Genomic DNA, 112824 nt, shown 5'->3' with positions numbered 1-112824 from the left:
CGCGGGAAATGACGGGCCTGCGGCTGGGTGCCGACAGCGCATTCCGCCACCGCCACCCCCTGCGCCAAGATGTCGCGGTATAGCGGCTCGTTCTCCGGCGGATAGACGATGTCGATGCCGCCGGCCAGCACGGCGGCGGTTCCACTGGCCAGCGAGCCGGCGTGGGCCGCCGTGTCGATGCCTCGGGCCAGCCCGGACACCACGAGCAGCCCGGCCGCCCCCAGGTCGCGCGCCAGCGATTCGGCGAACTTCTTGGCGTTCAGCGAGGCGTTGCGGGCGCCGACGATGGCGATCGCGCGCCGCTTCAGCAGATGGGCATGGCCGGCGACCGAGATCACCGGGGGTGCATCGTCCACCGCGGCCAGCGGTTCCGGGTAGTCCGGCTCGCAGGCGCACAGCAGCCGCGTGCCGAGGCGCCGGTTCGCCTCCATCTCGCGGTCCGCTTCCGCCTTGGACGCGACGCGCAACGGCTTGGCCCGCCCGCCGCGCCGAGCGAGATCCGGCAGGGCGTCCAGCGCCTTGCCGGCGCTGCCATACTGCTCCAGCAGGCGATGAAAGGTGATCGGCCCGACATTCTCCGTCCGGATCAGGCGGAGCCAGTCGAGCCTTTCGGCTTCGGTCAATGGGCGGCGCGGTTGTGTCATGCGCCATGGTTCTACAACCGATTCGGCGTAGCTTTCAACACTCAATCGTATGCCGGCGGGAAGCTTCGCGCACCTGTGGAATACGGTGCGTCCGATGCAATCCATGCTCGGGTGCCGGGCTTCAAGGGAAGCGGGGAGGGGCCTGTGCCTACCACCTTCGCATGTCTGGTCGCAAAGCGCGCGAGCCTCCATGCTCAGGCGGGGGGCCGGTTCCGGAGTCGCGGCCGACGCCAACATGATATTGCGCCATTTCCTCCATTGGCGGCGCTTTGTTTCCTTCCACCATTCGAAGAAACATCCGCTGTTCCAACGGACTGCGGCGGAATGCCGCATGGTTTAACCCCGATCCGGGCTCAACCTCTATTGCCGTGATCCGTGCCAAGCCTGAGGAAAAGTCTATGCGGAGAGTGGGAGAGAGGAAAGGCTTGTAACCCAGCGTGACGGGGGGATAAGCTCCGGCTGCGGGTATATGTCGCGCTAAAATGGCGTGATCCCTGCATAAACCGGCGTTCGCTGACAAACCCAACCATGGACCGCGCAAACAGATCGCGGTACGAATGAACAGGGTGGATGGAGCGCCGGCGGGAAGAGACGACCGCGGGCCATGACGAGCGTCGCGGCTAAGAAGGGGTTGGGGATGAAAAGGCAAAGCCTGTGCGCCGCCGGCCTGGCGGCGGTCCTGTCGATGGTTGGCGCCTGGAACGGCGCGCTGGCGAACGAGCCGCGGCCGTGGGAGATGGGCATGCAGCCCTCCGCCTCGCCGGTGAAGCACCTGATGGGGTCTTTCAACGACCTGCTGACCGTCGTCATCACGCTGATAGTCATCTTCGTCGCCGGGCTGATCGCCTATTGCGCCGTCCGATTCAACGCGAAGGCGAACCCGGTCCCGTCCAGAACCTCGCACCACACGGTGCTCGAGGTCGCCTGGACCGTGGTGCCGGTGATCATCCTGATCGTGATCGCCGTACCGTCCTTCAAGCTGCTCTACGCCGCGGAGCGCATTCCGCAGGCCGACATGACCGTCAAGGTGACGGGGCATCAATGGTACTGGGATTATGAGTATCCCGACCATGGCGGCTTCACCTTCTCCAGCTACATGATTCCGGAAGCCGACCTGAAGCCGGGCCAGCGCCGCCTGCTCGAGGTCGACAACCGCGTCGTCGTTCCGGTCAACGCCACCGTCCGGGTGCTGGTCACCGCCGGCGACGTCATCCATTCCTGGGCGATCCCGTCCTTTGGCGTGAAGAAGGACGGCGTGCCCGGCCGCATCAACGAGACCTGGTTCAAGGCCGAACGTGAAGGCGTCTATTACGGCCAGTGCTCGGAAATCTGCGGCACCAACCACGGCTACATGCCGATCGTGGTGGAGGCGGTGTCGAAAGAGGCGTTCGACGCCTGGGTCGCCAAGGCCAAGACCGCCTACGCGCCCGATGTCGCGCCCGCAAGCCGCGACGTGGCGCAGCGTCCGACGGAAACGCTGGTCGAGTGACGGCAAATCGCCCCCCGGTAGCGGGCCGGGCGGGGGCACGACGCGACAAGAAGAACCTACCCAGCCGCCGCCCATCCCAGGGACCGGCGCAGGCGGCCAGGGACAGCGACAAAGGGTTGAGACATGGCAAACGCCACACCGGAACATGGGCTTGGTGAGCATGGGCATGAGCACGGGCATGACGACCACCACGTCCCCGGCTTCGTGCAGCGCTGGTTCTATTCGACCAACCACAAGGACATCGGCACGCTCTACCTGATCTTCTCGGTCATCGCCGGGCTGATCGGCGGGCTGTTCTCGGTGATCATGCGGGCGGAGCTGCAGTCGCCGGGCCTGCAGTTCGTCGCCGACGGGCAGGTCTGGAACATGCTGATCACCGCCCACGGCCTGATCATGGTGTTCTTCGTGGTCATGCCGGCGCTGATCGGCGGTTTCGGCAACTGGTTCGTCCCGCTCATGATCGGCGCGCCCGACATGGCGTTCCCGCGCATGAACAACATCAGCTTCTGGCTGATCGTGCCGGCCTTCCTTCTGCTGCTGGGTTCGGCCTTCGTCGGCAACGGCGCGGGCACCGGCTGGACGATCTATCCGCCGCTGTCCTCGACGCTGGGGCACAGCGGGCCGTCGGTGGACATGGCGATCTTCGCGCTGCATCTGGCCGGCGCCAGCTCGATCCTGGGCGCGGTGAACTTCATCACCACCATCTTCAACATGCGCGCCCCCGGCATGACGCTGCACAAGATGCCGCTGTTCGTCTGGGCGATGCTGGTGACGGCCTTCCTGCTGCTGCTGGCGGTGCCGGTGCTGGGCGGCGCCATCACCATGCTGCTGACCGACCGCAATTTCGGCACCACCTTCTTCAACCCCGAAGGCGGCGGCGACCCGATCCTGTTCCAGCACCTGTTCTGGTTCTTCGGCCACCCCGAAGTCTACATCATGATCCTGCCGGCCTTCGGGATCATCAGCCACATCGTGTCGACCTTCTCCAAGAAGCCGGTGTTCGGCTATCTCGGCATGGCCTATGCCATGGTCGCCATCGGCGTGGTCGGCTTCGTCGTGTGGGCGCACCACATGTACACGGTCGGGCTGGACGTGAACACCAAGGCCTATTTCACCGCGGCCACCATGATCATCGCGGTGCCGACCGGCGTGAAGATCTTCTCCTGGATCGCCACCATGTGGGGCGGGTCGATCGAATTCCGGGTGCCGATGCTGTGGGCGTTGGGCTTCATCTTCCTGTTCACGGTCGGCGGCGTCACCGGCGTGGTGCTGGCGAACGGTGGTCTCGACAACTACATGCACGACACCTACTACGTGGTCGCGCACTTCCACTATGTGCTGTCGCTGGGTGCGGTGTTCTCGATCTTCGCCGGCTGGTACTACTGGATCGGCAAGATGTCGGGGCGCCAGTATCCGGAGTTCTGGGGCAAGGTCCATTTCTACACCACCTTCATCGGCGTCAACCTGGTGTTCTTCCCGCAGCATTTCCTCGGCCTGTCGGGCATGCCGCGCCGCATCCCGGACTATCCGGACGCCTTCTGGGGCTGGAACATGGTCTCGTCGCTGGGCGCCTATCTCTCCTTCGCCTCGACGCTGCTGTTCGTCTGGATCGCCTGGAAGACCCTGCGCAGCGGCGAGCGGGTGCCGGGCGCCTATTGGGGGCCGGAGGCCGGCACGCTGGAATGGACGGTCAGCTCGCCGCCGCCCTTCCACGCTTTCGAGACGTTGCCCCAGGTGAAGTAGGCATGCTAACGGGCGGGCATCGCACGGAGACAATGCCCGCCACAAGGGACGCCGCTACAGGGCGGTCCGGGCGACGGAACCCGGGTTAGACGACAAGGACCAAGCCATGACCGATATGACCAGTGACCTGACGCTCGACCACAGGGGAGGCGCGTCGGCCGGCGACTTCATCGAATTGCTGAAACCGCGGGTCATGTCGCTGGTGGTCTTCACCGGTCTGGCCGGCATCGTGCTGGCGCCGGGCCACATCCATCCGTTCCTGGCCGCGGTCGCGGTGCTGTGCATCGCCGTCGGCGCCGGGGCGTCGGGCGCCATCAACATGTGGTACGACCGCGACATCGATGCGGTGATGACCCGCACGGCGAAGCGGCCGATCCCGTCCGGCCGGGTCGAGCCGGCCGAGGCGCTCGGCTTCGGCATCACCCTGTCGGTCCTGTCGGTCGTGGTGATGGGGCTGGCGGTGAACTGGACGGCGGCGGCGCTGCTGGCGCTGACCATCGGCTTCTACGTCCTGGTCTACACCATGTGGCTGAAGCGCCGGACCCCGCAGAACATCGTCATCGGCGGCGCCGCCGGCGCCTTCCCGCCGATGATCGGCTGGGCCGCGGTGACCGGCGGCGTCGATCTGCCCTCGATCCTGTTGTTCCTGCTGATCTTCCTGTGGACGCCGCCGCATTTCTGGGCGCTGGCGCTGTTCCGCAACGGCGACTACACCCGCGCCGGCGTGCCGATGATGCCGGTGGTGGCGGGGGCGGCGGCGACCAAGCGCCAGATGCTGGCCTACACGCTGGTCCTGCTGCCGGTGGCCGCGGCGCCGTCCTTCGTCGGCATCGCCGGGCCGGTCTATCTGGCGGTGTCTCTGGTGCTGGGCCTGATGTTCGTCGCCTGCGCGGTGCGCGTGCTGCGCGCGGCCGACGACGGGCCGGCCAAGAAGATGTTCGGTTTCTCGATCCTGTATCTGTTCCTGCTGTTCGCCGTGATGATGGCCGAGCGGCTGATCCTCGGAGGATGGGCATGACCGTGATGGAACGCGACGACCTCACCGGCGTCCGGCCGGATTCGGCGAAACGGGATCCGGCGAAGCGGCAGGAGGCGGCGTTGCGGGCGAAGAAGCTGCGCAACCGCAACCTTGCCGTCCTGGCCGCCCTGCTGGCGCTGGTCGTGCTGTTCTACGCCATCACCCTGGTCCGGATGGGCGGGGGGCACTGATGGCGGGGGGCGACGACAGGCTGCGCCGCCGCAACCGCCGGGTTCTCGGCTCCCTGTTCGGGCTGGTGCTGGGCATGATCGGGCTGACCTATGCGTCGGTCCCGCTCTACAGCCTGTTCTGCGCCGTCACCGGATTCGGCGGCACCACCCAGCGTGCCGAGGCGGCGGCGGCGCGGGTCGTCGACCGCAAGATCGCCGTCCGCTTCAATGCCGACACCAATTCGGCGCTGCCCTGGTCGTTCAAGCCTGAGCAGAGGGAACTGGTGCTGAAGCTGGGGGAGACCGGATTCGCCGCTTACCGGGCGGAGAACCGCGGCGCCAAGCCCTCCGTCGGCACCGCCGTCTACAACGTCACGCCTGACAAGGCCGGTGCCTATTTCAACAAGATGCAGTGTTTCTGCTTCACCGAGCAGATCCTGGAGCCCGGCCAGGTCGCGGACATGCCTGTGGTCTTCTTCGTCGACCCGTCGATGGCCGACGATCCCAACATGGACGACGTGACCACCATCACGCTGTCCTACACCTTCTTCCGCGCCAAGGACGGCGAGGCCCGGCTTGCCCAGCAGGCCGCCGTCCCGTCCGTGGCGCCGGGGGCCAACAAACAAAAGGCGGAGCCGGGGGCGACCGCCACAAACTAACCATATGGGGTAGTGAGACGATGGCCGACATCACCCACGGGCAAATGCCGCACGCCGAACCGTCAGCCCACGGACCGGGCGCCGGCATCCCGCATCCCTACCATCTGCTGAAGCCCAGCCCGTGGCCGCTGATCGGTGCCTTTTCCGGCGGGCTCCTGGCGACCGGCCTGGTCGTCTTCATGCATGGCGGCGGCAAGCTGCTGCTGATCCTGGGCGTGCTGGCCATCCTGGTCACGATGTTCGGCTGGTGGCGGTCGGTGATCCGGGAATCGGTGGTGGAGCATGCCCACACGCCGGTGGTGAAGATCGGCCTGCGCTATGGCATGGCGCTGTTCATCGCCTCGGAGGTGATGTTCTTCGCCGCCTTCTTCTGGGCCTTCTTCCATGCGGCGCTGGAGCCCAAGGTTTCGCCGATCAACCCGGATGCCATCTGGCCGCCGCCGAACGTCCATGTCATCGACCCGTTCGACATGCCGCTGATGATGACGCTGACCCTGCTGCTGTCCGGCGTCACCGTCACCTGGGCGCATCATGCGATCATCGAGGGGCGCAACCGCGAGGCCGCCAAGGCGCTGGGGCTGACCGTCCTGCTGGGTGTGCTGTTCTCCTTCTTCCAGGTCTACGAGTATGTCCACGCCGCCTTCAAGTTCACCGACGGCATCTTCCCGTCGACCTTCTACATGGCGACCGGCTTCCACGGCTTCCATGTGCTGGTCGGCACCATCTTCCTGGCGGTCTGTTGGGTCCGCACGGTTAAGGGGCACTTCACCCCCGGCAGCCATTTCGGCTTCGAGGCGGCGGCGTGGTACTGGCACTTCGTCGACGTGGTGTGGCTGTTCCTGTTCGTGTCGGTCTACTGGTGGGGCGGCCATGGCGGCGTGATCGCCGCCCATTGACGCCACCGGTGGTCGAGCCGTTCCGGCGGCCCATATTGATCCCGGAACGGCCCGAACCGAAGGTGCAGAGCGCGTGACCGAGTATCATCCCACTGTTTCGCCGTTGTCCGCGGGACTGCGCTGCCTTTGCCCGCGCTGCGGCCGGGGGAAGCTGTATACCGGCTATCTGACGGTGGCGGAGCGTTGCGAGTCCTGCGGCCTGGACTTCTCCCAGGTCGACAGCGGCGACGGGCCGGCGGTGTTCCTGATCTTCATCCTGGGGTTCCTGGTGGTGCCGGTCGCGCTGTGGGTGTCGATGAACGTCGACTGGCCGCTGTGGCTGCATGCCATCGTCTGGAGCATCGTCGTGCTCGGCCTGACGCTGGGCATGTTGCGGCCGGCCAAGGCCTATGTCGTCGCCTTGCAGTATCGTTACCGCCGCAGCGAGGTCGAAAAGGGATGAGTGCCGCGCCGGTGGCCGCGGGGGAGCGCCGCCGCTTCCGCCCGTCGCTGGGGGCGACGCTGGTGACGCTGCTGGGGCTGGCGCTGACCATCGGACTGGGGACTTGGCAGCTCGAGCGGCTGCGCTGGAAGACCGACCTGATCGCGCGGATCGACCGGCAGATGGCCGAGCCGCCGCAGCCGTTGCCGGCGCGCATCGACGACCCCGATGCGTGGGAATTCCGGCCGGTGACCCTGTCCGGCCGATTCCTGAACGACAAGGAAATGCTGCTGATCGCGCGGCCGCAGCAGGGGCAGGTCGGCTATGAGGTCCTGACCCCCTTCCAGCGGGCCGACGGCGGCGGGGTTGTTCTGGTCAACCGCGGCTTCGTGCCGATGGACCGCCGCGATCCGGCGACCCGCACCTCCGGCCGGGTGGAGGGGGAAACCAGCCTGCGCGGAGTCGTCCGGCTGCCGCAGCCGGCCGGCCTGTTCCAGCCCGGCAATGGCACCCCTGCGCCGGGAGCGGCTGCCGGATCGGCCGGCGGATCCGTCTGGATGCGGCCCGATCCGCCGGCGATGGCGACGGCCTTGTCGCTGGCGGACGTGGCGCCGGTGGTGGTGGAGATTTTGCCGGGCCAGACTGCCGGCCGCCCGGATGCTCCGGCCGGCATCCGGCCGCGCGTGGAGCTGCCGAACAACCATTTCCAGTATGCCTTGACCTGGTACGGGCTTGCGGCGACGCTCGCCGGGATCTACGTGCTGTCCCAGCGCAAACGCGCCGACACCGGAACCGACGGACACCCCGATGACCGCATATCAGGATCTTGAGCGCCGCCATGCCCGCATCGCCGCCATCGGCGATGCGCTGGGCATTCTCGGCTGGGACACCCAGACGATCATGCCGGAGGGCGCAAACGACGGCCGGGCCGAGCAGACCGCGACCCTGTCGGTGATCGCGCATGAACTGGCGACCGACCCGCGCATGGCCGACCTGTTGGCCGAGGCGGAAAGCGATGACGGTCTCGACTCCTGGCAGCGCGCCAACCTGCGCGAGATGCGCCGCCACCATGTCCATGCCACCGCCATCCCCGGCGAACTGGTGGAGGCGACCAGCAAGGCGGTGTCCGTCTGCGAGATGACCTGGCGCGCCGCGCGTGCCGAGGGCGACTTCGCCATGCTGCTGCCCTCGCTGAGCGAGGTGTTGGCCCGCGTCCGCGAGGGGGCGGAGGCGATGGGCGCGGTGATGGGGATCAGCCCCTACGACGCGCTGCTCGACAGCCATGATCCCGGTGCGCGGGCCGAGCGGATCGACGTGCTGTTCGCCGATCTGTCGGATTTCCTGCCCGACCTGATTGGCCGGGTGCTCGACAGGCAGGCGGCGTCACCGGTCCCGCTGCTGCCGGAGGGACCGTTTTCCGTCGAGAAGCAGCGCGAGTTGGGCGTGCGGATGATGGAGCGGCTCGGCTTCGATTTCCGCCGCGGACGGCTGGACGTGTCGCTGCATCCCTTCTGCGGCGGGGCGACCGGCGACGTCCGCATCACCACCCGCTATGACGAGGCCAACTTCACCGACGCGCTGATGGGTGTGCTGCACGAAACCGGTCATGCGCTGTACGAGCAGAACCGTCCGCGCGCGTGGCTGAGCCAGCCGGTCGGGCAGTCGCGCGGCATGGCGGTGCATGAGAGCCAGTCGCTGCTGATGGAAATGCAGGCCTGCCGCTCGCCCGAGTTCATCACCTGGCTCGCGCCGGTGGCGCGTGAGGCTTTCGGCGGCGAGGGGCCGGCCTGGGAGGCCGGCAACCTGCGCCGGCTCTACAGCCGGGTGGAGCGTGGCTTCATCCGCGTCAACGCCGACGAAGTGACCTATCCGGCCCATATCATCCTGCGCTACCGGCTGGAAAAGGCGCTGATCGCCGGTGATCTGGCGCTGGCCGACCTGCCGGGGGCCTGGAACGACGGCATGGCCGAACTGGTGGGGGTGGTCCCGCCCGACGACCGGTTGGGCTGCCTGCAGGACATCCACTGGCCCGGCGGCGGCTGGGGCTATTTCCCCAGCTATACCCTGGGCGCGATGACCGCTGCGCAGCTGTTCGAGGCGGCGCGCACCGCCGATCCGGAGATCGTTCCCGCCCTGTCGCGCGGCGAGTTCGCGCCGCTGGTGGCATGGCTGCGGGTGAATGTGCATGAGACCGGCTGTTTCCATGCGTCGGGCGACGATCTGCTGACCGCGGCGACCGGCCGGCCGCTCGACGCAACCGTATTCAGGCGCCATCTGGAGCAGCGGTATCTCTGAACCACCGCTCGCGAGGGGCGTGCGGAAGCCTCTTGCGGGATGCCGGTGTGTGGTTTCCTGTGGGGAAACCGCGAAGCAAGTGGAGCCGTGGACAAGAAAAAAGGCCGCCCCATGGGGCGGCCTTTTTTATAAGGGAAGCTGAGGGCAGCTTACCCCCTTGCGGTGGTCCGCAGCGTCTCTTCCGCGGCGCGGATCAAGGCCATCGACTTGTTGACGGTCTCCTGATACTCGGCCTCCGGGTCGCTGTCGGCGACGACGCCGCCGCCGGCCTGGACATACATCATGCCGTCCTTCAGCACCGCGGTGCGCAGCGCGATGCAGGTGTCCATGGCGCCCGACGCGCCGAAATAGCCGATGCAGCCGGCATAGACGCCGCGGCGGGCCTTTTCCAGTTCGTCGATGATCTCCATGGCCCGCACCTTCGGCGCGCCGGACACCGTGCCGGCCGGGAAGCCGGCGACCAGGGCGTCGAGCGCATCGAACTTCGGATCCAACTCGCCCTCGACGTTGGAGACGATGTGCATGACGTGGCTGTAGAGCTCGACGATCATCTTGGCCGTCACCTTGACGGTGCCGATCTTAGCCACCCGGCCGACGTCATTGCGGCCGAGGTCGAGCAGCATCAGGTGCTCGGCCAGTTCCTTCGGATCGCTCAGCAGGTCGGCGGCCAACGCCTCGTCCTCCGCGGTGGTGGCGCCGCGCTTGCGGGTGCCGGCGATCGGACGGACGGTGACCTTGCCGTCGCGCACCCGCACCAGGATCTCCGGGCTGGAGCCGACGACGGTCAGCTCGCCGAAGTCGCAGTGGAACAGGAAGGGCGACGGGTTCAGGCGGCGCAGCGTGCGGTACAGCGCCAGCGGCGACGGCTTGAAGGGGAAGCGGATGCGCTGGGACGGCACGACCTGGAAGATGTCGCCGGCGCGGATGTACTCCTTCGCCTTCTCCACGATCGCGTGATACTCCTCGCGCGTCGTGTTGGAGGTCCAGGCCAGCGGCAGACCGTCCTCGGTGCGCGGCTCGCGCCGGTAGGGCAGGGGGCGTTCCAGGTCGGCCAGCGCATCGGTCAGCCGTTCGCGGGCATCGGCGTAGGCGGTGGCGGCATCCTTGCCGGCCTTCGGCCAGACCGGCGTCACCAGCGTGATCGAATCGGTGTGGCTGTCGAAGATGGCGACGATGCTGGGCCGGGTCAGGATGGCGTCCGGGATGTTCAGCTCGTCCGGATTGTCGTCCGGCAGCCGCTCCATCAGCCGCACCATGTCGTAGGTCATGTAGCCGAACAGGCCGGCGGCCATCGGCGGCAGTTCCGCCGGCAACTCGATGCGGCTCTCGTTGATCAAGGTGCGCAGGGCGTCGAGCGGCGCCGCGTCGAGCGGACGGTAGGCGTCGCGGTCGTGCAGGGCGTCGCGGTTGATCTCGGCCTCGTTGCCGCTGGAACGCCAGACCACGTCCGGCTTGAAGCCGATCACCGAATAGCGGTCGCGCCGCGACCCCGCCCCGCGCTCCGCCGATTCGAGCAGGAAGCCGAAGGGGCGGCCGTCGGCCAGCTTCATGTAGGCGGAGACCGGGGTCTCCAGGTCGCTGACCAGCGTGGTCCATACCACCTGCGGCCGACCGGCGGCGTAAGCGGCATCGAAGGCGGTGGTATCGGGCTGGACCTTCACGGCACGGGACCTCTTGTTTCCCCTGGCCTCGGCGTCGATGCGCCGGAGCCTCAGTTGCTGGCGAAGAACTGGTCGATGCGCTGGCGGTGGATCTGCACCGGGTACTTGTCGCGCAGCGCATTGGTGAACTCGGCCACCAGATCGTTCTCCATGCCCTGTTCGACCGAGGCACGGACCGGCGCCAGATCGGCGTCGGCGGCCTTGGGATCGGCCGGGACGATCTCCTTCAGGCGGGCGACGACCTGGGCGTCGGCGGTGGAGCCGTCGACCACCTCGTTCGGCTTGGCGGCGAACAGCTTGACGACCATCTCGGCCGGCAGCCCTTCGACCGACTGGGCGTCGCGGGTGAAAGGGGTGGTCATGGCGAAGCTGGCGCCGGCTGCGGTGGCGACGTCCTGTGCCGCAGCCTCCGCCCCCTGCTTCAGGCGGTCGGCGATCTCCTGCGCCTTCTTGGCGGCGCGGTCGGCGCGCTGTTCCTGCTGCCAGTCGGCGATGACCTGATCGCGCACGTCGGCCAGCGGACGGACGGCGGCGGGGATCACGCTGTCGACGCGGACGGCGAGGAAGTTGCTGCCCTCGCCTTCGGTCAGGTTGGAGGTCGCGCCCGTCCGCAACTGGAACGCGTTGGCGAGCTGCGCCTTCAGGCCCGGCAGGTCGGGGGCGGCATCCTTGCCGTCCGGCGCCTTGCCGGTGCTGTCGATGGCGGCGACCTTGGTCAGGGCCAGGCCCTGCGCCTGCGCCACCTCGTCCAGAGACGCGCCGCTGGCGAGCTGGTCCTCGACCCGGTTGGCGATGGAGAAGACGGAATCGAGCGCCTGCTCCTTCTTCAGCTCTTCGGCCAGCTGGACGCGCACATCCTCGAAGCTCCTGGTCGTAGCCGGGGTCATGCCGGTGACGGCCATGACATGCCAGCCGAGCGCGCTCTTCACTGCGTCGGAGGTCTTGCCGGCGTCCAGCGCAAAGGCGGCGTCGCCGATCTCCGGCAGGTCGGTGCGGGCGATGTTGTCGAGTGTCACCGGCTCGACGCCCGCCTCCTTGGCGGCCTCGCCCAGCCCCTTGACCTTGGCGGCCTCGGCGATCTGCTTCGCCTTCGCCTCGTCGTCGACCACCACCATCTGCACGGTGCGCTTCTCGGGCGCGCCGAATTCGCTGGCGCGCTCTTCGTAGGCCTTGCGCAGTTGGGCGTAGTCGATCTGGATATCCTTGGCCAGCGCGTCAGGCGACAGCCGGGCCACCGTCAGGGCGCGGTATTCCGGTGCGGTGAAGCGGACCTGATGGTCGTCGTAGGCCTGCTTGATCGCCGCGTCGTCGGGCACGCCGACATCGCCGATCGAGGCGTTGGGCAGGGTCACCACCTCCGCCACGCGCTTCTCGCCGCGGTAGCGGTAGAGATCCTGCACCAGCGGCGCCGGCGGGGTAACGGCGGCGGCGACAGCGCCGGCCACCAGCTGGCGCGCCGTCTCGCGCTGGATCATCGCGACATAGCCGTCTTCGGTCAGCTGGTTGTTGCGCAGCACCGAGCGGAAGATGTTCGGATCGAACTGGCCCTGCTGGTTGCGGAAGGACGGTTCGTCGGCGATGCGCAGCTTGATCACCTCCTGCCCGACGGAGATGCCCATGTCGGAGGCCGCGAGGTCGAACAGGGTGCGCTGGATCAGCGATTGCAGCGACTGTTCCAGCAGGCCGAAGCGCTTGGCCTGTTCGGTGGTCAGGGTGCCGCCCAGCATCGGGCGCAGCCGTTCCATCTGGCGGCGGAATTCCTGGTCCAGCGCCTGCTGCCCGATCTCCACCTTGCCGACTTCGGCGACGGTGGTGGGGGTGGAGGAGCGGAACACGTCGCCGATGCCCCATACGCCGAAGCTGAGGATCAACAGCACGAACAGGATCTTGACGACCCAGGAGCCGGCGAAATTGCGGATGAACTGGAGCATGGGACCCTAAACTGAGCGCGTCGTTCGGCCATCCGGCCAGGGCGGCGCATCATAGATAGGGGATGGTGGGGCGGCAACAGCCCTTTTCCACGCGACGCTTGCAAGTGGCGGATACAAATGGTGCGCCTGCCTTGCGGCCGGGCACGAAAACGCGAACGCCCCGGGGAGTCCCCGGGGCGTTCGCTTGTATCCGTGCCGTTACTTCAGCGCGTCGCGCGCGGCATCCTTGGCGCCGCCGACGGTGTTCTGGACCTTGCCGGCGGCCTTCTCGGTGCTGCCCTCGGCTTCGGTCTTGGTATCGCCGGTCATCTTGCCGACGGTTTCCTTGACGGAACCCTTGATGGAGCGGGCAGCACCTTCGATCCGATCCTTGTCCATGATGGCAACCTCCGTGACGTTGATCATGCTCTGACAACGCTGCGGGCGGCCGAAGGTTTCATTAAAGATCGTCCATGAAGAGCGTCGGCGGTCGGCAGGCGTCATGCCCGTCGCGGCCCGTCGATGCCACGTTCCACCCGGCGCGGGGCGATCGGCATGGCATCGGAGCGCATCGGTCCGGCGCTGAGTCGGCGCTGAGTGGCGAGTGTCAAGGCGTGGTGGCTGATCCGGTCGCGGAACTCGCGGTCGATCCGGCTATAGGCGCTGTAGGCCAGCCGCACCGCCGCCGGGGACCGGCTCCTCAGGGCTTCCTGCAAGGCGTCGCGCAGCGTCCGCAGTTCGAGGATGCCGGGGACGAAGGCCATCTCGACCGCTTCCGCCAGGATTTCGATGGAACACAATGTCGCCTCGTCGTCCAGGAGGATGCTCATGTGGATGCTCCGGCAGAGGGACCGGCAGAGGGACCGGCAGAGGGGCCGGCGGCGGTCAGGAGCCGAGCAGGTCGAAAACCGCCGTCAGGCAGCGGCGGCGGGTCCGGCAATCCTCGCACTGGCTGTCGGCTTGGCAATGCTGCCGCCGCCACGCCTCCAATTCCCGGTAGAGGACACGCTTCTTGTCGTCCGAGATCACGTCAGTGGCCCGGATCGTCTCAAAGGCGTCCTGCATTGGGTTGGCCGCGTCCAACAACATCGCCATGAACCTCCCGTTGACGCGAAATCTATGCCGCGCCACAGGCCAAGTCCATGAACGGACTGTAATAGCACGGCGGCAAATTGAAACGAGCTGTGGCGGCTTTCGGCGGGCGATCCATTGACGGTCGGCCGTTGACTGCAGGCGGCCCGGGCCGCAGCATCCCTCCAAACCGGGTCGAGGGATGGCGAAGGGGACGGCATGGAGCGGACGGTGTGGCCGACGCTGGTCTTGTACGGTGCTGCGGCGCTGGCGGAAATCACCGGCTGTTTCGCCTTCTGGGCGTGGGCGCGGTTGGGACGGAGCCTATGGTGGACGATGCCGGGCGTTGCCAGCCTCTGCCTGTTCGCGTGGCTGCTGACCCGCGCCGACGCCGATTTCGCCGGGCGGGCCTATGCGGCCTATGGCGGGGTCTACATCGCCGCGTCGCTGCTGTGGCTGTGGCTGGTCGAAGGCGCGCGGCCGGACCGCTGGGATACGGCCGGTGCGCTTGTCTGTCTCGCCGGGGCGGCGCTTATCCTGGCTGGGCCCCGGGGCAGTTGAAGGGCGGCGGCACCGGCCGGCCGACCCACTGCCGGAGTGCCGGGCCGTTCACCAGCACCAGCCGTCCGCCGTCGAGCCGCAGGTAGGCACCGACGCGCACCCGTCGCCGCAGGATGTCGTCGTTGAGCATGATCTGGGCATCGGCCAGGGACAGCGGATCCCCCTGGTAGTACGCACCGCCGTCGGCATGGCGGATCTGGCTGAATGCGGTGGTCATGTCACGATGCTCCCTCTTCTTCTTCAACCGCGGACTGCAGGCGGACCCGGATGCACGGCGTCGATGCCCGCCGGCCGCGGTTGTTGCTGCGGCCGTTAACGGATGAACGTCGGAGGCGTCCGGTTTATTCCTCCATCGAATGCGGCAGAGTTCGTTTTCGTTGGGTCTGACGAGTGCGGGGCGTCGGAATCCCGGAGGACGATGTTTTCACGAACATCCTGCGGGGGACACCGCCTCCGGTCCAGTTCAGATGCGTGCATGCCACCGAATTGCCACCGAATTGCCACGGCGGACACACGCATAAGATGTGTTGATGCCGGCGGCGGCGGCTGATTTTTCCCAGGTCCGGGGCGGCTCATTGAACCATGTCAATCGCACATCCGGCATGAACCGTTAGAGTGCCCAACACATCATGGTTCCGTCAGGAAAAACCAGCCGGGGTCGCAGCACCGCCGGACATTGGAAAAGATGTGGAAGGAAGTCATAATGCTTCCGACTGGAATGAAATAGTTGCTGCCGGGCAACCGGCAGTGGCTGCCAAGAGTCGGCCCGTCGGGCCGGACAGAGAAAACGGATTGTCTCGTGAACTTACAACCGGCGGATCAGATGAACGGTTCCGACAGCAGCGGTTCCGGCGGAAAGGGATCCGGCGGAAAAGAACCGGATGGAGCGGAAGCCGGCGGGGCAAGGGGGGCCGGTAGCGGCGGCCTGCCACGGGATCCGGCGTTCCTGGCGTCGCTCGCTTCCAGCCTTCTCGACCATGGCGACATGGCGCTGGTGTATGTCGACCGCGCCGGGATATGCCGCCACGCCGACCGGCGTTTCGCTGCCGCCCTCGACCGCAACCCGGCGGATCTGGTCGGCCATGCGCTGGGGGCTCTGGACCATCCGGTGGCGGCAGCCATCGCGACGGCCATCGCGGGGGTGGGCGATGCGTCCGCACCGTCGACCGCTCCGGTCGATTGCCGGACGCTCGGCTGCGACGGCCGGCTTTCCTTCCTGAGCGGCAGCGTGCTGGTCCACCGCGACGGGGCGGGGGTGGCGCTCGGCTATCTCGGAGCCTTCCACGAGACGGGCGATCCCGACCGCATCGCCGAGTTCGTGACCTGCCGCGACAGCTTCGTGGCGACGCTGCTGGATGCGGCGGTGGACGGGATCATCATCTCCGGCCGCGACGGCGTCATCCGTTCCGTCAATCGTGCCTGTTCCCGCCTGTTCGGCTATGAGGAGGGCGAATTGCTGGGGCGGAACATGGCCATGCTGATGCCGCCGCCCTTCTCGCGCGACCACGGGCGCTACATCGACAGCTATCTGAAGACCAACCGGGCCAAGATCATCGGCATCGGCCGCGACACGCTGGGCCAGCGCAAGGACGGCACCGTCTTCCCCATGCATCTCAGCGTCGGCGAGGCGCGGTTGGGCGCGGAGGTGACCTTCGTCGGCATCATCCGCGACATCTCCGAACGCCTGGCGGCGGAACAGCGCGCCTCATACCTGGCGCGTCACGACCCGCTGACCGGAGTGCTCACCCGCACCGCCTTCCTGGAGGAATGCGAGGCGCTGTTCGCCGGCCAGCGCGCCGGACAGCAGGCCGGCCAGGATGCCGTCCAGGATGCCGGGGAAACGGTGCCGGAGACCCGGTTCGCGCTCTTCACGCTCGACGTCGACCAGTTCAGCGACATCAACGAGGTGTTCGGCTTCCATGTCGGCGACGCGGCGTTGAAGGCCATGGTCAGCCGGGTGACGGAGGTGCTGCCGCCCGACACCATCGTCTGCCGCATCGCGGCGGACGAATTCGCTGCGCTCTCGCGGGTCGCCGATGGCGAGCATGCGCACCGGCTGGCCGACGTCCTGCACGACCGGCTGACCGCATCGATCTACGCCGACCGGCATTGGGTGCGGCTGCGGCTGTCGATCGGGGCGGCGGTGGAGGACGAGACCGTCCATACGCTCGAGGATCTGAACGCCAAGGCGAAGCTGGCCCTGCAGGCGGTGCAGCACAATGGCGGCAATGCCGTCTGCTTCTACACGCCGGAGATGGCCGCGGCGGCGACGCGGCGGATGATGCTGACCATGCATCTGGCCCACGCCATCGAGCGGAACGAGCTGCATCTGGTCTACCAGCCGATCGTCGACCAGCACGGCCGCCTGCAGTCGGCCGAGGCGCTGCTGCGCTGGAACCATCATGTGCTGGGCGCCGTCTCGCCCGGCGAGTTCATCCCGGTCGCGGAGGAAAGCGGCCTGATCGTGCCGATCACCGACTGGGTCCTGACGACCGCCGTCGCCCAGATGGCACGCTGGGAAGCCGAGGGCGTGCTGCCGGACCGGGTGTTCCTCAACATCTCCGGCCAGCAGTTCCTGCGCGGCAACCTGACCCTGCGGCTGGAGGAACTGCTGGCCGGGCACCCCTCCCTGCGCAGCCATCTCGGGCTGGAGATCACCGAGCAGGCGGCGGTGCGCGACCTGAAGGTGGCGGTGCGCACGCTGGGCGAGTTGGCCGATCTCGGCATCCAGGCGGCTATCGACGATTTCGGTTCCGGCTATTCGTCGCTCAGCTACGTGCAGCAGTTGCCGGTGGCGAAGCTGAAGATCGACCGAGCCTTCGTCATCGACGTGCCGGAGAACCCCAAGAGCAATGCGCTGGTCCGTGCCGCCGTCGGCATGGCGCACGGGCTGGGGCTGGTCACCGTCGCGGAAGGGGTGGAGACGGTCGAGCAGCGCGACTTCCTGGTGTCGGTCGGTTGCGACATGATGCAGGGCTATCTGTTCGGCCGCCCGATGATGCCGGAGGCGCTGGCCGACATGGTGCGGCGGCAGGCGGTGGCGGCCTTGGAATGATGTGTCGCCGCTGTGGGCATTTCCGTCGTTCCGGTCCTTGGGGAGAATCCCATCTCGACAGGTTCTCCTGCAACTGATATCCATTCTCATGGATTTGAGAGTCATTCGCAGTCTGGGAGTAATGGATGTTCATCGACAAGTTCGCGGGGCTCGCCTTCGCCGTTGGTGCCTTGACCGCTTTTTCCGTTCAGGCTCAGGAAGTCAACGTTTACAACTCGCGCCATTACAACACCGATCGCGCGATCTATGAGACTTTCACCAAGGCGACCGGGATCAAGGTCAACATCATCGAGGGCAACCACGATGAGCTGATCCAGCGCATGAAGTCGGAGGGCGCCAGCAGCCCGGCCGATCTGCTGATCACCGTCGATGCCAGCCGTCTGGCCGCCGCGGCCAAGGAAGGGCTGCTGGCGCCGGTCAGCTCGCCGGCGCTGGAAGCGATCAAGGTTCCCGCCAACCTGCGCGATCCGAACGGTGCCTGGTGGGGTCTGTCCACCCGCGCCCGCATCATCGTCTATGCCCGCGACCGGGTGAAGCCGGAGCAGATCCGGAATTACGAGGACCTGGCCAAGCCGGAATGGAAGCAGCGCGTGCTGACCCGCAGCGGCACCCATCCCTACAGCCTGGCGCTGACCGCCTCGATGATCGACGCCCTCGGCGAAGAGAAGACCGAGGCGTGGGTGAAGGGCCTGGTAGCGAACCTCGCCCGTCCGCCGCAGGGCGGCGATACCGACCAGATCAGGGCGGTCGCGGTGGGCGAGGGCGACGTCGCCATCGCCAACACCTATTATGTCGGCAAGCTGATCACCTCGGCCAAGCAGGAGGACCGTGAGGTCGCGGCCAAGGTCGGCGTGATCTTCCCCAACCAGGACAACCGCGGCACCCACGTCAATCTCAGCGGCGCCGGCGTGGTGAAGACCTCCAAGAACCAGGAGAACGCCCGCAAGCTGCTGGAATATCTGCTGAGCCCGGAGGCACAGCGCCAGTTCGCCGACGGCAACATGGAATATCCGGTGAACCCGGCGATCCAGCCGCATCCGGAGCTGGTGAAGCTCGGCGACTTCAAGCATGCCGACGTCAACGCCGCCGCCTTCGCCGCCTACACCCCGCAGGCGCTGCGCATCATGGACCGTGCCGGCTGGAAGTAAGATGACCGACGCCCCGTTCTCCTCTCCGGCCCCCTCCGTCATCCTGTCGGGCATCACCCATCGCTACGGGCGGCTGACCGCGGTCGACGACGTGTCGCTGTCGGTCGCCCCTCGCGAGGTGGTGTGCATCGTCGGCCCGTCCGGCTGCGGCAAGTCGACCCTGCTGCGTCTGATCAGCGGGCTGGAGACGGTGCAGGCCGGCACGATCACGGTGGACGGGGCGCCGCTCGCCACCGCCGACCGCTCGCTGCCGCCGGAAAAGCGGCCGGTCGGCATGATGTTCCAGGACTTCGCGCTGTTCCCGCACCTGACGGTTGCCGGCAACATTGCCTTCGGCCAGACCGACCGGCCGCGTGCCGAGCGCAAGCGCCGGGTGGCCGAGCTGCTGGAGACCATGGCGCTGACCCGCTATGCCGACGTCTACCCGCACACCCTGTCGGGCGGCCAGCAGCAGCGGGTGGCGCTGGCCCGCGCCATGGCGCGCGACCCCAAGGTGCTGCTGCTGGACGAGCCCTTCTCGGCGCTCGACGAGCAGCTTCGCCGGTCGGTGCGGGAGGAGGTGGTGCGGATCATCCGCGCCACCGGGGTCGCCACCATCGTCGTCACCCACGATCCGGAGGAGGCGATGGAGATGGGCAATCGCGTGGTGGTGATGGAGGCCGGCCGCGTGATCCAGGCCGACTCGCCGGTCAATCTCTACAAGCGCCCCGCCAACAGCTTCGTCGCCCGCCTGTTCGGCGAGGTCAACCGCTTCCAATCGACGGTGAGCGACGGCCGGATCGTCACTCCGCTCGGGTTGATCCAGGCGCCGCACCTGCCCGGCGGCACCCGGGTCGAGGTCGCCTGCCGGGTCGAGGATCTGGAGCTGGTGCCGCTCGGCGCCCGTCCGGACGCGGTGCCCGTCCGCGTGCGCCATTCCAGCTTCCTCGGCTCCGCAACGCGTGTCTGCCTGGATTTGCCGGGCGGTGCGCCGGAGATCCACGCCCGCCTGCCGGGACATGTCGACGTCCATGCCGGGCAGGAGCTGTCCGCGGCTATGGCGGCGGAACGGGTGATGGTGTTCCCGGCGGAGTGAGGGCGGAGTTGTCGGGTCGAATGCCCCCTCCCTAACCCTCCCCCACCTCCGGTGGGAGAGGGGACTGCCGCTCCCCTGACGCTTACTCCCTCTCCCGCAAAGCGGGGGAGGGTCGGGGAGGGGGCACGATCGGCCGGGCCTCACACCCCCGCCTGCACCTCGTCCTCGCCGAACTGGAGCCGGCACAGCCGGGCATAGGCGCCGTTGGCGGCCAGCAGCGCCTCGTGCGTGCCCTGCTCGATGATCCTTCCGCCTTCCATCACGACGATGCGGTCGGCATTGCGCACGGTTGCCAGCCGGTGGGCGATCACCAGGGTCGTCCGCCCCGCGGTCAGCCGCTCCAGCGCCGCCTGCACCAGCCGCTCCGATTCACTGTCCAGCGCGCTGGTCGCCTCGTCCAGCAGCAGGATCGGCGCATCCTTCAGGAAGGCGCGGGCCAGCGCCAGACGCTGGCGTTCTCCGCCCGACAGCTTGACGCCGCGGTCGCCGATCACCGTGTCGTAACCCTCTGGCAGCTTCGATACGAACTCGTGGGCGGCGGCGGCCCTGGCGGCGGCGATCACATCCTCCATTCCGGCGTCGAGCCGGCCGAAGCAGATGTTCGCCCGCACCGTGTCGTTGAACAGGACGGTGTCCTGGCTGACGATCGACACGGCGCCGCGCAGGCTGCGCAGGGTGGCGCCGCGCACGTCCTGGCCGTCGATCAGCACCTCACCCCCGGTCACGTCGTAAAGCCGCGGGATCAGGTTGAAGACGGTCGATTTGCCGGCGCCGCTGCGCCCGACCAGTGCCACCGTGCTGCCGGCCGGAACGTCGAGGTCGATGCTCTTCAGCGTCTCCGCCCCGGTCTCGTAGGCGAAGCGGACCCCGCGCAGTGCGACCGCGCCCGTGCTGACGGCCAGCGGCCTGGCGTCCGGGCGTTCGAGGATGGTCGGCTGCTGGTCGAGCAGTTCGAAGATGCGCTGGGCGGCGGCCAGACCCTCCTGCAATGCCGCGTTCAGCGTGCCGATGGCGCGCACCGGCTGGGCCGCCATCAGCAGGGCGCCGACGAAGCCGGAGAAGGCGCCGACCGATCCCTCGCCCATCGTCATCCGGTAGCCGGCGAAGGCGATCACCCCCGCCACCGCGACGCCGCCCAGCACCTCCATCATCGGATCGATGCGCGATCGGGCGCGCACCGCCTTCATGGTCAGCAGGTAATTGTCGTGGAAGGCGCGGCCGGCGCGGGCGCGCTCATAGTCCTCAAGGCTGTAGGTCTTGACCATGCGCGCGCCCGACAGGCTCTCGGTCAGCAGCGAGGTCATGTCGCCCATCTGCGCCTGGGTGTCGCGCGACACGCGGCGCAGCCGCTTGCCGATGCGGACGATCGGCACCGCGGCGATCGGGTAGATGATGAAGACGATCAGCGACAGCAGCCAGTCGAGATAGAACATCGACCCGACCAGCGCGATCACCGTCAGGATGTCGCGCACCAGCCCGGTCAGCGTGCGGGACAGCGCGTTGCGGATCAGGTCGACGTCGTTGATGAAGCGCGAGGTCAGCGACCCGGTCGGGGTGGCGTGGAGCTGCGCCATGTCGGCATTCTGCAGATGCGCGAACATCGACAAGCGGATGTCGGCGATGATGCGCTGGACGATGTCGCTGGTCACCACAGTCTGCGAATAGAGCGACGCCCCCTTGATCACCGTCACCGCGACGATGGCCAGCGGAATCGCCAGCAGCATGCCGCGGTCCTGGGCGGAGAACATGGCATAGGACTGGTCGATCAGCAGCGGATAGGCGCCGGTCGTCGCCGCCACCACCGCCATCAGCAGGAAGGACAGCATCAGCTTGCCGCGATAGGGCAGCACCCACTCGCGCCACATCCTGCCCGCCAGCCGCTCGGTCGCCGCATCGAGGCGCAGGGGCTTGCCGCTCTTGTTCGTCACGGTCGCATCCGATCTCTTGTCCGTTGCCGATGGCTTAGCCCATGGGCTTCGGTCTTGTCCACCGGTCGGAGCCGCCGCAGCCCGGCGGGTCAAGGGGCGGCAGAGCCTGTACGGCAGGCTACAGGCTTCCTTTACCCGTTCGTGGAATGCTGCGGGCCAAGGGGACGGCGAACGTTCCGGCAGCGGGAAGGAGAATGCTCATGGCGATTGCAAACGGCGCGACTGGAAACGGCCACACCAACGGCGCATCGCGGCGGCCGCGCATCGGCATCGCGCTGGGCGGCGGGGTGGCGCGCGGCTGGGCCCATATCGGGGTGCTGCGGGCGCTGAAGCGCTATGGCATCGAAGCGGACATCGTCTGCGGCGCATCGGTCGGCGCGCTGGTCGGTGGCCTGCATCTGGCTGGCAAGCTCGACGCGCTGGAGGAATGGGTACGGGCACTGACCCGGCTGAAGATCGTCGGCTACCTGGATTTGCGGCTGCGCCAGGGCGGCGGCCTGATCGGAGGCGACCGGCTGATGGCGGAGCTGCGCCTGCATTTGGGCGACCTGCGGATCGAGGAGTTGCCCTGTCCCTATGTCGCCATCACCACCGATCTGGTGACCGGTCACGAGGTCTGGCTGCAACGGGGCGAACTGGTCGACGCCATGCGGGCGTCCTTCTCGCTGCCCGGCGTGTTCCCGCCGATGTCGATCGACGGGCGCTGGATGATCGATGGCGCGCTGGTCAACCCGGTGCCGGTCTCGGCCTGCCGGGCGCTGGGCGCGCAGATGGTGATCGCCGTCAACCTGTCCGGCGACATCCTGGGCAAGGCACGCAAGCCGGGGGCCAGCGTGCCGACCGCCGCCGGCTTCGACCTGCTGCGGATGGTCGAGGACGAGGTGCCGGGCAACCGTGGCCCGATCGGTGGCGGGATCGGGGCGCTGACCCGCCGCATCTTCCGCCGCGACTACGAAGGGCCGAGCCTGTTCGGCGTGATGGTGTCGTCGCTGGGCATCGTCACCGACCGCATCACCCGCTCGCGGCTGGCCGGCGAACCGCCGGATGTCCAGATCGCGCCGCGGCTCGGTCATATCGGCCTGACCGAGTTCGACCGGGCGGACGACTGCATCCGCGAGGGCGAGGCGGCGGTGGAGCGCGTCCTGCCCGACCTGCACGACGCGCTCGCCGTGTTCGCCACCGGCCCGCGCGAATCGACACGCGAGCCGGTGCGCGACTGACGGCTGCCGCCCGGTCGCCAATAGGGTGGCTGATTGCGGCCAGTGGATGCGGTCAGTGGTCGATCGCGGTGCCGAGCGCCGCGCCGCCCAGGCCGCCGATCACCGCACCGCGGGTGCCGTCCACCGCATAGCCGCCGGCCGCGCCGGCCGCACCGCCGACCACGCCGCCAGTCGAGCAGGCGCTGATGGAAAGAAGCGCGATCACCGCACCGATCAGACGCAAACGGGACATTGTGCAACCCTCCTCGTGTTGACTGTTCGATGTCTAAACACGCGGAAACGCGTTTTGCTTCCATGCCCCCCTGATCTTTTGGGTGGGAACCTCCTCATCCTTCAAGCGTTGACCTGACTTTGACCGTGCAACGTTGAAACGGGAGAACCACCATGCGGCGCATCACCATCCGCCTGCGCGCAACCGCCATCGCCGCGACGGCGGCACTGTCCCTGGCTGCCTGCCAGACCGGCAACAGTGGCGGCATCGGCGGCATGAACACCAGCGAGACCGTCGGGACGCTGGGCGGCGCCGTGGCCGGCGGCCTGCTCGGTTCACGCTTCGGCGGCGGGGCCGGCAAGCTGGCGACCACCGCCATCGGCACGCTGCTCGGCGCCTATGCCGGCCAGCAACTGGCCCGCCAATTCAGCCCCGCCGACCAGAGCCGCGCGTCGGATGCCGAGGAGCGGGCGGTCGCCAACAACCAGACCATCACCTGGAACAACCCGCAGTCGGGCAACAGCGGCACGATCCAGCCGGTCCGCACCTACCAGGGAGATGCCGGGCAGACCTGCCGCGACTACAACCATACCGTGGTGATCGACGGCAAGACCGAGGTCGCGCGCGGCACCGCCTGCCGCCAGGGCGACGGAAGCTGGAAGCTGATATCGTAAGCCTACAGCCTATCCGAATGACCGCCTTCTGGTCCTACGCCTTGCGGATGTGCCGGTTTGCCGTCAAAATCAAGGAGTTCCGCCGGTCGGCGGCTTGATGGACACGGCGTGCGGGGCTTATGGAGGCGGTCAGCTACATCATTCTCATCGGGTCGAGCCTGCTGATCGTCAGCGTGCTGACCAGCTATCTGGCCTTGCGGATCGGCGCGCCGCTGCTGCTGATCTTCCTCGGCATCGGGTTGCTGGCGGGCGAGGACGGCATCGGCCACATCGCCTTCAACGATGCCGGATCGGCCTTCCTGATCGGGTCGATGGCGCTGGCCGTCATCCTGTTCGAAAGCGGGTTCGATACCAAGCTGGCCAGCTACAAGGCCGCCGCCTGGCCGGCGATGACGCTGGCGACGCTGGGGGTCGGCATCACCACCGGCACGGTCGGCGTCGCCGCCCATTATCTGATGGATCTGGGCTGGGGGGAGGCGCTGCTGGTCGGCGCCGCCTGCAGCTCCACCGACGCGGCGGCGGTCTTCTTCCTGCTGCGGGTCGGCGGCATCACGCTGCGCGACCGCGTCCGCTCCACCCTGGAGATCGAGTCGGGCAGCAACGACCCGGTCGCCATCATGGTGACCATCCTGCTGGTGGAGGCGGCGACCCATGGGCTGGCATCCCCCGCCGCCATCGTCGGCGAGCTGGCGCTGGCCTTCTCGCTGGGCGGGGTGATGGGGCTGGCCGGCGGCTGGCTGCTGGTCGCCTTCATCAACAAGGCCAATTTCGAAGCCGGACTGAACCCGGTGGTCACGCTGACCTTCGCCCTGTTCATCTTCGCCGCCACCAACGTGCTGGGCGGCAGCGGTTATCTCGCGGTCTATGCAGCCGGTCTCTATGCCGGCAACGTCAAGCTGCGCGGCGCGCTGGAACTACGGCGTTTCCATGCCGGCCTGACCTGGCTCAGCCAGATCGTCATGTTCGTCATGCTCGGGCTGCTCGCCACGCCGAGGGAATTCATGCCCATGCTGCTGCCGGCGCTGGGAGTGGCATTCCTGCTGATCGCCGTCGCCCGGCCGCTGGCGGTGTGGATCTGCCTGCTGCCCTTCCGCTTCTCGGTGCGCGAGACCAGCTTCATCGCCTGGGTCGGGCTGCGCGGGGCGGTTTCGCTTCTGCTGGCGCTGGTCCCGGTGCTGGGCGGGCTGGAGAACGGCCAGCTGATCTTCAACACCGCCTTCATCGTCGTGGTCGTCTCGCTGCTGGTGCAGGGCTGGACCATCGGCGCGATGGCGCGGGCGCTGGACCTGATCGTGCCGCCGCGCCGCGGCCCGGTGGAGCGCGTGGAGCTTGAGCTTCCCGGCAACGCCGACCAGGAACTCGTCGCCTATACCGTCCATGCCAAGAGCCCGGCGGCGCGCGGCCAGCGCATGCCGCGCTGGGCCCGGCCATCGTTGGTGATCCGTTCCGGCGCGGTGGTGCCGCTGCACCGGGCAAAGCCCTTGCAGCCCGGCGACCATGTCTATCTGTTCACGCCGCAGCACCGGCTGCCGCTGATCGACAGGCTTTATGGCGGCAGCCGCGCGCTCGACCAGAACGACCGCGAGTTCTACGGCGACCTCGTGCTCAGCCCGGATGCGACTGTGGAGCAGATCGCCGAGATGTACGGCCTGCCGCTGTCACTGCCCAACGCCCGGCTGACGCTCAGCGACCTGTTGCGCAACGAGTTCGGCGGCTCCTGCGAGCTGGGCGACCGGGTGCGGATGGGCGGGGTCGAGTTGATCGTCCGCGACATGGACGACCACGGCATCACCTCGGTCGGGCTGGCGCTGGAGCCGGTGCGGGTGACAAGCCGGCGGCGGCCGCTCTACCAGCGGCTCGCCGTTATCGGCGGCCGGTTGCGTGGCTGGTGGAACCGGCGCTCCTTCCGGCGCTGGAAACGCCGGGAACAGCAGCGCGAGCGGCGGGGGGAGATGACGCTGGCCGAGGCCACGGCTCCGCCGGGCGAGGGGGAGGGACAGCCGCTGGAGAGCCGGAACGGGATATAGGAACCTGGGAAGCTAGGAACTGCGGGTCCGGTCCCGCTGCTGTCAGCCGCGATGTCCGGGCCGCGAGGAGGCGATGGTGCGGCTGAGATAGATGACCGGGGCCAGCCCGACCAGCACGATGACCAGGGCGGGCAGGGCGGCGTCGTCCAGCCGCTCGGTGGAGGCCATCCGGAATGCCTCGATCGCCAGGGTGTCGAAGTTGAATGGCCGGAGGATCATCGTCGCCGGAAGCTCCTTGGTGATGTCGACGAACACCAGCATGGCGGCGCTGAGCAGGCTGGGGCGCAGGAGCGGCAGATGGACCCGGCGCAGCACCTGCAGCGGCGTATGGCCGAGCGAGCGGGCCGCCCCCTCCAGGTTGGGGCCGATCTTGGCGAAGCCGGATTCGAGCGGCCCGTAGGCGACGACGAAGAAGCGGATCAGGTAGCCGTAGAGGATGCCGACGATGGTGGTGCCGAGCAGGGCGCCGACCGGCCAGCCGCCCCAGTCGCGCATCAGCCCGACCGTGATGAGGATGCCGACGGCGATCACCGTTCCCGGGGTGGCGTAGCCGAGCGAGGCCAGCCGTGCCGCGCCGGTGGCAAAGCCGCTGCGGTCATGGCGCACGCCATGGATCACCAGCAGCGCCACCGCGACCACCAGCAGCGCGCCGCTCGCCCCGAGGATGAAGGTGTTGACCGTCAGGTCGGTGAAGCGGGCGAGCGTCAGCTCGGTGCCGCCGCGCAGGATCATGTGGATCAGCACGCCGCCCGGCAGCAGGAAGCCGAACAGGATCGGCGTCAGGCAGACGATCCAGGCCAGCACGGTGCCGCGCGCCGACAGGCGAGGGGCGGGCAGGGCGCGGTAGCGGCCGGTGGTCTGGTGAAAGCGCATCCGGCCGCGCGACAGCCGCTCCAGCCCGACGAGCGCCAGCACCACCAGCAGCAGCACCGCGGCCAGCTGGGCCGCCATCGCCGCATCGCCCAGCGCGAACCAGGTGCGGTAGATGCCGACGGTGAAGGTGTCGATGCCGAAATAGCGCACGGCGCCGAAATCGGCCAGCGTCTCCATCAGGGCATAGCCGACGCCGGTGACCAGCGCCGGGCGGGCAAGCGGCAGGGCCACGCGGCGGAAGGCGCCGAAGGCGGAGCAGCCGAGCATGCGGCTGGCCTCCAGCACGCAGACCGACTGTTCGAGGAAGGCGGCGCGGGTCAGTACATAGACGTAGGGGTAGAGCACCGACGACAGCACCAGACCGGCGCCCCACGCGGTGTGGATCTCCGGAAACCAATAGTCGCCGCGCCGCCAGCCGAAGCTGGCGCGCAGGAAGGATTGCAGCGGACCGGCGAATTGCAGGAAGTCGGTGTAGGTGTAGGCCAGCACATAGGCCGGCATGGCCAGCGGCAGCAGCAGCAGCCATTGCAGCACCCCGCGGCCGCGGAACTCGTGCATTGTCACGGTCCATGCGCAGGCGACGCCGGTCACCAGCGTGACGACGCCGACGATGCCCAGCAGGATCAGGGTATTGGCGATGTAGCCGGGAAGCACCGTCCGCGCCATGTGCCCCCACAAATCGGTGGAGACGCCGGCCGCCTGGACGAAGACGGCGAGGATCGGCAGGGCGATCAGTATCGCGAGGATCAGGGCGGACAGGCCGGTCGGGCCGATCCGCGACCACAGGCGGCGGGGGGAGAAGGACGGGGAGCCGGGGGACTTCGCGTCGGTCGCCGTCGCCATGCGGGGGGTGTCCTCGCTGTCGTGTGTGGAGGTGGTGGGAGTGTCGTGGTTTTGCCCCCACCCTAACCCTCCCCCGCTTCGCAGGGGAGGGAACTCTGCCGCCATGCGACAGACTCCCTCCCCCGCCCAGCGGGGGAGGGCCGGGGTGGGGGCAAGACCAGACTGGTACTCTACTCTAAAAAGCCGCGAACCGATCAGCTCGCTTCGGCGGCGCGCGAGTGGCGCTTGCGCTCGTTCGGGTCGAGGTAGCGCTTGCGCAGGCGGATGGACTTCGGCGTCACCTCCACCAGCTCGTCGTCGGAGATGTAGGACAGCGCCTTTTCCAGCGTCATCTGGATCGGCGGGGTCAGGCGAACCGCCTCGTCCTTGCTGGTGGTGCGGATGTTCGTCAGCTGCTTGCCCTTGATGACATTGACCTCGAGGTCGTTGCCGCGGGTGTGCTCGCCGATGATCATGCCCTGATAGACCGGCACGCCCGGATCGATCAGCATCGGGCCGCGGTCTTCCAGATTCCAAAGCGCATAGGCGACCGCGGTGCCGTCGGCGTTGGAGATCAGCACGCCGGTGCGCCGGGCCGCGATGGCGCCCTTGAACGGGGCGTAGCCGTGGAACAGGCGGTTCATGATCCCGGTGCCGCGGGTGTCGGTCAGGAACTCGCCCTGGTAGCCGATCAGGCCGCGCGACGGCGCGTGGAAGACGATGCGGGTCTTGTTGCCGCCCGACGGGCGCATCTCGATCAGGTCGGCCTTGCGCTCCGACATCTTCTGGACGACGGTGCCCGAGAACTCCTCGTCGACGTCGACGACGACCTCCTCGATCGGCTCCAGGCGCTGGCCGTTCAGCGGGTCGGTCTTGAACAGCACGCGCGGACGGCTGATCGCCAGCTCGTAGCCCTCGCGGCGCATGGTCTCGATCAGGATGCCGAGCTGCAGTTCGCCGCGGCCGGCCACCTCGAAGGCGTCGCCGCCCTCGGTGTCGGAGATGCGCAGCGCCACGTTGCCTTCCGCTTCACGGAACAGGCGGTCGCGGATCATGCGGCTGGTGACCTTGTCGCCCTCGCGGCCGGCCAGCGGGCTGTCGTTGACCGAGAAGGTCATCGCCAGTGTCGGCGGGTCGATCGGCTGGGCGTGGATCGCCTCGGCGACTTCCGGCGCGCAGATGGTGTCGGCGACGGTGGTGTTGGTCAGGCCGGCCAGCGCGACGATGTCGCCGGCATGCGCCTCGTCCACCGGAACGCGCTCCAGGCCGCGGAAGGCCAGCACCTTGCTGATGCGGGCGTTCTCGACCAGCTTGCCGTCGCGGCTCAGCGACTTGACGGCCATGTTGACCTTGACCGAACCCGTCTGGATGCGGCCGGTCAGGATGCGGCCCAGATAGGGGTTCGCTTCCAGCGTGGTCGCCAGCATGGTGAAGGGCAGGTCTTCCACGACCTTCGGGGCCGGGACATGGTCGCGGATCAGCTCGAACAGCGGGGTCAGCGTCTCGCGGGCGCCGTTCTCCAGGTCCGTGGTCGCCCAGCCGTTGCGGCCCGAGGCGAACAGGGTCGGGAAGTCCAGCTGCTCGTTCGAGGCGTCGAGCGAGGCGAACAGGTCGAACACCTCGTCATGCACCTCGTGCGGACGGCCGTCGGGACGGTCCACCTTGTTGATGACGACGATCGGGCGCAGGCCGAGCTTCAGCGCCTTGCCGAGCACGAACTTGGTCTGCGGCAGCGGGCCTTCGGCCGCGTCGCAGAGCAGGACGACGCCGTCGACCATGGAGAGGATGCGCTCGACCTCGCCGCCGAAATCGGCGTGGCCCGGGGTGTCGACGATGTTGATGCGCAGGTCGTTCCACAGGACCGACGTGCACTTGGCCAGGATGGTGATGCCGCGCTCGCGCTCCAGGTCGTTGGAGTCCATGGCGCGTTCGGCCACCTGCTGGTTCTCGCGGAACGAGCCGGCCTGCTTGAGGAGTTGATCGACCAGCGTGGTCTTGCCGTGGTCGACGTGGGCGATGATGGCGACGTTACGGAGATTCATGGAGCCTTGGTCTCGCAATGGCACCCCCGACACGCAGCACCTCGCCGCAAGCAACAAAAAATGCCCGCCGAAGGATTCGGTGGGCGCTGTCGGGGAAACTGTTGCGGCGCAATATATGGATCCCCGCCGAAAACGCAAGCGCCGTGCCCTTTGGCCTAGCGCGAATTTCCGGGATGGAGCCATGCGTCATTGGATCTTACATTGGGGGCGATGATCCGCTTCGCCTCCGCTTCCCGCCGCAAGGTGGCCGCTGCTGCCGGTTCCGCAACCGGTTTTGCCACGGCGCCGCTCAAGGCTCCCATCGCCGTCCCGCTGGTCGCCGCCCTGCTGTTGCTGGGGCCGGCCGCTGCCGGGCGCGCACAGGAGTCACCCGCCGACGCGCCCCCGGCCGCCCCCCCAGCCGCGGCCCCCGAGGTGCCGCAGGACGAGGAGGCGCGGCCCGCCGGCCTCCGCTACGCGGTGGAGTTCACCGGCATCGAGGACGACGGCCTGCGCAGCACGCTGAACGACGCGTCCACGCTGGTCGAGTTGAAGGACGACGCGCCGCCCTCGCTGATCGGGTTGGAGCGGCGGGCCGACAGCGACCGCGACCGGTTGCAGACCGCGCTGCGCTCCGCCGGTTACTATGATGCCCGGCTCGACATCCGGATCGACGACCAGTCGGCGACCGGCGGTCAGCCCGCAGGGAGCGATGCGCCGCCGGTCAAGGTGACGGTCGCGGTGACGCCGGGGCCGCTCTACCACATCAAGACGGTGAATGTCCGGGGGGCCGGCGGCTCCGGCCTGCCGGCCGAGGTGGCGACCGACGATCTCGGTCTCGCCGCCGGGGCGCCGGCCGTGGCGCAGAAGGTGCTGGACGCCGAATCCGAACTGGTCGGGCGCCTCGCCAGGCGCGGCTATGCCTTCGCCAAGGCGGCGGACCGGGAGGTGGTGGTCGACCATTCCGACCGGACGATGGATGTGGCCTACACGGTCGACCCCGGCCCGCTGACCCGCTATGGCGCCACCCGCATCGAGGGGCTGGAGAAGGTCGACGAGGATCTGGTGCGCGGCCGGCTGGCCTGGAAGGAGGGGCAGGTCTACGACCCGGGCGCCACCGACAGGGCGCGACAGGACATCGCGGCCCTCCAGGTGTTCGACACCGTCCGCGTGCGGATGGCGGACGAGCCGGGGCCGGACGGCGTGACCCCGGTCGTCGTCACCGTGGGCGAACGCAAGCGCCGCTTCATCGGCGGCGGCGTCACCTTCTCGACCGAGGACGGGCTCGGCACCAACGCCTATTGGGGCCACCGCAACCTGTTCGGCGGGGCGGAACAGTTGCGCGTCGGCGTGGATGTCGGGCGCGTCGCGGGATCGTCCGGCGGCAGCTCCAGCACCGGCAACGACCTGCCGGACCTGCGCTTCAGCGTGAATTTCCGCAAGCCCGACTTCCTGGCGGTCAAGCAGTCACTGCTGGTCAATTTCGCCGTGGTGAACGACCAGCCGCCCGCTTACAGTCGCGTCGCGTCGGAACTGACGGTCAAGCTGGAACGGCCGCTGACCGACCAGCTCACCGTCAGCTACGGCGTCAGCGGCGAGCGCGGCCGGGTGGAGACGGAGGACACCACCTATCAGACCGCCTTCATCGGCGTCCCGCTGGGGGCGGCGTGGAACGGCACCGACAATCTGCTGAACCCGACCTCCGGACAGCGGGCGTCGCTGCAGGTCACGCCTTGGTTCCCGATGGGCGGCGATACCAAATCGCCCTTCACCTCTGTGCTGCTCAACGGCTCCACCTATCACGACCTGGGCAACGAGGGGCGCTATGTCGCCGCGGCGCGCATCGGGCTGGGCAGCATCCTCGGCACTTCGCTGTCGGACATCCCGCCCGACCACCGCTTCTATGCCGGCGGCGGCGGGTCGGTGCGTGGCTACGGCTTCCAGAAGGCGGGTCCGCGCGACCGCTACGACGATCCGGTCGGCGGCCGGTCGCTGCTGGAGATCGGGGCCGAACTGCGCATCAAGGTCACCGAGAGCATCGGCGTCGTCCCCTTCGTCGATGCCGGCACGGTGTATGACAAGGCATATCCGGATTTCAGCGAGCCGCTGCGCGTCGGTGCCGGCGTCGGCCTGCGTTACTACACCGACTTCGGCCCGCTGCGGGTCGATGTCGGCATCCCGCTCAACCCTGCCGGCGACGACGCGCGCTGGCAGCTCTATCTCAGCCTGGGGCAGGCCTTCTGAGGTTTGCGGCCCCGCCCCGGTTGGAAGGGGGGCGGAAGGCTCATTTTCGTCCCAATCCTTCGGGACGATGGCGGTCTATTGCGGTTGAACGATTGGCGCTCCGGTGAAAGGGGCCGGTGAAAGGGGATGGTGTGACGGCGTTTCGCTTCCTGATGGTCGGCCTGATGGTCCTGGCCGGCCTGCTTTCGGGTTCCCAGCCTGCGCGGGCCTTTTCGCTGTTCGGCGATTCCACCCGCGAATGGCTGAGTGAGAAGATCGAGGGCGCCGTCGAATCGCCTGACATGCATCTGAAGCTCGGCGCCATCGAGGGCAGCATCCCGACCGACTTCACCATCGCCACCATCACGCTGGCCGACAGCCAGGGCGTCTGGCTGACCATCGACCGGCTCCATGTCGTGATGTCGCCGTCGGCCCTGTTCCTGCGCAGCGCCAGGATCGATTCGTTGGAGGCCGCCTCCATCACCGTCACCCGCGCCCCGGTCAGCACCCAGCCGGCAACGCCGTCGGACCCCGACGCACCGCTGCTGCCGAGCCTGCCGGTCGACATCGATCTGGGCCGGCTGGTGGTGGAGCGGCTGGAACTGGCGCCGGCCCTGCTCGGCGAACCGGCGGTGCTGCGCATCGCCGGCGCCGCCAAGCTGTCGCACGGCGGCGGGGCGCTGGACGCCAACCTATCGGTGGCGCGGATCGACGACAAGCCGGGCAAGGCCGACCTCGTCGCCGCCTTCGATCCCGACAAGAACGCCTTGACCCTGTCGGTCGATGCCTCCGAGCCGGCCGGCGGCGTCATGGCCCGTGCGCTGTCGATCCCCGGCCTGCCGCCGGTGGCGGTGACGCTGAAGGGGAATGGGACGCTCGACGACTGGACCGGCAAGCTTACCGCCCTGGCCGGCGACGCCGTGGCCCCAACCGGCACCCTGGACGCCGATGCGACCATCAGGAAGCTGCCGGAAGGCCATGCCCTGACCCTGGCGGCCGGCGGCAATTTCGCTCCGCTGATCGCCGGGCTGGCGGGGGACACGATCGTCCCACTGATCGGTCCCGGGCCGACGCTGAACGCCAGCCTGCTGCGGGCGCCGAATGGCGCCATCACCCTGCGCCCGCTGGCCCTGAGCGTCGCCGCGGCGACCGCCACCCTGAACGGCGACGTCGCCGCCGACTACACCAGCCTGAACCTGCGCTGGACGGTGCAGGCTGGGCCGGACTCGGCGCTGCATCCGCTGGTGCCGCTGTCCTGGCGGGAAGGGGTGGTGGAAGGCTCGGCCGAGGGAGCGTTGAACGCGCTGAACGTCGCTATGACCGCGACGCTACGCGACTTGGCCGCCGACGATCCGGCGCTGTCGCGCCTGACCGGCCCCGAGACCACGCTGACCGCCCGTGCCCGGATCGACACCGGCAGCGGGCAGATCGGCTTGGACTCGCTGGCGCTGACCGCCGCCGCCGCCCGTGCCGAGGCGAAGGGCAGCATCGGCGGCTGGGGGCAGACCGCCGACCTGACGCTGACGGTGGGCGCCGACGACCTCGCGCCGCTGTCGGATCTGGCCGGCCGACCGCTTGCCGGGGCCGTGGCGCTGTCGGGACCGGTGCGGCGCGGTGCCGACGGCACGCTGGTTGCCGAGCTGAGCGGATCGCTCGACCGCCTCGCCACCGGCACACCGGCCGACGCGGTGCTGGGTGACAAGGCGGCGCTGGCGCTGGCCGCGCGGATGGATCCCGACGGTGCCATGCGCCTGACCGACCTGACGGTGGACGGCCGCAACGGCAAGCTGACCGGCAATGCCGCCTTGGCGAACAACCAGGTGGACGCCCGCACCACCCTGACACTGCCGACGCTGGAGCCGCTGGGCGGCGCGCTCGGCACGCCGATGGAAGGGGCGGCGACGCTGGAGGCGACCGCCCGCGGCCCGCTCGACGCCATCGAGGCGCAGGCGACGCTGAGCGCCCGCAATCTCGTGCTGCAGGGCCGCCGGCTGGGCGCGACGGAATTGCAGGCGACCGCCGCCGGGCTGCCGGCCGCGCCGAACGGTACGCTGTCGATGCGCACCAACCTGGACAAGACGCCGCTGTCGCTCGACGGGCGCTATGCGCTGCGCGATCAACTGCTGCGGCTGGATGGGCTGACGGTCGCCAACGGCAGCAACCGCATCACCGGTCAGGTGCAGGTGGCGCTCGATACGCTGCTGGCCACCGGGCGGCTGGAGGGCGCGCTGCCAAACCTGAACGGCCTGTCGGAATTGGCGGGCATGCCGCTCGGCGGCGGGGCTACCTTCGCCCTGGTGCTCGACGGCAAGGGCGGCAAGCAGGCGGCGACGCTCACCGCCGATGCCAACAATTTGCGGGTGGGGGGGCAGGGGGCGGAGGCCGGCGGACCGCTGCTGACCGCCCGCCGCCTGACCGCGCGGGCCGAGGTCGCCGACGCGCTCGGCACCCCCAGCGGCAAGGCAAGGGTCGAGATGACCGGCGGCAGCGCCTCCGGGACCGAGTTGCGGACGGTCACCGCATCGGTCGACGGTTCGCTGGCGAAGGCGACCTTCCAGGCCAACGCCGCCGGGATGGGGCCAAGTGCAGCGGGAGGGGCCGCACAGCCGGTTTCCCTCGACCTCGCAGGGGCGCTGGCGCGGGAGGGCGACACCACACGCATCCGCCTTGAGCGGTTGCAGGCGCGCTATGCCGGCGAGGAGCTGCGGACGACCGCCCCGGCCACCATCCTGCTGGCCGACCGCCGCTATGAGGTGAAGGACCTGCGGCTGTCGTCGGGCAATGCCCGGCTCGCCGCCGATCTCGGCCTGACCGGCGACCGGCTGAGCGGGGAACTGACCGTCGACCGGCTGCCGCTGGCACTGGCGAAGCTCGCCAGCTCGGGGCTGCGGCTGGACGGCGTCGCCAACGCCCGGGCCTCGCTCGGCGGTACGCTGCGCAGCCCGCGCGCCGACGCCACGCTGCGCGTCACCGGGCTGAAGGCGCAGCAGACGACCCAGGCCGGTCTGCCGGGCATCGACGCCGCGCTGGACGCCCAATGGCGCGACCGCCGGCTGTCACTGTCCGGCCGCGTCGCCATGCCGAAGAATGCCGGCACCCTGACCGCCAATGCGGCGTTGCCGCTGGTGATGGATCCCGACAGCTACGCCGTCGCCATGCCGGCGAAAGGGGCGATCGAGGCGGCGGTGAACGGCGATCTCGATCTGTCGCTGGCGAACGACCTGCTCGCCGCGTCGGGCGATCGGGCGCGAGGAACCCTGCGCCTCGACGTGCGGGCCGGCGGCACGGTGGAAAAGCCGTCGCTCGGCGGCTCGATCCAGCTCGCCAACGGGCGCTACGAGAACCGGGCATCGGGCGCCGTCATCAGCAACATCGAGGCGCGGCTGGTCGGCGACGGCGACGTCTTCACCATCCAGAGCTTCCGCGGCCGCACCCGCAACGGCGGCGCGATCAGCGCCAGCGGCGTCATCCGCCCGGCCGCCCCGGCCGACCGGCAATTGGACATCGAGCTGAAGGCCGACAATGCCCGGCTGGTGGAAATCGATCTGGCGACGGCGGAGATCGGCGCCGACCTGACGCTGACCGGCGGCTTCGCCAATGCCCGGCTGGCCGGCCCGGTCGACATCCGCCGTGCCGAAATCCAGATCCCCGACCGTATGCCGGCCAGCGTCGTCGACCTGAAGGTGACGGAGGTCGGCAAGGGCCGCCGGCCCCGCGGCACCACCCAGGTCTCGACCGCCGGCGGCACCCGCCGCGTGCCGCAGCCCGAAGCGGCAGCGCCGGCGGCCACCCCCTTCGTGCTGGCGCTGGACATGACGGTGAATGCACCGAACCAGATCTTCGTGCGCGGCCGCGGGCTGGAAGCCGAGTTGGGCGGCAATCTGCGCGTCGCCGGCACCGCCGCGGCGCCGGAGGTGACCGGCCGCTTCACCGTCCTGAAGGGCAACCTGAACCTGCTGGCCAAGAATTTCGAGTTCAAGCGCGGCATCTTCGATTTCGACGGCACCCAGCCGATCGATCCGCGGCTCGACCTGCTGGCGGAGGCGACGGCGAACAGCATCACCGCGCAGGTGGTGGTCAGCGGCACCGCCCGCCAGCCGAAGATCCAGCTGACCTCGCCCCAGGGCCTGCCGCAGGACGAGGTGCTGGCCGGCGTGCTGTTCGGCAAGTCGGTGGGCGACCTGACCGCGACGGAGGCGGTGCAGCTCGCCCAGTCGGCGGCAGCGCTGGCGGGGGTCGGCGGCGGGGGCGGCATCCTGGATCAGGTGCGCCGCGGCCTGGGCGTCGACCGTCTGGACTTCACCCAGGGCGAGAACGGCAAGGGCGGCGCGGTGCAGGCCGGACGCTATGTCAGCGACCGCGTCTATGTCGGCGTCGAGCAGGGCATCGGCGCCAACCAGAGCCGGGCCAAGGTCGAGATCGACATCACCAAGAACCTGAAGGGCAGCGCTGCGGTCGGTGCCAATTCCGACACCCAGTTCGGGCTGATCTACGAGAAGGACTATTGAGGCGAGTAAGGATTGTTGCGCTGGTATCGGGGACCGGCTGGGCGCCGCCGCCGTTACCAGCCCACCACGATCCTGGCATGGGACGGCACCGGCACCACCCCATTCACCGCCTGTGCCTCGAAGTGGCGGGCGATGTCGGCCTCCAGCGCGGTGCGCCGGTCGACGCCCAGCCCGCCCAGCCGGTGGCCGAAGCTCATGTCCAGGGCGGCCCGCCAGAAAGGCTGACCGGCCGGGGCCTTGCGGACCGGGGTGAGATCGGTCTCTTCCGTCTCCGTAAAACCGGCGGCGCGCATCGCCGCGGAAAGCCGGCCGGGTTCGGCGAAGCGGAACAGCGGGGCGAGGCTGCCGTCCTCGCCCAGATGATCGGCCACGACGTCGCCGATCCCGGCGAACAGACCGTTGCCGGCACACGGCCCCCACACCATGAAGGCGGCCTTGCCGCCGGGGCGCAGGACGCGCCGCACCTCGCGCAGCGCGCTCGCCACCGCCGGCACGAACATGATGCCGAACCGGCAGGTCACGCGGTCGAAGGCGGCATCGGCGAAGGGCAGGGCGGTCATGTCGGCGGCGATGAAGGCGGGCGCCGGCCCTCCCTCCCTTTCGCCAATGTCACGGGCGCGGCGGACGGCACCGGCCATCATGCCGGGAACGAGGTCGCTGCCCACCACCAGCCCGCCGGCACCGGCACGCCGCGCGGCGCCCAGGGCCGGCTCGCCGGCACCCGATGCGAGGTCGAGCAGCCGGTCCCCCGCCGTCAGGCCGGCGGCATCCAGCAGCGGGCGGTTCAGCTTGTCGGCCAGATCGGCCATCGGGTCGGCCCAGCGGTCCCAGGCATCGGCGCTGGCGGCCCAGCGGTCGCGCTCGCGTGATGCGTCCGGATGGGCGTCCAGGTGGGCGAGGTCGATATTCGGGGGGTGGTCAATGGAGAAGCCTTGCCGTGCCGGCCGCACGCCGGACCGCGTCGGCATCGCTCAGCCGCTCGCCGATGGCGGTCAGCTCGTCGGACAGCCTGCGGTTGGCGTCGGTCAGTTGCTGGATGCGGGTCTGTGCCGCCTGATGCTGCGCGGACAGCGTGACCACCGTCTCCGTCAGCTTGCGGATTTGCTGGGACTGGCGCGCCGAGGCTTCGTTCAGGCTGCGCCTGATCGATCCGACGGCCACCAGCACCACCAGACTGATGGTGACGCCGGCCAGAATGCCGAAGATGCCGATTCCGGTGAACCAGTCCATGGGCGGAAAGTCTCCGCCCATTTCACTTATTGGTCAAGCCGACAAACAGTCCCGCAATCGGGGCAATGCTCCGATCGGGCCGATGCTCCAATCGGATAATGTCACGGATGGAGCGGCAGGCGCAGGGGGCCCGGCCCCCTGGCCGGGCAGGGCGGACGTTCAGCCGACGGCGCCGTTCACCGGACGCTCGGCCTTCATGCGCAATTCCTTCAGATGGTCGCCGAAGGCGCGCAGCACCGGCATGATGCGCTGGGTCTGGTCGGCGGTGACGTGGGCGTCGGTCTTCAACACGATGGTCGGCGCCTCGCCCATCAGGCGCTTGGCCCGCATCGGGCCGACCTTGTCGTCGAGGAACATGGCCATGCCCATCAGGATGCCCAGCGTCACATCGTCCGGGGCCTTGGGCAGGGCCAGGATGTCATGCAGTTCGTTCATCAGCGTGTAGGCGACGATTGAGGTGCGTTCGATGGTGTCGACGTCGGCAGCCATGGGCATCGGGCGGGTCCTCGGGAAACGTTCGGGGAAACGTTGCGGGTGAGACGCTGGCGGGTGACGCGGCCGGGCGTCCCTGAGGGAACCGGCACTTGCGAAATCCGTCGAGTCCCGAGGGTAATCGTCATTTTATAACCAAAGTGTTAACCATGCGACACTCCGAGTCGCCCGAGTCGCTTTTTTCGAGTCGCAATCCTGCGTTCCTACCGTTTCCCGCCGCTGCGCGTCCTGGTCGAAAGCGACAGCTCAGCAACCTCCTCTCGCGCGGTGCTGACCAGGCCGGCAGACTGAACGATGTCGCGGTTGAAGGGATGATGGGTGCGCGCGTAGACGCTGTGGATCTTCACCACGTAATCCTTGGTCTCGCGGTAGGGTGGGACGCCCTTGTACTGCAGCACCGCCCCTTCCCCGGCGTTGTAGCCGGCCAGCGCATGGGTGACGTTGCCGTCGAAATAGGCCAGCAGCCAGCGCAGGTACTTCATGCCGCCGCGCAGGTTCTGTTCGGCGTCGAAGGCGTTGGTGACGCCGAAGCGCTCCGCCGTCTCGGGGATCAGCTGCATCAGCCCCATGGCGTTCTTGTTCGACACCACGTCGACGCGGTATCCGGATTCCACCGCGATCACCGCCAGCACCAGCTCGGGGTCGAGCCCGTAGGTCGGCGCCATCTTCTGCACCATGGCGCGGATCTCCGCCGGGGGCTTGCGGATCACGCCCCAGCGGGCATCGGGCGGCTCGCAGCGGTCGGGCGTCTTCACGCTGCCGGTCACGCTGCCGACCAGCCGCTCCGCCGGTTCGCTGCCCAGCGACGCCGCCTTGCGCAGCCATGCCCGGCCGAGATCGGCATCCTTGGCGACACCGCCTTGCCCGGCCATGTGCATGCGTCCGGCCATCAGCGCGGCGTCGGCATAGTCCTGGCGGGCGGCCCGGCAGTAGAGCGACAGCGCCATCCGCGGATCGGCCTTCACGCCGTCCGCGCGTTCGTAATGTTGCGCCAATTCATACTGGGCGCGGGAACTGCCCTTGCCGGCCAGCGCCTCCAGCGCGGCGACGGTCTGCTCGGCGATGCCGGCCCGGGCGGGAGCGGTCGCCAGCAGGCCTGGCAGCAGAACCGCGGCGGCCAGCGCAAGCATGCGCGCAGGGTGGGGCCCGATCCGGTGGCTGGGTCCTATGATTGTCGGAATAACCAGCCCGGATGCTGTACCGCAAAGGGTCGTATGGCCTTCCACGTGCCCCCCCTGTATGATTTTCTTGAATCGATCGGGGACCTTCAAAAGGTCATGCCTAGGAAAAAGGTCAGTGGCCAAGTGCTGATCGGAGTTCGCCGGGGGGATGCCGTTGTGTGTCCGGTATTGCCTGCGAGGGGTGTCGGCATACACCGAAACGGAAATTCGAACGCCCCGTAATGCGTTGCCGTAACTGTTTGATCCGGCGCCACCAATAAGAAATCCATAGACCGATCGACGGATGTCGCTCGGTCTTTTTGTTTTCATTCTGGTCATGCGTCCTCCAATCGTGTTGGAGAGATAACGAAAGACCGTATTTTTATCCAACACCCGAACGGCGACGGCGGCGGGATACACGGGGTACTCTGGGGGTGCTCTGTCGCCGTTGTATGACCTACTAGCCTTTTTCCCAACTGGTAGCCGGTTTGCCCGCTCATTACGTAGGGATCGGGCCAGACAATCGGCTGCAAATTCGACGACCCCGGGTATTGGAAGAAATTCCTTGTTCTGGGCCGTTGCGCCGGAGGCCCCGGCAACGCCCGGGGGACCATGAGGTCGCCTGCGTTTCCGCGGCGAACGGCATTGAAGGAGGCATCGTTTCACCGATGGCGAACCACGTCGCGACCACCTTGAGCCACCGAATGGGCGGCCCGGCACGGATCGAGCCGGCAGCCTTCGGCGCCGGGGCCGTCGGCCGGACCCGTTCGGACCGCGCGCCGGCGTTCATCTCTGACCACAACACCACCGATGCCGGCAGCGGCCACGCCGTTCTCGATGGCGGGCACGATGCCAAGGCCCAGACGGAGACCCATTTGACCGCTCATGCGGAGGCCATTCCGGTCGATGCCGACACCGATGCAGACGGTTGCGCCGCCCCTGTGGAGGGAGCCGCCCCTGCGGAGGAGGAGTTCCGTCCCGATCCCAACGCACCGCCCGACCCGGCGGTGATCCGTCAGATCGAGGAGGAAATCCCGCGTCTTCGCCGTTTTGCCCGCGCCATGGTGCGCGACGCGACGCTGGCGGACGATCTGGTGCAGGAATGCCTGGAGCGTGCGCTGTCGCGCCTGCATCTCTGGCGTCCAGGCACCAATCTGCGGGCCTGGCTGTTCACCATCCTGCGCAACCTGCACATCAACGGCGTCCGCCGCCGCCAGCCGGTGGTCGACATCGATGCCGAGGCGCAGGCCGCCATCGGGGCCGCTCCGGGATCGCAGTTCGTGCGGATGGAGTTGCGCGACCTGCGCCGCGCGCTTGCCTTGCTGCCCAACGAGCAGCGCGAGGTGGTGCTGTTGATCGGGCTGGAAGGGATTTCATACAACGAGGCGGCCGACATCCTCGGCATCTCGATCGGCACCGTGAAGTCGCGCCTGTCGCGCGGACGCCGCGCGCTGCGCCTGCTGATGGAGGGCAGGAATCCCGCCGACGACGCCGATTCCTGATCGCGGGCGGACCTTCGCCTGACCATGAATTACGGGGTGTCCGGTTGCCGGACGCCCCGTTTTCCTGTGCGCGCAGAGAGCGCAATCCCCGGACGGAACGCCGGCAAAAAGAATGGCGGCGCCCGTCTGGACGCCGCCGGAGGCGGGGACAATCCAGGCAGGATCCGGACCGGTCGGGCCGGATCCATCGCCTGGGGAGGAGAGACGCAACGTAAGGAGATACTGCAATCAACCGGGCGGTCCGCCGATGGTTCCCGCCCGGTCGTGCCGCGGCCTCGCGGCCCCGGGCTACCGTCGTCGGACCAGACCCATGATCAGGCTGATGGCGAACAGCACCAGGAACAGGAAGAACAGGATCTGCGCGATGCCGGAACTGGCCGACGCGATCCCGCCGAACCCGAGCGCGCCGGCAATCAGCGCAACGACGAAGAAAACCAGAGCCCAATAGAGCATCGTACCCTCCCTCGCTCGGCCCCTCGCTCGGCCGAAGATCCGAACAGGATTCCGGGCGTCGCGCATGAGACCAGTTGTGGCAGTGCCCGCCGTTCCGTCGTCTCCGTCCTCCTGCCCCGGCAAGTCGGGCCAAGGTGACGGCAAGCACAGCCGGTGCGGCGGCATTCGAAGATCAGAACAACGATGTGGGCGCGATGTTCCCGAATTCGGGTTCGACGATGTCCATTCGGTGGTCATTCGGCATGTCTGCAACAACCGGCCGGCTGGCGCGTTGTCCTTCTCTCGAGGGGCCGATGACATCGCGATGTCACTGCGCCAGTGATGGCCCCCGGCGGCGGACTCGCGGCTGCAAGGAGGATGAGGACATGAAGAGCATGCTTTGCCTGACGGTGCTCGCCGCATCGCTGGCCGGTCTGGCCGCGCCAGCAGCGATGGCCGAGGGCAGCCGGACCTATAGCGGCGGCCACTCCGGCAGCACCGGCGGTGCACCGATGGCAGCGACGGGTTCGTCGGAGACGCGGCACCGGCAGGATGCCGGCATCGCCGCGCGCCGCGGTCCGGGGCAGAAGCCGGTGGAACTGCAGCAGACCACGCTGCTGAACCAGCTCAGCGCCGCGGGCTATGTGACGGTCCGTGACTTCCGCAAGGATGGCGACCGCTATGTCGCCAGCGCGATGGATGGTCAGGGCCGGTGGACGACCGTGGTCCTCGATCCGCGGGACTCCACCACTTCACCCGGCATGGCGTCCGGCCCGATCTCCGGCCGTTGACCGTCACTCCCTCAGTCGCTGCCCCACAGACGCGACCATGTGCCGGCGAGGCGGCCGACGCCTCCCGGCACCCGCAGGTCGTAGAGGGGCAGGGGCTGCACCAGGCGCTGCCCGGCGTCGCGTCCCAGGGTGCGGACCGCGGTCTCCACCGTGCCGCCGGCCGGCAGCCAGCCCGACGCGGCGATCGGGACCACCAGCGACAGGCCCCAGTCCATGCGCCCGCCGAACCGGCTCTGGCCGCCGTCCGGTCCTTCGGTCCAGGTGGCGTGGGCGGTCAGGCCGATCCCGCCGTCGAAGCGCCGCATCACCTCGACCGTCCCGCCCCAGTCGCCGCCGAGATAGCGCCCCAGCCGCAGGGCCGTCGTGGTGCCGGCCCCCGGCGCCTCCCAATAGAGGCTGGCATGGCCGGTGCTGAGGCCGTCGCCGCGCCCATCACCGCGGCCGATGCCGAACACGTCCTCCGGCCGCCGCTTCCACACCCGGTTGAGGTCGAGGCCCAGTGCCCAGCGTGCGGCCAGCGGCTGATACAGCGCCTCTGCCCCGACGCCGCCATACATCTCCTCCGGAAGGCCGGCGGACAGCCGGGTGGTCAACCCGTCGGCCGGCGCGGCGAGCCAGGCGGCATAGGCATGGTCGAGCGACAGTGGACGCCCGGCATAGCGCGGCAGGTCGCTGCGCACCGGCTGCGCCGCCGGCAGGGCGTTGGTGTCGAGGAAACCCGTATCGTCGGCGGTGCCGGCGCGCAGCCCGGCGCCCAGCACCAGCCCGCGCAGCGGCTCGGCCCGCAGCATCACGTCGGCATAGCTGCGCTGGGCCAGCGCCGTTCCCAGTTCCGCCAGATCGACGGCGGCGACCAGACGGGTCGAGACGTCGAGCCGCGGGCGCCAGTCCGGCGGCAGGCCGGCTGACGGCTCCAGCGTCGCGGTCCGCCAAATCTCCTCCGCGCTGCCGCGGTGGCCGGCGGCGCGCTCCAGGTCGCGGCGCTGCAGGGTGACGGCGGCGGCGTCCAGCCCGGCGGCGCCGGTGACGATGCGCAGCCGCTCCACCTGCGGCGGAGCGAGGTCGGCCAGCAACCGGGCCGCATCGCCCACCTCGCGCGCCAGCGGCAGCGGGCCGGCGCCGGCCGGGTCGAGCCACAGCGTCGCCATGTCGCCCTCGACGCGGATGGTGCGGGCGGGCAGGCCGCGGGTGCGTGCCACCAGCGCGATGGCGTCGGCCGGCAATGCCGTTCCGTCCGACGGTCGCGGCCCGATCGCCGGCGATGGGCGTTGCGGTCGGCCGGCATCCGCTGCCGGGCCGGAGGCTGACCCGTTGGAGGCCGGGTCGAAGCGCACCGACAGCCGCAGCATGACGCGCCGCCCCTGTTCAAAGGCGACCCCGGCATCCGCCCAGGACACCGGCCGCCAGGACAGGCCGAGGCTGTAGCGGCTGCCGGGATCGAACCCTGGCTCGTCCTGCCGCTGGGCGCGGAAGCGGTCGCCGGAGGATTCCAGCTTGAGGCTCAGACCCTCCAGCGGTCCCAAGGCCGGCATGTGCCATTCCGCCCCGCCGAACAGCGCCACCCGCTCGCCGCCGAACCAGGCCCCCGGCCCGCGCCGGGTCGGCCAAGCCGACGGGTCGCGGTCGCGGTGGAACCGGCCGCCCAGGAAGCGCAGCGGGTTGCGCAGGTGCCCAGCCTCCCCCAGCGTTCCCCATCCCATGCCGATGGTCAGGTCCACATCCCACCAGCGCCGCGACAGGGCGATATATTCCCCGGCGAAGCGGCCCTTGCCCGGCAGATCCAGCCCCGACCCGGTGACGTCGCGTCCGCCGACCACCAGCGCCGGGCCATCCTCGCCCTCCCGGCGCAGGCGGACCTTCAGGTCGAGCCCCGGCTCGGTCAGGCCGTAATAACCGGGATAGGCGCTGTTGCGCGCGGTGACCTCCAGCCAGGGCAGCGCCTGGGCCGAGACCGTGAGGTGGCGGTGCAGGTCACCGAGCGCGGTCAGCCCGCCGCTCATCGATCCGTCGGGCGCCATCCGCGCCGTCGGCATCTGCAACAGCCCGACGCCGCCCCAGTCGGAAAGGCTGAAGCGCGTGTCATCGGCGAGGGCCGGAGCGGCGGCAAGAAGGACGAGGGCTGCGATCTTATACACGCGGCAATCGCGAAGAATCGGAAGTTTCGACCGATCCTTCGCGATCATTGCACGCAAATGCAACCAAAAAAAGAATCCGTTGCGGAAGCCCGCGCCGGCCCGGTCCTCAGGAAGCGCCGGTCACGGCGCCTCGACGACCTCGAAATCATGGGTGATGGCCGCGCTCTGGCCGAGCATGATCGAGGCGGAGCAGTATTTCTCGGCCGACAGGGCGATGGCGCGCTCCACCTTGGCCGGGTCGAGCTTGCGGCCGGTGACGGTGAAATGGACGTGGATCTTGGTGAAGACCTTCGGGTCGGTCTCCGCCCGTTCGGCCTCGATGGCGGCGACGCAGTCGGTGATCTGCTGGCGGCCCTTTTCCAGGATCATGACCACGTCGAAGCAGGTGCAGCCGCCCATGCCGATCAGCAGCATCTCCATCGGGCGGACGCCCGCGTTGCGGCCTCCGGCCTCCGGCGCACCGTCCATCACCACGGCGTGGCCGCTGCCGGATTCGCCGACGAACATCTTGCCGTCCACCCAGGTGACGCGCGCCTTCATGACCATTTCCTTCGTTCACGGTTGATGCGAGTGACCGCGCGAAGCTAGGCGCCGCGGCGGATCGGCGCAAGAGGGGCGCAAGAGGGGCGCAAGGGCGGCGGCGGCGCGGCGAACCATAGGACGGGGCTTGCCCGGCGGCGGCGGCGCTTCCAGACTTGGGGCGTTGCACTGCGAGATCTCGGAAGACGAGGCTGCCCACCATGCCGCATGGCGATCATCATCATGGCCATCATCACGGCCCGCATCAGGGGCATCATCACGGGCCGGCCAACCCGTCCGGCACCTACGACCGTTCCTTCGCGCTGGGGGCGCTGCTGAACATCGGGTTCGTGGTGGTGGAGGCGGTCTATGGGGTGCTCGCCAATTCCACCGCGCTGCTGGCCGACGCGGGGCACAATCTCAGCGACGTGATGGGGCTGCTGCTGGCCTGGGGAGCGGTGTGGCTGGGGCGCCGGCTGCCGAAGGGGCGCTACACCTACGGCTTCGGCTATGCCTCGATCCTGGCGTCTCTTCTGAACGCGACGATCCTGCTGATCGCGGTCGGCGCCATCCTGATGGAGGCGGCGAACCGGCTGGCCGCGCCGGAACCGGTGGCGGAATCGACGGTGATGGCGGTCGCGGTCGTCGGCATCGTCATCAACACATGGACCGCCTGGCTGTTCATGGGCGGGCAGAAGCACGACATCAACCTGCGCGGCGCCTATCTGCACATGGCGGCCGACGCCGCGGTGTCGCTGGGCGTGGTTGTGGCGGCGCTGGCGATCGGCGTCACCGGCTGGCTGTGGCTGGATCCGGCGACCAGCATCGCCATCGCGCTGGTGATCGTCGCCGGCACCTGGGGCCTGCTGCGCGATTCGGTGCGTCTGGCGATGCACGCGGTGCCGGAGGGCATCGACCCGGCGGGGGTGGAGCGCTATCTGGCCGGGCTGCCCGGCGTCGCCGCGGTGCATGACCTGCACATCTGGCCGATCAGCACGACCGAAACCGCGCTGACCGCCCATCTCGTCCGCCCGGGCATGAACCAGGACGACGCGCTGCTGCTGGAGATAGCGTCGGCGCTGAAGGACCGCTTCGGCATCGGCCACGCCACCATCCAGGTGGAACATGACGGCAGTTGCTGCCGCCTTGCCCCGGCGGACGTGGTCTGACCGGCCGAAGCTGACAGAAGGCGTCAGGCCTGTTCGCGGGCGAGGCGGCGGGCGTTGGCGCGGACCTTGCGGTAGGCGGGGTTCAGGCCCGCGGCGGTCAGGGCGGCCGTCGCCTCGATCAGGCGCAGGTTGGCATGGATGCCGGCGTCCATCGCATCGGCCAGCAGCCGCTGCTGCACGTCGACGATCTCCACCGGGTTCTTGCAGGCGGCGAGGCCGCCGATGGTGACGGCCGCCGCCTGGGCCTGCTTGGTCACCATGGTGAACCAGGCCTGCCCGAACTCGCCGATCCCGGTGGCGACCGCGTGAAAGGCCTCCACCGCCGCCTCGACCTTCTCGGAGCCCATGCGGATGAATTCCGGATTGGCGAAGTCGATCGGGTTGGACATGGCGGCCGCCATCATCGCGGTGCGATAACCGATGGTCTGTGCGGCCGCGACGCCCATCTCGTTGCTGCGCATGCCGGTCTTGGTGAACTGGCCCGCCACCGCAAGAAGCCGGTCGGTGGGGTGGCCGTTGCCGGCGTTGGAAGATGCCATGGGCGTAGCCTCGCTCTCGTCTTGTTGCCGGAACCTGGAAGACGACGCCGGTGCCGTGGGTGACGGCGCCGGCGCGGTGGTGTCAGCCTCAACGCTGCACTGCAGCATAAGGTTCCGGTACGATCTTTACGCCTCGGCAAGCGCGCGGTCGAGATCTTCGATGATGTCCTGGGGATCCTCGAGACCAACGGACAGGCGGAGCAGGCCGGGCTCGATCCGGGCGGCGGCCTTTTCCTCGTCCGTCAGCTTGGAATGGGTGGTGGTGGCGGGGTGGGTGATCAGGCTCTTCGAATCGCCCAGATTGTTGGAGATCATCACCATCCGCAGGCCGTTCAGCGCGTTGAACGCCTCGGTCTTGCCGCCCTTCAGGAAGACCGACAGCATGTTGCCGCCGCCGGTCATCTGCTTGCGCACCAGATCGTACTGCGGATGGCTGGGCAGCAGCGGGTAGAGCACCTCGGCCACCTTGGGGTGGCCTTCCAGGAACTCGGCGACCTGCAGTGCGGCGGCCGACTGGGCGTGGACACGCAGTTCCAGCGTCTCCATGCCCTTCAGCAGCAGCCAGGCATTGAAGGGGGAGATGGTCGGGCCGGTGTGGCGCAGGAAGGGATGGATGACGTCCGCGCCGTATTTCCTGTCCTTGGCGAGGATGACGCCGCCCAGACAGCGGCCCTGCCCGTCGATGTGCTTGGTCGCCGAATAGATGACGACGTCGGCGCCGAACTCGAACGGGCGCTGGAGGACCGGGGTGGCGAAGGCGTTGTCGGCAATGACCACGGCGCCCGCCTTGTGGGCGAGCGCGCAGACCGCCTCCAGATCGACCACCTCCAGGCCGGGGTTCGACGGGGTTTCCAGGAACACCGCCTTGGTCGGCTTGGACAGCGCCTCTTCCCACTCCGCAAGGTTGGTGCCGTCGACGAACACCGACTCGATGCCGAAGCGGCTGCACAGCTCCTTGACGATCCAGTAGCAGGAGATGAAGAGGGAGCGCGGCGCCACCACCCGGTCACCGGTGCGCAGGCCGCTCATCAGCGCGCCATGCACCGCGGCCATGCCGCTGGAGGTGGCGTAGGCCCATTCGGCGCCCTCATACTCGGCCAGCCGGTCCTCGAACATCGCCGAGGTCGGGTTGCGGAAGCGCGAATAGACATGGCGCGAGCCGTCGTTGGCGAAGGCGTTCTCCGCCTCTTCCGCCGAGCCGTAGACGAAGCCGGAGGTCTGGTACAGCGCCTCGCAGGTCTCGTCGAACTGCGAGCGGCGGATGCCGCCATGGACCAGCTTGGACCGCGGGCGCAGCCCCGCGACGTTCGGATTGCGATGATCGGTGCGCGACATTCCGCAACTCTCCCCTGATGAACGCCGGTGGGGCGAGGCCGGCCGCAAACAAAAAACGCCCCGACCGTTCGGGTCGAGGCGCGGACGCGGCTCGGACCTTTTTAGCGGGTTGTTTTACGTGGCCCGCAAGCCGGTCGACCAAATCACCACGTGGAACCGCTTGTACGACCGGCTATGACCGTCGTCAAGAGGGGGAAACCATGCATCACGGGACGCTCTCTCCCCCGGCGGGAGAGGGGGGGCGGGTCAGCATCGCCTTCAAATCGTCCGGGCTGGCTCCGCCCAGCGTCACCGCCAGCGCGCCGAAGGCCGCGGCGCCGCTGGCAACCAGCAGAGCCAGCGCGGCGAAGCGCACCGCGGTCGTGGGCGCGGCCAGCCAGGGGGCCAGCAGCGCGTCGCCCAGCAGCAGCGCCGCCCCCATGCCCACCGCGGCGGCGGCGATGCGCGGGGCGCGGCGCGTCAGCCGCTCGTCCAGGTCGAACATCCCGCGCCGGCGCATCGCCGCCACCAGCAGCGCCACGTCCAGCCAGGCGGTCAGCCCGGTGGACAGCGCGATGCCGACATGGCCCAGCCACGGCATCAGCGCCAGCGCCAGCGCCGCGGTCGCCGCCGTGACGATGATGGCGACGCGCACCGGCGTCACCGTGTCGTGACGGGCGAAGAAGGCGGCGTTCAGCGACTTCACGATCACATAGGCGGGAATGCCGACCGCATAGGCGGCCAGCGCCATCGCCGTGGCGTGCGCCTCCTGCGGTCCGAAGGCGCCGCGTTCGAACAGCACGGCGACGATGGGCCGCCCGGCAAGCCCCAGCGCGACGGCGGCGGGCAGGCCGAGCAGCAGGCTGAACTCCAGGGCGCGGCTCAGATAGTGGCGGACCATCCGCTCGTCGCCGGCCGCGGCATGGCGGGCCAGCACCGGCAGCAGCGCCGTTCCGATGGCGATGCCGATGACGCCGAGCGGCATTTGGTTCAGCCGGTCGGCGTAATAGAGGAAGGACACCGCCCCCGACGGCAGCAGCGACGCCAGCACGATGTTCAGGAACAGGTTGACCTGCATGACGCCGGCCCCCAGCGCGCCCGGCCCGACCAGCCGGAACAGCCGCCGCACGCCGCCGGTCATCCGCGGCGCACGCAGGCGCAGGGCCACGCCTGCACCACGGCAGGCCCAGGCCATCCATCCGACCTGCACCGCACCCGACAGCGTGACCGCGGCGGCCATGGCGATGCCGGGCTCGAACCCCAGCCGCGGGGCGGTCAGCAATGCCGCGACCAGCGTCAGGTTGAAGGCGATGGGGGCGGCGGCGAAGGGGCCGAAGCGGTCCAGCGCGTTCAGCACGCCGCCCAGCAGAGCCACCAGCGAGATCAGCGCCAGATAGGGAAAGGTCAGCCGGGCCATGTCCACCGCCAGGGCGAACTTCGCCGGCTCGTCGGCGAAGCCGGGGGCGAGGCCGTGCATCAGCCAGGGCATGACGGTGACCGCGGCCAGGGTAAAGGGCAGCAGCACGGCCATCAGCATGGCCAGCGCCTCTTCCGCGAAGCGGATGGCGGCGGTCCGGCCGCGGGTTTGGAGTTCGGCGGCGAAGAGCGGGACGAAGGCGACGCCGAACGCACCCTCCGCGAACAGGCGGCGGAACAGGTTCGGCAGCTTCAGCGCGACGAAGAAGGCATCGGCGACCGGGCCGGCGCCCAGCACCGACGCGGTCAGGATGTCGCGGGCGAAACCGGCCAGCCGGCTAAGCAGGGTCAGGCCGCCGACGGTGGCGATGGCGCGGGCAAAGCTCATCGGCGCGGTATAGCCGGTGCCGGGGCATGCGGAAAGGCGGCTTTTGGACCTGCCCGCGAAAGGCGATGCCGCCGGCGTGATTCATTTGCGCAGGTTGTGCGCGGGGGTGGAGCGACATTGTTGCGCTGCCACTTTTCCGGTAACGTTCTTGCGCCGTCACCGCCGTTGCGGCATTCTTGCGTCGCCTGCCGCCCCCTGTCCGGCTTTCTCCGGCGGATGCGGCAGGCGGACGATCCACAGCGTTCGGGGAACACGTGAAGCGGGCGCTTTGGCTTTTTTCCGGGTTCGGCGGCCGCCTCGTCCTGCCGGCATTGGCGGTGGCGCTCGCCATCGCCGCGCTCTGGTGGATTCTGCTCGATCGCCTGGACCGGGAAGAGCGGCTGCTCGACCTGACCGCCCATGAGAAGACCGCCGTGCTAGCCCGTCTGGTGGAGGAGCATGCGATCTCGACCTTCCGCAGGGTCGACGACCTGCTGCTCGACCTGATCGCCAACACCGAACGCAACCGAGCGATGCGCCTGGATTCCCGCCGTGCCTTCGAAGAGGGGCTGGTGGTCGGCGTGCGCGTCTATGATTCCGGCGGGCTGCTGACCATGGGGGCGGGGCGCGCCACCTTCCAGGGCACCGTCACCGACCGGGACGAGTTCCGCATCGCCCGCGACGCTGCTCCGCGCGGGCTGGTGATCGGCGTCCCTTATGTCTCGTCGGAGACCCAGGATCTGCTGATCCCGGTGTCGCGGCGGCTGGAGGGCGAGGGCGGCTCCTTCACCGGCATCGCCGTCGCCGATATCCCGGCCGAAGCCTTCCAGCGCTATTACCGGGTGCTGGGGATGCCGCCCGACGGCTCCGCGACCTTGCTGCGGCCGGACGGAACGGTCATCGCCCGCAATGTCGGAGCGCTCGCGACCTCCGGGCGCGGCTTTGCCAATGCCGAGGTGTGGCAGGCGCTGAAACAGAGCCCGATCGGCCACATGCGCATGCGCAGCCCGGTGGACGGGGTGGAGCGCATCCTGGCCTACCGCTCGGCCCCGGACTATCCTGTGGTCGCCATCGTCGGCCTGTCGGTCGAGACGGTGTTCGGCCCCTGGCGCGACAATGCGCGCCTCTACATCGGCTGGGCGGTCGCCACCACGGTGGTGATCCTGCTGTTCGTCATCGCCTTCATCGTCGAGCTGCAATGGCGCCGGCATGCCGATCGCGCCTTGCGCGTCCGCAACCGGGCGCTGGGCTGGAGCAACGACGGCATCATGGTCGCCGACGCCACGCAGGCGGGCATGCCGATCGTTTATGTGAACCCGGCCCTGGAGCGGCTGCTCGGCACGCCATCCTCCGCCCTGATGGGCAGCGGCGCCCTGACCGCGCTGGAACGGGCGACCAGGGACCGGGCGGCCTTGCAGCCGTTGCGCGACGCCATCGTCGTCGGCCGCGACGCGCGGGTCGAGCTGTCCCGGGCCGGCGAGGGACCGGAGGGGGGGCGCTGCCTGGAATTGAGCGCCTCGCCGGTGCGCGACCACGACAACCGGCTGGTCAGCCTGATCGCCACCGTCCGCGACATCTCCGAGCACAAGCGCGCCCAGTCCGCCCTGACCGAGGCCCGGCGGGAGGCCGACCGCGCCAATATCGCCAAGTCGAAGTTCCTGGCGGCCGCCAGCCACGACCTGCGCCAGCCGGTGCAGTCGCTGATGCTGCTGATGGAGGTGCTGTCCAGCCGGGTCAGCGACGGGATGACGCGCAACGTGCTGGGCACCATGGACCGGGCGCTGGGTGCCTTGAAGATGCTCCTCGACGGGCTGCTCGACGTGTCCCGGCTGGAGGCCGGCGCCGTCGTGCCGGAGATGGAGGTCTTCGCCCTGACCGAGGTGATGGAGCGCGTCGCCGCCAACAGCCGGCCGGTCGCCATCCAGAAGGGGCTGCTGCTGCACATCGTGCCCTGCCGCGCCCATGTGCGCAGCGACCCGATGCTGCTTGGCCGCATCCTGCAGAATCTGGTGGAGAACGCGCTGCGCTACACCGACAGGGGGCGCATCCTGATCGGTTGCCGCCGCCGCGGCGGAACCCTGCGGATCGAGGTGTGGGACACCGGCATCGGCATCCCAGCCGACCAGCAGGAGGACATCTTCCAGGAGTTCGTCCAGGTCGGCAACGCCAGCCGCAACCGCGACCAGGGGCTTGGGCTCGGGCTGGCGGTGGTGCGACGGCTGTCGGTGATGCTCGGCCATCCGGTGACGGTGCGCTCCATCCCTGGTCATGGCTCGGTCTTTTCGGTGGAGGTGCCGCTGGCCCCGCCGCCGGCGGTGAAGGCCGTGGTGCAGGCCGCGGCCCCGCGTCCGGCCTTCGCCACCACGGTTCTGGTGATCGAGGATGACGGGATCGTCCGCGAGGGGCTGCGGGCCATGCTGGTCGAATGGGGCTACACGGTGCTGGCCGCGGAATCCTGCGCCGAGGCGCTCGACCTCGCCCACCGCGGGCCCGCGCCGGACCTGATCGTCGCCGACTACCGCCTGCGCGAGAGCCGGACCGGGACGGAGGCGATCCGGGAGGTCCGGCTGGCGCTGGGCCGCATCCTGCCGGGCATCCTTGTGACCGGCGACACCGCCCCCGCCCGCGCGCTGGAGGCCGAAGCCGGCAACTTCCGGGTCATGCACAAGCCGGTCATCGCCGCCGACCTGCGCCGTGCCGTGGCCGAGGCGCTGGAGCCGGCGGCGCGTGACCGCCAGACGGTTGCATGACAGCCGCCGGTGGCATGGCGGTCAGGGGATCAGCGCATCGAGGTCGAAATCCTGGGCGAAGGCGATCATCGCGCCGCAGGCGCTGGGCGAATTCACCCGCAGCACGCCGTTGCCGACCACGGTCGGGAACTTGCTCTTCTGCAGGGCCTGCTGCGTGCGGACCGGGTCGGCGACGCGCACCACGAAGCCGGCGACGAAGGGCGGCGGGGTGGCGAAGGCCGGATCGGCGGTCCAGGCCCAATGCAGCCGGTCGGGGGTGGCGACCAGCACGGGAACCTGACCATTGCCCGGCTGTGCCGGCTCCACCACACGGGCGGCGCCGCGGTCGCTCACCGTGCCGCCCAGCAGGCGGGCGAAGGCCGCGGCAACCGCGTCCGGGTCGGCGGCGGCGACCACCAGCGCTTCCAGCCCGGTCGCGCCGTTGGCGTGCTCCATCGCATCCGACCGCCAGACCAGTTCCGGCGTGTGGTGCTGGCACAGGAAGACACGGCCGGCCGGGGTGGCGGCAGGGTCGATCTGGGCGATGGTGAAGCTGGCGTCGCGCGTGCCCTCGGGAAGCGCGACCGGGCGGCCGAAATCGACCGGTTCGGCGCTCGGGAAACCCGCGGCGGCAAGCGGACCGGCGGCGGCGCGCGCATCGGGCGTCTTCAGGGCTATGGCGGCGATGCCCTCGCGCTGGCGCAGGAAAGCGCTGTAATGGGCGTTGACCGGCCGCTGCTCCTCGATGCCCAGCAGTTCCAGATAGGTGCCGGTCGGGAAGAGGACGGTGTGGTTGGCCGATTTCAGCTGGGTGTGATGGCCGCGTGGCGTCACCGTGAAGCCGAGCCGGCCGTAGGCGTCGCGCGCGGCGTCCAGGTCGCGGGTCGCGATGACCAGATGGTCCAATCCGGTGATGCCGTCGATGCTCATGGCGTCCTGCCGCTGTCGGGTTGTCGTGCCGTCAGCGATAGAGGAGCCGGCCGGCCGCGGCAAGGCCGAACCGGCCGGACCCGTTGGGCCCCAATCGTATGGGGGATCGTCGGGTCCGGCCCGCCCGGATCATAGCGCCTGCTGCAACTCCGGCACGGCCTTGAACAGGTCGGCGACGAGGCCGTAATCGGCGACCTGGAAGATCGGCGCCTCCTCGTCCTTGTTGATGGCGACGATCACCTTGCTGTCCTTCATGCCGGCCAGATGCTGGATCGCGCCCGAGATGCCGACGGCGATGTAGAGGTCCGGCGCCACGATCTTGCCGGTCTGGCCGACCTGATAGTCGTTCGGCACGAAGCCGGCATCGACGGCGGCACGGCTTGCACCCACCGCGGCGCCCAGCCTGTCGGCCAGCGCCTCCAGCAGCGGGAAATTATCGCCCGACTGCATGCCGCGCCCGCCCGACACGATGATGCGCGCGCTGGTCAGCTCCGGCCGCTCCGACTTCGACAGCTCGGCCGAGACGAAGCCCGACAGGCCGGGGTCGGCCACGGCGGCGACGGGCTCGATCGGGGCGCTTCCGCCGGAGCCTGCCGCCTCGAAGGCGGTGGTGCGGACGGTGAGGATCTTCACCGGGTCGGCGGACTGCACGGTGGCGATGGCGTTGCCGGCATAGATCGGCCGCTCGAAGCTGTCGGCCGAGACCACCGCGGTGATGTCGGAGATCATCGCCACGTCGAGCAGCGCCGCGACCCGCGGCAGCACGTTCTTGCCCGTCGAAGTGGCGGCGGCGAGGATATGGCCGTAGCCGGGGGCGAGCGACACCAGCAGCGCCGCCAGCGGTTCGGCAAGGGCGTGCTCATAGGCGGCATCGTCGGCGACCAGCACCTTGGCGACACCGTCCAGCCTGGAGGCTGCGTCGGCGGCGGACGCGGCGTTGCGACCGGCGACCAGGACATGGATGCCGGTGCCGAGCTTGGCGGCGGCGGTCACCGCATGGGCGGTGGCGGGCTTGAGGGTCGCGTTGTCGTGGTCGGCGAGGATCAGGATGGGCATGGGGGTAGGTCCTTTGGTAACGGAGCTTAGCGGGTGGTGGAGTGTCGGTTGCGGATGCCCCCTCCCTAACCCTCCCCCGTTTCACGGGAGAGGGGACTGCCGCCGCTTCGCGAACAATTCACGCCGGCAAGCGTCCTACCCCCTCTCCCGCGGGAGCGGGGGAGGGATGGGGAGGGGGCAAACGGGACGACCACTCCCCTCAGATCACGCGCGCTTCGGTCTTCAGCTTGTCGACCAAGGCGGCGACGTCGGCCACCTTGACGCCGGCCTTGCGCTTGGGCGGCTCGACCACCTTCAAGGTCGTCAGCCGCGGCGTCACGTCGACGCCGAGCGCGTCGGGCGTGACCGTCTCCAGCGGCTTCTTCTTCGCCTTCATGATGTTGGGCAGCGAGGCGTAGCGCGGCTCGTTGAGGCGCAGATCGGCGGTGACCACCGCCGGCAGCGTGAGCGACACGACCTCCAGCCCGCCGTCGATCTCGCGCGTCACCGCGACCGTGCCCTCACCAGCGACGATCTTCGAGGCGAAGGTGCCCTGGCCCCAGCCGAGCAGCGCCGCCAGCATCTGGCCGGTCTGGTTGCAGTCGTCGTCGATCGCCTGCTTGCCGAGGATCACCAACCCCGGCGCTTCCTTCTCCACCAGCGCCTTCAGCAGCTTGGCGACCGCCAGCGGTTCGGTCGCCATGTCGGTCTGCACCAGGATGGCGCGGTCTGCACCCATGGCCAGCGCGGTGCGCAGGGTCTCCTGGGCCTGGGCCGTGCCGACCGACACCACGACGATCTCGGTCGCCGTGCCGGCCTCTTTCAGCCGCACCGCCTCTTCGACGGCGATCTCGTCGAAGGGGTTCATGCTCATCTTCACGTTGGCGGTCTCGACGCCGCTGCCATCCGCCTTCACGCGGATCTTCACGTTGTAGTCGACGACCCGCTTGACGGGCACCAGCAGCTTCATGACGGCGTTTCTCCTCTGGAATGGTGTTTTATTCCCGCCCCTTCAGGCGGCGGCCGGGCTTTGCCCGCGCAGGGCCGCGACCGCATCGGGAATGGGCGGGGAGGCGGTGGCGGTGCCCAGCGCGGCCAGCACCTCGGCCGGAGCGACGACCCCCGTGCTGCCGACGAAGGCGCCCTGGACGACCGCCAGCGCCGCCAGCCCACTCCGTGTTTCCATGCGGTGTTCGATGAAGATGTATTTCTCGTCCCAGCACAGCACCCGGCTGACCAGGGTGAAGCGCCGGAACGGCGGCAGCGGGCGGCGGTAGCGGATGGTGGCGCCGCCGAGCACCGGCTGCCAGCGGTTGTGCAGGATCGCCGGCCCCAGTCCGACGCGGATCATCAGGTCGGTCCGGCCCAGATCCATCACGCTGAAATAGCGCGCGTTGGTCATGTGCAGATTGATGTCGAGATCGGTCGGCCAGACCCGGAAGCGCAGGGTCGAGGGCGCGAGAAGCCCGGTGCGGCGGCCGCGCAGCGCGGCGAAGATGGCGGCGGTCATCACCGCCAGCAGGCGGAAGATCAGGGTCATGCCCGTACCCCCGCTCCACCGGTCGCTCCACCGGCCGCCCGGATGGCACCGGATGCCGCGTGCGGCGGCTGATGTCCTGGTCCCCTCATGCTCCGATCCTCGATTGCGGCCGGCCGGAGCGCGAAGGGGCGGGCCGGTCAGCTGTCCTTGTTGGTGTCGGCGGCGGCCGTCTTCAGCCCGGCCAGGGTGTTGGTGACCTGGTCCTCTATCTCGCGCAGTTCATGCACGGTGGCCTCCAGGTCTTCGCGCTGCTGGGCGAGGTCCTTCAGCCGCTTCTGCACCCGCTTCAACAGGTTCCGCTGCTGCTCGACCCCGCCATTCACGGTGTAGAGGTCGAGATATTCGCGGATTTCCGCCAGCGAGAATCCCAGCCGCTTGCCGCGCAGGATCAGCTTCAGCCGCGCACGGTCGCGCTTGGTGTAGACCCGGTTGTTGCCGACGCGGTTGGGCGCCAGGAGCCCCTTGACCTCGTAGAAGCGCAGGGCCCGCGGGGTGATGCCCAGCTCTTCCGCAAGCTGGTTGACCGTGTAGAGCTGTTCCATCCCTGGGAGAACCTTTTGTTCGCGTCCGGCACAATGCGCCTGCCGTTTGGTAGCACAGCTGCCGTGGCGTGATAAGGCTTCCCCTTAGGTCCGGCGGGATGGCGTGACACCGGGTCACCCTCCCTTCGAGGCGCCATCCTGCGCCAGCGCCCGCTGTGCCTCGGCCACCAGTTCCTTCTTCGACAGCTTGCCGACGGCCGTCTTGGGAAGCTCCTCGCGGAACTCGATGGCCGTCGGCATCTCGATGCGGGAAATCTTGTCGCGCAGGAAATCGCGCAACGCCTCCACCGACAGGGAGGAGCCCGGCTTCGCCTGCACGAAGGCCTTCGGCGTCTGGCCGCGGTAATCGTCGGGCAGGCCGATGACGCAGACCGCGACCACGTCCGGATGCTGGTAGATCGCCTCCTCGATCACGCGGGGATAGACGTTGTAGCCGCTGCAGATGATCAGATCCTTCAGCCGGTCGAGCAGGAAGACGTAGCCGTCCCCGTCCATCGTGCCGACGTCGCCGGTCAGCAGGAAGCCGTCGACCACCGTGCGGTCGCTTTCCTCCGCCCGGCCCCAATAGCCGGCCATGACGTTGGGGCCGGAGACCGCGACCTGTCCCTTGGCGCCGATGCCGAGCTTGCGCGACGGAACCTCCAGGTCGCGGATCTCGATGGCGATGCCGGGCAGCGGCAGGCCGATGGAGCCTTCCTTGTTGACCCCGTTCAGCGGGTTGGCGGCGCAGACCGGCGAGGCTTCCGACAGGCCGTACCCCTCGATCAGCACGCAGCCGGTCGCCGTCTCGAACTGGCGTTTCAGCTCGGTCGGCAGCGGCGCACCGCCGCTGATGCAATAGCGGATCGAGGTCATCGGATAGCGCGCGGCCCGCGGATGGCCCAGCAGCGCCTTGTACATGGTCGGCACGCCGGGGACGAGCGTCGGCTTGCGCCTGGCGATGGTCTTCAGCACCTGTTCGGTGTCGAAGCGCGGCAGCATGACCAGTTCGGCGCCGCAGGCCAGCCCCATGTTCAGCACCACCGTCATGGCGAAGACATGGAAGAAGGGCAGCACCGCCAGTACCCGTTCCTGTCCCAGCGCCACGTCGGGGAACCAGGCCAGCACCTGCCGGGCATTGGACAGCAGGTTGTGGTGGGTCAGCATGGCGCCCTTGGGCACGCCCGTGGTGCCGCCGGTGTATTGCAGCACCGCCACATCGCGCAGCCCGTCGATGCGCACCGGGCGCAGGCCGCCGCCGTTGGTCAGCAGGCCGTCGAAATCGATATGCCGGCCGTCGCGCGGCACCTCCGCGATCTCGCTGCGCTTCAGGACGCGGAACAGCGCGCCCTTCACTGCCGGCAGGATGGTCGGCATCCGGCAGACGACAATGCGTTTCAGCGGCGTGCGGTCCAGCATCGCGGCGACGCGCGGGTAGATCTGCTTCAGGTCCAGCGTCACCATGATCTCGGTCTGCGAGTCGGTGATCTGGTGCTCCAACTCGCGCTCGACATAGAGCGGGTTGTAGTTGACGACGGTGCCGCCGGCCTTCAGCACCGCAAAATAGGAGATGACGTAGGTCGGGCAGTTGGGCAGGCACAGGCCGACCCGAACCCCCGGCCCGACCCCCAGATCCTGGAAGCCGCGGGCGGCGCGGTTCACCAGATCCAGCACCTCGGCATAGCTGTAGCGGCGGCCCAGGAAGTCCAGGCAGGGGCGGTTGGCATGGCGGCCCGCCGCTTCCTCGAACAGCATGTGCAGCGGCATCGGCGCGAAGGACTGGTCCCAGGCGATGCCGGCCGGATAATGGGCCAGCCAAGGATGATCGGGCCAGGGATGATCAGGACCGGTATCGGCCGGCCGGGTGTCGGCGGTGTGCGGGTTGGCGCTCTGCGCAAGTGGCTCGGGCATGGATTCGCTCCCCTCGGCGGTGGCGCGTTCCGGATCACCTGTCGGCCGGCGTCTGAAACGCTTTCGTTATGACGTTGACGTAAACGTAATGTGCGCCTACTGTCAAGCCGGTCCTACGAACAATCATGAGGTTCCGCTTTCATGGTCGACGACATTCTCCAGGAAATGCGCAGCCGCAGCGCGGACCTGCGGGGACTGAACGCCTCCGTCCGCTTCCTGCTGGGCAAGGAAGGCGAGGTGATCCGGGTCGATGCCCGCGCCAATCCGATCGACATCAGCCGAGAGGACGCGGAAGCCGACTGCACCATTCGCATCTCGCCGGAAAACCTGTCGAAGTTGATCAAGGGCAAGCTGAACCCGATGCTGGCCTTCACCATGGGCAAGTTGAAGGTCGAGGGCTCGATGGGCGTGGCGATGAAGCTGGCCCAGTTGCTGGACGACTGAGCGGCCGGCAAGAGCCGCAGACCGACCCGAAGCCGGCACACCGAACCGGGAGGAAACGCCGATGACCATGACTCGCGCGAAACGCGCCACCCTGTCTGCTGTCCTGATGCCCGCCGTCCTGCTAACCGTCCTGTGCGGTCCCGCCGCGGCGCAGGGCGGTGCCAGGGCGATGACCTACCAGATTCTGATGGGCGAGGATCCCATCGGCACCGAACAGGTGACGGTCGAACCGCAGGGCGACCGCAGCAAGGTGACCGTCACTGCCACCACGCGGGTGAAGGTGCTGTTCATCAACTTCCGCTACGACCACAAGCGCGAAGAGCTGTGGAAGGGTGGGGTGCTGGAGTCGATGACCGCCAGCACCGACGACGACGGCACCCCGCACAGGATCGACATGGCCCGCGAGGCCGGCGGCTACCGCCTGACCGTCGACGGCAAGACCCAGCAGGTGCCGACGGCAACGCTGCCGCTGACCCTGTGGACGCCGGAGGTTCTGAAACACGGTCAGCTGCTGTCGGTGATCGACGGCGCGCCCTACAAGGTCACGGCGCGCAAGGTCGGGACCGAAACGGTGGAGTCCGGCGGCAAGCCGGTGGAGGCCACGCATCACCGCATCGACGGAGATGTGGAGCGCGACCTGTGGTTCGCGGCGGACGGCACGCTGCTGAAGACGCGCTTCAAACGCAGCGGCTATGATATCACCTATGTTCTGAAGTGATGCCGTCTTGACCTGACCTCCACCGACCGAGGACGCGATGCCGATCTTCCTGTTCCCCGACGACCCCATCTGGAACGAGGAGGCCGACGCGGTGGAACTCGCGGTGCAGGTCGGGGAGTATCAGGGCCGGGTCTTCGTCACCCGCCGCACCCTGCAGGGCATCGTCGGCCATACCCCCAAGCCGGACGAGGCGGTTCAGCAGGTCTGCATGAACCGCTCCCTGGTGGAGCGCGCTGCCGAGCAGCGCATCATGGCCCGTGCGCTCGACCCCGACGCCAACATCCACCTGACCGGGCGCGACCTGCACCGGGCGGCGGGGTAGGGGGCCGGAGGGGGCGGGTCGCCGCCTTATCCCAGCCGGGCGTAGCGGCCGCGGAAATACAGCAGCGGCTCGCCGTCCTCGCGGGCGGTCAGGCTGCGCACGCGGCCCAGCACGATGACATGGTCGCCGCCGTCCAGCAGATGCTCGCGGTCGCATTCCAGCGTGGCGAGGCAGCCGGTCAGCAGGCGGACGCCGCCGCGGCCGGTGGTGGTCTCCAGCCCGGTCCAGCGTTCCTGCTGGTCGCGGCGGGAAAAGCGGTTGGACAGATCCTCCTGGTCGGCTGCCAGGATGTTGACGGCGAAATGCGGCGCCGCGTTGAAGGCGTCGAAGGACATCGCCGCACGGCCCAGGCAGAACTGCACCAGCGGCGGGTCGAGCGACACCGAAGAAAAGGAATTCACCGTGACCCCCAGCGGCAGCCCGTCGGGCGCGATGGTCGTGATGACGGCGATCCCGGTGGCGAAGCAGCCGAGGGCGGAGCGGAACGCAAGGGGATCGATCGGCTGGTCGGTGGTCATGACGTCCTGTGGCATGGGCTGGGTGGGGTATGGGCCGGATGACGATAGGGGCGGGCGGGCGCATCGGCCCAAGGGCCGTGAAGATGACACACAAGGTGGAAGATACCGGCAATTAATCCAGCACGCCTCCTGGTGCAAGCCGCATCTCCAGCCCTGACAACGTCGTTAAACGGATGTTAATGAAACCCGGGCAGGGTTCGGCGGCAGCAGACAGCTTCCGCCTCCGGGGCGATGCGGCGCGCAGGAATCGGCCCTCGGGCCGCGGACCAATCGCTACGGCCAGGGCATGAGCGGGAACACCGGCGGCAACGAGCGGCCGATCATCATCAAGAAGAAGAAGGGCGGGCACGGCGGCCACCATGGTGGCGCCTGGAAGGTGGCCTATGCCGACTTCGTGACCGCGATGATGGCCTTCTTCCTGCTGCTGTGGCTGCTGAACGTCACCACCTCCGACCAGCGCAAGGGCATCGCCGACTATTTCTCGCCCGTCTCGGTCAGCCGCGAGCAGTCGGGTTCCGGCGGCATGCTGGGCGGCAAGACCATCACGGTGCCGGGCGCCCAGATCTCCCCCAGTTCGCCGATGTCGGCCGACGTTCCGGTGTCGGGACCGCCCGGCTATTCGTCGCAGCAGACCGACGATGCCGACGACCCGACGGAGTCGGCCAACGGCCCCGGCCAGGGCGCCACCGGCCAGGGCCAGCCCGGCGGCAACGCCGACACCGCCGGCGCCAACGCCAATGCCTCGGCGGACGTCGCCGACCAGAAGCAGAACGAGACCCGCGCCGAGTTCCAGAAGCGGATGGAGGAACTCGCCAAGCAGCTCGGCATCCCCGGCCAGAAGCCGGGCGAGAAGCTGTCCGACTTCGCCGAGCGGGTGAAGGAGGCGATGGAGAGCCTGCAAGGCGCCGCCAAGGAGGCCCGCCAGTTCCAGCAGGCCGCCACCGAGATCCGCCAGGCCATCCAATCGGTGCCGGAACTGGAGCCGCTGGCCCAGAACCTGATGATCGACCAGACTCCCGAAGGCCTGCGGATCCAGATCGTCGACCAGGACCGCGTCTCGATGTTCCCCGGCGGCTCCGGCCAGATGTACCCGCAGACCCGCCAGCTGGTGCAGCAGGTGGCCAAGGCCCTGTCCAAGCTGCCCAACAAGCTGTCGATCAGCGGCCATACCGACTCCACGCCCTTCTCGTCCGGCTCCGGCCGGGACAATTGGGATTTGTCGACGGAGCGGGCCAACGCCACCCGCCGCGCTCTGCTGTCCGGCGGCGTCGACCCGTTGCGCATCCAGGATGTCGTCGGCAAGGCGGACCGCGATCCGCTGGTCGCCGACCAGCCGAACAGCCCGCGCAACCGCCGGATCACCATGGTCCTGCTGCGCGAGACCCAGGCCGCCCCGGCTACGGGAGGCCAATCAGGCGGCGCCGCCGCGCCCGTCACAGCCCCAGCTGCGACCAAAGCACGATAGGGTTTCACGGCCGCCGGTACTTTGGCGCTAATTTCATAAGGCACCGGCGTCTGAATTCTTGCTTTACCATTGCGTCGCACAACAGGCCGCGCGTTTGCCCCTGTTCAAAGCGCGCGGCGATGGGTCATACTTCTTGCACAAAGCGACATGGCCGGGGCGATGCCGCCCGGCCCGCGATGATCGGTCAGATACAAGCGCGGGGGAGTCTGTGAGCGTACCCGAGGGCAAACCGTCCGACCTTTTGTCATCCTATGATCCCGGGCTGTACTTCGATGAACTGTTCGGATCCATGGATTTGCCGGCCGAACACACGGCGCTGATCCGACGGCGGCTGGCCGCGCTCAACTTCGACGAATTGCGCCGCCGGGCGCAGGACGCCGAGCGGGAGCTCTACAATCTCGGCATCACCTTCATCGTCTATTCCGACAAGGACGCCGTCGACCGCATCCTGCCGTTCGACGTCATCCCGCGCGTGATCTCCGCGCCGGAATGGTCGCATCTGGAGGCCGGCGTCAAGCAGCGCGTCGCCGCGTTGAACCTGTTCCTGCACGACATCTATCACGACCAGAAGATCCTGAAGGACGGCGTGATCCCGCGGGATCTGGTGGAGGGCAACCATAATTTCCGCCCGCAGATGATCGGGGTGGACGTTCCCTTCGACACCTACATCCACATCATGGGCACCGATCTGGTGCGCGACCGCTTCGGGACATTCCGCGTGCTGGAGGACAACGGGCGCGTGCCGTCCGGCGTGTCCTATGTCGTGGAGAACCGCCACATGATGCAGCGGGTCTTCCCCGACCTGATGCAGGACATCGGCATCCGCCCGGTGGACAATTACGGCCACAAGCTGCTGGATGCGATGGTGGAGATCGCACCATCCGGAGTCGACGACCCGCAGGTGGTGCTGCTGTCGCCGGGCACCTACAACTCCGCCTATTTCGAGCATATCTTCCTGGCGCGCGAGATGGGCGTGCCGCTGGTGGAGGGCCGCGATCTGGTGGTGGACAACGACCGCGTCTACATGAAGACGACCAACGGTCTGGCCCCGGTCCATTCGATCTACCGCCGGCTCGACGACGCCTTCCTCGATCCCAAGGCCTTCAACCCCGACAGCCTGCTGGGCGTGCCCGGCATCCTGGAGGCCTACCGCAAGGGCAACGTGGCGCTGGCCAACGCCATCGGCACCGGCGTCGCCGACGACAAGGCGGTCTACTGCTATGTCCCGCGGATGATCAAATATTACCTGGACCAGGATCCGATCATCCCCAATGTCGACACCCGCATCTGCCGCGAGCCCGACGCCCTGCAATACACGCTCGACAATCTGGCCGATCTGGTGGTGAAGCCGGTGGGCGAGGCCGGCGGCTACGGCATCACCATCGGTCCGCGCGCCAACAAGGCCGAACTGGACGACTGCCGGGCCAAGCTGCTGGCCGACCCGTCCAACTACATCAGCCAGCCGGTCGTCGACCTGTCGGTCTGCCCGACGGTGTGTGACGACGCCATCGAACCGCGCCACGTCGATCTGCGTCCCTTCGCCATCACCGGCAAGAGCAGCTGGGTCCTGCCCGGCGGCCTGTCGCGCGTGGCGCTGAAGAAGGGCACGCTGATCGTCAATTCGTCCCAGGGCGGCGGCTCGAAGGACACCTGGGTTCTGGAAGGTGGTGCGGCATGAACCTGCTGTCCCGTTACGCCGAGTGCATTTTCTGGATGGCCCGCTACATGGAGCGGGCCGAGAATCTGGCCCGCATCATGGATGTGCACGAGACCTTCGCGCGCGACACCCGCGGGGCCACCAACTGGTTCTCCATCGTCCAGCTGAACGCGGACGAGAAGGACTTCTTCAGCCGCCACGACCGCCCGACGGCGGAGGCGGTGATCCACTACTACATGTTCGACCCGCAGAACCGGAACTCGCTGCTGTCCATGCTGCGGATGGCGCGGGAGAACGCGCGGACGCTGCGCCCCTGGATCTCGACCGAGATGTGGACGCAGATCAACGTGTTCCACAACAAGCTTCTGGAGATGTCGGTCAAGGACGTCGCGACCCAGAACCTGTCCAAGGTCTGCACCTGGATCAAGGAGGAGTGCCAGACCCACACCGGCATCACCGAGGGCACCTTCTACCGCGACCAGGGCTGGTACTTCTACCAGATGGGCAAATACATCGAGCGGGCGGACCAGACCACGCGCCTGCTCGACATCAAGTACCACACCCTGTTGCCGTCGCCTGTCGAGGTGGGGTCGACGCTGGACGTCAGCCAATGGACGACGGTGCTGCGCTGCACCGCCGGCTACCATGCCTTCCGGCGCGTCTATCCCCGCGGCATGTCGCCGGCCACCGTCGCCGGCTTCATGCTGTTCAACGAGGGGTTTCCGCGCTCGGTGGTGATGTGCGTGCGCCAGATCGACGGGGTGCTGACGCGGATGCGGTCGCGGTATGACCTGCGCGGCGGTTCGGCGGCGATGGAGCGGGTGGACGAGCTGCTGGCCGCCTTGCTGTCCCGTCCGATCGATGCAGTGTTGCGCGACGGGTTGCACGAGTATCTCGACTGGATCCAGCTGCAACTGAGCATCATCACCACGGAGATCGCGCTAGCCTTCTTCGGCGTCCAACCGCCTCTGGCGGTACAGAGCCAGTCGCAGTAAGCTTGGGTATCGGGGAGGGACGTCGATGTCCCTCCCTTGCCCTTCCCACAGTCGCGGTGGTTGTCGGTCAGAATGTCGGTCATCCAGCCACCGCAACGCCCCTTGCAGCAATTCTTCCGGTCGGGGCCGATGCCCTGCCCCTATCTGCCGGGACGTGTCGAACGCAAGCTGTTCACGCGCCTGATCGGTCCCTATGCGACCGAAGTGAACTCAACCCTGTCGCGCGCGGGATTCCGCCGCAGCCACGACATCGTCTATCGGCCGGTCTGCCCCAATTGCCAGGCATGCGTTCCGGTGCGCGTTCCGGTCGGCGATTTCGTGCCGTCGCGCTCGCAACGCCGGGTGTTGAAGCTGAATGCAGGTTTGATGCTGGCCGAACGGCCGGCCTACGCCACGTCGGAGCAATACAGGCTGTTCGCGCTGTACCAGAACTCCCGCCATGGCGATTCCGACATGGCCCGCATGGCGATGGGCGATTTCGCCGCCATGGTGGATGAGGGGCGGGCGGACACCAGCCTGCTGGAGGCGCGCGACGACCGCGGGCAACTGGTGGGATGCATGCTGACCGACCGGCTGTCCGACGGCTATTCGGCGGTCTACAGCTTCTACGACGCGGCCCAGGACCGCCGCAGCCTGGGCACCTTCATGGTCCTTGGACTGATCGAACGGGCGCGGCTGGCCGGCATGCCCTATGTCTATCTCGGCTATTGGATCGCCCACAGCCGCAAGATGGCCTACAAGGCGAAATTCCATCCGCTGGAGTGCCTGGGCGAGGATGGTTGGCGTCCTGCGGCGATCGCGCCGGAAGAGGATGCGGAGGGGTGACGGGGGAATGGCCTTCCCCCTGCCCAAATCCGTACTGGAGGGCAGGGGGAAGGAGCCGGATAGCATCCTTACGCCGCCTTGATGTTGCTGAGGAAGGTTTCGACGTCGTGGCGCATGCGTTCGGCCTGCTGCGACAGTTCGCCGGCGGCATCCAGAACCTGTCCGGCCGCGTTGCCGGCCTCTCCCGCCGCCTGGGTGACCTGAAGGATGCTGCCGGTGACCTCCTGCGTGCCGGCTGCCGCCTGCTGGACGTTGCGGGAGATCTCGGTGGTCGCCGCGCTCTGCTCCTCGATGGCGGCGGCGATCCCCGTGGTGATGTCGTTGATGCTGGAAATCGTGCTGCCGATCCCGGTGATGGCGGTCACCACGCCCTGGGTGGTCTGCTGGATGGCGCCGATCTGCGAGGCGATCTCCTCCGTCGCCTTGGCGGTCTGGCCGGCCAGGCTCTTGACTTCGCTGGCGACGACGGCGAAACCCTTGCCGGCCTCACCGGCGCGGGCGGCCTCGATGGTGGCGTTCAGGGCCAGCAGATTGGTCTGGCTGGCGATGTCGGTGATCAGCCCGACCACCTCGCCGATCTTCTGCGCTGCTTCCGCCAGGCTGCGCACCGCGTTGCTGGTCTGGGTCGCCTCGTTCACCGCCTTGCCGGCGATGTCGGCGGAGCGGGAAATCTGGCTGCCGATCTCGCGGATGGAGCTGGCCATCTCCTCGGTGGCGGTGGCGACGGTCTGGACGTTGGCGCTGGTCTGCTCGGCGGCCGAGGCGACGACGGTGGCCTGGGTGCTGGTCTGCTGCGCCATCGCCGACATGGAATGGGCGGTCGCGTCCAACTCCGACGCGGCAGCGGCCACCGTGCGCAGGGCGGTGCCGGACGAGGTCTCGAACCCAGCCAGCAGCCGCTCGATCACCTCGGTGCGGCGGGCCTTGGCCTGCTGTTCGGCGGCCTCCGCCCTGGCGAGGCGGTCGGCTTCGATCAGGCCGTCCTTGAACACCTGCACCGCACGCGCCATGGCGCCGAGTTCGTCGCCGCGGGAAATGCCGTCGATGGAAACCGCCATGTCCCGGTTGGCGAGCCGCCCCATCACTGCGGTGATCGCCTCGATCGGGCGCAGGACGGTGGCGACGATCATCCAGGCCGCACCGATGCCGACGGTGACGATGAGGCCCAGGATGGCGGCGACCCAAAGCTTGCTCGACTGGTAGACCTCCTCGCCATGGTCGGCCGACCGCTTGCCTTCGGTGGCGTTGAAGTCGACGAGGGATTGCAGAAGATCCTTCGATATGCGGAATTCATCCCGCGATGCGCCGCGGAACAGCGCACCCGCGGCTGCATTGTCGTTGTTCCGTGACAGCGGCAGAAGCTGTTCGCGGCTGATCTTCATGTAATTCTGATAGCTCGTCATGAATTTCCGGTAGGTCTCGGTCTCCCAGCCCGGCACCAGCAGCTTTTCATAGTCGATGCGGCGCGTCTCGATCCGGTTGGCAATCTCCGAAAGCGCCTGTTCTTCCCTCGCCATGTCCGCGTCGGTCGATGCGATCAGGTGGCCGCCCTCCACGGTGCGGTAGAAGTCGAAGGTGGTGTAGAGCCGGGAGATCGCGACGATCGACGGCAGCCAGTTGTCCCGCACGTCCTCCGCCTCGGTGTTGATCGCCGAGAGTTTGCTCAGGGAGAAGAGCCCGAGGCCGACGGTGCAGACCAGAATGGTCAGGATTGCGGCGAATGTCCGGGACTTGACGGTTATATTCGAAATCCATGCCATGGCGGGTGCTCCGTATCCAAGCCTCTCCCGAGCCGGGTTCTTCCGGCCGATGGCGCCAAGTCGAGCGCAGCCGTTGGCGTTGTGGGCGAGAGAAGCGATTGCCGATTGTTTGGCGGCAGGACAGCAAGATGCATACCAAAGGACACCGAACGGCCGGGTAGCTTGCCCACCCTTCGAAATCAAGTGCTTGAGCGGTCGCGGCGGGCGGTGCCGGGCCTTCGATCGATTACCGTTCCTGGCAATATGCGGGGCGCACTTCGCAAAATGCGCTTCCTCTCAAGACGCAACGACGGGGATGGCCGACGCTCCGCAATCCGGAACTACGGGATTCTACGTAGCTCCAACGTAGCCCTTGCCGGTGGAGGGCGGGAAAGGAATAGTCCCGTCCAATCCTATCTTTTGGTATACCCTCGATCCGAGAGAGGGTCGCGTCCTGCCGCGCCCATGCGGCTGCAACAAAAGCAAAAGGGGACGGCTGCGGCCGCGCCCCCGCAACAGGGAGGTTTCTCCTTTGACAGGTCTGCTCAGACTTAGCGGGCTGATCGATGCCGTGAACGAAGGCATCGGCAAGCTGGCCTATTGGCTCGTTCTGGTCGCCGTCGCCGTCAGCGCCACCAATGCGGTTGTCCGCTATGGATTGAACACCAGCTCCAACGCGTGGCTGGAGCTCCAATGGTACTTGTTCTCTGGCGTGTTCCTGCTCTGCGCCGGCTATACGTTCCTGCGCAACGAGCACATCCGCATCGACGTCGTGCTCAGCCGCTTCTCCCGGCGGACGCAGGCCTGGGTGGACGTCTTCGGGATCATCGTCTTCATGTTCCCGATGACGATCCTGATCATGGTGCTGTCCTGGCCGATGTTCATGGACAGCTTCCTCACCAACGAGATGTCGAGCGATGCAGGCGGCCTGATCCGCTGGCCGGCTAAACTCCTGGTCCCTGTCGGCTTCTTCCTGCTCACCGCGCAGGGTGTGTCGGAACTGATCAAGCGCATCGCATTTCTCACCGGCCACCGCAACGAGCCGGGTGAGAAGATGCACAGCCATTCCTAAGGACCGGGAGCACCCCCCAAATGGTCGAGTTCGTATCCGCCAATTTGGCACCGGTCATGTTCGGTGCCCTGGTGTTGTTCCTGTTGATGGGTTTCCCGGTCGCCTTTGCCCTGGCTGCCAACGGTCTGGTGTTCGGCCTGATCGGTATGGAATTGGGATTGCTGACTCCGGCGCTGATGCAGGCCTTGCCCGAACGCGTGTTCGGCATCATGCGCAACGACACGCTGCTGGCAATTCCCTTTTTCACCTTCATGGGCCTGATCCTGGAGCGGTCCGGCATGGCCGAGGATCTGCTCGACACCATCGGCCAGCTGTTCGGGCCGATCCGCGGCGGTCTGGCCTATGCGGTGATCTTTGTCGGCGCGCTGCTGGCGGCAACCACCGGCGTCGTGGCCGCCTCGGTCATCTCGATGGGCCTGATCTCGCTGCCGATCATGCTGCGCTACGGCTATGACCGCCGCATCGCCACGGGCGTCATCGCCGCGTCGGGCACGCTGGCCCAGATCATCCCGCCGTCACTGGTGCTGATCGTGCTGGCCGACCAGCTCGGCCGGTCCGTCGGCGACATGTATGCCGGCGCCCTGATCCCCGGCCTGGTGCTGACAGGCCTCTATACCGGCTACATCATCCTGGTCAGCATCATCCGCCCGGCAGCGGTGCCGGCCCTGCCGCTCGAGGCCCGCACACTGCGGGGCGCCAAGCTGCTGCTGCGGGTCATCACCTCGCTGATGCCGCCGCTGGTGCTGATCTTCCTGGTGCTGGGCACCATCTTCCTCGGCATCGCCACCCCGACGGAGGGCGGCGCCATGGGAGCGGCCGGCGCCATTCTGCTGGCGCTCGCCAAGCGCAAGCTTGGCTGGGGACTGATGCGGCAGGCGATGGATTCCACCGCCAAGCTGTCGTCCTTCGTGCTGTTCATCCTGATCGGGTCGACCGTGTTCGGCCTGGTGTTCCGTGCCGTCAACGGCGATCTGTGGGTAGAACATCTGCTGACCGGCCTGCCGGGCGGCCAGCTGGGCTTCCTGATCGTCTGCAACATCCTGGTCTTCGTCCTGGCCTTCTTCCTCGATTTCTTCGAGCTGGCCTTCATCATCGTTCCCCTGCTGGGACCGGTGGCGGACAAGCTGGGCATCGACCTGATCTGGTTCGGCGTGCTGCTGGGCGTGAACATGCAGACCAGCTTCATGCACCCGCCCTTCGGCTTCGCGCTGTTCTTCCTGCGGTCGGTGGCGCCGAAGTCCGACTATATCGACAAGATCACCGGGATGAAGATCGCGAGGATCACCACCGGACAGATCTATTGGGGTGCGGTGCCCTTCGTGGTCATCCAGCTCATCATGGTCGCCCTCGTCATCAGCTTCCCGCAGCTGGTCGATGCCGGCCGCGACAAGGGGCCCGCGATCAACCTGGACGATGTGAAGATCGAAATCCCGGCCTTCGACAACCAGGAGGTCGCACCGCCCTTCGGTGGTCCGGCGCAGCCGGAATCGAACCCGGCCGACGACATCATGAAGCAGCTTCAGGGCAAGTGACGGCGTCGGGCCGTCGAAGCGGAAAGGGGGGCCGGCTCGACCGGCCCCCTTTTTCATGGGTGCATTTCCCTGACGGGTACCGTCAGCGCGACCGGGTGGCGCCGGACCAGTCGGTCGGGGCGCCGACGACGGGCAGGGCCGTGCCGGCGCCGGTGCCGAGCGACAACATGCGGTCGCTGCCCCCGGTCGGCGGCAGGGCTGCGAACTCCTCCGCCGTCATGCCGGTCAGGATGACGGCCTGACGGTCGTGGGCGTAGCGCAGCTTCTCGCTGGCGACCGTCACCTTGTGTTCGGTCGGAAAACGCGGGGCGCCGACGGTGATGATCGCCTGCTCCACCCGGTTCGACGGTCCCAGCACCAGATCGGTGACGTTGCCGAGGATTCGTCTGCCGTCTGGTGTCTGCACGGTCAACCCGACCAGTTCGATGGGGGGCTGGGTCGCCACCTCCGCCGACGGCACGCCGCCCATGTCGGAGCCGGCGCAGGCACCCAGCACCAGCACCGGCAGAAGGGGGAAGAGGAATCGCAGGGTGGGGCGGCGGTGGTCCATCGGTTCTCTGCCTTTTTCTGACGGCGCACTGGTGTCCGCGATGGCAACAGCGCGCACATGGCCAAAGGTCCCGCGCGCCGAGGGGGTGATCCCATCGCCCGCGCGGGACCTCTTCCGGAGAGGTCAGCCGAAGAAGTAGTCGTGACCCGCGCTCAGGCCGATCTGGTCGACGGTCAGGGTCGAGCCGTCGGTGAAGGCGAAGGTCGTCGCAGAGCCGTTGGTGGTCATGGACATTTCCCAGGCGGCATAGCCATGGAACTCGATCCGGTCGGTACCCTTTTCGAAATAGTTGATCGTATCGAGGCCGAAGCCTCCGGGCGCCTGCTCCATCAGGAAGCGGTCGGCGAACCCGTCCGTGAAGCTGACCATGGTGTCGTTGCCGGTGCCCGGCTGGAACAGGTCGGCACCGCCGTCGCGATAGCTGTCATACAGCAGGTCGTTGCCTGTGCCGCCGATCATGGTGTCGTCGCCGCGCATGCCCTTTAGGATGTCGTCGCCGGTGCCGCCGTTCAGCCAGTCGTTGCCGACGCCGCCGAACAGCTGGTCGTTGCCCGCATCACCCCACATCGAATCGTTGCCGGCCTCGTTCCCGCCATAGGGGTCGCCGAGCCAGTCATTGCCGTCGCCGCCGTGCAACTGGTCGTTGCCGAGACCGCCGATCAGCGAGTCGTTCCCCCGCTCTCCATAGAGCCGGTCATTGCCGCCGGCGCCGTCGACGCGGTCGTCGCCATCCAGACCGTCCATCCGGTCGTCATAGGCGCTGCCGGTCATGGTGTCGTTTTTGGAAGTCCCCCAGAACTGGCGCATGGCGTCTCTCCATCAGTGCCGTTAACGTGCTGTTAACGATTAATCAGATGTTAACCATGAGGCCGCTCCGCTCGAAAAGCGATAAAGGAGCAATACAAAGGGATTTTGAGGAAATGACACAGATGTTCGTATCTTTATCAAATATAAGAACTTAAATATTTCCGATTTCGAATTATTAGTGATGGAAAGCGGGATCTTCTTGTGACCGGCGCGCCGTTTCCTCTCCCGATGGGAGAGGGAGATACCGGCGAAAGGACAGAAGCCGGCCGGCCGAAACGCATGCCGGGCCGGGCAAGGCCGTATGCCGCCACCGCCGGGCTGTGCCGAAGCGGATCGCTCGAAAGAGGTTGGCGCGATCGAGCGCGTCCGAACGGGGCATAGTGCGAGGAGGCAAAAAATAACCGGGCGTTCATGGGAACGCCCGGCGCAGTCGTATACAGGGAGGGTTAGAGACAAGAGAGTGTCTATTCCCTTTGGCCGGGGTACCGCCTTGACATGGATCAACGAACCGTTGCGGGCAGGGCGCGAATCGATCCGCCCGGCTTTACCCCACGGCCAACTCCTCAGCCGTGGCTGTGGCCATGGCCGCCATAGAGGATGGCCGGGTCGGTCTGTACCTCCTGGATCGTCTCCAGCCGGCCGTCGCGCCAGGCGCGGTAGAAACAGCTGCGCCGGCCGGTGTGGCAGGCGACGCCGTCCTGCTCCACCACCAGCAACAGGGTGTCGCCGTCGCAGTCGACACGGAAATCCTTCAGCCGCTGCATCTGGCCGGAGGTTTCCCCCTTGCGCCACAGCCCGCCGCGCGAACGCGACCAGTAGCAGACGCGGCCGGTGGCCAGGGTCTCGACCACCGAGTCCCGGTTCATCCAGGCCATCATCAGGATCTCGCCGGTGCCGTCGGCCTGGGCGATGGCGGGCACCAGCCCGTCGCCGTTGAATCGGATGGCGGCCAGCACCTCGTCATAGGCGGCGGCATCGATCGACGGGATGTCGGTCATGGTTGCGTTCTCCTTGCTCGCGCCGCTCACAGGGCGGCGGCCATCCGGCGGAAACCGGCGTCCAGGTCGCGGATCAGGTCGTCGGGGTGTTCCAGCCCGGCATGCAGGCGCAGGACCTGCCCCGGCTCGGTCCAGCGGGTGGCAGACCGGACGGCGGCCGGCCGCGTCGGCAGGATCAGGCTTTCGAAACCGCCCCAGCTGTAGCCCATGCCGAACAGTTCCATCCCGTCCAGCATCGCCGCCAGCGCCGCGCGCGGCACCTGATCGATGATAATGGAGAACAGGCCGCTCGACCCGGTGAAGTCGCGCTTCCACAGGGCATGGCCGGGAAAGTCGGGGCGGGCGGGATGCAGGATGCGTTTCACCTCCGGCCGGGCCGCCAGCCAGTCGGCCAGCGCCAGGGCGCTGTCCTGGTGCTGGCGCAGGCGCACCGCCAGCGTGCGCAGGCCGCGCAGGCCGAGATAGAGGTCGTCCGGCCCGGCGCAGGCGCCGAATCGGGTGGCCGTCTTCTTCACCTCCGTCCAGGTCGCCGCGTCCTTGCAGGTGACGACGCCCAGCATCGCGTCGGCATGGCCGACCATGTATTTGGTCGCGGCATGGATCGAGATGTCGACACCCTGGTCGAAGGGCCGGAAGAACAGCGGCGTCGCCCAGGTGTTGTCCATCATGACGGTGGCGCCGACCGCTTTCGCCGCTTCGGCGATGGCCGGCACGTCCTGGATTTCGAAGGTCAGCGACCCCGGCGATTCGAGGAAGACCACGCTGGTGTTCGGCCGCAGCAGGGCCGAGATGCCGGCGCCGACGCAGGGGTCGAAGAACTCCACCTCCACGCCGTAGGGAGCCAGCGTCTCGCGGGCGAAGCGCCGGGTCGGGCCATAGGCGCTGTCGGTGATCAGCACATGGTCGCCCGCCTTGGTGAAGGCGGACAGCGCGATGGCGATTGCGGCGAGGCCTGAGCCGGTGTTCACCGCCCGGTAGCCGCCCTCCAGCGCCGCCGCCGCCTCCTCGAAGGCGAAGGTGGTGGGGGTGCCCATGCGGCCGTAATGAACGCCTTCCAGCGTGTTGCGGTCGCTGTCCTCCAGCGCGTCCAGCGTCGGGAACAGCACGGTCGAGCAATGATAGACCGGGGGATTGACGATGCCGTGGTTGTTCCGCGGGTCTCGGCCGGCGTGAACGAGAATCGTGTCCTGGGTGACGTCCTTCATCGACTGTCCGTTTGGCTGGGGCGGCGACCGGCTCCGCAGGGGCGGAACGGCGGGGCCGAACATTGTGTCATCCCGGACGCTCCACGGCCATCGCCGATTGCGTCGGACCGCGCATCCGCTTCCGGGAGATTCTGGTAACACCAGCAATGCACGGAGGATTCGACAAGCCGGATCAAGTTGATGCACTCTTGTCCCACGCGCATGGCTGTGTCGCGATCCCCACAGGGTTGGGCGGCCGGCGTGGTCAGGCGCGTCATCAGACCGCTCAATGCGAAGAACGCAAGAACAGGGTGGAGTTCATAATATGAAGTCAGGGTTCCTGGCCGCCGCCGCGGCGGCCGTCGTCGTTTCCGCCAGTGTCGCCGCCGGCGCCGCCACGCTCGACACCGTCAAGCAGCGCGGCTTCGTGCAGTGCGGCGTGAACGCCGGCCTGCCGGGTTTCGGCAACCCCGACAGCGCCGGCAACTGGACCGGCCTGGACGTCGATTATTGCCGTGCCGTCGCGGTCGCCATCTTCAACGATCCGAACAAGGTCAAGTTCACCCCGCTGTCGGCGCAGCAGCGCTTTCCCGCCATCCAATCCGGCGAGGTCGACCTGCTGTCGCGCAACACCACCGCCACGCTGACCCGCGACACGTCGGTCGGCCTCAACTTCGCCCCGGTCACCTATTATGACGGCCAGGGCTTCATGGTTCCGAAGAAGCTGGGCGTGAAGAGCGCCAAGGAACTGAACGGCGCCACCGTCTGCGTCCAGTCCGGCACCACGACCGAGCTGAACCTGGCGGACTATTTCCGCGCCAACAACATGACCTACAACCCGGTCGTCATCGAGTCGAACGACGAGGTGAACGCCGCCTACTTCGCCGGCCGCTGCGACGTGCTGACGACCGACGTGTCCGGCCTGGCCGGCACCCGCGCCGGTGTCGCCCCGGTTCCGGACGACCATGTCATCCTGCCGGAAGTCATCTCCAAGGAGCCGCTGGCCCCGGCGGTGCGCCATGGCGACGACCAGTGGTTCGACATCGTGAAGTGGACGGTCTTCGCGACCATCCAGGCCGAGGAGTTCGGCATCACCTCGAAGAACATCGACGAGTTCACCAACTCCAAGAACCCGGACATCCAGCGCTATCTCGGCACCACGCCGGGCATGGGCAAGGCCCTGGGTCTGGACGAGAAGTGGGCCTACAACGTCGTCAAGAAGGTCGGCAGCTATGCCGAGATCTTCGACCGCAACGTCGGTCCGGGCACCCCGCTCAAGCTGGAGCGCGGCCTGAACGGCCTGTGGACCAAGGGCGGCCTGATGTACGCCCAGCCGTTCCGGTAAGCTTATCGACAGAAGGCCGCCCGTCAGCAGTTCAACGGGGGCGGCCTTCCGATTGAGGAGCGGTCGCGAAGGGTGTCGATGAAACGCCCGCGCAACAGGCCGCATTGGGAGACATGTCGCATCCAAACGGTGTGGGAAATGCCCGGAAGAACGTCCGGGACCGCGTGGGCACCGTCTGGGGCGCGACAGTTGGGGGAGAGTAGTCCGTGGCGACCGAGACCCGGACCACCCAAGGCGCTCCGCCGCCGGGTGGCGTATCGTTTTCCCTCAGCGACCCGACGTTCCGCGCCATCGTCTACCAGATCCTGGTGGTCGGCGCGGTCGTTCTGGTCGGCTGGTTCCTGATTTCCAACACGCTCGACAACCTCGCGCGGCGGTCGATCGCGACCGGTTACGATTTCCTCGAGCGTGAGGCTGCCTTCGGCATCGGCGAGTCGCTGATCGACTATTCGCCGAAGGACAGCTATGGCCGGGCCTTCCTCGTCGGCGTGCTGAACACGCTGAAGGTGTCGGTGATCGGCGTCCTGCTGGCAACGATCATCGGCACGGTGGTCGGTGTCGCCCGCCTGTCGAGCAACTGGCTGATCGCCAGGCTTGCCTCGAGCTTCGTCGAGATCGTGCGCAACATCCCGCCGCTGCTGCAGCTGTTCTTCTGGTATGCGCTGGTCGCGGAAAGCCTGCCGCCGGTGCGCCAGGCGCTGAACCCGGTTCCGGGCGTGTTCCTGTCGCAGCGCGGTTTGCGCGTGCCGGTTCCGGCTGCCGATCCCGTCTGGGCCACCATGGGCATCGCATTGGCGGTTGCACTGCTGCTGATCTGGGGCCTCTCGCGCTGGGCCAAGGCACGGCAGGCGCGTACCGGGCAACCCTTCCCCATGGGCTGGACCGGGCTCGGCCTGATCCTCGGCCTGCCGCTGCTTGCCTGGCTGGCCGGCGGGGCACCGATCGCGATGGACGTGCCGAAGCTGACCGGCTTCAATTTCACCGGCGGCGCCGCCGTCTCGCCGGAATTCTTCGCCATCCTGACCGGCCTGACCGTCTACACCTCCGCCTTCATCGCCGAAGTGGTGCGCAGCGGCATCACCGCGGTCAACTGGGGCCAGACCGAGGCGGCGCGTGCGCTCGGCCTGCCGAGCGGTCCGACCCTGCGTCTGGTGATCCTGCCGCAGGCGCTGCGGGTCATCGTGCCGCCGCTGACCAGCCAGTATCTGAACCTGACCAAGAACAGCTCGCTGGCGCTGGCCATCGGCTATCCGGATCTGGTGTCCATCGCCAACACGACGCTGAACCAGACCGGCCAGGCGATCGAGGGCGTGACGATGATCATGGGAACCTATCTGGTGATCAGCCTGAGCATCTCGATCTTCATGAACTGGTACAACAAGCGCATCGCGCTGGTGGAGCGGTAACCGCCATGACCGACAACGTGCAAAACGCGCAAAGCGTCGGGCTGCCGGACGAACGTCCGCCGTCCAACATCGTCGGCCCCCTGGCGTGGCTGCGCAACAACCTGTTCAACAGCTGGTACAACGCCATCCTGACCGTGCTGGTGCTGGGGTTGCTGGCGACGGCGGTTCCGCCCTTCGTCAACTGGTTGCTGATTCGGGCGCACGGCTTCGACGCCGCCTCCACCGTCTGCCGCCAGGATGCCGGCGGCGCCTGCTGGGGCTTCATCAGCGAAAAGCTGCGCTTCATCATGTTCGGGATGTTCCCGTGGGATGAGCAGTGGCGCCCGCTGGTGACGATCTGCGTCATCATCGCGCTGCTGGTCGTCAGCTGCGACCGCCGCTTCTGGAAGCCATGGCTCGGGCTGGTCTGGGCTGCCGGGCTGGCGCTGGTGGCAGTCCTGATGTGGGGCGGCGTGCTCGGCCTGACCTATGTCGAGAACACGCTGTGGGGCGGCCTGCCGCTGACCCTCATCCTGTCGGTGATCGGTCTGGCCGTGGCCTTCCCGGCGGCGATCCTGCTGGCGCTCGGCCGCCGGTCGAACATGCCGGCGGTGAAGGTGCTGTGCGTCACCTACATCGAGTTGATCCGCGGCGTGCCGCTGATCAGCCTGCTGTTCATGGCGTCGGTGATGCTGCCGCTGTTCCTGCCGAACGGCGTGTCGATCGACAAGCTGCTGCGCGCGCAGATCGCCTTCATCATGTTCGCCGCCGCCTATATGGCCGAGGCGATCCGCGGCGGCCTGCAGGCGATCCCGAAGGGCCAGTACGAGGCGGCCGACGGGCTGGGTCTGTCCTATTGGCAGAAGATGCGCAAGATCGTCCTGCCGCAGGCGCTGGCCGTTGCCATCCCGCCGTTGGTGAACACCTTCATCAGCTTCTTCAAGGATACCTCGCTGGTCATCATCATCGGCCTGTACGACCTGCTCGGTACTGCCAAGGCCGCGCTGTCCGATCCGTCCTGGCGCGGTTTCTACCGCGAGGCCTATCTGTTCATCGGCGTGATCTACTGGGTCTTCTGCTTCAGCATGTCGAAATACAGCCAGAAGCTCGAACGCGATCTCAATCGCGGCCACCGCCGCTAGATCCCACGCCGTCAAGGGAGTCCACCACCCATGTCCCAGGCCATGTCCCAGGGCGCCGTCAAGCCCAAGCACACTCTGAGCGGCGAGGAGATCATCCGCTGCACGGGCGTCAACAAGTGGTACGGCGAATTCCACGTTCTGAAGAACATCGATCTCAGCGTCCAGAAGGGCGAGCGCATCGTCGTCTGCGGCCCATCGGGGTCCGGAAAATCGACGATGATCCGCTGCCTGAACCGGCTGGAGGAGCATCAGAAGGGCAGCATCGTCATCGATGGCATCGAGCTGACCAATAACCTGAAGAACATCGAGCTGGTCCGCCGCGAGGTCGGCATGGTGTTCCAGCACTTCAACCTGTTCCCGCACCTGACCGTGCTGGAGAACTGCACGCTGGCGCCAATCTGGGTTCGCAAGAAGCCGAAGGCCGAGGCGGAAGAGATCGCGATGAGCTACCTGAAGCGGGTGCGCATCGCCGAGCAGGCCCTGAAATATCCGGGCCAGCTGTCGGGCGGACAGCAGCAGCGCGTCGCCATCGCGCGGTCGCTGTGCATGAGCCCGAAGGTGATGCTGTTCGACGAGCCGACCTCCGCCCTTGACCCGGAAATGGTCAAGGAGGTGCTGGACGTCATGATCGGGCTGGCGGAAGACGGCATGACCATGCTGTGCGTGACCCACGAGATGGGTTTCGCCAAGTCGGTCGCCGACCGCGTCATCTTCATGGATCGCGGCGAGATCGTCGAGCAGGACACGCCCGACGCCTTCTTCTCGAATCCGAAGTCGGAGCGCACGCGCCTCTTCCTCAGCCAAATCCTGAACCACTGACCGCGGTGGCGGGCCGGCAGTTCCTTCCGACTCGCCATTCGGAAACAAAATACCTCGACTCCCGGTGCGCGGCGCAATGTCCTGTAGCGTTGCGCGCCGGTTTGCGGTTCAATCGGTCGCGTGACGTGCTCTTCGACTGAAACGCTCACGGAGACCGAGGTCATGGACTTGCTTTGCCCCCGTCCCAGCGTCGGCCAGATCAAGCCTTACCGCCCCCCCCGGCCGCCCCGCGACGGCCGCCGGTGGATCGATCTTTCGCTCACCCACAATCCGCTCGGTCCCAGCCCGCTGGCGCTCGATGCCTATTGCGAGGCGGCCGGACGGATCCACAACTACCCGGATTGGGACCAGAGCCCGCTGCGCCATGCCATCGCCCGGCGCCATGCCATCGACGCCGATCACATCGTCTGCACCGCAGGGTCGGAGGAACTGATCCATCTGGTCGCCCAGGCCTTCGCCGGCCCCGGTGACGAGGTTCTGTGCCACGAGCGCGGCTATCGCGGTTTCCTGAAGGCGATTCGCGCCACCGGCGCCACCGCCGTCGTTGCGGCCGAACGCGACATGGTCGTGGATGTGGAGGCGATGATCGACCGCGCCAGCGAGCGCACCCGGATCTGCTTCCTCGCCAACCCCAACAACCCCACCGGCACCTACATCCCGACCGAGGCGGTGCAGCGCCTGCGCGCCGGCTTGCCGCCGCACACGCTGCTGGTGCTGGATTCGGCCTATGCCGATTACTGCCGCCTGCCGGATTACAGCGACGGGACCGAGATCGTCGAGAACTCCGACAATGTCCTGCTGATCCGCACCTTCTCGAAGATGCATGGGCTGGCCGGTCTGCGGGTCGGCTGGGGCTATGGTCCGACCGCCGTGATCGATGCGGTGAACGCGATCCGCGGCGCCTTCAACGTCTCGCTGCCCGCCCAGGCGACCGCCGCCGCGGCGCTCGCCGATGCGGAGCATGAGGAGGCGACCTATGCCCACAATGCGCAATGGCTGCCCTGGCTGTCGCGCGAACTGGAGCGGGTGGGGCTTCGGGTCTATCCCAGCGTCTGCAACTTCGTGCTGGCGCGCGTGCCGACCGATCCGTCGCTGGGCACCCAGGCGGTGGTCGACCATCTCGCCCGCCGCGGCATCCTGGTGAAACCGGTGTCCGATTATGGCCTGCCCGACTGCCTGCGCATCACCATCGGCCGCGAGGAGGAGAACAAGGCGCTGATCGTCGCGCTTGCCGAGATTCTGGGGTGATCCGGCGCATAGATCAGCGCGAGTGACTTGGAAGGATTTTCATCTCTTTTGATGTGTATCAACGAACGGTCTATGAGGTTGAGGATAGATTTCTTCTTGTCTCTAACCTCCCTGTATCACTGAACCGGAGCCTCCGCATGGATGGCTCCGGTTTTTTTATGCCGGAGACGGTTTCTCCGGAATAAGGCTGAGCAGCAACGGGATAGGAGCTCTCTCCATCGTGTCTGGCGAAAGTATTTTCACGGAGTTGGAGGATGAGAGTTTCTGTTCGGATCTGCGCAATCTGTCCTGACAAGAGGCAGGAAGATTGAATCGACCCAGGCCGTCCGTAAGGTTGGTGACGGAGGAGTAAAAGTCATTATGGCATGATGGCGAAATAGATCGCCTAAGAGCGTGGTGATGGGAGGAAATAATTTTTCTGAGTTAACTTCCCCGCGGCCAACAGCTCTGTCAAGGATTTTATCTAAAACGCTTGTGCTTCCCTCCAGAAGAGTGGTGCGCAAATCCTGTGGCGTCGACCGCTCCGCCTCAAAATATTCACTTGAGAAAAGACTGAATACGGCGGCCATGAATTTGGTTTTGTTGGACAGGCGCTCCAGGAATTCCAACAGTTCGGCGCGAAGATCGCCACGATCCTCCACCTCCAGCGGGTGCCTTGCCATCTGCTGCCGGATCGCCGCAATCGCGAGCTCGGCTTTTCCGTCCCATCGCCGGGCGAGCACGGGCCGACTCGTGCCGGCCCGGGCGGCGACGCTTTCCATCGTCAATCCGGCATATCCATGTTCCTCCAACTCCTCCCAAGCGGCATCCAGGAGTGCCTCTTCGAGATCCGCACCGCGACGGCGTTCCTTCATAAAAACGGCTTCCCCGTTGATAAGATGCATCTTTGCATCTTGACGGCAGTGGGTTTCGGCCGCAATAAGATGCATATAAGCATCTTATTAGAGGAGTGCCGACGTGACAAGACCTTCTGCGTCGATGCGACCGGTTGCCGCCGGTGTGTGGCTTGCCGTGGCCGTGCAGGCGTTCGGCATCGCATCTCCCGCACAGGCGGGCTCGGATGTCATGGTGGAACCACCGGATGGAGCGACTCCCGGTGCAACCGAGCCTGAGCGGAAGGGCTCGGACCATTGGACGCTCGGCGCCGGCATGGCGGTGGCGCCACGTTTCCAGGGAGCCGATGAGTACAAAATTCAGCCTCTACCGCTCGTTGACGTGAAATACGGACGATTTTTCGCGAAGGTCGGCGACGGAATCGGCGTCACCATCATCGAAACGTCCACATTCACGGCGGGAGCAAGCGTCAACTGGATGCAAGGCTACGATGAGGATGATGTGCCCAAGGGTATCCATGGGGTGGACACTGCTTTAGGGGCGCGCCTTTTCGCATCTGCGCGTTTCAAGGGATTGGTGACCACGCTTGCGGCCACCCAGGCTGTTACCGATAAGGAGCGCGGATTGCTCATCAATGTCGGCGTCGCTTACCCGATAAGCGTGACCGAGCGGTTCAAGATCACGCCGGGCCTTGGTGCTTCCTGGGCGAATGGCAAATATATGAACGGCTATTTTGGCATCGATTCGTCCGAGGCGGCGCGCTCGGGGCTTGCCCGCTATGAACCCACGGGTGGTTTCAAGGACGTCACCTTCCGCATCAATGCCAGCTATCGCATCACAGACAGCATAAGCGCGGTTGCTTCCATCGGCCTTACCCATTTGCTCGGCAAGGCCGGGGATAGCCCCCTTGTCGAGCGGAAGACGCAGCCCCTCGGGCTCGTTGGAATGACCTATAGTTTCTAGAGACGTTCGATGAGGGAAACGTCCCGACCGATGTCGCGGGACAAGGCAAGTGATCGAAAGCCTGGATCTGAGCCGGCCCCCAATGAATGCCATTCGTTGACATGCATCAAAGCGGGAAGCGGCGAGGGGGCGTAGACCTGTGGCTGTCTCTAACCCTCCCTGTTTCACAGGAGGCCCCGGTTCCGGAGCCTCCTGTTTTTTTATCCACGGCCCTGCGCAGAGTCAGGACGGCGGGCGGGAGCGGTTCCAGCGCACGATCAGCCCGATCAGCGACAGCGGCACCACAATCACGGCGCCGATCAGGATGTAGGGCAGGGCCCAGCGTCCGGCCTCGACCGCCAGCGAAACGATGTCCTGCACCGTTTCCCAACTGTTGGTCAGGATGCTGGCCGGGTCGATGCGCAGGAACGACAGCACGAAGCCGACGGCAAAGCACAGAACCAGCGTCCGAATGATCCAGCCCACCAAGGCCCACCTCTTGCTCGTCACGGCGGAGCTTCCGCCCCGGCTTCAGGAACGCCACCGGCCCCCGCGGGGTTCCGGTGCCTGCGTGGTAGATGGGGCGGGGCAACCGGGGCGGTCAAGGGGGCAGGAAGGCGACGGGCGGTCCCCTTCGATCATCCTTTGACCATCCCGGCCCGTCACTCCGTGATCGGGATATGCGGCCCGGCGCTGCGCGGCAGGACGCCGTCCAACCGCGGGTCGCGCACCTCGCGCATCACATGGCGGGTCGGCACGAAACCCATGCTCTGGTAAAGCGGCAGCGCCTTCGGATGGTCGAAGCTGCAGGTGTTGACGACCAGCTTCTTCGCGCCGCCCTCCCAGGCCTTGCGGATGGCGCTGTCGAGCAGCCAGGGGCCGAGCTTGCGGCCGATGAAGTCGGGGATCAGGCCGAAATATGCGAGGTCGGTTTCCCGTGTCCGCCGGTCCAGTTCGGCATAGCCGGCGGGCGTGCCGTCGACATGCAGCACCCACACCTCGACCAGCGGGTCATGGATGGAGCGCTCCAGCTCCTTGCGCGGCATGCGGCGGCGTTCATGCCACAGCCAGGGCTCGCCCACCGTGTCGTAGAGGTAGCGATAGAAGGACCAGGTCGGCGGGTTTGCCCGCAACAGCGCCAGATCGCCGTCCGGCCGGCGCACCGGCTCACGGGCCGGCGGTGCCGTCATCTCCAGATAGGTGACGATGACCGGCAGAAGGCCGGGCCGGCTGGGAGCGGGCAGGGCGGGGCGGGTCAGGGAGAAGGGTTGGTCAGCCATTTCTGCATCATCGTGACGGGCGACTTGGCATAGCCCAGCCGCTCATAGAAGGCCAGGACAGCTTGATTGGTCTCCCGAACCAGGAGTTGAACCTTCGGCATGCCGGCGGCGGCGAGCCAGGCTTCGGCCTCCGCCACCATGCGCTTGCCGAGACCCCGCCCCTGGTGCGAAGGATCGACCGCGACATAGTAGATCCAGCCGCGATGACCATCCTGCCCCACCATGGCGCTGGCGACGATCCGGCCGCCGGCCAAGCCGGCCAGCACGGTGGAATTGTCCTTCGACAAGGCCAGGGCGAAATCCGTCGCCGGATCGTTCCACGGCACCACCAGACCGCAGGCGGTCCACAGCGCCACCACGGCGTCGCGATCCCCCGCCGTGCAGGAGCGGACGGTAAGAGGGGCGGTCATGGTTGTTCCGGCTTACCGTCACGGGGACCGGTTTCCAGCGGCAGATCCGCGCGCAGCCCCCATTCGGCCCAGGAGCCGTCATAGATCGCCACGTCCGTCTTGCCGGCGGTAGCCAGACCCAGCGCGATGACGCAGGCGGTGATGCCGCTGCCGCAGGAGGCGACGACCGGCCGGTCGAGGTCGAGCCCGGCGGCGCGCGCCTTGGCGGCGATGACGTCCGGCGGCAGCAGCGTCTTGCTGTCCGGGTCGATCAGGTCGGTGTGCGGCAGGTTGAAGCTGCCGGGAATCCGGCCGCTGCGCCGTCCGGGCCAGGGTTCGGCCACCGCGCCTTCGAAGCGGGGCTGGGCGCGGGCGTCGGTCACCTGATCCTGCCGGACGTCGATGTTGGCGAGCAGCTGATCGGCGCTGCGGATCAGGTCGGCCCGCTTGCGCGCGGTGATGGCGGCCGGTGCGGCCGGCGCGGCTTCACCCGAGTCGGTCGGAAGGCCCTCGGCCAGCCATTTCGGCAGGCCGCCGTCCAGCACCGCGACCCGGTCGAAGCCGAACAGCCGGAACAGCCACCACACCCGCGCCGCGGCGGTCGCCATGCCGGCGGTGTCGTAGACCACCACCGTATCGCCGTCGCCGATGCCCAGCGCACCGATCCGGGCAGCGAAAATCGCCTCGTCGGGCGCCATGTGCGGCAGCGGATGGGTGTCGGGCGCCGCCACCTCGTCGACGTCGCACAGGCGGGCGCCGGGGATGTGGCGGTCGGCGAACTCCGCCCGGATGTCGCGCTTCAGCGCCGGCATGTGCCAGGATCCGTCGAGGATCCTCAGGCCGGGCCGGCCGAGGTTGCGGGCGAGCCAATCGGTGGAGACGACCGGGCCAGACAGCGGCGCTACGGTGGTGTCGCTCATGGTGCGCGTCCTTCAGCGGATCGTTGGGGCACTGATTCGGTGGAACAGGTTCAGTCCTTCAGCGCGATGACGATGCGCCGGTTCTGCTTGCCCTTGTTTTCGATCTTCGTCACCTCGATTCCGCCGATCTCGCCGGTGCGGGCGACATGCGTGCCGCCGCAGGGCTGCAGGTCGACTCCCTCGACATCCAGGAGACGGACGCGGCCATGGCCGCTCGGCGGCTTCACCGACATGGTGCGCACCAGCTCCGGCGTCGCCGCCATCTCCTCGTCGGTGATCCAGCGCGTCCCGACCGGTGTGTCGGCGGCGATCAGCAGGTTCACCGCCGTGGCGATGGCGTCCTTGTCCAGGCTCTCGGCCGGGACGTTGAAATCGAGCCTGCTCTTGTCCGCCCCGATCTGCCCGCCGGTGACCGATCCCGGCACCACCGCGCACAGCAGGTGTAGCGCCGTGTGCATGCGCATGTGGCGATGGCGGCGCTGCCAATCGATCTCCGCCTCCACCGCGATGCCGGGGGCCGGCAGCTCCTGGCCGTCCTCCGGCACATGGATGACGTCGTCGGGGCCGCCGTCGCCCTTTACCGTGTCCTTGATGCGGACCTCCAGCCCATCGAAGCGCAGGAGGCCGATGTCGCCCGGCTGGCCGCCGCCGGTCGGGTAGAAGACGGTGCGGTCGAGCCGGATGCCGCGCTCGTCCACCGCCGTAACGGTGGCGATGCAGCTGCGGGCGTATGAGTCCTCGCGGAAAAGCGCGTCCATGTCCCCTCGGGAGAAATCAGGCCAGCCAGTCTGGCACAGGAAGAGTCTTCTCACGGAGGAAGTCGGGATTGAAGAGCTTCGATTGGTAACGCTGCCCCCCGTCGCACAGGATGGTCACCACGGTGTGACCGGGGCCGAGGTCGCGCGCCACCCGCACCGCCGCGGCGATGTTGATGCCGCTCGATCCGCCGAGCACCAGACCCTGCGTCTTGATCAGGTCGAAGATGATCGGCAGCGCCTCTTCATCCGGGATCCGCAGCGCGCCGTCGATCGGCGCGTCCTCCAGGTTGGCGGTGATGCGGCCCTGGCCGATGCCCTCGGTGATCGAGCTGCCTTCCGATTTCAGTTCGCCCGTCGTGTAGTAGCTGAACAGGGCGGCGCCCATCGGGTCGGCCAGCGTGATGCGGATGCCGGGGTTCCGCTCCTTCAGCGCCAGCGCGACGCCGGCCAGCGTGCCGCCGCTGCCGACCGCGCAGGTGAAGGCGTCGACCTTGCCGCCGGTCTGCTCCCAGATTTCCGGCCCGGTCGTCAACCGGTGGCCTTCGCGGTTGGCGGTGTTGTCGAACTGGTTGGCCCAGATCGCGCCGTTCGGTTCGGTCTTCGCCAACTCCTCGGCCAGCCGGCCGGAGTAGCGGACGTAATTGTCGGGATTGGAATAGGGGACCGCCGGGACCAGCCGCAGGTCGGCGCCGATAAGGCGCAGCATGTCCTTCTTTTCCTGGCTCTGGGTCTCCGGCATCACGATGACGGTGCGGTAGCCCAGCGCGTTGCCGACCAGCGCCAGCCCGATGCCGGTGTTGCCCGCCGTCCCCTCGACGATGGTACCGCCGGGGCGCAGCAGCCCGCGCTGTTCGGCGTCACGCACGATGGCCAGCGCGGCGCGGTCCTTCACCGACCCGCCCGGATTCAGGAACTCCGCCTTGCCCAGGATCTCGCAGCCCGTCTCCTTCGAGGGGCCTTCCAGGCGGATCAGCGGCGTGTTGCCGATGGCGCCGATGAAGCCGTTGCGGATGTCCAAGACGGGTACTCCTAAGGTCTGGTGTCGATTGCTTCGATACTATCAGGATTGCGGCGGAGGGTTTCAAGGCGGCGGTGTGGAATGCTGCATTGAACGATTTTCAAGTGTTGAATATGGGCGGAGCAAGGGCCGCCGCACCGCGGCCCTGTCCTTCAGTCCGCGCCGAGCCAGCGTTCGCGCAGGCTATCGCGGTGGCGGGCGAGCCAGCCGACCGCGATGATGGCGACGGAATTGCGCAGGCGGTTCTCGTCCATCATGCGGATGGCATCGTCGACGGGCAGGACGAGGATGCGGATGTCCTCATGCTCCTCCTCCAGGCCGCCGGTGGCGGCGAGGCCGCGGCTGTCGACCCGACCGCAGAAGACGGAGACCACCTCGGTAAAGGCGCCCGGGCTGACGTAATAGTCGCAGATCGGTTCGATCTCCCGGATGGCGCAGCCGGCCTCCTCCATCGATTCGCGGCGGGCCACTTCCTCGGGGGTCTCGCCGGCACCGACCATGCCGGCGACGATCTCGGTCATCCAGGCCGGTCCGCCGGCAGCGGCGGAGCCGACGCGGAACTGCTCGATCATCACCACCGCCTCGCGGTCGGGATCGTAGAGGAGCACCCCCACCGCCGGGCCGCGGTCGCACACCTCGCGCGGTGGCAGCACGTCGGTCCAGGTGCCGTCGAACTTCTTGTGGCGCAGACGGTAGACCTCGACGGTGAGAAAGCCCTTGTAGGCGGTCTTCCTGTCGACGATCTCGATGTCGGGATGGTTCATGATCTGCGCGGTCCCCTTCCGTGGCCGATGCGTGGCGGTTTCCGGCAGGGTGCGCCGCCGGGACGGGCGCCACAAGCCTTCCGCTCACAGGGTCGGGTTCAGACGCAGGAAACGCACGCGGTCGGCCGACGGCACCGGCACCGGCACCGGGGTCAATGTGGTGCCGCGCATCACCTCCAATGGCACGACGACCCCGGCCGGCCCCAGGCCCCAGAGCTTGCGGTAGAAATCCGCCAGCCCGCTGAAGCGCTGGCCGCCGACCCCGACGATCCAGTCGCCGGGACGCAGGCCTGCCGACTCGGCGGGGCCGCGTGGCGAGACCTTCTCCACCATCAGCCGTCCCAACTCCTCGCGCAGGGTCACGCCCAGCCAGGGGCGCGCCGGCTCCTGCCGCTGCCCGTAGGCGAGCAGGTCTGCCAGGATCGGCTCGAGCGCCGAAATGGGGACGAACAAGTTGCCGGGCAGGCCGCGTCCCTCCACCGCCTCCATCACCAGCAGCGACCCGACTCCGACCAACCGGCCCTCGCGGTTGACCAGGGCGGCGCCGTTGAAGGCGCGGATCGGCGGGAAAGTGAACAGCGCCTCGTCCAGCAGATATTCCCAATAGCCGGCGAACTCGCGCTTGCTGACCAGCTTCACGGCGACGGCGGCGCGATTGTCGCCGCCGCTGAGCGCCAGCAGCGTGTCACCCTCCTTCACCGCCGCCGCGTCGGCCAGCCGCAGCCAGGGGGCGGCGAATCCCATCTCCGCCCGCAGCAGGCCGAAGCCGCTGACCGGGTCATAGGCGACCATGTTGGCCGGATAGCGGCGTCCGTCGGCCGCCGTGACCTCGATCTGTGACGCCTCCATGACGGTATAGCCGATGGTCAGGATCAGCCCGGAGCCGTCGATGACGACGCCGCTGCCCTCGCGCTCGGTGCCCAGGGTGCGGGCGCTCTGGCTGTCCGGCGGCACCACCGCGCGGATGCCGACGACGGAGCGCACGACCCGTTCCGGATCGAGCCGTTCCGGTTCCGCCGCCAGGGCATAACCGTCCAGCGGCGCCGGACCGGGCGCCAGCGCCAGGACGAGGAAAACGATGCCGGCCGCCCACCGTGGCAGGCCCGATTTACCGATGGCCGGTGTTGAGACGACCCGCATGACGCCGCCCTCCCAGGCAAGGCAGGACCCGAGGGAACCCCCGTCGCAGCGCGGCCCTGTCCGTCGCGACTCGGGTGACAGGAGCATGACATTGCTCTGGAGTCGCGGTGCATCAAGCGGTCATCTCGTCATGGTCGATCCCGACCCGGCCGTTGCCTTGGCCATGTCCTTGTCCATCGGGGCGGAAACATACGGGTGCCGCCGGCTGTTGTCTTGTCCTGAGCCCGGAAACGACGAGGAAAGGCGAGATCATGCCCATCACCAGCGAACAGGATCTGGAGCGTGCCGTCCAGGAGTTCCAGCGGTTGACCGACGCGCCGGAGGAGTCCGCGGACGGCCGCCGCCGCAGGGTTCTGGACGCGGACATCAAGGCGTATTACGCCAGATGCGCCGACACGCTGCGGCCGGGCAAGCCGCCGTCCAGTTGATCGGGCCAACTGATCGGGCCAGTCGATCGGGCGGCCAATCGGCCGGACATGATGAGGAGACCGGTCCGCGATGAAGCGACTCGATACTTGCTACACCTGCCGCTTCTGGGAGGGCCAGGGGCTCCGCCAGCGCGGGCCGAAGGGAACCTGCCGGCGGTATCCGCCGGTGGTGACCCCGCGCAGCCCCGAAGGCGATTTCCCCATCACCCTGTCCACCGATTGGTGTGGCGAGTGGAAGCGGGTGACCGTCGCCCCCGGCAGCGGCGATCCGGCCGATCCCGGCGCCAGCATCTATGACGATCTGGTCGAATAGGCGGGTTTCAGCGCGGCCATCTCATCGAGCCCATCTCATCGTGGATGAGGCGGGATCACCATGACCGGCGTGTTCTCGTGAGCCTGCGGCTTGGCATCGGGCAGCGTCGCGGTCCAATCGACGCTGAAGGCCAGAAGGGTGAGTAGCACGGCCGCCGCGAACAGCAGGACGGCCGTCACGCAATCGACAGTCCGTACCGGCCGGTCGCCGGGCTCGTGCGACCCGTTGCCGTTGAGCGGCGGAGCGGTATGGAAGCGTTCGGAGTGGATCGGCAAAAGCACGGCGGTCCTCCATCGGCTGGAGACGCCCGGCCGATCGCTCGGCCCGGAATTGTTATCAAGTCTAACGCCATGCGAAGGCGCGCGGCACTTCGCTTCCGGCAAGTCTGGATCGTCTTTTGGGTCTAACCGCCGTCCGTCGGTCCTAGTCCGGCCGCTTTAAACCGAATTTGGGTACTGAGGAGACACAGTCAAGCCGGAAGACGACGGAAAGAAGAAAAGGCCGGATGCGCTGGGCATCCGGCCTTTTCGATCTGGCTCCCGGTGCTGGACTCGAACCAGCGACAAGCGGATTAACAGTCCGCTGCTCTACCAACTGAGCTAACCGGGATCGGTGACCGGCCTTTCGGCGGCCGCCGTTGTTGGCGTGGCGGGTGTATAGCGGAACCATCCGGCGCTGCCAAGCCCATTCGGCGAGAAAAAAGCATTTCTTTTCAGACGGGGAAAAGCCTGGTCATTTCCCTGTGAAAACAAGTCCCAAACGCAAAATGCCCCGCCAGGGGCGGGGCTTTCACGGGGGCGGGCAGCACGGAAACAACTGCTGTCCGTCATATCATCAGGTATGGAGGCACGGGCGGGAATCGAACCCACGTACACGGATTTGCAGTCCGCTGCATCACCACTCTGCCACCGCGCCATCCTGACCGGCACCTCCGTTTCCGGAGCGCCTTCGGTGTGGAGCGGTGGTATAGCGATCCCAGCCCGGCCGGTCAAGGCGAATGGTGACCATTTTTGCTCGTCGCGCCGGATGACGGCTGCCGGCAGCCCCCGCAGCCCCCGCCGCCCGGCCGTCTGCTGCTTTCCGGTCTGCGGCAAAGCCTCCCGCCGACGCCGCGCGGAGCCTGTCCCGTGCCCCTGTGGCGTTGTGTTCGCCAAGGCTTTGCGGCTATATACCGCCATGGCAGGAAGCCGTCCGCTGTTCGGCTTGGTGCCGGTGTCGTCACAACACATCAATAAGCGACCGCCATGACCGATTTCGCCGCCGCACGCTATTTCATGGTCGAGGGACAGATCCGCCCCAACAAGGTGACGGACCATCGTCTCGTCGATGTCCTGTCGGAGCTTCCGCGCGAAGCCTTCGTTCCTGAGTCGGCGCGTGGCGTCGCTTACGTCGACGACGATCTTCCCATCGGCAAGGGCCGCTTCGTGCTGGAGCCGATGGTCTTCGCCCGCATGCTGCAGGCGGTGGGCGTGCAGGAGACCGACCGCGTGCTCGACGTCGGTGCCGCCGGCGGCTACTCCACCGCGGTGCTCGCCCGTCTGGCAGCTTCGGTGGTCGGGCTCGACTGCGACGAGGACCTGACCGCCGCCGCGACGGCCGCGCTGGCCGGGCAGGGCATAGCCAACGCCAAGGCAGTCACCGGTCCGCTGGCGGAGGGGTACGCCCAAGGCGCCCCTTACGACGTCATCGTCGTCGAAGGTACCGTGCCGGAGGTTCCCGCCGCGCTGGCCGGACAACTGGCCGAGGATGGCCGTCTCGTCGCCGTCGTCCAAGGCGCCCACGGTGTCGGTGAAGTGCGCCTGTTCCAGCGGACTGCCGGCGTGGTGTCGAGCCGCATCCTGTTCGAGGCCCAGGCCCACGCGCTGCCGGGCTTCGAGAAGAAGGCGTCCTTCGTGTTCTGACCGGTTTTTCCGGTCGGAGGTGCTTTGAACTGAACCGTGCAGTTTACCTCTGCGCGGTTCTGCGTTACCGTCGCCGTCGCCCTTGCACGAAAGTGAGCATCCATGGCCGCGCCGTTTGAGATCGAGGTGGAAGAGCTGGACCGCCGCCGCAAGGCCGGCGACGGGACAATCCTCCTCGACGTGCGCGAGCCGTGGGAGTTTGCGCTGTGCGCCATCGACGGCAGCCTGCACATCCCGATGAACGGGCTTCCCGGTCGGGTGGACGAGCTGCCGAAGGATCGCGACGTCGTCGTCGTGTGCCATCACGGTGGCCGCAGCGCGCAGGTCACCATGTGGCTGCGTTCCAAGGGCTTCGACCGCGCCATCAACCTGGATGGCGGCGTCGATGCCTGGGCGCGCCGAATCGACCCGAACATGAAGGTCTACTGAACATGACCGTGCAAAGCCGTTTTGCGCGCCGCTGGCTGCTGGCGACGGCCCTGACCTTGACCGCCACCATGACCACGGCATTGACCGGCGGTTCCGGCGCGGCACAGGCGCAGTCGCTCGAGCAGGCCCTCGCCCAGGCCTATGCCAACAACCCGACCATCGGCGCCCAGCGCGCCCGCCTGCGTGCCGTGGACGAAGGCGTGCCCCAGGCGCTGTCCGGCTACCGCCCGACGGCGCGGGTCACCGCCGGAATCTCGCGCTCGACGGGCGAGAGCAAGTTCGACGGCGGCTCGACGGGGTCGGAAGCCAATCCCAAGACGCTCGGCGTCACCGCCACCCAGCCGATCTACGACGCCACCGTCGCCCCGGCCGTCCGCCGTGCCGAACGACTGGTCGAGGCGCAGCGCGCCACCCTGATCGCGTCGGAACAGTCGGTGCTGCTCGCCGCGGCGCAGGCCTATCTGGACATCGTCCAGAATCAGGCCATCCTGCAGCTGCAGATGAACAACGAGCAGGTTCTGCGCCGCCAGCTGGACGCCGCCCGCGACCGCTTCCGCGTCGGCGAATACACCCGCACCGACGTCAGCCAGTCCGAGTCGCGCCTGTCCGCCGCCATCGCCTCCAAGATCTCGGCGGAAGGCACGCTGCGTGCCTCGCGCGCGACCTATGAGCGTCTGGTCGGCGCCGCCCCGGGCGAGTTGAAGGCGCCCAAGCCGGCCTTCCGCCTGCCGAAGAACCTGGACGAGCTGGTCGAGCTGGCCCGCGCCAACAATCCGAACGTCCTGTCCGCCTCCTACACCGAGGCGGCGCAGCGCGAGGCGGTGGACCAGCAGTTCGGCCGCCTGCTGCCGTCGGTGAACCTGTCGGCCACCGGCAGTCGCACCTATGATCCGGGCCGTTCCTCGGGCGTCGACCTGAACCGCTCCGACAGCGCTCAGATCACTGCCCAGGTCACCATCCCGCTCTATCAGGCCGGCCAGCCGGAAGCGCTGGTGCGCGAGGCCAAGCAGACGGCCAACCAGGCCCGCCTGCAGATCGAGGAGACCCGCCGTCAGGTGACCGAGTCGGCGGTCAGCGCCTGGCAGGCTCTGCAGACCGCGCGTGCCAGCATCGAGTCCTATTCGGCGCAGATCAAGGCGGCGCAGATCGCCCTGGAAGGCGTCCGGCAGGAGGCCCAGGTCGGGTCGCGCACCGTGCTGGACGTGCTGAACCAGGAGCAGGAATTGCTGAACGCCCGTGTCTATCTCGTCCGTGCCCAGCACGACGAAATGGTCGCGGCCTTCAATGTCCTGTCGGCGAGCGGCCAATTGACCGCCGACCGGCTCAATCTCCCGGTCCAGAAATACGACCCGCAAGCCAATTACGACAAGACGCGGGGCAAATGGTTGGGCACTTCGGTGACCGAATGAACGAAGCGGCCCGCGCAAGCGGGCCGTTTTTGTATTATGGCTTTTTTGTCGGTCCTGCCCTAGGTTTGGGTCAGGTTGACGTCTCGGGTTGCCACGATGAGCGATAAGGGCCAGCAAGAACCTTCGATGGAGGAAATCCTCGCCTCCATCCGGCGGATCATTTCCGAGGACGGCGAGCCTGCCAAGTCGGAAACCCAGGCGCCTTCGCCGCCGCCCCCACCGCCACCGCCCCCTCCACCGCCGCCACCGCCGCCGCCTCCTCCGCCGCCGATGGTGGACGAGGATGACGACGACGTTCTGGAACTGACGCAGATGGTGGAGGACGAGCCGGACGAGCGACCGGATTTCGGCCAGCCCGAACCCGAGCCGTGGCCGGACGAGCCGGCCTTTCCCGAGCCGCCGGCCCCGTCGCCGCGCTGGAACGAGCCGGACCCCGAACCGCCGCCTCCGCCGCGTCAAGCCCGCCGGCCGATGCCGGTGTTCGATGAGTTCGAGGATGACGAGCCGCCGCCCCCGCCGCGTCCGCGCCGCCGCAGTGCCGACCCCGATAATGGGCTGATCTCCCGCCGCACGGCGGAGGATGCCTCGCATCACCTGACCCATCTGGCGCGCGAGTTGGGCGACGATTTGTCGATCGGTCCGATGCCCATCGGCATCCGCACGGTGGAGGAGGTCGTGCGCGAGTTGCTGAAGCCGCTGTTGAAGGAGTGGCTCGACGAGAATCTGCCGACCGTGGTCGAGCGGCTGGTCCAGCAGGAGATCGACCGGATGATCCGCCGGTCGCAGAAATTCTAGAATTCCGGTGCATGGTCGTCAGCACCGGTTGAGACGTTTCAAGCGAAAGTTCGGGTGATGTTGGAAAAGACGTATCGGCCCGCCGAGGTCGAGGAGAAGCACTACCGCCTGTGGGAAGAGTCGGGCGCCTTCGCCGCCGATCCGCGGTCGAACGGCAAGCCCTACACCATCATGATGCCGCCGCCGAACGTCACCGGCAGCCTGCATATGGGCCATGCGCTGACCTTCACCATCCAGGACGTGCTGACCCGCTACAACCGCATGCGCCGCCGCGACGCGCTGTGGCAGCCCGGCACCGACCATGCCGGCATCGCCACCCAGATGGTGGTCGAGCGCAACCTGGCGAAGGATGGCAAGACGCGCCACGATTTCGGCCGCGACGCCTTCATCGACAAGGTGTGGGAGTGGAAGGCCGAATCGGGCGGCACCATCACCCGCCAGCTGCGCCGCCTGGGCGCCTCGCCCGACTGGCCGCGCGAGCGCTTCACCATGGACGAGGGGCTGAGCCGCGCCGTTCGCAAGGTGTTCGTCGAGCTGCACCGGCAGGGCTTGATCTACAAGGACAAGCGGCTGGTCAATTGGGACCCCAAGCTGCACACAGCGATCTCCGACCTCGAGGTCGAGCAGAAGGAGATCAAGGGCAACCTCTGGCACTTCCGCTATCCCATCGACGGGGAGGAGGGGCGTTTCATCACCGTCGCCACCACCCGTCCGGAAACCATGCTGGGTGATACCGGCGTCGCGGTGCATCCGGAGGACGAGCGCTACAAGGATCTGATCGGCAAGATGGTCCGCCTGCCGCTGGTCGGCCGTCTGATCCCCATCGTCGGCGACGAGTATGCCGACCCGGCGACCGGATCCGGTGCGGTGAAGATCACGCCGGCCCATGATTTCAACGACTTCGAGGTCGGCAAGCGCTGCGGTCTCGAACAGATCAACATCATGGACCGCGACGCCCGGCTGAACGACAATGTTCCCGAGGCCTATCGCGGGCTCGACCGCTACGAGGCGCGCAAGAAGATCGTCGCCGAGCTGGAAGCGCTGGAGCTTCTGGAGAAGATCGAGCCGCACACCCACATGGTGCCGCACGGCGACCGTTCGGGCGTCGCCATCGAGCCGTGGCTGACCGACCAGTGGTATGTCGACGCCGCGACGCTGGCCAAGCCGGCGATCGAGGCGGTGGAGACCGGCAAGACGGTGTTCGTGCCCAAGCAGTGGGAGAACACCTATTTCGAATGGATGCGCAACATCCAGCCCTGGTGCATCAGCCGCCAGATCTGGTGGGGCCATCAGATTCCCGCCTGGTACGGGCCGGACGGCGCCTTCTTCGTCGAGGAGACGGAGGAGGAGGCGCGTGCCGCCGCGGCGACGCATTACGGCCGGGACGTCGAGCTGACGCGCGACCAGGACGTGCTCGACACCTGGTTCTCGTCGGCGCTGTGGCCCTTCTCGACGCTCGGCTGGCCCGACCAGACGCCGGAACTGGACCGCTATTACCCGACCGACGTGCTGGTGACCGGCTTCGACATCATCTTCTTCTGGGTCGCCCGGATGATGATGATGGGGCTGCACTTCATGAAGGATGTGCCCTTCCGCACCGTCTACATCCATGCCCTCGTCCGTGACGAGAAGGGGCAGAAGATGTCGAAGTCGAAGGGCAACGTCATCGACCCGCTGGAGATCATTGACCAGTACGGCACCGATGCGCTGCGCTTCACCCTGTCGGCGATGGCGGCCCAGGGCCGCGACATCAAGCTGGCGGTGAACCGGGTCGAGGGCTATCGCAACTTCGCCACCAAGCTGTGGAATGCCGCCCGCTACTGCCAGATGAACGGCTGCGAGCCGGTCGCCGGATACCAGCCGGTCGGCCTGACCCAGACGGTCAACCGCTGGATCGTCGGTTCGCTTGCCGATGCGGCGAAGAAGGTGTCCGAGTCGATCGACGCCTACAAGTTCAACGAGGCCGCCGGCGCCGCCTACCAGTTCACCTGGGGCAGCTTCTGCGACTGGTACATGGAGTTCACCAAGCCGATCCTGGCCGGGACCGACGAGGCGGCGAAGGCGGAGACGCGGGCGACGACCGCCTGGGTGCTCGACCAGATCCTGCACATCCTGCACCCGCTGATGCCCTTCATCACCGAAGAGCTGTGGGAACAGCTGTCGCCGGCCCGCGCCAACCGCCTGATCTCGGCGGAATGGCCGGAGTTCGCCGCCGGCATTGTCGATCCGGCGGCCCGCGACGAGATGGATTGGGTGGTGCGGCTGATCACCTCCGTTCGATCCATGCGGTCGGAAATGAACGTCCCGCCGGCGGCGCAGATCGAGTTGAAGCTGAAGGATCCGAACGGGATCAGCCTGCAACGGCTCGACACCCACCGCGACCTGATCCTGCGCATGGCCCGCCTGTCGAGTGTCGAGCCGCTGCAGGGCGACGTTCCGAAGAGCAGCGTGCAGGCCGTGCTCGACGAGACGACCCTGGTGCTGCCGCTGGAAGGCATCGTCGATCTCGACAAGGAAAAGGCGCGCCTGTCGAAGGAGATCGACAAGCTGGCGGGAGAGATCAGGAAGATCGACGCCAAGCTGTCGAACGAGCAGTTCGTCGCCAAGGCGCCGGAAGAGGTGATCGAGGAGCAGCGCGAGCGCCGCGAGGCCGCCGATCAGGCCCGCGACAAGCTGCAGAAGGCGCTGGAGATGCTGGCCGGGTGATCGGCTGGCAAGAGTTGAGGGGGCAGCGGCGATTGCCCCCTCCCTAGCCCTCCCCCGCTAATGCGGGAGAGGGGACTGCCGCCGCATTTGCGCAAAGCTCCTGCCCCCTCCCCTGCGAAGCGGGGGAGGGATGGGGAGGGGGCAAAAGCGCCGCGAAACTCAGCCTTACAGCGTGAAGATCGCCAGCAGCACCAGCACCGCGATGACACCGGCGATGCTGAGCTTCATGAATTGGGTGAAGGCGATCCAACCCGCCTGATGCGCGCGGACGGTTTCCTCACTGACCGGGTTGGGACTGACGGCTGCCATCTCGATGACTCCTCCAATGGTTTCTTTTGCCCGCAATTTTGACGCAGGCGCACGGAAACGCAACAGATTCCGAGCGGAACCGTCAACTATACCGGAGGGGTAGGAGATACGGGGCGATCCAGCCTAAAGCGGCGGATTGACCATGGTCGCAAGGTCCGGGGCGGGGCCGTCGATCCACACGACATCACCGTCGACTCGGGCGCGACCCTCGGCGATCAGGCGGACGGCGTGGGGATAGAGCAGATGCTCGGCTTCGAGCACCCGCCCGGCCAGCCTGTCGGCATCGTCGCCGGGCAGGACCGGCACGGCGGCCTGGGCGATGATCGGGCCGTCATCCATCTCCGGCCGCACGTAATGCACGGTGCAGCCATGGAAACGGACGCCGGTGGCCAGCGCCCGCTCATGCGTGTGCAGACCCTTGAAGGAGGGCAGCAGCGACGGGTGGATGTTGATCAGCGAATCCTGCCAGCGCCCGACGAACCAGGGCGACAGCAGGCGCATGAAACCGGCGAGGCAGACCAGCTCGACGCCGGCCTGCCGCAGCGTGGAGTCCATTGCCGCCTCGAAGGCCGGCTTGTCGCCGGGATGGTCGCGGTGGTCGACCACCGCGGTGGCGATCCCGGCCTTCGATGCCCGCTCCAGCCCGAAGGCGTCGGCCTTGTTCGACAGCACCAGGGCGATTTCGGCCGGGAATCCCGGCACGGCGCAGGCGTCGATCAACGCCTGCAGGTTGCTGCCGCGCCCCGAGATCAGGACGCCGAGCTTCAGCTTGCTCATCACCGTACCTTCAGGCGTCCCTTACGCGGTCCAGGCCGCATCCATGCCGGTGACGGTCACGCGGGCGTCGCCGTCCTTCAGCGCGGTGACGCTGCCGACGGTGAACACCGTCTCGCCGCCCTCGCGCAGGATGCCGGCCGCTTCATCCGCCTTGTCGGCCGGAACGACGACGACCATGCCGAGGCCGACGTTGAAGGTGCGCGCCATCTCGTAAGGAGCGATGCCGCCGGTCTTCATCAGCCAGGAGAAGACGGGGGGCAGCGTCCAGCTGGAAGCGTCGAGCGTCACGCCGAGCCCGTCGGGCAGGACGCGCGGAATATTCTCGATCAGGCCGCCGCCGGTGATGTGAGCCATGGCACGGACCGTGCCGGCGCGCACCGCCTTCAGCGTGCTCTTCACATAGATGCGGGTGGGGGTCAGCAGCGCCTCGCCCAGCGTCTTCGACGCATCCCACGGGCAGGCGGCGTCATAGCCGAGGCCGGACTTCTCCACCAGCTTGCGCACCAGCGAATAGCCGTTGGAATGCACGCCGGTCGAGGCGAGGCCGAGCAGCACGTCGCCCGCCTGGACCGCCGAGCCGGTCAGCGCATGCTGGCGTTCCACCGCACCGACGGAGAAGCCGGCGAGGTCGTAGTCGCCCTCAGAGTACATGCCCGGCATCTCGGCGGTCTCGCCGCCGACCAGCGCGCAGCCGGCCTGGCGGCAGCCTTCGGCGATGCCGGCGACGATGTCGCGGCCGGCGGCCACGTCGAGCTTTCCGGTGGCGTAATAATCCAGGAACAGCAGCGGTTCCGCGCCCTGGACCACAAGGTCGTTCACGCACATCGCCACGAGGTCGATGCCGACCGTATCGTGACGGTTTGCGAGAATCGCCACCTTCAGCTTGGTGCCGACGCCGTCGGTCGTCGCGACCAGAAGCGGATCCTGGTAGCCGGCGGCGCGCAGGTCGAACAGGGCGCCGAAGCCGCCCAGGCCCGCGTCGGAGCCGGAACGCGCGGTGGAGCGGGCAAGCGGCTTGATCGCTTCGACAAGCGCGTTGCCCGCATCGATGTCCACACCGGCCTGCTTGTAGGCGTCGGACATGTTATAGGACTGGGTGCTGATGGTATCCTCGCTTGGGCTGAGCTATATACCGGCCCTTGGGCTCGGGCCGAACATACTCGAATCGGAAGGCTTTGCAATGCTCCACCGCCGCCGCGCGCCGCTCCTCGCCGGTCTTGCTGCCATGTCCACCGTCCTGGTCCTGACCATGGCCGGGCCGGCGGGTGCGCAGACCGGTTCCCCGCCGCCGGCCGCTTCCACCTCCGCCGCCGATCCCTTCGCCGTGACGGGGGTGAGGGTCGACATCAACGGCAGCAACCCGACCACCGTCCGCGACCAGGCGATCCGCGAGGCGCAGGCGAAGGCCTGGGCCGAGCTGTACCGGCGCCTGGTGCCCGGCGGCGGCAACCCGCCGCGACTCTCGGACAACGACATCGCCCGGCTGGTCCAGGGCTTCGAGATCGACGAGGAGAAGGTGTCGGCCAGCCGCTATCTCGGCGCCATCACCGTTCGCTTCCGTCCCAACGCGGTGCGCGACGCGCTCGGCCAGAGCGGCGGCGCCACCCAGTATGTGGAGCCGCCGGCACAGCCCTTCGTGATCCTGCCGGTGACCCAGACCGATGGCCGGATCATCCTGTGGCAGGACCGCACCCCCTGGCGCGAGGCGTGGGAGGCGCGTCAGCCCGCCGCCTCGCTGGTGCCGCTGGTGGTGCCGGACGGCGAGCTGTCGGATGCCCAGGCGATCAGCGGCGAGGATGCGGTCGGCGGCAATGCCGAGGCTCTGGCCCGCATCGCCCAGGCCTACAAGGCCGGCGGAGTCGTGGTTGCCCGTACCGATCTGCCGGCGAACGGGCCCGACCCGGCGCGCGGTCTGACGGTGGAGGTCGTGCGCTACGGCCTGGACGGCACGCGCGACGCCCAGACCGTGCAGGTGAAGGGCAGCAGCCCCGAGGATCTGATGACCCGTGCGGTCGCCGCGGTGGGCACCCAGCTCGACGACTCGTGGCGGCGCGAACACACCACCGCGACCGGGCCGGAGCAGAACACCCTGGTCCGCGTGCCGCTGAGCGCGGTGAACGACTGGGTCGAGACGCGCAAGCGGCTTGCCGGCGTCCATGCGGTGACGCGCACCAACCTGGTGTCGATCAGCCGCAGCGAGGCGCTGCTCACCCTGACCCATCGCGGCGATCCCGACCAGCTGGCCCAGGCGCTGGTCCGCCAGGATCTCGGCCTTGCGCGCACTGCCCCTGCCCCTGCCGCTGCCCCTGGCGCGGCCCCCGCCGGCTATCCGGGCGCGCCCCTGCCGGCAGCGCCGTCCGCCGACTGGCAGATCACGCTGCTGCCGCGCGGATCGGGCGCGGCTTCCACGGGCACAAGTCCCTCCGGCGCCTCGCCGACCGCCTCGCCGACCAGCCTCGCGCCGTCGGCGCCGCTCGACGCGGGCACGACCGGCACCGTGATGGGCGCCCCGCCGCGCAACCTCGGAACGCTGCCGGCCAAGAGCGTGCCGTGAGCGTTCCCAACATCATCACCTTCCTGCGCATCGTGGCGGTTCCGGCCGCGATGTACATGATCCTGACCGGCAGGATGGACTGGGCCTTCTGGCTGTTCGTCGCCGCCGGGCTGTCGGACGCGCTGGACGGCGCCATCGCCCGCATGTTCCGGGCGCGTACGGTGCTGGGCGGCTATCTCGATCCGCTGGCGGACAAGACGTTGATCATCGGGGTGTATGTCGCGCTGGCCTGGGTGGGGGCGATCCCGCTGTGGCTGGCGATGATGGTGGTGTTCCGCGACATCATGATCATCGGCGGTGTCATCCTGCTGTTCACCCTGAAGGAGACGCTGGCGATGCAGCCGCTCTATGTCAGCAAGGTGAACACGGTGGTGCAGATCGCGCTGGCCGCCGCCGTACTGGCGCCGCCGGCGCTGAGCCTGCCGGACATCCATCTGTACGGGTGGGAGCTGGTGGAGCTGCTGGTGTATGCCTGTACCGCGACGACGCTGCTGTCCGGCCTGCTGTACGCGCGGCGCGGCGCCCTGTTGTTCAACCGGCTGGGCGGCGTGCCGTGACGGAGAGCAAGCAGATCCGCTTCTGGCTGATCGGGCTGGGGCTGTTCGTCCTGGCGCTCTGGCTGCTGGCCGACATGATGCTGCCCTTCGTGGCCGGGCTCGCCATTGCCTATCTGCTGGACCCGCTGGTCGACCGGCTGGAGGCGGTGAGGCTGCCGCGCTGGCTCGGCACCACGCTGGTTCTGCTGTCCTTCCTGCTGGGGCTGGTGCTGGTGTCGCTGCTTCTGCTGCCGTTGGTACAGGGGCAGGTCTCCCATCTGCTGGAGGTGCTGCCGACCTATGCCGCGCTGGTGAAGGAGCGGTTGATCCCGGCGCTCGACCGGCTGATCCACCGGCTGCCGGCCGACGATGTGGAGCGGCTGCGCGCCGCCGCCGGCACTTATGCGGGCGAGGTCGCCGGCATGGTCGGGCGGGTGGTCAGCCGCATCCTGTCCGGCGGGATGGCGGTGTTCGACATCGTGACGCTGCTGTTCATCACCCCCATCGTCGCCTTCTACATGATGCGCGACTGGGATCTGATGGTGGCGAAGGTCGATTCGTGGCTGCCGCGCCAGCATGCCGAGACGATCCGCGAGCAGGCGCGCGAAGTGAACGTCACCCTGTCGGGTTTCGTGCGCGGGCAGGCGCTGGTCTGCGTCGTCCTCGGCGTCTTCTACGCGCTCGCGCTGTCGCTGGCCGGGCTCGATTTCGGGCTGGTCATCGGCCTGCTGGCCGGGCTGCTGTCCTTCATCCCCTATGTCGGCAGCCTGTTCGGCTTCGTCGCCAGCACCGGGCTGGCCCTGCTTCAGTTCGATGAGTTCTGGCGCGTCGGCATCGTGATCGGCATCTTCCTGTTCGGACAGGCGGTCGAGGGCAATGTCCTGACCCCGAAGCTGGTCGGCGACAAGGTCGGGCTGCATGCGGTCTGGGTGATGTTCGCCCTGCTGGCCGGTGGCAGCCTGTTCGGCTTCGTCGGCGTGCTGCTGGCGGTTCCGGTGGCTGCGGTGATCGGCGTGTTGACCCGCTTTGCATTGCGACAGTATCTCTCGAGCCCGTACTACCGCGGCACCGACGCGGAACGCTGATGGGTGTGTCCGCATGAGCTTGCCGGCGCAGATACCGCTCGACCTCGGGCACCGGACGGCCATGGGCTGCGAGGATTTCCTGGTGGCGCCCAGCAACGCCGACGCGGTGGCGTGGCTCGACCGCTGGCCGTCCTGGCCGGCACCGGCACTGACGGTGTTCGGACCGGCCGGCTGCGGCAAGACCCATCTGGCCCAGGTCTGGCGCGCCCGCAGCCATGCGGTGGTGACGGCTGGCGACGCGCTCGACCGGGTGGACCTGCCGGGGTTGCTGGCGGCGGCCAACGCGGTGGTGGTCGAGGATGCCGATGCCGTGGCCGGCAAGCCGGCGCGGGAGGAGGCGCTGTTCCACCTCTACAATCTGGCCCGCGAGCAGCAGGGGCATCTGCTGCTGCTGTCGCGCAAGGCGCCGTCGCGCTGGCGTGCCCGGCTGGCCGACCTGCGGTCCCGCATCAAGGGCGCACCGGCCGTGGAAGTGAGGCCGCCCGACGACGCGCTGCTGGCCGCCGTGCTGGTGAAGCTGTTCGCCGACCGTCAGTTGCGGCCGGGGATGGAGGTCGTCACCTATCTGCTGGCGCGGATGGAACGCTCGCTCGACTTCGCCCGCCGTCTGGTCGCGGCGCTCGACCATGCGTCGCTGGCCGCCCATCGCGGGGTGACGGTGCCGCTGGCGCGCGAGGTTCTTTCGGAGCTGCAACAGACGGAACCGCAACGATCCGGTTCCAAAACGACCTGAAGGAAGGGATGAGACATGGATCTGGGGATCGCCGGCCGCCGCGCCATCGTCTGCGCCGCCAGCAAGGGGCTGGGCCGCGCCTGCGCCTTCGCACTGGCCCGCGAGGGGGTACATGTCACGCTGACCGCCCGCAGCGCCGACGCGCTGGAGGCCACCGCGGAGGAGATCCGCAAGGCAACCGGCGCGACCGTAACCACCGCCGTCGGCGACATCGCGACGGAGGAGGGGCGGGCCGCCGCGCTCGCCGCCTGCCCGGAGCCGGACATCCTGGTCAACAATGCCGGCGGGCCGCCGCCGGGCGATTTCCACGATTGGGACCGCGACGACTGGATTCGGGCGCTGGACGCCAACATGCTGGCGCCGATCTTCCTGATCAAGGCGACGGTCGACGGCATGGTCGCCCGCCGGTTCGGCCGGATCGTCAACATCACCTCCGCCGCGGTGAAGGCGCCGATCCCGATCCTCGGCCTGTCCAACGGCGCACGCACCGGCCTGACCGGCTTCGTCGCCGGGCTGTCGCGCCAGACGGTGAAGCACAACGTCACCATCAACAACCTGCTGCCCGGCCCCTTCGAGACCGACCGCCTGCGCAAGACGATGGAGGGCGGGGCCAAGGCCGCCGGCCGGACCATCGAAGAGGAGATGGACGTGCGCCGCAAGGGCAACCCGGCCGGCCGATTCGGCGACCCGGAGGAGTTCGGGGCGGCCTGCGCCTTCCTGTGCGCCGCGCAGTCCGGCTTCATGACCGGCCAGAACATTCTTCTGGATGGCGGCGGTTATCCCGGAACTCTGTAGGGGCCGGATTCCCACGTCCCAAGTTTGTCCCTCCAATTCGCATCAAAATCCGCCCATCGTCACAGGCCATTCAGGAACGACCGCGGGAGGGGGTGCCGAAGCGCCGCTTCCCGGGTCCGCCGGTTCACAGCCGCGGCGGCGCCGCGGCGGCCGGCCAACGGCGACAACGCCACTGGCACAGGAACGATGAGCATGCAGCAGAGCGTGGCGGCCCCCGCGGTCTACACCGACCTAGGCCGCGTCATGGAGAGCATCACCCGGCGTTTCCTCGACGTGCTGCGGATGGAACTGGCCCGGGTCGGCGTGACCGACCTCAGCCCGACCCAGGCCCTGATGCTGCTGCACATCGGCACCGAGGAACTGTCGGTCCGCGACCTGCTCGAGCGCGGCTATTACCTGGGCTCCAACGCCTCCTACAATCTGAAGCATCTGGTCGAGGCCGGCTATGTCGACCGCAGCCCTTCGCAGCGCGACCGCCGGGCCGCCCGGCTCAAGCTGTCCGGCCGGGGGCTGGCCACCTGCGAGGCGCTGAAGAAGCTGGAGGCGATGCGGGCCGACAGCCTGCTGCGCAGCGACAGCGACGGCGCCGATTTCGAAACCACCTACCGCACGCTGCGGCGGCTGGAACGTGCCTGGACCGATCTGATCCGTTACGACGATGCCGAGACGGCCTGACGCCGTCGGCTCTTCCAACACGTAACTTTATAAGGGCCTGACGGTTCGGCTTGTGTCCGAAATGGAACACAGAAGTCCATAACGAGAACGTAATCGGAACTGACCCGTTGCCGTTCCATGTCTGTTCTGGTATCTAGAAAGAACAAGACGCGAACAATGGAGGTTGGCATGGCGGTTCTGGCTTTCCTGCGCGAGTGCGTGACCCTCGCCCTGTTCCTGGCGGTTCTCTATGGCTGGGCCATGGTCGGCCCGATCCTGATTGGCTGAGGGCCGTATCGGGCCGGAGGCGAGCACCCCTTCGGAAGAGCTCCCCGAATGGGGGATGCCGCGTCGGTATGATATCCGAAATCCCAGGTCCTTCCGGCCGGCGCAGCGCTTACATCGGGAACACGCGGAACCGTTCCTGGCCCGATCAGAGAAGCCGAAACGGGACAGGTTCCGCGAACGCCGACAACGCGTGGGGATTCGGACGGATGCGGAATTTCTTTCGGAAGCGTCGCTCGGCCGCCGTGGCGGACGAGCGGATGCCGGCGGCCGGCGGGACCGGTCCCGGCAGCGGCATCACCGGTGCCGGCCTCGGTGCCAACCCGGTGCCCGTGCATGGCGGGCCGGTTCCGGCCGGTCAAACGATGATGGGACCCGGCCAAGCCGGCTTTACCAATGCCCCGGGATTCGGCCGTCCGGCGGGCGCGCACCTGCGGCCGGTCGACGGCAACCGCGGCGGGTTCGACGCGATGCGCGGGCCGACCGCCCTGGCGGCGCCCGACATTCTCGACAACGACGCCACCGGTGACCGCCGCGGCCTGATGTTCCCGCAGCCGGGAGGTCGCGAGGCCGAGGGCGAACATGAGCTGCCGCGCTTCACCATGTCGGTGAACGGCGGTTACCGCGGCGGCATGGGCGGCATGGGCGGCGGCCCAGGGGGTGGCATGGGGGGCGGCGCGCCGGCCATGCTGAAGGGCTTGACCCCCGAACTGAACGGCCTGCTGCGCGAGGCCTTCACCCCGACCCGGCCGAAGCAGCAGCTGAACGGCCTGTTCATCGGCCGCAACGACACGCTGCGCCGCATCATCTCCGCCATCGAGGAGGAGCGGGCGCACGTCATCCTCTATGGCGACCGCGGGCGCGGCAAGACCTCGGTGGCCAACGCCATCGAGAAGATCGCCGGCCAGGCCGGCTACCTGTCGCTGAAGCTGACCTGCAGCGGCGAGCTGAGCTTCGAGGACATCTTCCGGCATTTCCTGAAGAAGATACCCTCGACCTATTATCGCTCGGCGCTCGACAACCCGTTCGCGGCGCGGCGCAACTTCGCCAGCTTCAACGAGCTTCTGCCGGAGGGCACCTTCAGCGTCACCGAGCTGAACGAGGTGCTGTCGGGCATCCACGCCACCCATGTGCTGCTGATTCTCGACGAGTATGACCGCGTCACCGACGAGGATTTCCGCAACAAGCTGGCGGAGCTGTTCAAGAACCTGACCGACAGCTCGATTCCCGTCACCCTGCTGGTCGTCGGCGTCGCCGAGAATCTCGACCAGCTGCTGGGCAAGCACCCGTCGATCCAGCGCTCGCTGGTGCCGGTGCATCTGCCGCTGATGACCGACCAGGAGATCGGCCGGCTGATCCAGGCCGGCGCCCAGAACGCCGCGATCGAGTTCGCCCCGGACGTGGTGCGGAGGATCGCCGAGTTCGTGCGCGGGCTGCCCTATTACGCCCAGCTTCTGGGCCTGCATGCGGCGCGCAGCGCCGTCAGCCGCGGCAGCAGGATGGTGGAGCGGCCCGATCTGGCCTATGCTGTCGCCCGCTGCCTGCAGGAGGCCGAACGCGGCATCGTCGAGAGCTATGCCCGCGCCCTGGCCGCCGACCGCCGGGCCGAGCTCGAGGACGCGCTGCTGGCCGCCGCCCTGTGTCCGGCCGATGCCTATGGCGCGTTCGACCCGAGGGATCTGGCCGGCGAGAATGGCGAGCCGCCGGGACCGGCCATGCTCGACCTGTTGAAGCGCCTGACCCGCGATGATCATGGCGGCATCCTCGCCCCGGTGGTCGAGCCGGGCCGCGAGCGCTACCGCTTCCGCAACCAGATGATGCGCCAATATGTCCTGATGCGTCAGGCCAGCGAGCGCGGCCAGATCTGATCCATCCCCGATCAGGCCGTCCTTCGGCCCTTCCCCGGCGACGGGGGAGGGCCACTCTTTCTCCGCTGCCTCTCTACAGGAAGGCTGCCCGGCGCCGGCCGCTGGCCTTCTGCCAAGCCCATTCGACGACGACGCTCATCAGCCGTTCCAGCGGCGGCTTCACCTGGGACGCGAGGTCGGGGCGGAAACCGAAGGGAGCGTCCTCGTCCATGTAGGTCGACTGGGTCAGCTCCAGCTGGATGGCATGGATGTTGTCGTCCGGCCGACCATAGCTGCGGATGATGTAGCCGCCGCGCAGGCGGCCGTTCAGTGCGGCGGAGTAACGTTCCGATGCCGAAAGGACATTCATCAGCCGGCCCACCAGCGGCTGGGCGGTGCTGCTGCCCTCGCCGGTGCCCAGATTGAAGTCGGGCAGGGTGCCGTCGAAGAATCGCGGAACCTGGCTGCGCACCGAATGGGCGTCGAACAGGATCGCGACGCCGAACCTGTCGCGCAGAGCTTGCAATTCGCTCCGCAACTGCTCGTGGTAGGGACGCCAATAGGCGCCGACTCGTCGGTCGATCTCCGCTCGGTCGGGCTCCCGTCCCGGCAGATAGACGGGGGCGCGGGCGAAGGTGGTCAGCGGACAGATCTCGGTTGGGTCGAGGCCGGGCTGGGTCAGGGCGCCGTCGGGATCGCGGTTCAGATCCACGACATAGCGGGAACAGAGCGCAGTCAGGAAACCGATTCCGAGTGCCGGGGCGAAGTGGTACAACCGGTCGAGATGGCGATCGACATCGGGCTGCGCCCGTCCTTCCTCCGTCATCGAAGCGACGATGTCCGGCGGAATCATGGTCCCGACATGCGGAATGCTGAGCAGGACCGGGGTTTCGCCCGGCTGGAAGCGGAAGGTCTCCATGGCTCGTCTCGTCACCGGAACGGCTGGCTCTGGGCTGTGTGCGGTGCAACAGGCACAGCGGGTCGACTATGGGACGCCGTGGCGCATCCCGTCAAACAGATTGCGTTTTTTTGAAACCGCCGGTGCGCCGGGTGTCGGGAAACCTGTCCTTCGGAGCCGCATTGCCCGTCCGTATTTGGCGGAATGCCGGCCGAAATGCGGGTTGACCGCAAGCTTGGCTTGCCTGAGACTTCCGCGCAATCGGCGGCCGCCCGGAAGAAGGTGCCGCCCCGCACCGGATCATTCTGTTTCCAGGCGACCGGACCGAAGATTTCCAAACGACACGGCGCCCCGATTTCGCAGACCCGGTGACGAAGCAACGAAGCACGGGAGAAGCGACCATGACCACCGCCACCCGCCTTGGCGCGGCCATGCCCGGCCGCCGCCAGTTGTTGTTGCCGCTTGCGGTCCTTCCCGTCGCCGGCTGGGCCGTGTGGGCCGCCGGGACGCCGGATACGCCGAGCCATCCTGCCGGTCCCTTCCATTTGCCGCTGGACGAGACCACGGCGATCTGGCGCGACCTGGGCGCCGTGCGGTTGGGCGGCCTTGCCGGCGATCCGCAATTCCCGGTCAAGGTCTCGGCACTGGACGGGCGGGCGGTGACGGTCCGCGGCTTCATGATCCCGCTGTCGGACGGCGCCACTCACAACCGCTTCATCCTGTCGGCCAACCCGATGGGCTGCCCGGCCTGCCGGAGTCCCGGTCCGGCGACCATGATCCATGTCCACAGCTCCATTGCGCTCCCCGCAACGCGCGAGCCGCTGACCCTGGCCGGCACGCTGCGCCTGCGCCCGCAGGAAGGGCTGTTCTACCGGCTGGATCGCGCCCTGCAGCGCTGGGCCTGAACCGGCGCCCGCATCGCCGGATGCGGCGGTGAGGGCGGGCAGGATCGCCCTGCTGGCGATGCCGGCCGCGCTGCTGATCTATGGCGGATTGAGCGTCCCGGCGCCGCCGGCCCTGCGCTGGGTCGAGGCTGCCATCGGACTTCTGATGGTGCTGGCCGTCGGCTGGCGCCGGCCGCTGGCGGTCACGACCGGCCATGCGTTGCGGGCGCGGTCGGACGCCGGCTGGCAGACGGTGGCGGTCCCGGCGCTGGCCTGGCTGCTGTGGGCGCCGCTGCTGCGCGGGGCCGCGCTCGGCTGGGAGGCGGCGGACATCCTGCGCGACGTGGTGCCTCTCCTCTACCTGTTCCTGCCCGTGCTGCTGGTGCCGGCGCTGAAGCGACTGGGTCCGGCGGGCGTCGGGCCATGGGGAGTGCGTGCGCTCGCGGGCGGGCTGGCGTTGGCTGGACTCCTGCTGGCGCTGCGCTGGTGGCGGCAGTCTGGATGGGGGTTCGGCGCGGTCGGCATGCGGGCGATGGCGGATGGCGGCGGTTATCTGCTGAACGCGCCGTCGGTGCTGTTCGCCGCGGTGGCGCTGCCGGCGTTGTCGCTTTCGCTGCTGGCCTCCGGCGGGAGGGTGTGGCGCCCGGCCGTGGCGCTTGCCTCGGCCGCTGCCGGCGCGGTTTGCCTGGGGGCGCTCGGTGGGGCGGTCCACCGCACCGCGCTGGGGCTGGCGGCGCTGTCACTGGCGCTGATCGCGCTGTGGTGGGTGCGGCGACGCCCCGTGCTGGCCTTGCCACTGCTGCTTGGCGTCGGGCTGGCGGCGGCGCTGGCCGGCGACGCGCTGACCGGCATCTGGCAGCAGGCGGCGGAGAAAACCCGGTTGACCGGCGCCAACACCCGATGGGAGGAGGCGGCTGTGGTGATCGACCATGTCGCCGCCTCGCCCTGGGCGCTGCTGTTCGGTGACGGGTGGGGGGCGCGCATCGCCAATCCGGCGGTCGGCGGATGGCGAGTCGGCTACACCCATACGCTGGTCAGCTACAGTCTGCTGAAGACCGGGCTGCTGGGCATGCTGGCGCTCGGCGCCTATCTGGGCGCGTTGGTCCGGCCCTGGTGCCGGCTGCTGGCCGACGATCCGCCGCTGGCGCTGGCGCTGGTGCCGCCGCTGCTGATGGCGCTCGGCCTCCACACCAGCTTCAAGTATCTCGACACCGGCGTTCTCCTGTCGCTGATGCTTCTGGCTGCCGGATGCAGGAAAGGGTTGTCGACGCGCTAGCGGATCGTCATACTTATGCGTGCAATTCATGTGCTGGTGCACCGTGGCGCTCGATCCTTTGTCCATCATGTTCGTAAATCGGGTATTCCCGCCGGACCGTGGAGCAACCGGGCGCTGTCTGGCGGACCTCGGCGGCCGGCTGGCGGCGGCGGGTTGGCGGGTCACAGTGGTTACGGACGGGGCGGTTGCGGAGGGGGCGACGCCTCGGCCGGACGCTCCGACCGGCATCGCGGTGCACCGCACCGGCGGGTCAGTGCCGGAGGGGGGACGGCCGAGCGTCCGCGCATATCTCGATTCGCTGTGCCGGCTGACCGGGTTGGCGCTGCGCCTGCCGCGCCATGACGTGATCGTGACGATGACCGATCCGCCGATGCTGGCCCTGGCCGGGCCGATGCTGGCGGCCCGGCACGGCGCGGCCTCCCTGCATTGGTGCCACGATCTCTACCCCGACCTGCTGCCGGTGCTGGGGGTGGGGATGCCGGCGGCGGTGCTGGGACTGGCACGGCGCGGCATGGCGCGGGCGCTGCGCCGCCATGACCGGGTCGTCGCCATCGGCCGTTGCATGCGGGACCGGATCGCCGACATGGGCGTTGCGGCGGACCGCCTGACCCTGCTGCCCAACTGGCCCGACCCTGTCATTCGCCCGCAATCCGCGGCCGGCAATGGGTTTCGCCGCTCGTTGGGGCTGGAGGATGGGGACGGGCGTATCCTCATCGCCTATTCCGGCACGCTCGGCCTCGCCCATCCGATGAACGGCGTGCTCGATGCCGCCGCGCGGCTTCAGGAAAGCGATCCCGCGCTGCTGTTCCTGTTGACCGGGGAAGGGCGCGGCTTCGCGGCGGTCGAGGAGGCCGCGCGCAGCCGGGGCCTGCGCAACCTGCGGCGCCTGCCCTGGCAGCCGGCCGGCCGGTTGGCGGAGAGCCTGTCCGCCGCCGATCTCCATCTGGTGACGATGGACCCGGCGGCGGACGGGATGATAGTGCCGAGCAAGCTGGCCGGGGTGCAGGCGGCCGGCCGGCCCTGCCTGTTCCTGGGACCGCGGGGTGGCGAGGCCGTGGCGCGGGTGGCGGGCTGCGGCCTGACGATCGACCCGTTCGACGGTGCCGCCATCGCCGATGCGGTGCGGGCCTATGCTGCCGATCCCGCGCGCCGTGCAGTCGAGGGGGCGCTTGCGGCCCGCCGTGCCGCCGGCTGGACCGCCGACCATGCCGCCGCCGCCTTTGCCGATCTGGCCGCCGGTGCGGCAAAGGGCCGTGCGACGGCGAAGCGGGCGGTGCGGCCGGTCATGGGAAGGGCTGCAGCAAGATCCGTCGAAGGAAGGCCGGTCCCCAATGCCTGACGGCGTCATCGCACAGCGGAGTGCCATGACCTTGGGTCTGCAGGTGCCGGACGGCGGGGAAGGCGATCTGCGCAGCTTCGTCCGCACGCTGTCGGACGGCTGGCGCTGGCTGCTGGCCGGCTTCGCGGGTGGTCTGGCGCTTGCGGTCGGCGCCCTGTGGCTGGTGACGCCGGCCTACACCGCGACGATGGTGATCGGTCCGACGGCACGGGTCGGTTCCGCCGCCATGGGGGCGCGGGTGCCGGCGCTGAGTGGGCGCGAATCGGCTGCGGTGGCCGAGCCCGGTGCCGGCGACGAGTCGCTGTCCGATTATGCCCGCTATCTGGAGCTGTTCGGGACCGGCCCGGTGGCGGCCCGGCTGGCGCGCGAGCCCGCCCTGCTGCGTGCGCTGTTCCCGGAGCGCTGGGACGGCGAGGCCGGACGCTGGCGTCCGCCGCCGGGGCTGCTGCCGGCGGTGAAGCGGATGCTGCTGGCACTGGTCGGGCGCGAGGACTGGGTGGAGCCGGACGGGGAACGGGTGGCGCGTGCCCTGCGCGACCGGCTGGTCATCGACATGCTGCGGTCGGGACCGATGCGGCGCATCACGCTCCGCCATGCCGACCGGGCGACGGCACTCGACCTGATTGGCTGGATCGCGTCGGCGACCGATGCCCATCTGCGGATGGAGGCGGCGCGGCGCAGCGCCGCCCAGATCGCCCACATCAAGGCCCGGCTGGCGGCGATCACCGTGGCCGAGCACCGGCAGGCGCTGAGCGATCTGCTGCTGGATCAGGAGCGGGTGGCGATGATGATCGGCGTAGACCTGCCCTTCGCCGCCGACATGGTGCAGCCGCCATCCGCAGCAGCGCTGCCAGACTGGCCCAATCCGGCGGTGGTGGTACCGCTGGCAGGGATGGTCGGGCTGGTGGCTGCCGGCTTCGTCCTATCGGCCCGCCATGCCCTGCGCGAAAGTGCTGCGTCCGACGGCTTGTCGGCGGAGGATCGGCGATGACAGGCCACATCCCGGTGTCCGTCGTGGTGATGACCCGGAACGAAGCGGTCAATCTGCCGCTCTGCCTGCCGGCGCTGGCCGACTTCGCCGAGTGTTTCGTCGTCGACAGTGCCAGCAACGACGGCACGGCGGAAATCGCCCGCGCGCATGGCGTGCCGGTGGTGCCCTTCCGCTGGAACGGCCGCTATCCCAAGAAGAAGCAATGGTGCCTGGATGCCCTGCCGCTGGCCCATGACTGGGTGCTGTTCGTCGATGCCGACGAACGGCCGACCCGGGCCCTGGTGGCGGAGATCGCCCGGCTGATGGACGACGGGCCGTGCCACGCCGCCTATTGGATCGACGGCCGGCCGGTCCTGCATGGTCGCGCTCTGCGCTTCGGCTGCTGGAACCGCAAGCTGGCGCTGCTCGACCGCCGGCGCATGCGCTACCCCGAGCAGCCGGACCTGGACGTCGCCGCCATGTGGGAGGTGGAGGGGCATTATCAGCCTTTGGGCGAGGGAACGGCCGGCCGGCTGCGCCACCCGATGGATCATGGCGATGCCAAGCCGCTGTCCGCCTGGTTCGACCGCCACAACCGTTACTCCGATTGGGAGGCGGTACTGCGTGCCGACGGCCGGATGGAGCGCCTGATCGACGGCGAACCGCGCGGCTGCGGGCCAGTCGGCCGGCCTGTGCTGAAACGGCTGTTCCAGCGCCTGCCCGGCCGCCCGCTCTGGGCCTTCCTGCATGCCTACGTCCTGCGCCTGGGCCTGCTCGACGGCGCGGCCGGGCTGGACCATGCGTTGGCGCGCGCATTCTATTACTGGCAGGTCGGGCTGAAGATGCGGGCCGCCGCAAGGGCGCAGAACTCCTCCGTCCGCATTCCATCCATCCACTTCCCGCCGCTGCACTCCCCGCCGCCCCACGCCCCGCCTATCGGGTCGCCGGTGGGGGGCTCCATGGCTGGCTGTTCTCCGGAAGGCCCTTATTCCTCGACCAGTGCGATGCGGTCGCCGCCAAGCGCCTTCAACAGGTCGAAGGTGCGCTTGCGCACGCCCGGATCCTCGATCCGGTAATAGGCGCGAACCAGTTCCAACGTCTCGCGGCGGGCCATCGACTCGAACTCTTCGGTCTCGCTGGGGGTCTCGGGCGGGACTTCCGCGGCGATCTGGTCGGGGGACGGCATGTCGTCGAAGAAATAGCTGACCGGCACGCCCAGTACCTGGGACAGGTTGTACAGGCGGCTGGCGCTGATGCGGTTCGACCCGCGCTCGTATTTCTGGAGCTGCTGGAAGGTGATCCCCACCGCTTCACCCAGCTTTTCCTGGCTCAGGCCCAGCAGGGTGCGACGAAGCCGCAGGCGGGCTCCGACATGGATGTCGATGGGATTCGGACCTTCGCCGCGGCGCGACAGAGTGTGGGCGGGGGCGAGTTTGGTCTTGGTCGCGCTCATAAGTCATACCTCGAAGGGAAAGCCGGAGGGAAGGCGCCGCAAGAATGCTTAGTTCAGAAAGTAAATTCTATGCAACCATTTGTGCGCATCAACGGTCCGTTTGGTTGGAAGCGGGAATGCATATGCGAAAGACATTAAGTTTCGGGGCATCTGAAACGTAATTTCGCGTAAGCGGCGGGAAAATGATGACGTACCGTCAGCGCGACTCGTTGGGCGGCGACGACCGTCGCGACGCGCAGCCGGCCATGTCCAAGGATGGACCGCCGAATCAGCGCCTGTTCCAGTCGCCCGCGTGCGGCTTGACGTTGTGACAGGCCGCCCGGCGCGAACAGGCAAACGGGCGCGTTCAACCGGACCGCGTTTCCACGGGCGAGGACCGACACGGTCATGGCATAGTCGGCCGCGATCCGAAACCGAAGGTCGAAACTGAGGCCCCGCAGGGCGGCGACGCGATAGATCATTGCCTGATGATGGGTGAACATGCCGAAAGGCGCGCAGCGATGGGATCTTGCGCGCTTCAACAGGATACGTCCATCCTGCTGCCGTTCCAGCGCGTCGCCGTACAGAAGGACGCAATCGGGATGGCGGCCGATGGCCTCGAGCAGCATGGCGACGGTGTCGTCTTCCGCCAGCTGGTCGCCGGCATTCAGGAACAGCACATGGCTGCAGCCGAGATCCCGTGCGGCGTCGAGGACGATGTTCATCGCGTCGTAGAGCCCCGAGTCGGGGGCCGAGCGCCACCAGTGCAGCAGCTCCGCATGCCCTTCGAGCCACTGTGCGGTCCCGTCGGTGGAGCCGCCGTCCGCGACCATCCAGACGACATCCGGACCCAGCTGCCCGCGCAGGCTGTCGCAGGTGTCGGCCAGCCCGGCCCGGTCGTCGCGCACGACGGTGAGGATCGCCAGCCGTGGGGGCGGGCGGCCGGGAGCCATGCGGGGGGCGGGTCCTGGGGCCACCACCGTCATCTCGCGATCACCGAGACGGACGCGGCGGTGATGGCCAGCTGGCTAAGGATGCTGCCGACTGCTTTCGTCGCATCCAGCGCGTCGAAGGGGCGCGGGTCGCGCGGAACCACGAGGATCGAACCGGGCGGGATCACGTCCACCCGGTGGTTCCAGGAGGACAGCGCCAGCGGCCGCGCCCGGCCGTCGGGCAGGATCAGGAAGCTGCGGCTGGTGTCGGCATCGCGGGTCGGGCCGCCGGCCTCTCCCAGATAATCCTCCGCACTCTTGCCGCTGATGAACTGGGCGGCGGTGGGGTGCAGCACCTCGCCCGACACCGCCACGGTCAGCGGCCGCTTCGGGATCACGATCCGGTCATCGGGTTCCAGCAGCGGGTCCAGTTCCGGGCGGGTGCGCAGCACGGCGGGGTCCGCCTCCACCACCACGCGGCCGAGCGGCTCGGCACCGCGCAGTTGGGCGGCGATCTGGCGGGCAAGCGCGACATTCTCCGCCTTCACCGGTTCGCCCTTCTCGACCTCAAGCGCCAGGGTGCGTTCCAGTTCGCGCGCCTGGCGCTGGAACTGCTCCTTTTCGCGGCGACGCTCGCTCTCGCGGGTCAGGACCGCTCCGGCAGGGTAGGCG

Annotated in this window: 106 protein-coding genes, 2 tRNA genes and 1 riboswitch (2 of these 109 only partly in view); of the genes, 56 read left to right on the top strand and 52 right to left on the bottom strand. The window is 68.1% G+C overall.

The genetic code is table 11. The features are described 5' to 3' along the window. Positions 1 to 644 carry the 5' portion of a DNA-processing protein DprA gene (gene dprA / locus AL072_RS13640; RefSeq protein ID WP_045582097.1) on the bottom strand. It extends 478 nt beyond the left edge of the window, so the window shows 644 of its 1122 coding nt (coding positions 1-644); it begins with the start codon at positions 642 to 644; its stop codon lies off the left edge, out of view. Between the two features lie 637 nt (positions 645 to 1281). Between dprA and coxB the strand changes: the two genes are divergently transcribed. The 9 genes from coxB (at position 1282) to AL072_RS13595 (ending at position 9335) form a co-directional block, all read left to right on the top strand. Beyond that, positions 1282 to 2133, top strand: a complete 852-nt coding sequence (gene coxB, locus AL072_RS13635; protein ID WP_045582098.1) for a cytochrome c oxidase subunit II — start codon at positions 1282 to 1284, stop codon at positions 2131 to 2133. A 123-nt stretch (positions 2134 to 2256) separates the two neighbouring features. After that, a complete protein-coding gene (gene ctaD / locus AL072_RS13630; protein WP_045582099.1) occupies positions 2257 to 3876 on the top strand; it encodes a cytochrome c oxidase subunit I in 1620 nt (539 codons plus the stop codon). Positions 3877 to 3982: 106 nt separating this feature from the next. Further along, positions 3983 to 4894, top strand: a complete 912-nt coding sequence (gene cyoE, locus AL072_RS13625; protein ID WP_045582100.1) for a heme o synthase — start codon at positions 3983 to 3985, stop codon at positions 4892 to 4894. Beyond that, positions 4891 to 5085: a hypothetical protein gene (locus AL072_RS13620; RefSeq protein WP_045582101.1), complete on the top strand. Its 195-nt coding sequence runs from the start codon at positions 4891 to 4893 to the stop codon at positions 5083 to 5085. The genes cyoE and AL072_RS13620 overlap by 4 nt, the downstream gene beginning before the upstream one ends. Continuing rightward, positions 5085 to 5723, top strand: a complete 639-nt coding sequence (locus AL072_RS13615) for a cytochrome c oxidase assembly protein (RefSeq protein WP_045582102.1) — start codon at positions 5085 to 5087, stop codon at positions 5721 to 5723. Before AL072_RS13620 ends, AL072_RS13615 begins: the two co-directional genes overlap by 1 nt. Before the next feature lie 20 nt (positions 5724 to 5743). Then, the gene (locus AL072_RS13610) at positions 5744 to 6619 is read left to right on the top strand and encodes a cytochrome c oxidase subunit 3 (protein WP_200909760.1); all 876 of its coding nucleotides are present in this window, start codon (positions 5744 to 5746) and stop codon (positions 6617 to 6619) included. A 73-nt stretch (positions 6620 to 6692) separates the two neighbouring features. Further along, positions 6693 to 7061, top strand: coding sequence for a DUF983 domain-containing protein (locus AL072_RS13605; RefSeq protein WP_045582103.1), 369 nt, complete (start codon positions 6693 to 6695; stop codon positions 7059 to 7061). Then, positions 7058 to 7870 carry an SURF1 family protein gene (locus AL072_RS13600; RefSeq protein ID WP_045582104.1) on the top strand — a complete coding sequence of 271 codons (813 nt, stop codon included), beginning with the start codon at positions 7058 to 7060 and terminating at the stop codon, positions 7868 to 7870. The genes AL072_RS13605 and AL072_RS13600 overlap by 4 nt, the downstream gene beginning before the upstream one ends. Then, the gene (locus AL072_RS13595) at positions 7848 to 9335 is read left to right on the top strand and encodes a carboxypeptidase M32 (protein ID WP_045582105.1); all 1488 of its coding nucleotides are present in this window, start codon (positions 7848 to 7850) and stop codon (positions 9333 to 9335) included. The genes AL072_RS13600 and AL072_RS13595 overlap by 23 nt, the downstream gene beginning before the upstream one ends. A 149-nt stretch (positions 9336 to 9484) precedes the next feature. Here the strand turns inward: AL072_RS13595 and trpE are convergent, their stop codons facing one another. From trpE to AL072_RS13570, 5 genes are all read right to left on the bottom strand, one after another. Beyond that, positions 9485 to 10996: an anthranilate synthase component I gene (gene trpE / locus AL072_RS13590; protein WP_045582106.1), complete on the bottom strand. Its 1512-nt coding sequence runs from the start codon at positions 10994 to 10996 to the stop codon at positions 9485 to 9487. Between the two features lie 50 nt (positions 10997 to 11046). Next, positions 11047 to 12927 carry a peptidylprolyl isomerase gene (locus AL072_RS13585; protein ID WP_045582107.1) on the bottom strand — a complete coding sequence of 627 codons (1881 nt, stop codon included), beginning with the start codon at positions 12925 to 12927 and terminating at the stop codon, positions 11047 to 11049. A gap of 198 nt (positions 12928 to 13125) precedes the next feature. Further along, entirely contained in the window at positions 13126 to 13410 is a 285-nt protein-coding gene (locus AL072_RS36270; protein WP_425388556.1) for a CsbD family protein, read from the bottom strand. Then, positions 13407 to 13736: a hypothetical protein gene (locus AL072_RS13575; protein ID WP_045582108.1), complete on the bottom strand. Its 330-nt coding sequence runs from the start codon at positions 13734 to 13736 to the stop codon at positions 13407 to 13409. The genes AL072_RS36270 and AL072_RS13575 overlap by 4 nt, the downstream gene beginning before the upstream one ends. A gap of 55 nt (positions 13737 to 13791) precedes the next feature. Beyond that, on the bottom strand, positions 13792 to 14001 hold the full coding sequence (locus tag AL072_RS13570; RefSeq protein WP_045582109.1) for a hypothetical protein: 210 nt from the start codon (positions 13999 to 14001) through the stop codon (positions 13792 to 13794). Between the two features lie 195 nt (positions 14002 to 14196). On the opposite strand from AL072_RS13570, the gene AL072_RS13565 reads away from it, so the two are divergent. Continuing rightward, a complete protein-coding gene (locus tag AL072_RS13565; RefSeq protein ID WP_045582110.1) occupies positions 14197 to 14538 on the top strand; it encodes a YnfA family protein in 342 nt (113 codons plus the stop codon). Here AL072_RS13565 and AL072_RS13560 read toward each other — a convergent pair. Further along, positions 14510 to 14755, bottom strand: coding sequence for a hypothetical protein (locus AL072_RS13560; RefSeq protein WP_045582111.1), 246 nt, complete (start codon positions 14753 to 14755; stop codon positions 14510 to 14512). The two genes, AL072_RS13565 and AL072_RS13560, sit on opposite strands and share 29 nt — an antisense overlap. Positions 14756 to 15361: 606 nt before the next feature. Between AL072_RS13560 and AL072_RS13555 the strand changes: the two genes are divergently transcribed. The 3 genes from AL072_RS13555 to AL072_RS13545 all read left to right on the top strand — a co-directional run bounded on the left by AL072_RS13555 (position 15362) and on the right by AL072_RS13545 (position 19816). Beyond that, on the top strand, positions 15362 to 17593 hold the full coding sequence (locus AL072_RS13555) for a putative bifunctional diguanylate cyclase/phosphodiesterase (RefSeq protein WP_045582112.1): 2232 nt from the start codon (positions 15362 to 15364) through the stop codon (positions 17591 to 17593). A 125-nt stretch (positions 17594 to 17718) separates the two neighbouring features. Beyond that, entirely contained in the window at positions 17719 to 18741 is a 1023-nt protein-coding gene (locus tag AL072_RS13550) for a Fe(3+) ABC transporter substrate-binding protein (RefSeq protein WP_045582113.1), read from the top strand. Position 18742: 1 nt separating this feature from the next. After that, positions 18743 to 19816, top strand: coding sequence for an ABC transporter ATP-binding protein (locus AL072_RS13545; protein WP_045582114.1), 1074 nt, complete (start codon positions 18743 to 18745; stop codon positions 19814 to 19816). 140 nt (positions 19817 to 19956) lie between these two features. Here the strand turns inward: AL072_RS13545 and AL072_RS13540 are convergent, their stop codons facing one another. After that, positions 19957 to 21744, bottom strand: coding sequence for an ABC transporter ATP-binding protein (locus tag AL072_RS13540; protein ID WP_082108937.1), 1788 nt, complete (start codon positions 21742 to 21744; stop codon positions 19957 to 19959). Positions 21745 to 21944: 200 nt separating this feature from the next. Here AL072_RS13540 and AL072_RS13535 point away from each other — a divergent pair, with 200 nt between their 5' ends. After that, positions 21945 to 22964, top strand: coding sequence for a patatin-like phospholipase family protein (locus tag AL072_RS13535; protein WP_045582115.1), 1020 nt, complete (start codon positions 21945 to 21947; stop codon positions 22962 to 22964). Positions 22965 to 23016: 52 nt separating this feature from the next. On the opposite strand, the gene AL072_RS13530 is transcribed toward AL072_RS13535, so the two are convergent. Next, a complete protein-coding gene (locus AL072_RS13530) occupies positions 23017 to 23196 on the bottom strand; it encodes a hypothetical protein (RefSeq protein WP_045582116.1) in 180 nt (59 codons plus the stop codon). A 152-nt stretch (positions 23197 to 23348) separates the two neighbouring features. Here AL072_RS13530 and AL072_RS13525 point away from each other — a divergent pair, with 152 nt between their 5' ends. Further along, entirely contained in the window at positions 23349 to 23849 is a 501-nt protein-coding gene (locus tag AL072_RS13525; RefSeq protein WP_045582117.1) for an RT0821/Lpp0805 family surface protein, read from the top strand. Positions 23850 to 23968: 119 nt separating this feature from the next. Continuing rightward, positions 23969 to 25876, top strand: coding sequence for a potassium/proton antiporter (locus AL072_RS13520; RefSeq protein ID WP_045582118.1), 1908 nt, complete (start codon positions 23969 to 23971; stop codon positions 25874 to 25876). Between the two features lie 42 nt (positions 25877 to 25918). On the opposite strand, the gene AL072_RS13515 is transcribed toward AL072_RS13520, so the two are convergent. Together AL072_RS13515 and typA are read right to left on the bottom strand one after the other, a co-directional pair. Next, positions 25919 to 27592, bottom strand: coding sequence for an ABC transporter permease (locus tag AL072_RS13515; protein ID WP_052710006.1), 1674 nt, complete (start codon positions 27590 to 27592; stop codon positions 25919 to 25921). A gap of 194 nt (positions 27593 to 27786) precedes the next feature. After that, a complete protein-coding gene (typA, locus tag AL072_RS13510; RefSeq protein WP_045582119.1) occupies positions 27787 to 29613 on the bottom strand; it encodes a translational GTPase TypA in 1827 nt (608 codons plus the stop codon). A 189-nt stretch (positions 29614 to 29802) separates the two neighbouring features. Here typA and AL072_RS13505 point away from each other — a divergent pair, with 189 nt between their 5' ends. Further along, positions 29803 to 31836, top strand: coding sequence for an autotransporter assembly complex protein TamA (locus AL072_RS13505; protein WP_245636696.1), 2034 nt, complete (start codon positions 29803 to 29805; stop codon positions 31834 to 31836). Positions 31837 to 31967: 131 nt separating this feature from the next. Next, positions 31968 to 36323 (top strand): translocation/assembly module TamB domain-containing protein, encoded by a 4356-nt coding sequence (locus AL072_RS13500; protein ID WP_245636695.1) that lies wholly within the window; start codon positions 31968 to 31970, stop codon positions 36321 to 36323. Between the two features lie 53 nt (positions 36324 to 36376). Here the strand turns inward: AL072_RS13500 and AL072_RS13495 are convergent, their stop codons facing one another. The 4 genes from AL072_RS13495 to AL072_RS13480 form a co-directional block, all read right to left on the bottom strand. Then, a complete protein-coding gene (locus AL072_RS13495) occupies positions 36377 to 37291 on the bottom strand; it encodes a class I SAM-dependent methyltransferase (protein ID WP_245636694.1) in 915 nt (304 codons plus the stop codon). Further along, complete coding sequence (locus tag AL072_RS13490) at positions 37242 to 37553, bottom strand: hypothetical protein (protein ID WP_082108939.1); 312 nt, start codon at positions 37551 to 37553, stop codon at positions 37242 to 37244. The genes AL072_RS13495 and AL072_RS13490 overlap by 50 nt, the downstream gene beginning before the upstream one ends. A gap of 159 nt (positions 37554 to 37712) precedes the next feature. After that, positions 37713 to 38048, bottom strand: a complete 336-nt coding sequence (locus tag AL072_RS13485; protein WP_045582123.1) for a hypothetical protein — start codon at positions 38046 to 38048, stop codon at positions 37713 to 37715. Positions 38049 to 38248: 200 nt separating this feature from the next. Next, entirely contained in the window at positions 38249 to 39175 is a 927-nt protein-coding gene (locus AL072_RS13480; protein WP_144428213.1) for a lytic transglycosylase domain-containing protein, read from the bottom strand. 698 nt (positions 39176 to 39873) lie between these two features. On the opposite strand from AL072_RS13480, the gene AL072_RS35605 reads away from it, so the two are divergent. After that, on the top strand, positions 39874 to 40707 hold the full coding sequence (locus AL072_RS35605) for an RNA polymerase sigma factor (RefSeq protein WP_245636693.1): 834 nt from the start codon (positions 39874 to 39876) through the stop codon (positions 40705 to 40707). A gap of 288 nt (positions 40708 to 40995) precedes the next feature. Here the strand turns inward: AL072_RS35605 and AL072_RS33415 are convergent, their stop codons facing one another. Then, entirely contained in the window at positions 40996 to 41160 is a 165-nt protein-coding gene (locus AL072_RS33415; RefSeq protein ID WP_045582124.1) for a DUF1328 domain-containing protein, read from the bottom strand. A 365-nt stretch (positions 41161 to 41525) separates the two neighbouring features. On the opposite strand from AL072_RS33415, the gene AL072_RS13470 reads away from it, so the two are divergent. Next, positions 41526 to 41930, top strand: coding sequence for a PepSY domain-containing protein (locus AL072_RS13470; RefSeq protein WP_045582125.1), 405 nt, complete (start codon positions 41526 to 41528; stop codon positions 41928 to 41930). An 11-nt stretch (positions 41931 to 41941) separates the two neighbouring features. On the opposite strand, the gene AL072_RS13465 is transcribed toward AL072_RS13470, so the two are convergent. Then, positions 41942 to 44065 carry a YjbH domain-containing protein gene (locus tag AL072_RS13465; protein ID WP_144428212.1) on the bottom strand — a complete coding sequence of 708 codons (2124 nt, stop codon included), beginning with the start codon at positions 44063 to 44065 and terminating at the stop codon, positions 41942 to 41944. Between the two features lie 120 nt (positions 44066 to 44185). Next, positions 44186 to 44605, bottom strand: coding sequence for an OsmC family protein (locus AL072_RS13460; protein ID WP_045582679.1), 420 nt, complete (start codon positions 44603 to 44605; stop codon positions 44186 to 44188). A 200-nt stretch (positions 44606 to 44805) separates the two neighbouring features. Here AL072_RS13460 and AL072_RS13455 point away from each other — a divergent pair, with 200 nt between their 5' ends. Continuing rightward, positions 44806 to 45753: a cation diffusion facilitator family transporter gene (locus AL072_RS13455; RefSeq protein ID WP_045582127.1), complete on the top strand. Its 948-nt coding sequence runs from the start codon at positions 44806 to 44808 to the stop codon at positions 45751 to 45753. A 23-nt stretch (positions 45754 to 45776) separates the two neighbouring features. On the opposite strand, the gene AL072_RS13450 is transcribed toward AL072_RS13455, so the two are convergent. The 3 genes from AL072_RS13450 to murJ all read right to left on the bottom strand — a co-directional run bounded on the left by AL072_RS13450 (position 45777) and on the right by murJ (position 49410). Further along, positions 45777 to 46292, bottom strand: a complete 516-nt coding sequence (locus AL072_RS13450; protein ID WP_045582128.1) for a phasin family protein — start codon at positions 46290 to 46292, stop codon at positions 45777 to 45779. A 126-nt stretch (positions 46293 to 46418) separates the two neighbouring features. After that, positions 46419 to 47627 (bottom strand): O-succinylhomoserine sulfhydrylase, encoded by a 1209-nt coding sequence (gene metZ / locus AL072_RS13445; protein ID WP_045582129.1) that lies wholly within the window; start codon positions 47625 to 47627, stop codon positions 46419 to 46421. 80 nt (positions 47628 to 47707) lie between these two features. Further along, positions 47708 to 47787, bottom strand: a riboswitch (SAM riboswitch). Between the two features lie 45 nt (positions 47788 to 47832). Then, positions 47833 to 49410 carry a murein biosynthesis integral membrane protein MurJ gene (gene murJ, locus AL072_RS13440; RefSeq protein WP_045582130.1) on the bottom strand — a complete coding sequence of 526 codons (1578 nt, stop codon included), beginning with the start codon at positions 49408 to 49410 and terminating at the stop codon, positions 47833 to 47835. A gap of 254 nt (positions 49411 to 49664) precedes the next feature. Here murJ and AL072_RS13435 point away from each other — a divergent pair, with 254 nt between their 5' ends. Further along, the gene (locus AL072_RS13435; protein ID WP_045582131.1) at positions 49665 to 52139 is read left to right on the top strand and encodes a hybrid sensor histidine kinase/response regulator; all 2475 of its coding nucleotides are present in this window, start codon (positions 49665 to 49667) and stop codon (positions 52137 to 52139) included. A gap of 21 nt (positions 52140 to 52160) precedes the next feature. On the opposite strand, the gene AL072_RS13430 is transcribed toward AL072_RS13435, so the two are convergent. The 6 genes from AL072_RS13430 to AL072_RS13405 form a co-directional block, all read right to left on the bottom strand. Continuing rightward, entirely contained in the window at positions 52161 to 53048 is an 888-nt protein-coding gene (locus AL072_RS13430; protein WP_045582132.1) for a VOC family protein, read from the bottom strand. 129 nt (positions 53049 to 53177) lie between these two features. Further along, a complete protein-coding gene (locus tag AL072_RS13425) occupies positions 53178 to 54104 on the bottom strand; it encodes an electron transfer flavoprotein subunit alpha/FixB family protein (RefSeq protein WP_045582133.1) in 927 nt (308 codons plus the stop codon). A 199-nt stretch (positions 54105 to 54303) separates the two neighbouring features. Beyond that, complete coding sequence (locus tag AL072_RS13420) at positions 54304 to 55053, bottom strand: electron transfer flavoprotein subunit beta/FixA family protein (RefSeq protein ID WP_045582134.1); 750 nt, start codon at positions 55051 to 55053, stop codon at positions 54304 to 54306. Between the two features lie 42 nt (positions 55054 to 55095). After that, positions 55096 to 55623 (bottom strand): thioesterase family protein, encoded by a 528-nt coding sequence (locus AL072_RS13415; protein WP_045582135.1) that lies wholly within the window; start codon positions 55621 to 55623, stop codon positions 55096 to 55098. 137 nt (positions 55624 to 55760) lie between these two features. Beyond that, positions 55761 to 56165, bottom strand: a complete 405-nt coding sequence (locus tag AL072_RS13410) for a MerR family transcriptional regulator (protein ID WP_045582136.1) — start codon at positions 56163 to 56165, stop codon at positions 55761 to 55763. Between the two features lie 114 nt (positions 56166 to 56279). Beyond that, entirely contained in the window at positions 56280 to 58055 is a 1776-nt protein-coding gene (locus tag AL072_RS13405; protein WP_045582137.1) for a long-chain-fatty-acid--CoA ligase, read from the bottom strand. A 141-nt stretch (positions 58056 to 58196) separates the two neighbouring features. On the opposite strand from AL072_RS13405, the gene AL072_RS13400 reads away from it, so the two are divergent. The 3 genes from AL072_RS13400 (at position 58197) to AL072_RS13390 (ending at position 59539) form a co-directional block, all read left to right on the top strand. Next, positions 58197 to 58499: an SCP2 sterol-binding domain-containing protein gene (locus tag AL072_RS13400; protein WP_045582138.1), complete on the top strand. Its 303-nt coding sequence runs from the start codon at positions 58197 to 58199 to the stop codon at positions 58497 to 58499. 61 nt (positions 58500 to 58560) lie between these two features. After that, positions 58561 to 59217 (top strand): DUF6134 family protein, encoded by a 657-nt coding sequence (locus AL072_RS13395; RefSeq protein ID WP_045582139.1) that lies wholly within the window; start codon positions 58561 to 58563, stop codon positions 59215 to 59217. Positions 59218 to 59254: 37 nt separating this feature from the next. Next, entirely contained in the window at positions 59255 to 59539 is a 285-nt protein-coding gene (locus AL072_RS13390; RefSeq protein ID WP_045582140.1) for a DUF1488 family protein, read from the top strand. A gap of 26 nt (positions 59540 to 59565) precedes the next feature. Here the strand turns inward: AL072_RS13390 and AL072_RS13385 are convergent, their stop codons facing one another. Further along, entirely contained in the window at positions 59566 to 60057 is a 492-nt protein-coding gene (locus tag AL072_RS13385) for a flavin reductase family protein (protein ID WP_045582680.1), read from the bottom strand. A 286-nt stretch (positions 60058 to 60343) separates the two neighbouring features. Here AL072_RS13385 and AL072_RS13380 point away from each other — a divergent pair, with 286 nt between their 5' ends. The 4 genes from AL072_RS13380 (at position 60344) to AL072_RS13365 (ending at position 64999) form a co-directional block, all read left to right on the top strand. Continuing rightward, positions 60344 to 61522 carry a flagellar motor protein MotB gene (locus AL072_RS13380; protein ID WP_045582141.1) on the top strand — a complete coding sequence of 393 codons (1179 nt, stop codon included), beginning with the start codon at positions 60344 to 60346 and terminating at the stop codon, positions 61520 to 61522. A gap of 289 nt (positions 61523 to 61811) precedes the next feature. Beyond that, positions 61812 to 63200 carry a circularly permuted type 2 ATP-grasp protein gene (locus AL072_RS13375; protein ID WP_245636692.1) on the top strand — a complete coding sequence of 463 codons (1389 nt, stop codon included), beginning with the start codon at positions 61812 to 61814 and terminating at the stop codon, positions 63198 to 63200. Continuing rightward, positions 63197 to 64174 (top strand): alpha-E domain-containing protein, encoded by a 978-nt coding sequence (locus AL072_RS13370; RefSeq protein ID WP_045582143.1) that lies wholly within the window; start codon positions 63197 to 63199, stop codon positions 64172 to 64174. The genes AL072_RS13375 and AL072_RS13370 overlap by 4 nt, the downstream gene beginning before the upstream one ends. Positions 64175 to 64246: 72 nt before the next feature. Then, positions 64247 to 64999, top strand: coding sequence for an arginyltransferase (locus AL072_RS13365; protein ID WP_045582144.1), 753 nt, complete (start codon positions 64247 to 64249; stop codon positions 64997 to 64999). 68 nt (positions 65000 to 65067) lie between these two features. On the opposite strand, the gene AL072_RS13360 is transcribed toward AL072_RS13365, so the two are convergent. After that, complete coding sequence (locus AL072_RS13360) at positions 65068 to 66759, bottom strand: methyl-accepting chemotaxis protein (protein WP_045582145.1); 1692 nt, start codon at positions 66757 to 66759, stop codon at positions 65068 to 65070. 511 nt (positions 66760 to 67270) lie between these two features. On the opposite strand from AL072_RS13360, the gene AL072_RS13355 reads away from it, so the two are divergent. Together AL072_RS13355 and AL072_RS13350 are read left to right on the top strand one after the other, a co-directional pair. Continuing rightward, positions 67271 to 67810, top strand: coding sequence for a TRAP transporter small permease subunit (locus AL072_RS13355; protein ID WP_045582146.1), 540 nt, complete (start codon positions 67271 to 67273; stop codon positions 67808 to 67810). Positions 67811 to 67830: 20 nt separating this feature from the next. Continuing rightward, positions 67831 to 69342: a TRAP transporter large permease gene (locus AL072_RS13350; protein ID WP_045582147.1), complete on the top strand. Its 1512-nt coding sequence runs from the start codon at positions 67831 to 67833 to the stop codon at positions 69340 to 69342. A gap of 82 nt (positions 69343 to 69424) precedes the next feature. Here AL072_RS13350 and AL072_RS13345 read toward each other — a convergent pair whose 3' ends face one another. The 4 genes from AL072_RS13345 to metC form a co-directional block, all read right to left on the bottom strand. After that, positions 69425 to 69892, bottom strand: a complete 468-nt coding sequence (locus AL072_RS13345; RefSeq protein ID WP_045582148.1) for a hypothetical protein — start codon at positions 69890 to 69892, stop codon at positions 69425 to 69427. Positions 69893 to 70015: 123 nt separating this feature from the next. Continuing rightward, positions 70016 to 70699, bottom strand: a complete 684-nt coding sequence (locus AL072_RS13340; RefSeq protein WP_045582149.1) for a calcium-binding protein — start codon at positions 70697 to 70699, stop codon at positions 70016 to 70018. A gap of 563 nt (positions 70700 to 71262) precedes the next feature. Next, a complete protein-coding gene (gene hisI / locus AL072_RS13335; RefSeq protein WP_045582150.1) occupies positions 71263 to 71697 on the bottom strand; it encodes a phosphoribosyl-AMP cyclohydrolase in 435 nt (144 codons plus the stop codon). Positions 71698 to 71723: 26 nt separating this feature from the next. After that, positions 71724 to 72902: a cystathionine beta-lyase gene (gene metC, locus AL072_RS13330; RefSeq protein WP_045582151.1), complete on the bottom strand. Its 1179-nt coding sequence runs from the start codon at positions 72900 to 72902 to the stop codon at positions 71724 to 71726. Between the two features lie 304 nt (positions 72903 to 73206). On the opposite strand from metC, the gene AL072_RS13325 reads away from it, so the two are divergent. From AL072_RS13325 to AL072_RS13305, 5 genes are all read left to right on the top strand, one after another. Next, on the top strand, positions 73207 to 74226 hold the full coding sequence (locus AL072_RS13325; protein WP_045582152.1) for an amino acid ABC transporter substrate-binding protein: 1020 nt from the start codon (positions 73207 to 73209) through the stop codon (positions 74224 to 74226). A gap of 206 nt (positions 74227 to 74432) precedes the next feature. After that, a complete protein-coding gene (locus tag AL072_RS13320) occupies positions 74433 to 75632 on the top strand; it encodes an amino acid ABC transporter permease (RefSeq protein WP_045582153.1) in 1200 nt (399 codons plus the stop codon). Between the two features lie 5 nt (positions 75633 to 75637). After that, entirely contained in the window at positions 75638 to 76753 is a 1116-nt protein-coding gene (locus AL072_RS13315) for an amino acid ABC transporter permease (protein ID WP_045582154.1), read from the top strand. A 30-nt stretch (positions 76754 to 76783) separates the two neighbouring features. After that, positions 76784 to 77572: an amino acid ABC transporter ATP-binding protein gene (locus tag AL072_RS13310; protein WP_281178644.1), complete on the top strand. Its 789-nt coding sequence runs from the start codon at positions 76784 to 76786 to the stop codon at positions 77570 to 77572. Positions 77573 to 77734: 162 nt separating this feature from the next. Then, positions 77735 to 78820 carry a pyridoxal phosphate-dependent aminotransferase gene (locus AL072_RS13305; protein ID WP_045582155.1) on the top strand — a complete coding sequence of 362 codons (1086 nt, stop codon included), beginning with the start codon at positions 77735 to 77737 and terminating at the stop codon, positions 78818 to 78820. Between the two features lie 239 nt (positions 78821 to 79059). On the opposite strand, the gene AL072_RS33410 is transcribed toward AL072_RS13305, so the two are convergent. After that, entirely contained in the window at positions 79060 to 79704 is a 645-nt protein-coding gene (locus AL072_RS33410; protein WP_082108940.1) for a TetR/AcrR family transcriptional regulator, read from the bottom strand. A 94-nt stretch (positions 79705 to 79798) separates the two neighbouring features. On the opposite strand from AL072_RS33410, the gene AL072_RS13300 reads away from it, so the two are divergent. Continuing rightward, entirely contained in the window at positions 79799 to 80617 is an 819-nt protein-coding gene (locus AL072_RS13300; RefSeq protein WP_052710007.1) for a MipA/OmpV family protein, read from the top strand. 222 nt (positions 80618 to 80839) lie between these two features. Here the strand turns inward: AL072_RS13300 and AL072_RS13295 are convergent, their stop codons facing one another. From AL072_RS13295 to AL072_RS13260, 8 genes are all read right to left on the bottom strand, one after another. Beyond that, positions 80840 to 81106 carry a hypothetical protein gene (locus AL072_RS13295; protein ID WP_245636691.1) on the bottom strand — a complete coding sequence of 89 codons (267 nt, stop codon included), beginning with the start codon at positions 81104 to 81106 and terminating at the stop codon, positions 80840 to 80842. A gap of 152 nt (positions 81107 to 81258) precedes the next feature. Beyond that, positions 81259 to 81876, bottom strand: coding sequence for a GNAT family N-acetyltransferase (locus AL072_RS13290; protein ID WP_045582157.1), 618 nt, complete (start codon positions 81874 to 81876; stop codon positions 81259 to 81261). Further along, positions 81852 to 82286, bottom strand: coding sequence for a GNAT family acetyltransferase (locus AL072_RS13285; RefSeq protein WP_045582158.1), 435 nt, complete (start codon positions 82284 to 82286; stop codon positions 81852 to 81854). Before AL072_RS13285 ends, AL072_RS13290 begins: the two co-directional genes overlap by 25 nt. After that, positions 82283 to 83185 carry a sulfurtransferase gene (locus AL072_RS13280; protein ID WP_045582159.1) on the bottom strand — a complete coding sequence of 301 codons (903 nt, stop codon included), beginning with the start codon at positions 83183 to 83185 and terminating at the stop codon, positions 82283 to 82285. Before AL072_RS13280 ends, AL072_RS13285 begins: the two co-directional genes overlap by 4 nt. Positions 83186 to 83235: 50 nt before the next feature. Further along, on the bottom strand, positions 83236 to 83943 hold the full coding sequence (locus tag AL072_RS13275) for an alanyl-tRNA editing protein (RefSeq protein WP_045582160.1): 708 nt from the start codon (positions 83941 to 83943) through the stop codon (positions 83236 to 83238). Between the two features lie 16 nt (positions 83944 to 83959). After that, positions 83960 to 84961, bottom strand: a complete 1002-nt coding sequence (locus tag AL072_RS13270) for a cysteine synthase A (RefSeq protein ID WP_045582161.1) — start codon at positions 84959 to 84961, stop codon at positions 83960 to 83962. Between the two features lie 152 nt (positions 84962 to 85113). Continuing rightward, positions 85114 to 85725 (bottom strand): NUDIX domain-containing protein, encoded by a 612-nt coding sequence (locus AL072_RS13265; protein ID WP_045582162.1) that lies wholly within the window; start codon positions 85723 to 85725, stop codon positions 85114 to 85116. 84 nt (positions 85726 to 85809) lie between these two features. After that, the gene (locus tag AL072_RS13260) at positions 85810 to 86865 is read right to left on the bottom strand and encodes a S1C family serine protease (protein WP_052710008.1); all 1056 of its coding nucleotides are present in this window, start codon (positions 86863 to 86865) and stop codon (positions 85810 to 85812) included. A 251-nt stretch (positions 86866 to 87116) separates the two neighbouring features. On the opposite strand from AL072_RS13260, the gene AL072_RS35185 reads away from it, so the two are divergent. Next, positions 87117 to 87293, top strand: a complete 177-nt coding sequence (locus AL072_RS35185; RefSeq protein ID WP_167543374.1) for a hypothetical protein — start codon at positions 87117 to 87119, stop codon at positions 87291 to 87293. Positions 87294 to 87363: 70 nt separating this feature from the next. Then, the gene (locus AL072_RS13255) at positions 87364 to 87606 is read left to right on the top strand and encodes a hypothetical protein (protein ID WP_045582163.1); all 243 of its coding nucleotides are present in this window, start codon (positions 87364 to 87366) and stop codon (positions 87604 to 87606) included. A 35-nt stretch (positions 87607 to 87641) separates the two neighbouring features. Here AL072_RS13255 and AL072_RS13250 read toward each other — a convergent pair whose 3' ends face one another. The 3 genes from AL072_RS13250 to AL072_RS13240 form a co-directional block, all read right to left on the bottom strand. After that, a complete protein-coding gene (locus tag AL072_RS13250; RefSeq protein ID WP_045582164.1) occupies positions 87642 to 87887 on the bottom strand; it encodes a hypothetical protein in 246 nt (81 codons plus the stop codon). Positions 87888 to 88139: 252 nt separating this feature from the next. Then, positions 88140 to 88215 (bottom strand) — tRNA-Asn (locus AL072_RS13245). 232 nt (positions 88216 to 88447) lie between these two features. Next, positions 88448 to 88521: transfer RNA gene (locus AL072_RS13240), tRNA-Cys, on the bottom strand. 329 nt (positions 88522 to 88850) lie between these two features. Between AL072_RS13240 and AL072_RS13235 the strand changes: the two genes are divergently transcribed. The 5 genes from AL072_RS13235 to AL072_RS13215 all read left to right on the top strand — a co-directional run bounded on the left by AL072_RS13235 (position 88851) and on the right by AL072_RS13215 (position 94846). After that, positions 88851 to 89507, top strand: a complete 657-nt coding sequence (locus tag AL072_RS13235) for a protein-L-isoaspartate O-methyltransferase family protein (protein ID WP_045582165.1) — start codon at positions 88851 to 88853, stop codon at positions 89505 to 89507. 102 nt (positions 89508 to 89609) lie between these two features. Continuing rightward, positions 89610 to 89936 (top strand): rhodanese-like domain-containing protein, encoded by a 327-nt coding sequence (locus AL072_RS13230; RefSeq protein WP_045582166.1) that lies wholly within the window; start codon positions 89610 to 89612, stop codon positions 89934 to 89936. Between the two features lie 2 nt (positions 89937 to 89938). Continuing rightward, positions 89939 to 91345 carry a TolC family outer membrane protein gene (locus tag AL072_RS13225; protein ID WP_045582167.1) on the top strand — a complete coding sequence of 469 codons (1407 nt, stop codon included), beginning with the start codon at positions 89939 to 89941 and terminating at the stop codon, positions 91343 to 91345. 126 nt (positions 91346 to 91471) lie between these two features. Beyond that, complete coding sequence (locus tag AL072_RS13220; protein ID WP_245636690.1) at positions 91472 to 92140, top strand: DUF2497 domain-containing protein; 669 nt, start codon at positions 91472 to 91474, stop codon at positions 92138 to 92140. Positions 92141 to 92197: 57 nt separating this feature from the next. Next, positions 92198 to 94846 carry a valine--tRNA ligase gene (locus AL072_RS13215; protein ID WP_045582169.1) on the top strand — a complete coding sequence of 883 codons (2649 nt, stop codon included), beginning with the start codon at positions 92198 to 92200 and terminating at the stop codon, positions 94844 to 94846. Positions 94847 to 95011: 165 nt separating this feature from the next. Here the strand turns inward: AL072_RS13215 and AL072_RS34925 are convergent, their stop codons facing one another. From AL072_RS34925 to purM, 3 genes are all read right to left on the bottom strand, one after another. Next, on the bottom strand, positions 95012 to 95155 hold the full coding sequence (locus AL072_RS34925; protein WP_158511063.1) for a hypothetical protein: 144 nt from the start codon (positions 95153 to 95155) through the stop codon (positions 95012 to 95014). Positions 95156 to 95278: 123 nt separating this feature from the next. Next, the gene (gene purN / locus AL072_RS13210) at positions 95279 to 95932 is read right to left on the bottom strand and encodes a phosphoribosylglycinamide formyltransferase (RefSeq protein WP_045582170.1); all 654 of its coding nucleotides are present in this window, start codon (positions 95930 to 95932) and stop codon (positions 95279 to 95281) included. 21 nt (positions 95933 to 95953) lie between these two features. Beyond that, positions 95954 to 97015 (bottom strand): phosphoribosylformylglycinamidine cyclo-ligase, encoded by a 1062-nt coding sequence (gene purM / locus AL072_RS13205; RefSeq protein ID WP_045582171.1) that lies wholly within the window; start codon positions 97013 to 97015, stop codon positions 95954 to 95956. A 97-nt stretch (positions 97016 to 97112) separates the two neighbouring features. On the opposite strand from purM, the gene AL072_RS13200 reads away from it, so the two are divergent. From AL072_RS13200 to AL072_RS13170, 7 genes are all read left to right on the top strand, one after another. Beyond that, positions 97113 to 98486 (top strand): DUF2066 domain-containing protein, encoded by a 1374-nt coding sequence (locus AL072_RS13200; RefSeq protein ID WP_045582172.1) that lies wholly within the window; start codon positions 97113 to 97115, stop codon positions 98484 to 98486. Continuing rightward, positions 98483 to 99043 carry a CDP-alcohol phosphatidyltransferase family protein gene (locus AL072_RS13195; RefSeq protein WP_045582173.1) on the top strand — a complete coding sequence of 187 codons (561 nt, stop codon included), beginning with the start codon at positions 98483 to 98485 and terminating at the stop codon, positions 99041 to 99043. The genes AL072_RS13200 and AL072_RS13195 overlap by 4 nt, the downstream gene beginning before the upstream one ends. Then, entirely contained in the window at positions 99040 to 100107 is a 1068-nt protein-coding gene (locus AL072_RS13190; RefSeq protein WP_045582174.1) for an AI-2E family transporter, read from the top strand. The genes AL072_RS13195 and AL072_RS13190 overlap by 4 nt, the downstream gene beginning before the upstream one ends. Before the next feature lie 13 nt (positions 100108 to 100120). Further along, positions 100121 to 100840 (top strand): HdaA/DnaA family protein, encoded by a 720-nt coding sequence (locus AL072_RS13185; protein WP_045582175.1) that lies wholly within the window; start codon positions 100121 to 100123, stop codon positions 100838 to 100840. 15 nt (positions 100841 to 100855) lie between these two features. After that, a complete protein-coding gene (locus AL072_RS13180; RefSeq protein WP_045582176.1) occupies positions 100856 to 101635 on the top strand; it encodes an SDR family oxidoreductase in 780 nt (259 codons plus the stop codon). Between the two features lie 192 nt (positions 101636 to 101827). Further along, positions 101828 to 102310 (top strand): MarR family transcriptional regulator, encoded by a 483-nt coding sequence (locus AL072_RS13175; protein ID WP_245636689.1) that lies wholly within the window; start codon positions 101828 to 101830, stop codon positions 102308 to 102310. A 473-nt stretch (positions 102311 to 102783) separates the two neighbouring features. Next, complete coding sequence (locus tag AL072_RS13170; protein WP_245636688.1) at positions 102784 to 104442, top strand: ATP-binding protein; 1659 nt, start codon at positions 102784 to 102786, stop codon at positions 104440 to 104442. Between the two features lie 73 nt (positions 104443 to 104515). Here the strand turns inward: AL072_RS13170 and hutG are convergent, their stop codons facing one another. Beyond that, a complete protein-coding gene (gene hutG, locus AL072_RS13165) occupies positions 104516 to 105340 on the bottom strand; it encodes an N-formylglutamate deformylase (protein WP_045582178.1) in 825 nt (274 codons plus the stop codon). Between the two features lie 380 nt (positions 105341 to 105720). Here hutG and AL072_RS13160 point away from each other — a divergent pair, with 380 nt between their 5' ends. The 5 genes from AL072_RS13160 to AL072_RS13140 are packed head-to-tail and all read left to right on the top strand — an operon-like array spanning position 105721 to position 110864. After that, entirely contained in the window at positions 105721 to 106224 is a 504-nt protein-coding gene (locus AL072_RS13160) for a hypothetical protein (protein ID WP_045582179.1), read from the top strand. 28 nt (positions 106225 to 106252) lie between these two features. Then, positions 106253 to 107479, top strand: coding sequence for a hypothetical protein (locus tag AL072_RS13155; protein WP_245636687.1), 1227 nt, complete (start codon positions 106253 to 106255; stop codon positions 107477 to 107479). Positions 107480 to 107507: 28 nt separating this feature from the next. Further along, the gene (locus tag AL072_RS13150) at positions 107508 to 108818 is read left to right on the top strand and encodes a glycosyltransferase family 4 protein (RefSeq protein WP_342669578.1); all 1311 of its coding nucleotides are present in this window, start codon (positions 107508 to 107510) and stop codon (positions 108816 to 108818) included. A 25-nt stretch (positions 108819 to 108843) separates the two neighbouring features. Further along, a complete protein-coding gene (locus tag AL072_RS13145) occupies positions 108844 to 109809 on the top strand; it encodes a GumC domain-containing protein (protein WP_245636685.1) in 966 nt (321 codons plus the stop codon). Beyond that, entirely contained in the window at positions 109806 to 110864 is a 1059-nt protein-coding gene (locus tag AL072_RS13140; RefSeq protein WP_045582183.1) for a glycosyltransferase family 2 protein, read from the top strand. Before AL072_RS13145 ends, AL072_RS13140 begins: the two co-directional genes overlap by 4 nt. On the opposite strand, the gene AL072_RS13135 is transcribed toward AL072_RS13140, so the two are convergent. The 3 genes from AL072_RS13135 to AL072_RS13125 all read right to left on the bottom strand — a co-directional run. Continuing rightward, entirely contained in the window at positions 110774 to 111241 is a 468-nt protein-coding gene (locus AL072_RS13135) for a helix-turn-helix domain-containing protein (protein ID WP_045582184.1), read from the bottom strand. The two genes, AL072_RS13140 and AL072_RS13135, sit on opposite strands and share 91 nt — an antisense overlap. A 134-nt stretch (positions 111242 to 111375) precedes the next feature. Further along, positions 111376 to 112173, bottom strand: a complete 798-nt coding sequence (locus AL072_RS13130; protein WP_045582185.1) for a glycosyltransferase — start codon at positions 112171 to 112173, stop codon at positions 111376 to 111378. Between the two features lie 29 nt (positions 112174 to 112202). After that, on the bottom strand, positions 112203 to 112824 hold the final stretch of the coding sequence (locus AL072_RS13125; RefSeq protein WP_144428211.1) for an SLBB domain-containing protein. 2270 nt of this gene lie beyond the right edge of the window; the window shows 622 of its 2892 coding nt (coding positions 2271-2892); the start codon falls outside the window, past its right edge — the gene reads right to left on this strand; its stop codon occupies positions 112203 to 112205.

The organism is Azospirillum thiophilum (assembly GCF_001305595.1).
Classification (GTDB): Bacteria; Pseudomonadota; Alphaproteobacteria; order Azospirillales; family Azospirillaceae; genus Azospirillum; species Azospirillum thiophilum.
Note: the sequence above shows the minus strand (reverse complement) of the source record. Positions and strands in the feature narration are given on the sequence as shown.

Excerpts from the sequence above, each read along its gene's own strand:
- coxB (WP_045582098.1), top strand. The coding sequence starts at position 1,282 with ATGAAAAGGCAAAGCCTGTGCGCCGCCGGCCTGGCGGCGGTCCTGTCG.
- ctaD (WP_045582099.1), top strand. The coding sequence starts at position 2,257 with ATGGCAAACGCCACACCGGAACATGGGCTTGGTGAGCATGGGCATGAG.
- cyoE (WP_045582100.1), top strand. The coding sequence starts at position 3,983 with ATGACCGATATGACCAGTGACCTGACGCTCGACCACAGGGGAGGCGCG.
- AL072_RS13620 (WP_045582101.1), top strand. The coding sequence starts at position 4,891 with ATGACCGTGATGGAACGCGACGACCTCACCGGCGTCCGGCCGGATTCG.
- AL072_RS13615 (WP_045582102.1), top strand. The coding sequence starts at position 5,085 with ATGGCGGGGGGCGACGACAGGCTGCGCCGCCGCAACCGCCGGGTTCTC.
- AL072_RS13610 (WP_200909760.1), top strand. The coding sequence starts at position 5,744 with ATGGCCGACATCACCCACGGGCAAATGCCGCACGCCGAACCGTCAGCC.
- AL072_RS13600 (WP_045582104.1), top strand. The coding sequence starts at position 7,058 with ATGAGTGCCGCGCCGGTGGCCGCGGGGGAGCGCCGCCGCTTCCGCCCG.
- AL072_RS13595 (WP_045582105.1), top strand. The coding sequence starts at position 7,848 with ATGACCGCATATCAGGATCTTGAGCGCCGCCATGCCCGCATCGCCGCC.
- AL072_RS13585 (WP_045582107.1), bottom strand. The coding sequence starts at position 12,927 with ATGCTCCAGTTCATCCGCAATTTCGCCGGCTCCTGGGTCGTCAAGATC.
- AL072_RS36270 (WP_425388556.1), bottom strand. The coding sequence starts at position 13,410 with ATGACGCCTGCCGACCGCCGACGCTCTTCATGGACGATCTTTAATGAA.
- AL072_RS13575 (WP_045582108.1), bottom strand. The coding sequence starts at position 13,736 with ATGAGCATCCTCCTGGACGACGAGGCGACATTGTGTTCCATCGAAATC.
- AL072_RS13570 (WP_045582109.1), bottom strand. The coding sequence starts at position 14,001 with ATGGCGATGTTGTTGGACGCGGCCAACCCAATGCAGGACGCCTTTGAG.
- AL072_RS13565 (WP_045582110.1), top strand. The coding sequence starts at position 14,197 with ATGGAGCGGACGGTGTGGCCGACGCTGGTCTTGTACGGTGCTGCGGCG.
- AL072_RS13560 (WP_045582111.1), bottom strand. The coding sequence starts at position 14,755 with ATGACCACCGCATTCAGCCAGATCCGCCATGCCGACGGCGGTGCGTAC.
- AL072_RS13555 (WP_045582112.1), top strand. The coding sequence starts at position 15,362 with ATGAACGGTTCCGACAGCAGCGGTTCCGGCGGAAAGGGATCCGGCGGA.
- AL072_RS13550 (WP_045582113.1), top strand. The coding sequence starts at position 17,719 with ATGTTCATCGACAAGTTCGCGGGGCTCGCCTTCGCCGTTGGTGCCTTG.
- AL072_RS13545 (WP_045582114.1), top strand. The coding sequence starts at position 18,743 with ATGACCGACGCCCCGTTCTCCTCTCCGGCCCCCTCCGTCATCCTGTCG.
- AL072_RS13535 (WP_045582115.1), top strand. The coding sequence starts at position 21,945 with ATGGCGATTGCAAACGGCGCGACTGGAAACGGCCACACCAACGGCGCA.
- AL072_RS13530 (WP_045582116.1), bottom strand. The coding sequence starts at position 23,196 with ATGTCCCGTTTGCGTCTGATCGGTGCGGTGATCGCGCTTCTTTCCATC.
- AL072_RS13525 (WP_045582117.1), top strand. The coding sequence starts at position 23,349 with ATGCGGCGCATCACCATCCGCCTGCGCGCAACCGCCATCGCCGCGACG.
- AL072_RS13520 (WP_045582118.1), top strand. The coding sequence starts at position 23,969 with ATGGAGGCGGTCAGCTACATCATTCTCATCGGGTCGAGCCTGCTGATC.
- AL072_RS13515 (WP_052710006.1), bottom strand. The coding sequence starts at position 27,592 with ATGGCGACGGCGACCGACGCGAAGTCCCCCGGCTCCCCGTCCTTCTCC.
- typA (WP_045582119.1), bottom strand. The coding sequence starts at position 29,613 with ATGAATCTCCGTAACGTCGCCATCATCGCCCACGTCGACCACGGCAAG.
- AL072_RS13495 (WP_245636694.1), bottom strand. The coding sequence starts at position 37,291 with ATGCCGACGCGGTCCGGCGTGCGGCCGGCACGGCAAGGCTTCTCCATT.
- AL072_RS13490 (WP_082108939.1), bottom strand. The coding sequence starts at position 37,553 with ATGGACTGGTTCACCGGAATCGGCATCTTCGGCATTCTGGCCGGCGTC.
- AL072_RS13485 (WP_045582123.1), bottom strand. The coding sequence starts at position 38,048 with ATGCCCATGGCTGCCGACGTCGACACCATCGAACGCACCTCAATCGTC.
- AL072_RS13480 (WP_144428213.1), bottom strand. The coding sequence starts at position 39,175 with ATGCTTGCGCTGGCCGCCGCGGTTCTGCTGCCAGGCCTGCTGGCGACC.
- AL072_RS35605 (WP_245636693.1), top strand. The coding sequence starts at position 39,874 with ATGGCGAACCACGTCGCGACCACCTTGAGCCACCGAATGGGCGGCCCG.
- AL072_RS33415 (WP_045582124.1), bottom strand. The coding sequence starts at position 41,160 with ATGCTCTATTGGGCTCTGGTTTTCTTCGTCGTTGCGCTGATTGCCGGC.
- AL072_RS13470 (WP_045582125.1), top strand. The coding sequence starts at position 41,526 with ATGAAGAGCATGCTTTGCCTGACGGTGCTCGCCGCATCGCTGGCCGGT.
- AL072_RS13460 (WP_045582679.1), bottom strand. The coding sequence starts at position 44,605 with ATGAAGGCGCGCGTCACCTGGGTGGACGGCAAGATGTTCGTCGGCGAA.
- AL072_RS13455 (WP_045582127.1), top strand. The coding sequence starts at position 44,806 with ATGCCGCATGGCGATCATCATCATGGCCATCATCACGGCCCGCATCAG.
- AL072_RS13450 (WP_045582128.1), bottom strand. The coding sequence starts at position 46,292 with ATGGCATCTTCCAACGCCGGCAACGGCCACCCCACCGACCGGCTTCTT.
- metZ (WP_045582129.1), bottom strand. The coding sequence starts at position 47,627 with ATGTCGCGCACCGATCATCGCAATCCGAACGTCGCGGGGCTGCGCCCG.
- murJ (WP_045582130.1), bottom strand. The coding sequence starts at position 49,410 with ATGAGCTTTGCCCGCGCCATCGCCACCGTCGGCGGCCTGACCCTGCTT.
- AL072_RS13430 (WP_045582132.1), bottom strand. The coding sequence starts at position 53,048 with ATGAGCATCGACGGCATCACCGGATTGGACCATCTGGTCATCGCGACC.
- AL072_RS13425 (WP_045582133.1), bottom strand. The coding sequence starts at position 54,104 with ATGCCCATCCTGATCCTCGCCGACCACGACAACGCGACCCTCAAGCCC.
- AL072_RS13420 (WP_045582134.1), bottom strand. The coding sequence starts at position 55,053 with ATGAAGCTGCTGGTGCCCGTCAAGCGGGTCGTCGACTACAACGTGAAG.
- AL072_RS13415 (WP_045582135.1), bottom strand. The coding sequence starts at position 55,623 with ATGACCCTGATCTTCCGCCTGCTGGCGGTGATGACCGCCGCCATCTTC.
- AL072_RS13410 (WP_045582136.1), bottom strand. The coding sequence starts at position 56,165 with ATGGAACAGCTCTACACGGTCAACCAGCTTGCGGAAGAGCTGGGCATC.
- AL072_RS13405 (WP_045582137.1), bottom strand. The coding sequence starts at position 58,055 with ATGCCCGAGCCACTTGCGCAGAGCGCCAACCCGCACACCGCCGACACC.
- AL072_RS13400 (WP_045582138.1), top strand. The coding sequence starts at position 58,197 with ATGGTCGACGACATTCTCCAGGAAATGCGCAGCCGCAGCGCGGACCTG.
- AL072_RS13395 (WP_045582139.1), top strand. The coding sequence starts at position 58,561 with ATGACCATGACTCGCGCGAAACGCGCCACCCTGTCTGCTGTCCTGATG.
- AL072_RS13390 (WP_045582140.1), top strand. The coding sequence starts at position 59,255 with ATGCCGATCTTCCTGTTCCCCGACGACCCCATCTGGAACGAGGAGGCC.
- AL072_RS13385 (WP_045582680.1), bottom strand. The coding sequence starts at position 60,057 with ATGACCACCGACCAGCCGATCGATCCCCTTGCGTTCCGCTCCGCCCTC.
- AL072_RS13380 (WP_045582141.1), top strand. The coding sequence starts at position 60,344 with ATGAGCGGGAACACCGGCGGCAACGAGCGGCCGATCATCATCAAGAAG.
- AL072_RS13375 (WP_245636692.1), top strand. The coding sequence starts at position 61,812 with ATGGATTTGCCGGCCGAACACACGGCGCTGATCCGACGGCGGCTGGCC.
- AL072_RS13370 (WP_045582143.1), top strand. The coding sequence starts at position 63,197 with ATGAACCTGCTGTCCCGTTACGCCGAGTGCATTTTCTGGATGGCCCGC.
- AL072_RS13365 (WP_045582144.1), top strand. The coding sequence starts at position 64,247 with ATGTCGGTCATCCAGCCACCGCAACGCCCCTTGCAGCAATTCTTCCGG.
- AL072_RS13360 (WP_045582145.1), bottom strand. The coding sequence starts at position 66,759 with ATGGCATGGATTTCGAATATAACCGTCAAGTCCCGGACATTCGCCGCA.
- AL072_RS13350 (WP_045582147.1), top strand. The coding sequence starts at position 67,831 with ATGGTCGAGTTCGTATCCGCCAATTTGGCACCGGTCATGTTCGGTGCC.
- AL072_RS13345 (WP_045582148.1), bottom strand. The coding sequence starts at position 69,892 with ATGGACCACCGCCGCCCCACCCTGCGATTCCTCTTCCCCCTTCTGCCG.
- AL072_RS13340 (WP_045582149.1), bottom strand. The coding sequence starts at position 70,699 with ATGCGCCAGTTCTGGGGGACTTCCAAAAACGACACCATGACCGGCAGC.
- hisI (WP_045582150.1), bottom strand. The coding sequence starts at position 71,697 with ATGACCGACATCCCGTCGATCGATGCCGCCGCCTATGACGAGGTGCTG.
- metC (WP_045582151.1), bottom strand. The coding sequence starts at position 72,902 with ATGAAGGACGTCACCCAGGACACGATTCTCGTTCACGCCGGCCGAGAC.
- AL072_RS13325 (WP_045582152.1), top strand. The coding sequence starts at position 73,207 with ATGAAGTCAGGGTTCCTGGCCGCCGCCGCGGCGGCCGTCGTCGTTTCC.
- AL072_RS13315 (WP_045582154.1), top strand. The coding sequence starts at position 75,638 with ATGACCGACAACGTGCAAAACGCGCAAAGCGTCGGGCTGCCGGACGAA.
- AL072_RS13310 (WP_281178644.1), top strand. The coding sequence starts at position 76,784 with ATGTCCCAGGCCATGTCCCAGGGCGCCGTCAAGCCCAAGCACACTCTG.
- AL072_RS13305 (WP_045582155.1), top strand. The coding sequence starts at position 77,735 with ATGGACTTGCTTTGCCCCCGTCCCAGCGTCGGCCAGATCAAGCCTTAC.
- AL072_RS33410 (WP_082108940.1), bottom strand. The coding sequence starts at position 79,704 with ATGCATCTTATCAACGGGGAAGCCGTTTTTATGAAGGAACGCCGTCGC.
- AL072_RS13300 (WP_052710007.1), top strand. The coding sequence starts at position 79,799 with ATGCGACCGGTTGCCGCCGGTGTGTGGCTTGCCGTGGCCGTGCAGGCG.
- AL072_RS13290 (WP_045582157.1), bottom strand. The coding sequence starts at position 81,876 with ATGGCTGACCAACCCTTCTCCCTGACCCGCCCCGCCCTGCCCGCTCCC.
- AL072_RS13285 (WP_045582158.1), bottom strand. The coding sequence starts at position 82,286 with ATGACCGCCCCTCTTACCGTCCGCTCCTGCACGGCGGGGGATCGCGAC.
- AL072_RS13280 (WP_045582159.1), bottom strand. The coding sequence starts at position 83,185 with ATGAGCGACACCACCGTAGCGCCGCTGTCTGGCCCGGTCGTCTCCACC.
- AL072_RS13275 (WP_045582160.1), bottom strand. The coding sequence starts at position 83,943 with ATGGACGCGCTTTTCCGCGAGGACTCATACGCCCGCAGCTGCATCGCC.
- AL072_RS13265 (WP_045582162.1), bottom strand. The coding sequence starts at position 85,725 with ATGAACCATCCCGACATCGAGATCGTCGACAGGAAGACCGCCTACAAG.
- AL072_RS13260 (WP_052710008.1), bottom strand. The coding sequence starts at position 86,865 with ATGCGGGTCGTCTCAACACCGGCCATCGGTAAATCGGGCCTGCCACGG.
- AL072_RS35185 (WP_167543374.1), top strand. The coding sequence starts at position 87,117 with ATGCCCATCACCAGCGAACAGGATCTGGAGCGTGCCGTCCAGGAGTTC.
- AL072_RS13255 (WP_045582163.1), top strand. The coding sequence starts at position 87,364 with ATGAAGCGACTCGATACTTGCTACACCTGCCGCTTCTGGGAGGGCCAG.
- AL072_RS13235 (WP_045582165.1), top strand. The coding sequence starts at position 88,851 with ATGACCGATTTCGCCGCCGCACGCTATTTCATGGTCGAGGGACAGATC.
- AL072_RS13230 (WP_045582166.1), top strand. The coding sequence starts at position 89,610 with ATGGCCGCGCCGTTTGAGATCGAGGTGGAAGAGCTGGACCGCCGCCGC.
- AL072_RS13225 (WP_045582167.1), top strand. The coding sequence starts at position 89,939 with ATGACCGTGCAAAGCCGTTTTGCGCGCCGCTGGCTGCTGGCGACGGCC.
- AL072_RS13220 (WP_245636690.1), top strand. The coding sequence starts at position 91,472 with ATGGAGGAAATCCTCGCCTCCATCCGGCGGATCATTTCCGAGGACGGC.
- AL072_RS13215 (WP_045582169.1), top strand. The coding sequence starts at position 92,198 with ATGTTGGAAAAGACGTATCGGCCCGCCGAGGTCGAGGAGAAGCACTAC.
- AL072_RS34925 (WP_158511063.1), bottom strand. The coding sequence starts at position 95,155 with ATGGCAGCCGTCAGTCCCAACCCGGTCAGTGAGGAAACCGTCCGCGCG.
- purN (WP_045582170.1), bottom strand. The coding sequence starts at position 95,932 with ATGAGCAAGCTGAAGCTCGGCGTCCTGATCTCGGGGCGCGGCAGCAAC.
- purM (WP_045582171.1), bottom strand. The coding sequence starts at position 97,015 with ATGTCCGACGCCTACAAGCAGGCCGGTGTGGACATCGATGCGGGCAAC.
- AL072_RS13200 (WP_045582172.1), top strand. The coding sequence starts at position 97,113 with ATGCTCCACCGCCGCCGCGCGCCGCTCCTCGCCGGTCTTGCTGCCATG.
- AL072_RS13185 (WP_045582175.1), top strand. The coding sequence starts at position 100,121 with ATGAGCTTGCCGGCGCAGATACCGCTCGACCTCGGGCACCGGACGGCC.
- AL072_RS13180 (WP_045582176.1), top strand. The coding sequence starts at position 100,856 with ATGGATCTGGGGATCGCCGGCCGCCGCGCCATCGTCTGCGCCGCCAGC.
- AL072_RS13175 (WP_245636689.1), top strand. The coding sequence starts at position 101,828 with ATGCAGCAGAGCGTGGCGGCCCCCGCGGTCTACACCGACCTAGGCCGC.
- AL072_RS13170 (WP_245636688.1), top strand. The coding sequence starts at position 102,784 with ATGCGGAATTTCTTTCGGAAGCGTCGCTCGGCCGCCGTGGCGGACGAG.
- hutG (WP_045582178.1), bottom strand. The coding sequence starts at position 105,340 with ATGGAGACCTTCCGCTTCCAGCCGGGCGAAACCCCGGTCCTGCTCAGC.
- AL072_RS13160 (WP_045582179.1), top strand. The coding sequence starts at position 105,721 with ATGACCACCGCCACCCGCCTTGGCGCGGCCATGCCCGGCCGCCGCCAG.
- AL072_RS13150 (WP_342669578.1), top strand. The coding sequence starts at position 107,508 with ATGTGCTGGTGCACCGTGGCGCTCGATCCTTTGTCCATCATGTTCGTA.
- AL072_RS13145 (WP_245636685.1), top strand. The coding sequence starts at position 108,844 with ATGACCTTGGGTCTGCAGGTGCCGGACGGCGGGGAAGGCGATCTGCGC.
- AL072_RS13140 (WP_045582183.1), top strand. The coding sequence starts at position 109,806 with ATGACAGGCCACATCCCGGTGTCCGTCGTGGTGATGACCCGGAACGAA.
- AL072_RS13135 (WP_045582184.1), bottom strand. The coding sequence starts at position 111,241 with ATGAGCGCGACCAAGACCAAACTCGCCCCCGCCCACACTCTGTCGCGC.
- AL072_RS13130 (WP_045582185.1), bottom strand. The coding sequence starts at position 112,173 with ATGGCTCCCGGCCGCCCGCCCCCACGGCTGGCGATCCTCACCGTCGTG.